General features: G+C 62.1%; 82 protein-coding genes and 1 pseudogene (2 of these 83 cut by a window edge). 41 read left to right on the forward strand and 42 right to left on the reverse strand.

Annotation, left to right across the window (positions count from 1 at the left end; all coding sequences use genetic code 11):
- On the forward strand, positions 1-12 hold the end of the coding sequence (gene tauD, locus AO356_RS10220) for a taurine dioxygenase (RefSeq protein ID WP_060739679.1). 831 nt of this gene lie to the left of the window's left edge; 12 of the gene's 843 nt are visible here — the last part of the coding sequence; its start codon lies beyond the left edge, outside the window; the stop codon is at positions 10-12.
- Positions 13-197: 185 nt separating this feature from the next.
- Here the strand turns inward: tauD and mgrA are convergent, their stop codons facing one another.
- Both mgrA and AO356_RS10230 read right to left on the reverse strand, forming a co-directional pair.
- Positions 198-1235 carry an L-glyceraldehyde 3-phosphate reductase gene (gene mgrA / locus AO356_RS10225; RefSeq protein ID WP_060739680.1) on the reverse strand — a complete coding sequence of 346 codons (1038 nt, stop codon included), beginning with the start codon at positions 1233-1235 and terminating at the stop codon, positions 198-200.
- Between the two features lie 198 nt (positions 1236-1433).
- On the reverse strand, positions 1434-2324 hold the full coding sequence (locus tag AO356_RS10230; RefSeq protein WP_060739681.1) for a LysR family transcriptional regulator: 891 nt from the start codon (positions 2322-2324) through the stop codon (positions 1434-1436).
- Between the two features lie 130 nt (positions 2325-2454).
- Here AO356_RS10230 and AO356_RS10235 point away from each other — a divergent pair, with 130 nt between their 5' ends.
- Entirely contained in the window at positions 2455-3195 is a 741-nt protein-coding gene (locus AO356_RS10235) for an SDR family oxidoreductase (RefSeq protein ID WP_060739682.1), read from the forward strand.
- A gap of 152 nt (positions 3196-3347) precedes the next feature.
- On the opposite strand, the gene betT is transcribed toward AO356_RS10235, so the two are convergent.
- Positions 3348-5309, reverse strand: coding sequence for a choline transporter BetT (betT, locus tag AO356_RS10240; protein WP_177431747.1), 1962 nt, complete (start codon positions 5307-5309; stop codon positions 3348-3350).
- A 507-nt stretch (positions 5310-5816) separates the two neighbouring features.
- On the opposite strand from betT, the gene AO356_RS10245 reads away from it, so the two are divergent.
- The 12 genes from AO356_RS10245 (at position 5817) to AO356_RS10300 (ending at position 18178) form a co-directional block, all read left to right on the forward strand.
- The gene (locus AO356_RS10245) at positions 5817-6809 is read left to right on the forward strand and encodes a D-cysteine desulfhydrase (protein WP_060739684.1); all 993 of its coding nucleotides are present in this window, start codon (positions 5817-5819) and stop codon (positions 6807-6809) included.
- A gap of 308 nt (positions 6810-7117) precedes the next feature.
- A complete protein-coding gene (gene tcyJ, locus AO356_RS10250) occupies positions 7118-7918 on the forward strand; it encodes a cystine ABC transporter substrate-binding protein (RefSeq protein ID WP_060739685.1) in 801 nt (266 codons plus the stop codon).
- Positions 7918-8583: a cystine ABC transporter permease gene (gene tcyL / locus AO356_RS10255; RefSeq protein WP_060739686.1), complete on the forward strand. Its 666-nt coding sequence runs from the start codon at positions 7918-7920 to the stop codon at positions 8581-8583. Before tcyJ ends, tcyL begins: the two co-directional genes overlap by 1 nt.
- Positions 8584-8586: 3 nt before the next feature.
- Entirely contained in the window at positions 8587-9348 is a 762-nt protein-coding gene (gene tcyN / locus AO356_RS10260) for an L-cystine ABC transporter ATP-binding protein TcyN (protein ID WP_060739687.1), read from the forward strand.
- Positions 9349-9855: 507 nt separating this feature from the next.
- A complete protein-coding gene (locus tag AO356_RS10265) occupies positions 9856-10626 on the forward strand; it encodes a hypothetical protein (protein ID WP_060739688.1) in 771 nt (256 codons plus the stop codon).
- Between the two features lie 334 nt (positions 10627-10960).
- On the forward strand, positions 10961-12202 hold the full coding sequence (locus AO356_RS10270) for an SfnB family sulfur acquisition oxidoreductase (protein WP_060739689.1): 1242 nt from the start codon (positions 10961-10963) through the stop codon (positions 12200-12202).
- Between the two features lie 23 nt (positions 12203-12225).
- Complete coding sequence (locus tag AO356_RS10275) at positions 12226-13419, forward strand: SfnB family sulfur acquisition oxidoreductase (protein ID WP_060739690.1); 1194 nt, start codon at positions 12226-12228, stop codon at positions 13417-13419.
- Positions 13419-14801 (forward strand): LLM class flavin-dependent oxidoreductase, encoded by a 1383-nt coding sequence (locus tag AO356_RS10280; protein WP_060739691.1) that lies wholly within the window; start codon positions 13419-13421, stop codon positions 14799-14801. Before AO356_RS10275 ends, AO356_RS10280 begins: the two co-directional genes overlap by 1 nt.
- A 14-nt stretch (positions 14802-14815) precedes the next feature.
- A complete protein-coding gene (locus tag AO356_RS10285; protein WP_060739692.1) occupies positions 14816-15625 on the forward strand; it encodes a MetQ/NlpA family ABC transporter substrate-binding protein in 810 nt (269 codons plus the stop codon).
- A 1-nt stretch (position 15626) separates the two neighbouring features.
- On the forward strand, positions 15627-16751 hold the full coding sequence (locus AO356_RS10290) for a methionine ABC transporter ATP-binding protein (RefSeq protein ID WP_060739693.1): 1125 nt from the start codon (positions 15627-15629) through the stop codon (positions 16749-16751).
- Entirely contained in the window at positions 16741-17385 is a 645-nt protein-coding gene (locus AO356_RS10295) for a methionine ABC transporter permease (protein WP_025211262.1), read from the forward strand. Before AO356_RS10290 ends, AO356_RS10295 begins: the two co-directional genes overlap by 11 nt.
- Positions 17386-17548: 163 nt before the next feature.
- Positions 17549-18178 (forward strand): class I SAM-dependent methyltransferase, encoded by a 630-nt coding sequence (locus tag AO356_RS10300; protein WP_060739694.1) that lies wholly within the window; start codon positions 17549-17551, stop codon positions 18176-18178.
- A 160-nt stretch (positions 18179-18338) separates the two neighbouring features.
- Here AO356_RS10300 and AO356_RS10305 read toward each other — a convergent pair whose 3' ends face one another.
- A complete protein-coding gene (locus tag AO356_RS10305; protein WP_060739695.1) occupies positions 18339-18908 on the reverse strand; it encodes a transporter substrate-binding domain-containing protein in 570 nt (189 codons plus the stop codon).
- 133 nt (positions 18909-19041) lie between these two features.
- On the opposite strand from AO356_RS10305, the gene AO356_RS10310 reads away from it, so the two are divergent.
- On the forward strand, positions 19042-19467 hold the full coding sequence (locus AO356_RS10310; protein ID WP_060743095.1) for a DUF4399 domain-containing protein: 426 nt from the start codon (positions 19042-19044) through the stop codon (positions 19465-19467).
- A gap of 207 nt (positions 19468-19674) precedes the next feature.
- On the opposite strand, the gene serA is transcribed toward AO356_RS10310, so the two are convergent.
- Positions 19675-20904: a phosphoglycerate dehydrogenase gene (gene serA, locus AO356_RS10315; protein ID WP_025211258.1), complete on the reverse strand. Its 1230-nt coding sequence runs from the start codon at positions 20902-20904 to the stop codon at positions 19675-19677.
- Between the two features lie 205 nt (positions 20905-21109).
- On the opposite strand from serA, the gene AO356_RS10320 reads away from it, so the two are divergent.
- From AO356_RS10320 to AO356_RS10335, 4 genes are all read left to right on the forward strand, one after another.
- Positions 21110-22504: an FAD-binding oxidoreductase gene (locus AO356_RS10320; protein ID WP_060739696.1), complete on the forward strand. Its 1395-nt coding sequence runs from the start codon at positions 21110-21112 to the stop codon at positions 22502-22504.
- A gap of 41 nt (positions 22505-22545) precedes the next feature.
- The gene (locus tag AO356_RS10325) at positions 22546-23211 is read left to right on the forward strand and encodes a fumarylacetoacetate hydrolase family protein (protein ID WP_060739697.1); all 666 of its coding nucleotides are present in this window, start codon (positions 22546-22548) and stop codon (positions 23209-23211) included.
- A 231-nt stretch (positions 23212-23442) separates the two neighbouring features.
- Positions 23443-24372, forward strand: a complete 930-nt coding sequence (locus tag AO356_RS10330) for an SdiA-regulated domain-containing protein (protein ID WP_060739698.1) — start codon at positions 23443-23445, stop codon at positions 24370-24372.
- A 121-nt stretch (positions 24373-24493) separates the two neighbouring features.
- Positions 24494-25408, forward strand: coding sequence for an SdiA-regulated domain-containing protein (locus tag AO356_RS10335; RefSeq protein ID WP_060739699.1), 915 nt, complete (start codon positions 24494-24496; stop codon positions 25406-25408).
- 141 nt (positions 25409-25549) lie between these two features.
- Here the strand turns inward: AO356_RS10335 and rpiA are convergent, their stop codons facing one another.
- Positions 25550-26224: a ribose-5-phosphate isomerase RpiA gene (gene rpiA, locus AO356_RS10340; RefSeq protein WP_060739700.1), complete on the reverse strand. Its 675-nt coding sequence runs from the start codon at positions 26222-26224 to the stop codon at positions 25550-25552.
- A 253-nt stretch (positions 26225-26477) separates the two neighbouring features.
- Here rpiA and ilvA point away from each other — a divergent pair, with 253 nt between their 5' ends.
- Together ilvA and AO356_RS10350 are read left to right on the forward strand one after the other, a co-directional pair.
- Positions 26478-27992 (forward strand): threonine ammonia-lyase, biosynthetic, encoded by a 1515-nt coding sequence (gene ilvA, locus AO356_RS10345; RefSeq protein WP_060739701.1) that lies wholly within the window; start codon positions 26478-26480, stop codon positions 27990-27992.
- A 184-nt stretch (positions 27993-28176) separates the two neighbouring features.
- Positions 28177-28605, forward strand: a complete 429-nt coding sequence (locus tag AO356_RS10350) for a DUF2269 family protein (RefSeq protein WP_060739702.1) — start codon at positions 28177-28179, stop codon at positions 28603-28605.
- 106 nt (positions 28606-28711) lie between these two features.
- Here the strand turns inward: AO356_RS10350 and AO356_RS10355 are convergent, their stop codons facing one another.
- Positions 28712-29368 carry an HAD family hydrolase gene (locus AO356_RS10355; RefSeq protein ID WP_060739703.1) on the reverse strand — a complete coding sequence of 219 codons (657 nt, stop codon included), beginning with the start codon at positions 29366-29368 and terminating at the stop codon, positions 28712-28714.
- A 143-nt stretch (positions 29369-29511) separates the two neighbouring features.
- Between AO356_RS10355 and AO356_RS10360 the strand changes: the two genes are divergently transcribed.
- The gene (locus AO356_RS10360) at positions 29512-29991 is read left to right on the forward strand and encodes an RNA pyrophosphohydrolase (protein ID WP_003186867.1); all 480 of its coding nucleotides are present in this window, start codon (positions 29512-29514) and stop codon (positions 29989-29991) included.
- 22 nt (positions 29992-30013) lie between these two features.
- Positions 30014-32293, forward strand: coding sequence for a phosphoenolpyruvate--protein phosphotransferase (gene ptsP, locus AO356_RS10365; protein WP_053180992.1), 2280 nt, complete (start codon positions 30014-30016; stop codon positions 32291-32293).
- A gap of 115 nt (positions 32294-32408) precedes the next feature.
- Here the strand turns inward: ptsP and AO356_RS10370 are convergent, their stop codons facing one another.
- The gene (locus AO356_RS10370; protein ID WP_060739704.1) at positions 32409-33155 is read right to left on the reverse strand and encodes an NRDE family protein; all 747 of its coding nucleotides are present in this window, start codon (positions 33153-33155) and stop codon (positions 32409-32411) included.
- A gap of 232 nt (positions 33156-33387) precedes the next feature.
- Here AO356_RS10370 and AO356_RS10375 point away from each other — a divergent pair, with 232 nt between their 5' ends.
- The 3 genes from AO356_RS10375 to AO356_RS10385 all read left to right on the forward strand — a co-directional run bounded on the left by AO356_RS10375 (position 33388) and on the right by AO356_RS10385 (position 36069).
- Positions 33388-34170, forward strand: a complete 783-nt coding sequence (locus AO356_RS10375; protein ID WP_060743096.1) for a sulfite exporter TauE/SafE family protein — start codon at positions 33388-33390, stop codon at positions 34168-34170.
- Positions 34171-34238: 68 nt separating this feature from the next.
- Positions 34239-35048, forward strand: coding sequence for a prolipoprotein diacylglyceryl transferase (gene lgt, locus AO356_RS10380; RefSeq protein WP_030140534.1), 810 nt, complete (start codon positions 34239-34241; stop codon positions 35046-35048).
- A 49-nt stretch (positions 35049-35097) separates the two neighbouring features.
- Positions 35098-36069 (forward strand): thymidylate synthase, encoded by a 972-nt coding sequence (locus AO356_RS10385; protein ID WP_060739705.1) that lies wholly within the window; start codon positions 35098-35100, stop codon positions 36067-36069.
- A gap of 112 nt (positions 36070-36181) precedes the next feature.
- Here AO356_RS10385 and cadR read toward each other — a convergent pair whose 3' ends face one another.
- A complete protein-coding gene (cadR, locus tag AO356_RS10390) occupies positions 36182-36628 on the reverse strand; it encodes a Cd(II)/Pb(II)-responsive transcriptional regulator (RefSeq protein WP_003196623.1) in 447 nt (148 codons plus the stop codon).
- An 86-nt stretch (positions 36629-36714) separates the two neighbouring features.
- Between cadR and AO356_RS10395 the strand changes: the two genes are divergently transcribed.
- Positions 36715-38934, forward strand: coding sequence for a heavy metal translocating P-type ATPase (locus AO356_RS10395; protein ID WP_060739706.1), 2220 nt, complete (start codon positions 36715-36717; stop codon positions 38932-38934).
- Between the two features lie 241 nt (positions 38935-39175).
- Here AO356_RS10395 and AO356_RS10400 read toward each other — a convergent pair whose 3' ends face one another.
- The 3 genes from AO356_RS10400 to AO356_RS10410 are packed head-to-tail and all read right to left on the reverse strand — an operon-like array spanning position 39176 to position 44384.
- The gene (locus AO356_RS10400; RefSeq protein WP_060739707.1) at positions 39176-42223 is read right to left on the reverse strand and encodes an efflux RND transporter permease subunit; all 3048 of its coding nucleotides are present in this window, start codon (positions 42221-42223) and stop codon (positions 39176-39178) included.
- A complete protein-coding gene (locus AO356_RS10405; protein ID WP_060739708.1) occupies positions 42220-43284 on the reverse strand; it encodes an efflux RND transporter periplasmic adaptor subunit in 1065 nt (354 codons plus the stop codon). Before AO356_RS10405 ends, AO356_RS10400 begins: the two co-directional genes overlap by 4 nt.
- Positions 43281-44384 (reverse strand): efflux RND transporter periplasmic adaptor subunit, encoded by a 1104-nt coding sequence (locus AO356_RS10410; RefSeq protein WP_060739709.1) that lies wholly within the window; start codon positions 44382-44384, stop codon positions 43281-43283. Before AO356_RS10410 ends, AO356_RS10405 begins: the two co-directional genes overlap by 4 nt.
- A gap of 240 nt (positions 44385-44624) precedes the next feature.
- Here AO356_RS10410 and AO356_RS10415 point away from each other — a divergent pair, with 240 nt between their 5' ends.
- Positions 44625-45785: an AAA family ATPase gene (locus AO356_RS10415; RefSeq protein WP_060739710.1), complete on the forward strand. Its 1161-nt coding sequence runs from the start codon at positions 44625-44627 to the stop codon at positions 45783-45785.
- Positions 45786-45894: 109 nt separating this feature from the next.
- Here the strand turns inward: AO356_RS10415 and AO356_RS10420 are convergent, their stop codons facing one another.
- The 8 genes from AO356_RS10420 to AO356_RS10455 form a co-directional block, all read right to left on the reverse strand.
- Positions 45895-46776 (reverse strand): transporter substrate-binding domain-containing protein, encoded by an 882-nt coding sequence (locus AO356_RS10420; RefSeq protein ID WP_060739711.1) that lies wholly within the window; start codon positions 46774-46776, stop codon positions 45895-45897.
- On the reverse strand, positions 46773-47555 hold the full coding sequence (locus AO356_RS10425; protein WP_060739712.1) for an amino acid ABC transporter ATP-binding protein: 783 nt from the start codon (positions 47553-47555) through the stop codon (positions 46773-46775). The genes AO356_RS10420 and AO356_RS10425 overlap by 4 nt, the downstream gene beginning before the upstream one ends.
- Entirely contained in the window at positions 47552-48211 is a 660-nt protein-coding gene (locus AO356_RS10430) for an amino acid ABC transporter permease (protein WP_060739713.1), read from the reverse strand. The genes AO356_RS10425 and AO356_RS10430 overlap by 4 nt, the downstream gene beginning before the upstream one ends.
- Complete coding sequence (locus AO356_RS10435; protein ID WP_060739714.1) at positions 48192-48857, reverse strand: amino acid ABC transporter permease; 666 nt, start codon at positions 48855-48857, stop codon at positions 48192-48194. The genes AO356_RS10430 and AO356_RS10435 overlap by 20 nt, the downstream gene beginning before the upstream one ends.
- Before the next feature lie 494 nt (positions 48858-49351).
- Positions 49352-50134 (reverse strand): MetQ/NlpA family ABC transporter substrate-binding protein, encoded by a 783-nt coding sequence (locus tag AO356_RS10440; RefSeq protein ID WP_060739715.1) that lies wholly within the window; start codon positions 50132-50134, stop codon positions 49352-49354.
- 281 nt (positions 50135-50415) lie between these two features.
- On the reverse strand, positions 50416-51351 hold the full coding sequence (locus tag AO356_RS10445; RefSeq protein ID WP_060739716.1) for a sigma 54-interacting transcriptional regulator: 936 nt from the start codon (positions 51349-51351) through the stop codon (positions 50416-50418).
- Between the two features lie 47 nt (positions 51352-51398).
- Positions 51399-51980, reverse strand: a complete 582-nt coding sequence (locus tag AO356_RS10450; protein ID WP_060739717.1) for an alpha/beta hydrolase — start codon at positions 51978-51980, stop codon at positions 51399-51401.
- A 205-nt stretch (positions 51981-52185) separates the two neighbouring features.
- Positions 52186-52440: a DUF2789 domain-containing protein gene (locus AO356_RS10455; RefSeq protein WP_060739718.1), complete on the reverse strand. Its 255-nt coding sequence runs from the start codon at positions 52438-52440 to the stop codon at positions 52186-52188.
- Positions 52441-52588: 148 nt separating this feature from the next.
- On the opposite strand from AO356_RS10455, the gene AO356_RS10460 reads away from it, so the two are divergent.
- Together AO356_RS10460 and AO356_RS10465 are read left to right on the forward strand one after the other, a co-directional pair.
- Positions 52589-53113 (forward strand): NfeD family protein, encoded by a 525-nt coding sequence (locus tag AO356_RS10460; protein ID WP_060739719.1) that lies wholly within the window; start codon positions 52589-52591, stop codon positions 53111-53113.
- A 7-nt stretch (positions 53114-53120) separates the two neighbouring features.
- Positions 53121-53876 carry a slipin family protein gene (locus AO356_RS10465; protein WP_371919238.1) on the forward strand — a complete coding sequence of 252 codons (756 nt, stop codon included), beginning with the start codon at positions 53121-53123 and terminating at the stop codon, positions 53874-53876.
- A 136-nt stretch (positions 53877-54012) separates the two neighbouring features.
- On the opposite strand, the gene AO356_RS10470 is transcribed toward AO356_RS10465, so the two are convergent.
- The 5 genes from AO356_RS10470 to AO356_RS10490 are packed head-to-tail and all read right to left on the reverse strand — an operon-like array spanning position 54013 to position 65426.
- Positions 54013-54957 carry an aspartyl beta-hydroxylase gene (locus AO356_RS10470; protein WP_060739721.1) on the reverse strand — a complete coding sequence of 315 codons (945 nt, stop codon included), beginning with the start codon at positions 54955-54957 and terminating at the stop codon, positions 54013-54015.
- A complete protein-coding gene (locus tag AO356_RS10475; protein ID WP_060739722.1) occupies positions 54945-55730 on the reverse strand; it encodes an aspartyl/asparaginyl beta-hydroxylase domain-containing protein in 786 nt (261 codons plus the stop codon). Before AO356_RS10475 ends, AO356_RS10470 begins: the two co-directional genes overlap by 13 nt.
- A 12-nt stretch (positions 55731-55742) precedes the next feature.
- Positions 55743-57254, reverse strand: a complete 1512-nt coding sequence (locus AO356_RS10480; protein WP_060739723.1) for a TolC family protein — start codon at positions 57252-57254, stop codon at positions 55743-55745.
- Positions 57255-57294: 40 nt separating this feature from the next.
- Positions 57295-64530, reverse strand: a complete 7236-nt coding sequence (locus tag AO356_RS10485) for an Ig-like domain-containing protein (RefSeq protein ID WP_060739724.1) — start codon at positions 64528-64530, stop codon at positions 57295-57297.
- 50 nt (positions 64531-64580) lie between these two features.
- Positions 64581-65426, reverse strand: a complete 846-nt coding sequence (locus AO356_RS10490; protein ID WP_060739725.1) for a sulfotransferase family protein — start codon at positions 65424-65426, stop codon at positions 64581-64583.
- A 306-nt stretch (positions 65427-65732) separates the two neighbouring features.
- Between AO356_RS10490 and AO356_RS10495 the strand changes: the two genes are divergently transcribed.
- Both AO356_RS10495 and AO356_RS10500 read left to right on the forward strand, forming a co-directional pair.
- Positions 65733-66320, forward strand: a complete 588-nt coding sequence (locus tag AO356_RS10495; protein WP_060739726.1) for a phage tail protein — start codon at positions 65733-65735, stop codon at positions 66318-66320.
- Between the two features lie 45 nt (positions 66321-66365).
- Positions 66366-66677: a DUF6916 family protein gene (locus AO356_RS10500; protein ID WP_060739727.1), complete on the forward strand. Its 312-nt coding sequence runs from the start codon at positions 66366-66368 to the stop codon at positions 66675-66677.
- Between the two features lie 132 nt (positions 66678-66809).
- On the opposite strand, the gene AO356_RS10505 is transcribed toward AO356_RS10500, so the two are convergent.
- From AO356_RS10505 to AO356_RS10520, 4 genes are read right to left on the reverse strand one after another with little or no spacing between them, the layout of a single operon-like run.
- Positions 66810-67301 carry a GNAT family N-acetyltransferase gene (locus tag AO356_RS10505; RefSeq protein WP_060739728.1) on the reverse strand — a complete coding sequence of 164 codons (492 nt, stop codon included), beginning with the start codon at positions 67299-67301 and terminating at the stop codon, positions 66810-66812.
- 15 nt (positions 67302-67316) lie between these two features.
- A complete protein-coding gene (locus AO356_RS10510; RefSeq protein WP_060739729.1) occupies positions 67317-69413 on the reverse strand; it encodes a biotin/lipoyl-binding protein in 2097 nt (698 codons plus the stop codon).
- A 1-nt stretch (position 69414) separates the two neighbouring features.
- The gene (locus tag AO356_RS10515; RefSeq protein ID WP_060739730.1) at positions 69415-70734 is read right to left on the reverse strand and encodes an efflux RND transporter periplasmic adaptor subunit; all 1320 of its coding nucleotides are present in this window, start codon (positions 70732-70734) and stop codon (positions 69415-69417) included.
- Positions 70731-71510, reverse strand: a complete 780-nt coding sequence (locus tag AO356_RS10520) for an efflux RND transporter periplasmic adaptor subunit (RefSeq protein ID WP_060739731.1) — start codon at positions 71508-71510, stop codon at positions 70731-70733. The genes AO356_RS10515 and AO356_RS10520 overlap by 4 nt, the downstream gene beginning before the upstream one ends.
- A 475-nt stretch (positions 71511-71985) precedes the next feature.
- Here AO356_RS10520 and AO356_RS10525 point away from each other — a divergent pair, with 475 nt between their 5' ends.
- Positions 71986-72675, forward strand: a complete 690-nt coding sequence (locus AO356_RS10525; RefSeq protein WP_060739732.1) for an NYN domain-containing protein — start codon at positions 71986-71988, stop codon at positions 72673-72675.
- Here the strand turns inward: AO356_RS10525 and AO356_RS10530 are convergent.
- The 3 genes from AO356_RS10530 to AO356_RS10540 are packed head-to-tail and all read right to left on the reverse strand — an operon-like array spanning position 72656 to position 77039.
- Complete coding sequence (locus AO356_RS10530) at positions 72656-75106, reverse strand: alpha/beta fold hydrolase (protein WP_060739733.1); 2451 nt, start codon at positions 75104-75106, stop codon at positions 72656-72658. The genes AO356_RS10525 and AO356_RS10530 overlap by 20 nt on opposite strands.
- Before the next feature lie 9 nt (positions 75107-75115).
- Positions 75116-76558 carry a TIGR01777 family oxidoreductase gene (locus tag AO356_RS10535; protein ID WP_060739734.1) on the reverse strand — a complete coding sequence of 481 codons (1443 nt, stop codon included), beginning with the start codon at positions 76556-76558 and terminating at the stop codon, positions 75116-75118.
- The gene (locus tag AO356_RS10540) at positions 76551-77039 is read right to left on the reverse strand and encodes a hypothetical protein (protein ID WP_060739735.1); all 489 of its coding nucleotides are present in this window, start codon (positions 77037-77039) and stop codon (positions 76551-76553) included. The genes AO356_RS10535 and AO356_RS10540 overlap by 8 nt, the downstream gene beginning before the upstream one ends.
- A 405-nt stretch (positions 77040-77444) precedes the next feature.
- Between AO356_RS10540 and AO356_RS30815 the strand changes: the two are divergent.
- Positions 77445-77814 (forward strand): annotated as a pseudogene (locus tag AO356_RS30815) (DUF6124 family protein).
- Positions 77815-78102: 288 nt separating this feature from the next.
- On the opposite strand, the gene AO356_RS10550 reads toward AO356_RS30815, so the two are convergent.
- From AO356_RS10550 to AO356_RS10580, 7 genes are all read right to left on the reverse strand, one after another.
- Entirely contained in the window at positions 78103-78969 is an 867-nt protein-coding gene (locus tag AO356_RS10550) for an ABC transporter permease (protein WP_060739737.1), read from the reverse strand.
- An 11-nt stretch (positions 78970-78980) separates the two neighbouring features.
- Positions 78981-79841 (reverse strand): ABC transporter ATP-binding protein, encoded by an 861-nt coding sequence (locus tag AO356_RS10555; RefSeq protein ID WP_060739738.1) that lies wholly within the window; start codon positions 79839-79841, stop codon positions 78981-78983.
- 5 nt (positions 79842-79846) lie between these two features.
- Entirely contained in the window at positions 79847-80872 is a 1026-nt protein-coding gene (locus tag AO356_RS10560; RefSeq protein WP_060739739.1) for an ABC transporter substrate-binding protein, read from the reverse strand.
- A gap of 37 nt (positions 80873-80909) precedes the next feature.
- On the reverse strand, positions 80910-81812 hold the full coding sequence (locus AO356_RS10565) for a TauD/TfdA dioxygenase family protein (RefSeq protein ID WP_060739740.1): 903 nt from the start codon (positions 81810-81812) through the stop codon (positions 80910-80912).
- 352 nt (positions 81813-82164) lie between these two features.
- Positions 82165-83532, reverse strand: coding sequence for an HlyD family type I secretion periplasmic adaptor subunit (locus AO356_RS10570; protein ID WP_060739741.1), 1368 nt, complete (start codon positions 83530-83532; stop codon positions 82165-82167).
- Entirely contained in the window at positions 83522-85678 is a 2157-nt protein-coding gene (locus tag AO356_RS10575) for a type I secretion system permease/ATPase (RefSeq protein WP_060743097.1), read from the reverse strand. The genes AO356_RS10570 and AO356_RS10575 overlap by 11 nt, the downstream gene beginning before the upstream one ends.
- Before the next feature lie 37 nt (positions 85679-85715).
- Positions 85716-87065, reverse strand: a complete 1350-nt coding sequence (locus tag AO356_RS10580; protein WP_060739742.1) for a TolC family outer membrane protein — start codon at positions 87063-87065, stop codon at positions 85716-85718.
- 358 nt (positions 87066-87423) lie between these two features.
- Between AO356_RS10580 and AO356_RS10585 the strand changes: the two genes are divergently transcribed.
- Both AO356_RS10585 and AO356_RS10590 read left to right on the forward strand, forming a co-directional pair.
- On the forward strand, positions 87424-102009 hold the full coding sequence (locus AO356_RS10585; protein ID WP_060739743.1) for an immunoglobulin-like domain-containing protein: 14586 nt from the start codon (positions 87424-87426) through the stop codon (positions 102007-102009).
- 121 nt (positions 102010-102130) lie between these two features.
- Positions 102131-102469: a hypothetical protein gene (locus tag AO356_RS10590; RefSeq protein ID WP_060739744.1), complete on the forward strand. Its 339-nt coding sequence runs from the start codon at positions 102131-102133 to the stop codon at positions 102467-102469.
- A 762-nt stretch (positions 102470-103231) separates the two neighbouring features.
- Here AO356_RS10590 and lapD read toward each other — a convergent pair.
- The gene (gene lapD, locus AO356_RS10595) at positions 103232-105178 is read right to left on the reverse strand and encodes a cyclic di-GMP receptor LapD (RefSeq protein WP_060739745.1); all 1947 of its coding nucleotides are present in this window, start codon (positions 105176-105178) and stop codon (positions 103232-103234) included.
- Positions 105179-105192: 14 nt separating this feature from the next.
- A complete protein-coding gene (gene lapG / locus AO356_RS10600; protein WP_371856198.1) occupies positions 105193-105816 on the reverse strand; it encodes a cysteine protease LapG in 624 nt (207 codons plus the stop codon).
- A 271-nt stretch (positions 105817-106087) separates the two neighbouring features.
- Between lapG and AO356_RS10605 the strand changes: the two genes are divergently transcribed.
- From AO356_RS10605 to AO356_RS10625, 5 genes are all read left to right on the forward strand, one after another.
- The gene (locus AO356_RS10605; RefSeq protein WP_060739746.1) at positions 106088-106780 is read left to right on the forward strand and encodes a GntR family transcriptional regulator; all 693 of its coding nucleotides are present in this window, start codon (positions 106088-106090) and stop codon (positions 106778-106780) included.
- Positions 106781-107464: 684 nt separating this feature from the next.
- The gene (locus AO356_RS10610) at positions 107465-108241 is read left to right on the forward strand and encodes a DUF3050 domain-containing protein (RefSeq protein ID WP_060739747.1); all 777 of its coding nucleotides are present in this window, start codon (positions 107465-107467) and stop codon (positions 108239-108241) included.
- Entirely contained in the window at positions 108238-109170 is a 933-nt protein-coding gene (locus tag AO356_RS10615; protein ID WP_060739748.1) for a diiron oxygenase, read from the forward strand. The genes AO356_RS10610 and AO356_RS10615 overlap by 4 nt, the downstream gene beginning before the upstream one ends.
- A 10-nt stretch (positions 109171-109180) precedes the next feature.
- Complete coding sequence (locus AO356_RS10620) at positions 109181-112747, forward strand: non-ribosomal peptide synthetase (protein WP_060739749.1); 3567 nt, start codon at positions 109181-109183, stop codon at positions 112745-112747.
- Positions 112748-112779: 32 nt separating this feature from the next.
- Complete coding sequence (locus AO356_RS10625; protein ID WP_060739750.1) at positions 112780-113244, forward strand: SRPBCC family protein; 465 nt, start codon at positions 112780-112782, stop codon at positions 113242-113244.
- 356 nt (positions 113245-113600) lie between these two features.
- Here the strand turns inward: AO356_RS10625 and AO356_RS10630 are convergent, their stop codons facing one another.
- Positions 113601-115343 carry the 3' portion of a methyl-accepting chemotaxis protein gene (locus AO356_RS10630; RefSeq protein WP_060739751.1) on the reverse strand. Its footprint extends 138 nt past the window's final position, so only the last 1743 of its 1881 coding nucleotides appear in the window; the start codon falls outside the window, past its right edge — the gene reads right to left on this strand; the stop codon is at positions 113601-113603.

Raw genomic sequence — 115343 nt, forward strand, 5'->3', positions numbered from 1 at the left:
TTTTTTCGCTGAACCCACCACTCACTTGTGGCGAGGGAGCTTGCTCCCGCTCGACTGCGCTGTAGGAGCTGCCGAAGGCTGCGATCTTTTGATCTTTCGCTTGAGACTCAAGCATCGGCGGAAAGATCGCAGCCTCGCTTCGCTCGACAGCTCCTACAGCCCAGCGGGAGCAAGCTCCCTCGCCACAGGGGGTTGTGTTACTCAGCTGACGAAGGCTTTTCCCAAAGATTGATCCCGCCTTCCTGGGCAAACCGGTCGATCTCGGCCAGCTCTTCGGCGCTGAAGTTCAGGTTCTGCAAGGCTCCGACGTTCTCGATGATCTGCTCCGGCCGGCTGGCGCCGATCAGGGCGGAGGTGACCCGGGGATCGCGCAAGGTCCAGGCCAGGGCCATTTGCGCCAGGCTCTGGCCACGACGCTGGGCGATCTCATTGAGGGCGCGCACGTGGGCGAGGTTCTCCTGCGACAAGTGCGAAGCCTGCAACGAGCCACCCCCCGGACGATTCACCCGCGCATCGGCCGGAACGCCCTTGAGGTACTTGTCGGTCAGCAGCCCTTGGGCCAGTGGGGTGAAGGCAATCACACCGGTACCCAATTCGTCGGTGGCGTCCAGCAGGTCTTTTTCCACCCAGCGGTTGAGCAGGTTGTAGGCCGGCTGGTGGATCAGCAGCGGGACTTTCCATTCCTTGAGCAGCGCCGCCATTTCCCGGGTCTTCACCCCGGAATACGAGGAAATGCCGATGTACAACGCCTTGCCCTGCTGCACCGCAATGGCCAGTGCACTGGCGGTTTCTTCCAGTGGCGTATCGGGGTCGAAGCGGTGGGAATAGAAGATATCCACATAGTCCAGCCCCAGGCGTTGCAGGCTCTGGTCGAGGCTGGCCAGCACATATTTGCGCGAACCGCCGCCCTGGCCGTAAGGTCCCGGCCACATGTCCCAACCGGCCTTGCTGGAGATGATCAACTCATCGCGGTACTGCTGGAAATCTTCGCGCAGCAACCGGCCAAAATTGATCTCGGCGCTGCCGTAGGGCGGGCCGTAGTTGTTGGCCAGGTCGAAGTGGTTGATGCCCAGGTCGAACGCCGTGCGCAGCAAGGCACGCTGGGTGTCGATGGGCGTACTGTCGCCAAAGTTATGCCACAACCCCAGCGACAACGCCGGCAGCACCAACCCGCTGCGACCGACGCGGCGGTAAGGAATGGAATCGTAGCGATTTTGCGCAGCGGTGTAGGTCATCGAAAAGGCTCTCTGTTCGGACGGCGGGTGACAGACGCTAACATTTCACAGACGCCTCGGTCAGGCTGAAAGTTCGCAATAGGGTGGGAGCGAGCTTGCTCGCGATAGCGGTGGATCAGCCAACGAAAATATCGATTGGCAAAGGCCTCATCGCGAGCAAGCTCGCTCCCACAAGGCCAGCGATAACCACGGGCCCCACTAACGCGCCTGCGCAAACACCTCCGCCACCCAATCCACGAATACGCGAACCCGTGGCGACATGTGTCGGTTGTGGGGATAGAGCACCGACACCGGCATGGAAGGCGGCGGGTAGGCGGTGAGGACTTCCTGGATCATTCCCTGCCGGATCGGTTCTTCCATTCGGTAATGCGGGCATTGGATCAGGCCCATGCCGGCGATGGCCGAGGCGGCGTAGATCTCGGCGCCGGACACCGACAACGAGCCCCCGATCGGCACCTCATGGAGTTCGCCATCGACCATGAACTCGAACGGATAGAGTTTGGCGGTGGTCCGCGAGACGTAATTCACCGCCCTGTGATGCTTCAAGTCATCGAGGCTCTTCGGCTCGCCATACTGGCGCAGGTAACCGGGACTGGCACAGGTGATCTGCCGAAGATTGGCGACACGCCGGCCGATCAATGACGAATCCGCCAGCGTACCGGAGCGCAGCACGCAATCGACGCCCTCGGCAATCAGGTCGACGAAACGATCCGCCTCGCTGATGAACAGTTCTATTTCGGGGTAGCGGGCCATGAATTGCGGCAACGCCGGAATCACGAAGTACCGCGCCTGGGTGCCATGCAGGTCTACTCTGAGTTTGCCTTTGGGCGCCACGCCGCGAAACGCCAGTTCGGCCTCTTCAAGCTCCGCCAGCAATTGCACGCAGCGCGGGTAGTAGGCCTCGCCGTCGAGGGTCGGGCGCACCTTGCGGGTGCTGCGCTCCAGCAAACGAATGCCCAGCCAGGCTTCGAATTGATTGAGCGTATGGGTCAGCGTGGCCCGGGGCATATTCAAGTCTTCAGCGGCCAGGGTGAAGCTGCTGCGCTCGTATATGCGGACAAATACCCTCATCGCCTTGACCTGGTCCATCTGAACCCCGTGCCTTGATTGTTGGAAAATATTGAACAGTCAAGGCAACTCTCGAACATTTATCGCCAAGAGTAAACATGTGAATCTGGTTTCAACGAATCAAGACACTTCAACCTCAAAGGAATCTCACATGACTGTTCAAAACTCGAAAGTTGCCATCGTGACCGGCGCCTCCCGCGGCATCGGAGCAGAGATTGCCAAGCAATTGGCCAGCGAAGGTTTTGCCGTCGTCATCAATTACGCCAACAGCGCCACCGAAGCTTCGAAACTGGTGGTTCAACTGCGCCAGGCCGGCCACCAAGCCATAGCGGTCAAGGCAGACGTGTCCTCTTCCGCGGATGTGCGGCGGATGTTCGATGAAACCGAAGCGAAACTGGGCAAGGTCGATGTGTTGATCAACAACGCCGGCATCCTCCAGGTCATGCCCCTGGCGCAACACAGCGACGAGCTGTTCGAGCAGACGTTCGCCATCAACACCCGTGGCACCTTCAACACCTTGCGCGAAGCCGCGACCCGCCTGAACGACGGTGGCCGGATCGTGAATTTTTCCAGCAGCACCGTAGGCCTGAACCTGCCCGGCTACTCGGTGTACATCGCCAGCAAGGCGGCGGTGGAATCCCTGACCCAGGTATTCGCCAAGGAACTGCGCGGTCGGCAGATCACGGTCAATGCCGTGGCTCCCGGCCCGGTCGCCACCGAACTGTTCATGCACGGCAAGAGCGAAGAACAGGTGCAGCACTACGCCAAGATGCCGCCCCTGGAACGCCTCGGCCAGCCGCAGGACATTGCCAGCATCATCGCGTTCCTGGTGAGCCCGGCCGCTGGCTGGGTGAATGGGCAGGTCCTGCGGGCCAATGGCGGGCTTGTCTGAAGCTTCGCCCGGCGGCGTCCGCCAAACCGCTATCGTGAGCAAGCTCGCTCCCACAAGGGAGTCAGCGGCCCTCCAAGAAGGAATCACTTGCCCCTGTGGGAGCGAGCTTGCTCGCGATGAGGCCGGTAAAGATGGAAAACCTACGGCCTCGCTCAGCGCACCAAATGCAGGAACTGCAGGTGCCGCTCGTACTGGTCGAGGATGTCGTTGATGATTTGCTCCTTGGTGTAGCCCACCAGGTCGTAATCCTGGCTGCCTTCGCTCAAGTGCACCTCGGCACGGTAGTAGCGCCGGTTGTTGAGCTCCTTCGAGCCCATGCCACCGCGGGCGAAGGACGGCGTGAAGTAGCCGCGCATCTGCACCTGGTAGATGAACGGATGCTGCTCGCCGTGACCGATCTCCAGGCTGACGCTGTCGTTGGCCGGGTCGGGCTGGGTCACCACCGTCAGCCCCTTCTCGACGAACACCGCGGTCACCTCTTCAATGGCCGGGCGTACCGTGGTGTCGAGGAAACGGTACACCTCGTCACGGGAGGGGAAATGCACCGCCTGGCTCAAGCGCTGACGCCAGCCGCCCGTGCCCCGGCGCGATCCCGACACCGGCGCCAGGGAATGCAATTGCGCGATCTGCTTCTGGGACTCCAGGTAAAACGCCTTGTGCAGGCCCCACATCATCAACAGCAGAATCAGTGAGAACGGCAAGGACGTCAGCACCACCGCCGACTTCAAGGCATCGATGCTGCCGGAGAACAACAACGCACTGGTCACCAGGGCCGTCATCGCGCCCCAGAACACCCGCAGCCACTTCGGCCCATCCTCATCGGGATTGCCTCCCTTGGCGGACAGCGTCGAAAGCACCACGGTGCCCGAGTCAGCGGACGTGACGAAGAACACGAAGCTGATGAATACGGTGACCGCGATGACGGTCTTGCTCCACGGGTAGGTTTCCAGCAGCAGGTAAAGGCTCATCGACGGGTTTTCCAGGGCGGACATGCCCAGGGCACTCATGCCGTGGTTCAGCACTTGGTCGATGGCGCTGTTGCCGAAGATCGACATCCACGCCAGGGTGAAACCCAGGGGGATCAGCAGCACGCCAAACACGAATTCGCGGATGGTGCGGCCACGGGAAATCCGCGCGATGAACAGGCCCACGAACGGCGACCACGCGATCCACCAGGCCCAGTAGAACACCGTCCAGCCGCCCAGCCAGTCGCTGGGCTTGTTGTAGGCGTACAGGTCGAAACTTTTCATCGGCAAGGCGCCGAGGTAATCGCCGATGTTCTGGATCAACGTATTGAGCAAATGCTGGGTGGGCCCAGCGAACAGCACGAACAGCAACAACGCACAGGCCAGCAGCATGTTGATGTCGGACATGACCCGCACGCCCTTGTCGACACCGGCCACCGCGACGATGATCGCCGCGCCCATCATCAGCACGATCAAACCAACTTGAATCCACTGGGTGTGAGCAATGCCGAACAGGTAGTCGAGCCCGGAATTGAGGTGCAGCACACCGAAACCCATGTCCGCGCCGAGGCCGAACACCGTCGCGATAATGCCGAAACCGTCCACGGCGTAGCCGATGGGGCCATTGATGCGCTTGCCGATCAGCGGGTACAGCGCCGAACGCAGGGCCAGCGGCAAATTGTGCCGGTAGGCGAAATATGCCAAGGCCATGCCGACGAACGCAAAGACGCCCCAGCCGTGCAGGCCCCAATGCAAGAACAGGATCTGCATGGCCTGGCGCGCCGCCTCGGCGGTACCGGCCTGGCCTTGGGGCGGCTGCACCATATGGGTCAGCGGCTCGGAAACGCAGAAGAAAAACAGCGTGATGCTGATGCCGGCGGCAAACAGCATGCCGGCCCAGGACAGATAGCTGAATTCGGGCTCGTCGTGGTCGGCACCGAGCTTGATCTTGCCGTAGCCGGACAAGGCGGTGACCACCACGAAGACCAGATACAGCGTCATCGCGAGCATGTAGTACCAGCCGACCGTATTGGCCGCCCAGTTCTGCGCGGCCAGCAACCAGGCACCGGCCTGGGCGGGCATGGCAATCACCACCAGACCGAACAGCAGGATGAAGGTCGCGGCGAAGTAAAACACCGGCGGGTTCATGCGGACCAGGCCGCTGGGTGGCAGGGACGAAGCACTCATGGGCGAGGCACCCCGGGCAGCGAAACGGCGAGGGTCGAAAACGGACTCGGCAAAAGCAAGCCTCCTTATTGTGAGCGGGCAGCAAACCGACGGTTTAACTTGAATGAACGTTCAAGTTAAACATGAATAGGCAGCTAAGGACTAATCGCAGGGCTCAACGGCATGTTTCCTACGCTAGCCTACGGGAGGGTATGACGTTGCCTGGTGAGCATTCGTTCAGTGCCTAAGCCATATACACAGCCCCCTGTGGGAGCGAGCTTGCTCGCGATGGCGGTATGTCAGTCAATACAGAGGCCAACTGAACCACCGCTATCGCGAGCAAGCTCGCTCCCACAGGATTTGAGGTGTTCATAAATCATGTGTCACTCCCTGCCCGTCGCTGGTTTACTTCCAAACAAATGATTGCCGGTTGCCCACGAATATCCGCGTGCCTATAGTCCAGACATCGCCTACAACCAGTACGGACCCATGATCAAAGAACAGTTGTCTCGCTTTAACCGTCTCGACCTGCTCAGCCATCCGACACCGTTGGAAAAACTCGACCGCCTCTCCAACTGGCTCGGCCGGGACATCTACATCAAGCGCGACGACCTGACGCCCCTGGCCTTGGGCGGCAACAAACTGCGCAAGCTCGAATACCTGGCCGCCGATGCCATCGCCCAAGGCGCCGATACCCTCATCACCGCCGGGGCGATCCAGTCCAACCACGTACGCCAGACCGCCGCCCTGGCCGCGAAGCTGGGCCTGGGTTGCGTGGCCTTGCTGGAAAACCCCATCGGCACCGAAGACAGCAATTACCTGGGCAACGGCAACCGACTGCTGCTGGAGCTGTTCGACGCCAAGGTCGAGCTAGTGGAAAACCTGGACAACGCCGACGAGCAATTGCAGGCCCTCGCCGGACGCCTGCGCAGCAATGGGAAAAAGCCCTACCTGGTGCCGATTGGCGGTTCGAACGCCTTGGGCGCACTGGGGTATGTGCGCGCCGGCCTGGAACTGGCCGAGCAGATCAAGGACACCGGAATCGAGTTCGCTGCCGTGGTACTGGCCTCGGGCAGTGCCGGGACCCACAGCGGCCTGGCGCTGGCGTTGAGTGAAAGCCTGCCGGCGCTTCCGGTCATTGGCGTCACGGTTTCGCGCAGCGAGGAGGACCAGTTTCCGAAGGTCCAGGGCCTGGCCGAGCGCACGGCAGCGTTACTCGAAGTCGCCCTTCCGGAAGCGTTCAAAGTGATCCTGTGGGATGAATATTTTGCCCCCCGCTACGGCGAACCGAACGCCGGGACACTGGCGGCGGTCAAGCTGCTGGCCAGCCTGGAAGGCCTGTTGCTCGATCCGGTCTACACCGGCAAGGCCGTGGCCGGCCTGCTCGATGGCATTGGCCGCGACCGCTTCGACGAAGGCCCGATCATCTTCCTGCACACCGGCGGCGCACCGGCGTTGTTTGCCTATAACACCGTCTTCTGAAGATGTGGAAACCCTCAATGTGGGAGCGAGCTTGCTCGCGATGAGGGTGTGTCAGCTGATTGGAATTGGGCTGACCCACTGCTATCGCGAGCAAGCTCGCTCCCACAGGGGGTCATTCCAAACAGGCATATATGGTTGATTTAATATTATTTTCCAATCTATAAAAGCCAGCTTATAGTCTCGCCGCAGGCGTATTTGCCGCGAGACGCCCAGGTTGCTTTAAGGCAGGATGTGGCAATCTTTTCGGATCGCGGCTACGCCTTATCTCAGCCAAAATATCTCTTCATAAGAAAACACAGGGGCTTGTCATGAATTTTTCTGCATTACGTCGCAACCTGTTGGTCGGTTCGCTGGGCCTGGCATTGAGCGCCGGGCTGTTGGGGCAAGCGGTTGCCGGTGAGCAACTGCAAAAAATCAAGGATGCCGGTGAAATCAAGATCGGCCTGGAAGGCACTTATCCACCGTTCAGCTTCGTTGATGACAGCGGCAAGCTGACCGGCTTCGAAGTGGAATTCTCCGAAGCCCTGGCCAAGGAATTGGGTGTGAAGGTCAAGCTGCAGACGACCCCATGGGCCGGCATCCTCGCGGCGTTGGAATCCAAGCGTCTGGACGCAGTGGTCAACCAGGTGACCATCTCCGAGGAGCGTAAGAAAAAGTATGACTTCTCCGAGCCGTACACCGTTTCCGGGATTCAAGCGCTGGTACTGACCAAGAAAGCCGACGAGCTGAACATCAAGAAGGCCGCTGACCTGGACGGTAAGAAAGTCGGCGTGGGCTTGGGCACCAACTACGAACAGTGGGTAAAAGCTGAAGTACCGGGCGCCCAAGTCAAAACCTACGATGACGACCCAACCAAGTTCCAGGACCTGCGCGTCGGCCGTATCGATACCATCCTGATCGACCGTCTGGCCGCACTGGAATACGCCAAGAAAGCCAAGGACACCACCGTCACCAGCGAAGCCTTCTCCCGCCAGGAAGCCGGTATTGCCCTGCGCAAAGGCGAGCCCGAACTGCTGGCAGCCGTGAACAAGGCCATCGAGAAACTGCGCGCCGACGGTACGCTGAAGAAACTTTCGGAAAAATACTTCAGCGCTGACGTTACTCAATAATGGAAGCAGCTCTTCAACTCGCACTGGACTCCGCGCCCTTCCTGCTCAAGGGCGCGTATTACACGGTCATCCTCAGCCTGGGCGGCATGTTTTTCGGCTTGCTGCTGGGGTTCGGCCTGGCGCTGATGCGCCTGTCGCGCTTCAAACTGGTGAGCTGGATTGCCCGCATCTACGTGTCGTTCTTTCGCGGCACGCCGTTGCTGGTGCAGTTGTTCGTGATCTATTACGGGTTGCCGCAACTGGGCATCGAGCTGGATCCGCTGCCTGCGGCGCTGATCGGCTTCTCGCTGAACATGGCCGCCTATGCGTGTGAAATCCTGCGGGCCGCCATCAGTTCCATCGAGCGCGGCCAGTGGGAAGCGGCGGCGAGTATCGGCATGACCCGCGCCCAGACCCTGCGCCGGGCCATCCTGCCGCAAGCCGCACGCACGGCCCTGCCACCGTTGGGCAACAGCTTCATTTCCCTGGTCAAGGACACTGCGCTGGCGGCGACCATCCAGGTGCCGGAGCTGTTCCGCCAGGCGCAGTTGATCACCGCGCGAACCTTCGAAATCTTCACTATGTACCTTGCCGCCGCGCTGATCTATTGGGTTCTTGCCACCGTGCTCTCGCACCTGCAGAACGTCCTGGAAGCCCGGGTCAATCGGCATGACCAGGAGTCCTGACCCATGATTGTCGTGGAAAAACTGACAAAGCAGTTCAAGGGTCAGGTGGTGCTCAACGGCATCGACCTGAAGATCGAAGAAGGCGAAGTGGTTGCGATCATCGGCCCCAGCGGCTCGGGCAAGACGACCTTCCTGCGCTGCCTGAACTTCCTCGAAGAGCCTACCAGTGGCCGGATCAAGGTCGGCGACATCGAGATCGATGGCAGTCGTCCGCTGAACCAGCAACAAGGCCTGGTGCGCCGTTTGCGCCAGCAGGTGGGCTTCGTGTTCCAGAACTTCAACCTGTTTCCCCACCGCACCGCCTTGGAAAATGTCACCGAAGGCCCGCAAGTGGTGAAGAAAATTCCCCGCGCCGACGCCGAAGCCTTGGGGCGCAAGCTGTTGGCCAAGGTCGGGCTGGCCGGCAAGGAAAACGCCTACCCACGGCGCCTTTCCGGCGGCCAGCAACAGCGCGTGGCGATTGCCCGGGCGTTGGCGATGGAACCAGCGGTGATCCTGTTCGACGAGCCGACCTCGGCCCTCGATCCGGAGCTGGTAGGCGAGGTCCTGGCAACCATTCGCGGCCTGGCCGAAGAAAAGCGCACCATGGTCATCGTGACCCACGAAATGGGCTTCGCCCGGGACGTGGCCAACCGTGTGGTGTTTTTCGACAAAGGCGTGATCGTCGAACAAGGCGAAGCCAAGGCCTTGTTTGCGGCCCCCAAGGAAGAACGCACGCGACAGTTCCTCAGCAAGTTCCTCTCTGCCGGACACAGCGACCAGTAAATCCAGTGTTATCACTTCCAGGGATGGAAGTGAGGCCGCCGCACAACTAACACGACATCGCCGCTCTTTTATCCGAACGACACAACTTGCAATTTACACCCGACTAAAAGCCTCCGTTTTTATATAGGAAGTAACCTATATATAACTCTCGCAACATTTTCCCTCCACCCACCTCACAAACTTAGTTGTCAGGCGCGGCTTCTAGCCCTTTTCGAAAAAGCCGATGCGCCTAGGAAATTGGCCTGCCGCGCCGCGCATTCTTAACATGCACACGTAGGACGTTTCTGAAGCCTTTCACAACGAGTTATTAAGCAATCGGCTCTATTGACACTGAAACTGTAGAGCCCTTATCTAGTGCCCGACAGGCGACGCACCGTATTTTAGTTTGCGCAGTGACTAAGCGCAGACAGCCCCTATGACTACACCCATAACATATACATCGCGATGATCTATCGCCTTTTGATCTTCCCGAAACGGACTTAGTTTTCAAGCATCAAGGAGAACACCATGACATGTAAGTCGAAGAGTCCTGAACTGGCCGCCCCCACACTGGCCAATGCCCACCCTACTGGCATCAATATCACCAACGCCGCTCACCTGGAGGTGGCTATTGCGCCTTACCCCGGCATGGACACCGGTGACCTGATCGAACTGTTCTGGGACAACTGCTACGTCGGTTCGCGCGTGCTGTCCCAGGCCGACGTGCTGGGCAACATCACGATGCGGGTCCCGGAGAGCTTCATCGTCAACGGCACCTCGCGCATCCATTATCGGGTGATGCAGGTCGGACGCGGGCCGGCGCTGTCGGCCAAGCAACAGGTGCTGGTGAAGCTCGATTGCCCCGGCGGCCAACCGTTGGCCCTGAGCGGCGATGAAAACCAGGGCTTGGCGCCGGTGCGCATTCCCACCACCGTCCGGCGCCAAGGGGTGAACCCGAGCCAGATCAAGCGCGGCGTACCGCTGACCATCGAACCCTACCTGAACATGGCCGTCGGCGATGCCGTGACCCTGCGCTGGGGCGATGTGCGCATGGACCTGCCTGCACTCACCGCCAGCGAGGTCGGCCAGCCGATCAATATCTGGGTCCCGCCGCAGATCATCCTGGAGGCGGGAGAAGACCTGCGCCTGGAAGTGACCTACTGCATCCTCGACCGCGTGGGCAACAATTCCCACTGGGCACCGCCACGGACGTTGAAGATCGGTTGCGCCAATCCCTATCCGAAGAAGCCCTCGAAAGAGGCCCTCATGGCCGCTGAACCGCGACATCGAGCGCCTTGATACAAAGCGCTTTTGGTGGCGAGGGCGCTTGCTCCCGCTTGGGTGCGCAGCGCCCACCGGTAACAGAAGGGTTGCTGCGCAACCCAGCGGGAGCAAGCTCCCTCGCCACAGAGGACTCCTTCCAATTGAATCTAACCTATATATATTCCTAAAAGTTAGTTCAAAAATAATTTACACACGCTTAGGGTATATAAACCGGACCACCGGACATTCTAGATTTTTGCTCGCCGTCTTCATCGCGGCGTTTCTTGAGATGTGAGGTGGGTATGGAACGGAACACAATCGCCCCAGTGCAGTATGCCAAGGCACTGCCCGCAGCCACGGAGTGGCTGTAATGTCGGATTTGGCGCAAGCAAAGGTCCAGAGCGACCTGGACATCGCCCCCCTGCTGTTGCCCGCACAGGTGTTGCGCAACGATGCCGAGGCGATCAAAGCCGCCCATGAACTGGCACAGGTCGCCCGCCAGCAAGCCGCGCGTCGTGACCAGCAACGCAAGTTGCCTTGGGCGGAAATCGAGCAATTCACCCGCAGCGGACTGGGCAGCATCGCCGTTCCCCGGGCCTACGGCGGCCCGCAGGTTTCGTTCGTCACCCTGGCCGACGTATTCGCAATCATTTCCGCCGCCGACCCAGCCCTGGGCCAAATCCCCCAGAACCAGTTCGGCGTGCTCCAGCTGATTCTCGGTACCGGTACCGAACGGCAGAAAAAAATCCTGTTGCAGAGCGTGCTCGAAGGCTGGCGCATCGGCAATGCCGGGCCCGAACGTGGCACTCGCAACACCCTTGAACTCAAGGCGCGGATCACCGCCGACGGCGACGGCTTCGTCATCAATGGCCAGAAGTTCTACTCCACTGGCGCACTGTTCGCCCACTGGGTCGCGGTCAAGGCACTGAATGACGAGGGCCGGCAAGTGCTGGCGTTCGTGCGGCGCGGCACCCCGGGCCTGCGGATCGTTGACGATTGGTCGGGCTTCGGCCAACGCACCACAGCCAGCGGCACCGTACTGCTGAACAATGTGCGGGTGGATGCCGAGTTGGTCCTGGAGAACTGGCGCATCAACGAAACGCCCGGTGTACAAGGGGCGATTTCCCAACTGATCCAGGCCGCCATCGATGCGGGCATTGCTCGTGGCGCCATCGACGATGCCATCGCCTTCGTGCGCGAACGGGCCCGGCCCTGGATCGACGCCAAGGTCGAGCGGGCCAGTGATGACCTCTACGTGATCGCCGACATCGGCAAGCTGAAAATCGAGTTGCACGCCGCCGAAGCGTTGCTGCGCAAGGCTGGACAAGTCTTGGACCAAGTCAGTGCTGCTCCCATCACCGCGCAATCGTCCGCCCGCGCCTCGATTGCCGTGGCCGAAGCCAAGGCACTCACCACCGAGATCGCCCTGCAAGCCAGCGAAAAACTGTTCGAGCTGGCCGGCAGCCGCGCCACCCTCGCCGAATTCAATCTTGACCGCCACTGGCGCAACGCACGGGTCCATACCCTGCACGATCCGGTGCGCTGGAAGTATCACGCGATAGGCGCCTACCACCTGAACGGCACCTTGCCGGCCCGGCATTCCTGGATCTGACGACCCGACCTCTGGAGCAGTACATGACGTTTTCTCAACACGTCGCGGTGATCACCAGCGATGAACAAGCCCTGATCGTGGCCAGTGACCTGGCCGATGACTTCAAGCGCGACAGTGCCCTGCGCGACCGCGAGCGGCGCTTGCCGTACCCGGAACTGGAGGCCTTCTCCCGCTCTGGCCTATGGGGCATCAGTGTACCCAAGGCCTACGGCGGTGCCGGTGTGTCCAACGTTACCCTGGCCAAAGTTATTGCCCTGATTTCCCAGGCCGACGGCTCGCTGGGGCAGATTCCGCAAAATCATTTCTACGCCCTGGAGGTGCTGCGGGTAAACGGCACCGAAGCGCAAAAACAACGCCTGTACGCCGAAGTGCTCGCCGGGCAACGTTTTGGTAACGCCCTGGCCGAACTTGGCACCAAGACTGCCCATGACCGCACCACCCAACTGCGCCGCGACGGCGAGGGCTATCGCATCAACGGCCGCAAGTTCTACGCCACGGGGGCTATCTATGCCCAGCGTATCCCCACCTCGGTGGTGGATGAAAACGGCGTGCAACAACTGGCATTCGTCCCTCGTGACAGCAAAGGCCTGACGGTGATCGACGACTGGAGCGGTTTCGGCCAGCGCACCACAGGCAGTGGCTCGGTGGTGTTTGAAAACGTGTATGTCGCCGCCGACGACATCGTGCCCTTCCAAAGTGCTTTCGAACGTCCCACACCGGTGGGGCCACTGGCGCAGATTCTTCACGCCGCCATCGACACCGGCATCGCCCGCGCCGCCTATGAAGACGCCTTGCATTTTGTCCGCAGCAAAACCCGTCCCTGGATCGATGCCACCAGCGACGTCGCCACCGAAGACCCGCACACCCTCAAGAGTTTCGGCCAACTGAGCATCCGCCTGCATGCCACCGAAGCCCTGTTGGAACGCGCCGGTGAATTCCTCGACCGGGCCCAGGCCGACACCGGGGCCGACACGGTCGCCGCCGCCTCGATTGCCGTGGCCGAAGCCCGTGCCATCAGCACCGAAATATCCCTGGCCGCCAGCAGCACGCTGTTCGAATTGGCCGGCAGCCAGGCGACCCTGGCCGAACATGGCCTCGACCGTCACTGGCGCAACGCCCGGGTGCACACCCTGCATGACCCGGTGCGCTGGAAATACCACGCCGTGGGCAACTTCTACCTCAACGACGAAAAACCGCCGCTGCGGGGGACCATCTGATGGCGGCCGGCAAGAAAAAGATCCTGCTCAACGCGTTCAACATGAACTGCATCGGGCACATCAACCATGGGCTGTGGACTCATCCCCAGGACACCTCGACTCAGTTCAACACCCTCGAATACTGGACCGCCCTGGCGCAATTGCTCGAGCGCGGGTTGTTCGACGGGTTGTTCATCGCCGACATCGTCGGCGTCTATGACGTGTACCAACAGTCGGTGGATGTCACGCTCAAAGAGTCGATCCAACTGCCGGTCAATGACCCATTGCTGCTGGTCTCCGCGATGGCCGCCGTGACGAAAAACCTGGGCTTCGGCCTCACCGCCAACCTGACCTACGAACCGCCCTACCTGTTTGCCCGACGCATGAGCACCCTCGACCACCTGAGTCGCGGCCGGGTCGGCTGGAACATCGTCACCGGCTACCTCGACAGCGCCGCCAAGGCCATGGGCCTGACGGCGCAAGTCGAGCATGACCGCCGCTACGACCAGGCCGATGAATACCTGCAAGTGCTCTACAAGCTGTGGGAGGGCAGTTGGGAAAACGACGCCGTGCTCAACGACCGCGAGCAGCGAATCTATGCCCAACCGGAGAAAGTGCACAAGGTCCGCCACCAAGGCGAGTTCTACCAGGTCGAGGGCTATCACCTGTGCGAACCGTCGCCCCAACGCACCCCGGTGCTGTTCCAGGCCGGCAGTTCCGAGCGTGGCTTGCTGTTCGCCGGGCGGCACGCCGAGTGCGTGTTCATCAGCGGCCAGAACAAACCGGCGACCAAGGCCCAGGTGGACAAGGTCCGCGCCAGTGCCATCGAGGCTGGACGCAACCCCGGGGACATCAAGGTGTTCATGGGCCTGAACGTGATCGTCGGCGAGACCGAGGCGGCCGCCTGGGCCAAGCATGCCGAGTACCTCAGCTACGCCAGTGCCGAAGCCGGGGTGGCGCATTTTTCCGCGTCGACGGGGATCGATTTTTCCCAGTACGAACTGGACGAGCCGATCCAGTACGTCAAGAGCAACGCCATCCAGTCCGCCACCAAGACCCTGCAGAACAACGACTGGACCCGGCGCAAATTGTTGCAGCAACACGCCTTGGGCGGTCGCTACATCACGGTGGTGGGCTCGCCCGAACAGGTGGCCGATGAGCTGGAGTCGTGGATTGCCGAAACCGGCCTCGATGGCTTCAACCTGACTCGCATCGTGACGCCGCAAAGCTACGTGGACTTCATCGACCTGGTGATCCCCGAGTTGCAGCGACGCGGCTCGTACAAGACCGGATACGACAACGGCACCTTGCGGGAAAAGCTGTTCCGCGCAGAGGCCCATCTACCCGAACAACACACCGGTTCGACCTACCGCCAAAAAGCGCACGGCTCAATTAATCAATGACTGGAATAACCGACATGACCACGCAACTCCTGACCCTGCCAGTCAAAGCACTGGCCCTGGCCCTCGGCCTGTTCAGCTCGGCGCTGTTTGCCGCCGACGCACCGTTGAAGATCGGCACCACCGCCGCGTTCGCCATTCCCCTGGAGGCAGCGGTCGAAGAAGCCGGCAAGCAAGGCCTGAAGGTCGAACTGGTGGAGTTCAGCGACTGGATCGCGCCCAATGTCAGCCTGGCCTCTGGTGACATCGACGTGAATTACTTCCAGCACATCCCGTTCCTGGAAAATGCCAAGGCCGCCGCCGGGTTCGACCTGGTGCCATTTGCGCCGGGGATCATCAACAACGTTGGTCTCTATTCGAAAAAATACAAAAGCTTCGACGAACTGCCCGAAGGCGCCAGCGTCGCCATTGCCAACGACCCGATCAACAGCGGTCGCGGCCTGCAGCTGCTGGCCAAGGCCGGGCTGATCAGCCTTGAGCCGGGCGTCGGCTACAAGGCCACCGAAGACGACATCGTCGCCAACCCGAAGAAACTCAAGATCCTGCAAGTCGAAGCGGTGCAACTGGTGCGCGCCTATGAAGACGCCGACCTGGTACAGGGCTACCCGGCCTACATCCGCCTGGCCAAGACCTTCGATGCCAGCTCGGCCTTGCTGTTCGACGGCCTCGATCACAAGGAATACGTGATTCAGTTCGTGATCCAGCCCAAGAGCCAGAACGATCCACGGCTGATCAAGTTCGTCGACATCTACCAGCACTCGCCAGTCGTGCGCGCCGCCCTGGACAAGGCCCACGGCAAGCTCTACCAGGCCGGTTGGGAAGGCTGACATGAACGCCGTCAACGCGCGACTGCGCGACGAAGCCCCCGCGCCGCAAAGCGCCGACCAGACTGAATTGCATCCAGAGTTGAACCGTGCCCACGTGCGCTTCATCGGCCTGGGCAAGACCTACAACGGCAGCCAGGGCCCGGTGGCCGCGCTGCAGGGCATCGACCTGGCGATCCAGCGCGGCGAAGTGTTCGGCATCATCGGCCGCAGCGGTGCTGGCAAGTCTTCGCTGATCCGCACCATCAACCGGCTCGAACAACCCACCAGTGGCCGGGTGTTGATCGACCGGGTGGACATCGGCGAGTTCGATGAAGACCACCTGGTGGCGCTGCGTCGGCGCATCGGCATGATCTTCCAGCACTTCAACCTGATGTCGGCCAAGACCGTGTGGCAGAACGTCGAACTGCCGCTCAAGGTCGCCGGCGTGCCCAAGGAGCAGCGCCAGCGCAAAGTCCGCGAGCTGTTGGAGCTGGTGGGGCTGCACGGCAAGCACAAGGCCTACCCGGCGCAGCTTTCGGGCGGACAGAAGCAACGCGTCGGGATTGCCCGGGCGCTGGTGCATGACCCGCAGATCCTGTTGTGCGACGAGGCCACCTCGGCCCTGGACCCGGAGACCACCCAGTCGATCCTCGGCCTGCTGCGCGAGATCAACCAGCGGCTGGGCCTGACCATCGTCTTGATCACCCATGAAATGGCGGTGATTCGCGAAGTCTGCGACCGGGTGGTGGTGCTTGAGCAGGGGCGGATCGTCGAGCAGGGACCGGTCTGGGAAGTCTTCGGCAACCCGCAACACGAGGTCAGCCGGACGCTGCTGGCGCCGTTGCAACACGCCATCCCGGAAGAACTGCAAAGTCGCTTGCAGGCGCTGCCGGCGTCGGCGGACGCGGCTACGGTGCTGCGCCTGCAATTCACCGGCATAGATCGCGAGGAACCGGATCTTGCCGCCTTGTTCAGCGCCCTGGGTGGGCGAGTGCGCTTGCTGCACGGCGGCATCGAACGGATTCAGGGCCACGGGCTGGGGCAATTGCTGCTGGCCGTGAGCGGTTCGTCGTGGGGCGCCGAAGAACTGCGGCAACGGGCGGGCAATTGGGCGCAACGGGTGGAGGTGCTGGGTTATGTGGTTTGATCGGTTGTTGCAGGGTTTCATCGACACGTTCCTGATGGTCGGCGTGTCGTCGTTGATCGCGTTGCTGGCGGGCATACCGCTGGCGGTGATCCTGGTCACCAGCGGCAAGGGCGGGATCTATGAAGCGCCGGCCTTGAACCGGGCCCTGGGCGCGTTCGTGAACCTGTTCCGCTCGATACCGTTCCTGATTCTGATGGTGGCGCTGATTCCGTTCACCCGGCTGATCGTCGGCACCACCTATGGCGTGTGGGCCGCGGTCGTACCGCTGACCATCGCCGCCACGCCATTCTTCGCCCGTATCGCCGAAGTCAGCCTGCGGGAAGTCGACCATGGCCTGATCGAAGCGGCCCAGGCCATGGGCTGCCGCCGCTGGCACATCGTCTGGCATGTGCTGCTGCCCGAAGCCCTGCCGGGCATCGTCGGCGGTTTCACCATCACGCTGGTGACCATGATCAACTCCTCGGCCATGGCCGGGGCCATCGGTGCCGGTGGCCTGGGCGACATCGCCTACCGCTATGGCTACCAGCGTTTCGACAGCCAGATCATGCTCACGGTGATCGTGTTGCTGGTGGCGTTGGTCGCCGTGATCCAATTGGGGGGTGACCGCCTGGCGCGGGGCTTGAATAAGCGCTGAGTTTGTAGGGACTATGGGAGCCCAGCTTGCTCGCGAACAGGCGACACGGTTTCAACTTCAATACCGTGTCATCGTTCATCGCGAGCAAGCTTTGCTCCCACAGGGGGTGACCCGTGGATGTGCGGTATAGTCAGCCCAACGTTTCCCACCCAAGCCAATACCCATGAAACACACCGCCGACGACCTGCACACCATCACCGCCACGACCCTGAGCCATTACAACGCCGTGGCAGAAAGCTTCCGCGAAGGCACCCGCGACCATGATGTCAGCCAGAACATCGACGCCTTGCTGCGCCATATCCAGGGCCAGGCACCGCTGCACATCCTGGATTTCGGCTGCGGCCCGGGGCGCGACCTGCGCACATTTACGGCCATGGGCCATGTCGCGGTCGGCCTCGACGGTTCAGCGGAATTTGCCCGCATGGCGCGCCAGGACAGCGGTTGTGAGGTGTGGCAGCAGGACTTCCTGGAACTCGACCTGCCGACCGAACGCTTTGACGGGATTTTCGCCAACGCGGTGCTGTTTCATGTCCCCGTCCAGGAGCTGCCTCGGGTACTCAAGCAACTGCACACCACGCTCAAGCCCGGCGGCGTGCTGTTCAGCTCGAACCCTCGGGGCGAAAACCAGGAAGGCTGGAACGGCCAGCGCTTCGGCGCCTATCACGACCTCGCGGCCTGGCGCACATTGCTCACGCAAGCGGGTTTTGTAGAGCTGGAGCATTATTACCGGCCGGCGGGGCTGCCGCGGGAGCAACAGCCTTGGTTGGCGAGTGTCTGGCGCAGACCTGCTTAGGATTTGAGGGCGCCATCGCGAGCAAGCTCGCTCCCACACTCGATCAGTTCCGAACTCATGATCTGTGAGCACCGCAGCTCCCATGTGGGAGCGAGCTTGCTCGCGATAGCGGTCCAACAGTCAACGAAGCTTGATGGCTTGGCCTCATCGCCTGGAAGCCTCACTCCTGTTTTTTCAACCACTTCTGCGACAACTGCTCCAGCCTCCCGTCATCCTTGATACGCGTCAGGGCGTTATCCAGGCTGGCCTTGAACGCCGGGTTGCCCTTCTGGAACGGAATCACCAGGCTCGGCGGCGGGCCGCTCTTCTCTTCTTCCGGCTGGAACGACTGCGCCATGACCAACGGACGCTGCGGCTCCTCCTTGCTCGCCAGCAATTGTGCATCCGGATGGCTGTAAGCGGCACTGAGGTCGAAACGTTCGGCCAGTTCCGGGGTCATTGCTATGTGGTTGATGGCAACGTCGTACTTGCCACTCTCCACACCGGGCAGCAGATCCCCGGCATCGGTGACCACGAAATCGGGCCGTACATCGAGTTCCGCCGCGAGCATTTCACCCAGTTCCACTTCGAAGCCGGTGAGTTTGCCGTCTTCCTTGAAGTTGAAGGGCGCGGTGTTGGCCTCAAGGGCAATGCGCAGTTCGCCACGGTCATTGATGTCATCGATCAGTTCGGCATGAGCCAGGGGGCTCAAAAGGGGTAGCAGGCAAATCAGGCCAGGCAGAAAGCGCATGGTCACTCCTTTGTATTTATACAAGCGACGCTCGTTTCAGGCTCGCTTTGCTATGGTTGTTGCAGGCTTCGACAACGATTGGTCATGAAGTTGTGATGGCCAGGCGGATTTCATGGAAAAACTGGAGAAAAAAATGAAAAGCTTTATGTCTCGTGCCGCGTTGGCCGGTCTGTTATTGGGCGCTTCGATGCTGGCAAGCGCCGCGACACCGGCGCCTAAAGGTGCTGAAGTGTTCATCGTTTCCCCGGCAGACGGCGACACCGTCGCCCAGGAATTCACGGTCAAGTTCGGCGTCAAGGACATCGCCCTGGCCCCCGCCGGCGATGTGACCAAGAACACTGGCCATCACCATTTGCTGATCGATGTCGACACGTTGCCTGCGGCAGGCGCAGCGATTCCAAACGACGCCAACCACATGCACTTCGGCAAGGCACAGACCCAGGCCACCATCAAACTGGCCCCGGGCAAGCACACCTTGCAATTGATCCTGGGCGACAGTGGCCACATGCCGTTCGAGCCGTCGATCGTGTCCGAGAAAATCACTGTCAACGTGAAATAACGCCTGACTGGCTGACACAACACAACCCGGTGGGAGCGAGCTTGCTCGCGATAGCGGTGTGTCAGTGAATGGATCGGCCAACTGGACCGACGCTATCGCGAGCAAGCTCGCTCCCACAGGTTATGTGCTCGACAAAAAAACGGGAGCCCTTGCGAGGCTCCCGTTTTTTATTGCACGCCGCACTCGACAAGCGGCTGGATACTGCGCTTAGAACAACACGCGGCAACGAATCGTGCCATTGATGTGCTGCAGCTTCTCTTGCGCCAGGTCCGAGTATTCGGCGTCGACGTCGATCACGACGTAGCCGACTTTCTCGTTGGTCTGCAGGAACTGACCGGAAATGTTGATGCCGTTTTCGGCGAAGACCTTGTTGATCTCGCTCATCACACCCGGGATGTTCTCGTGGATGTGCAGCAGGCGATGCTTGCCAGGGTGGGCCGGCAGGGCCACTTCCGGGAAGTTCACCGACGATACCGACGTACCGTTGTCGCTGTACTTGACCAGCTTCTCCGCCACTTCCAGGCCGATGTTGGCTTGGGCTTCAGCGGTGGAACCGCCGATGTGCGGGGTCAGGATCACGTTGTCCAGGCCACGCAGCGGGCTTTCGAAGATGTCGTCGTTGGAGCGTGGCTCCACCGGGAACACGTCGATGGCGGCGCCGATCAGGTGCTTGTCCTTGATCGCTTCGGCCAGGGCGTCGAGCTTGACCACGGTGCCACGCGCGGCGTTGATCAGGATCCCGCCCTTCTTGATGGCACGGATTTCCTTCTCGCCGATCATCCACTGGGTGGCGGCGGTTTCCGGTACGTGCAGGGTCACGATGTCGGACATGCCCAGCAGCTCGTGCAAGTCGTTGACCTGGGTGGCGTTGCCCAGGGGCAGCTTGGTCACGGTGTCGTAGAAGAACACTTGCATGCCCAGGCCTTCAGCCAGTACCGACAACTGCGTGCCGATCGAGCCGTAGCCGACGATACCCAGCTTCTTGCCGCGGATTTCGAAGGAGTTGGCCGCGCTCTTGATCCAGCCACCACGGTGGCAGGAAGCGTTCTTCTCAGGGATGCCGCGCAGCAGCAGGATCGCTTCGGCCAGCACCAGCTCGGCGACGGAACGGGTGTTGGAGTACGGCGCGTTGAACACCGCGATACCGCGCTCGCGAGCCGCGTTGAGGTCAACCTGGTTGGTGCCGATGCAGAAGCAGCCGACCGCCACCAGTTTCTTGGCGTGGTCGAAGATCTCTTCGGTCAGTTGAGTACGGGAGCGAATGCCGATGAAGTGAGCATCGGCGATCTTTTCCTTGAGCTGGGCTTCCGGCAGAGAACTGGTGATGTACTCGATGCTGGTGTAGCCCGCCGACTTGAGGACGTCGACAGCCGATTGGTGGACGCCTTCGAGAAGAAGGAACTTGATCTTGCTCTTATCGAGAGAAGTCTTGCTCATCTGCGTAAACCTGTGTCCCGGAGAAAAATGGCAGGGAATCGGACAGCGCATGCTGGCCCGACCGGCGTGACAGCCGTCGCCGCAGAACAGCCGTTGGGCACTACGCTGCGGGGTCGGTATGCTAGCATACGCACCCCGCTAAACACTCATTCCTGCGACGTGAAGCGTTCTCAGGATGACCATGAATTGTTCGAGAGTTCTATCGATGACCCATCCTGCCGTGATAGATGAGCTGAAGACCCTGGTTGAGCCTGGCAAGGTCCTGACCGATGCCGACTCCCTGAACGCTTACGGCAAGGATTGGACCAAGCATTTCGCCCCGGCGCCTTCGGCCATTGTCTTTCCCAAGACCACCGAACAGGTCCAGGCCATCGTGCGCTGGGCCAATGCGCACAAAGTCGCGCTGGTACCATCGGGCGGGCGCACCGGGCTGTCCGCCGCGGCCGTGGCCGCCAACGGCGAAGTCGTGGTGTCATTCGACTACATGAACCAGATTCTCGACGTGAACCTGACCGACCGTACTGCCGTGTGCCAGCCGGGCGTGGTCACCGAACAGCTGCAGAACCAGGCTGAGGAACATGGCTTGTACTACCCGGTGGACTTCGCTTCGGCAGGTTCCAGCCAGATTGGCGGCAATATCGGCACCAATGCCGGTGGTATCAAGGTCATTCGCTACGGCATGACTCGCAACTGGGTGGCAGGCATGAAGGTCGTCACCGGCAAGGGCGACCTGCTGGAGCTGAACAAGGACCTGATCAAGAACGCCACCGGCTACGACTTGCGGCAGCTGTTCATCGGCGCCGAGGGCACCCTGGGCTTCGTGGTCGAGGCCACCATGCGCCTGGACCGTGCGCCGAAAAACCTCACCGCCATGGTGCTCGGCACCCCGGACTTCGACTCGATCATGCCGGTGCTGCACGCTTTCCAAGGCAAGCTGGACCTGACCGCCTTCGAATTCTTCTCCGACAAGGCCCTGGCCAAGGTCCTCGGTCGTGGCGACGTTCCGGCACCGTTCGAAACCGACTGCCCGTTCTACGCCCTGCTGGAATTCGAAGCCACCACCGAAGAGGTCGCCAACCACGCCCTGGAAACCTTCGAGCACTGCGTGGAGCAGGGCTGGGTGCTGGACGGCGTGATGAGCCAGAGCGAAACCCAACTGCAGAACCTGTGGAAGCTGCGCGAGTACATCTCCGAAACCATTTCCCACTGGACGCCGTACAAGAACGACATTTCGGTGACTGTCTCGAAAGTCCCAGCCTTCTTGCGGGAAATCGACGCGATCGTCGGCGAACACTACCCGGATTTCGAAATCGTCTGGTTCGGCCACATCGGCGACGGCAACCTGCATTTGAACATCCTCAAGCCGGAAAACCTCAGCAAGGATGAGTTTTTCGCCAAGTGCGCGACCGTGAACAAATGGGTCTTTGAAACCGTCGAGAAGTACAACGGCTCGATTTCCGCCGAACACGGCGTGGGCATGACCAAGCGCGACTACCTGACCTATAGTCGTTCGCCGGTAGAAATCGAATACATGAAAGCCGTGAAGGCCGTCTTCGACCCGAACGGCATCATGAACCCGGGCAAGATTTTCCCGATTTGATACCTAAAACACCTGATGAACCCCAGAAGCAGGAGTCGGTAATGAGCTATCAGCACCAGTATGTCGACGGTACACGTATTCATTTCCCGGTGGGGAAAGTGGTGTGCATTGGCCGTAACTACGCCGAACATGCAAAGGAACTGGACAACCCTGTGCCCACCGAACCCTTGCTGTTCATCAAGCCGGGCAGCTGTGTGGTGCCACTGGAAGGCGGTTTCAGCATTCCCGCCGACCGTGGTTCGGTGCACTACGAGGCGGAAATCGCCGTACTGATCGGCAAGCCGCTGTCCACCAAACCCAGCGCTGAAGAAGTACTGGACGCGATCTCCGGCTTCGCCCCGGCCCTGGACCTGACCCTGCGGGACAAACAGGCCGAGCTCAAGGCCAAGGGCCTGCCCTGGGAGGTTGCCAAGTCCTTTGACGGTGCGGCGGTGATTGCCCCGTTTGTTTCGAACGCTACGTTTGCCGACCTGACCGACATTCCCGTGCGCCTGACCATCAACGGTGAAGTGCGCCAGGACGGCAACAGCAGCCTGATGCTCAACCCCATCGTACCGATGATCCAATACATGGCCGGTTGCTTCTCGCTGCAGGCCGGCGACGTGATCCTCACCGGCACCCCGGCAGGCGTCGGGCCGCTGAATGCGGGCGATGAGCTGATCCTGGAACTGCCAGGGACGAGCCGCTTCGAAAGCAGCGTTCGCTAACGGCCAACCTTTGCCCCCTTGTGGGAGCGAGCTTGCTCGCGATAGCGGTGTGCCAGCCAACACCCATGTTGAAGGTGATGGCCTCATCGCGAGCAAGCTCGTTCCCACAGGCATGTATGGCGCATATGCGATCATTTACCGTTTTTTTCACATGCCATCTGGATAATTCCGGGGAATGCGGCATCTGAGCCAGCCACTCCCCTAGCCGAATTTTCTGGAACGCATTCCCCGATGGCCAAAACCCAAGCACTGTCTGCCAAACCTGCCCGCCGCTCGCGCTTCGCCCTGCCCTGGTATGCCTGGTCGCTGTTGGCGGTGGCCGCAGCCTATGGCCTGGCGTTTGCGATGCATTGGGACGACCGCGGTCTGCTTTGGCTATCGGAACACTTCCAGAGCCCGGCCCAGCGCCAGGAAAGCATCTGGTTGCCGGACTACCGCGCCGTGATCGACGCCAAGCCGCTACCGGGCATGGAGAAGGACGAAGCATCCGATGTGGCCTACAACCCACAGACTAAGACTCTGTTCGCGGTCATGGGCAAGAACCCGCTCCTGGTGGAACTGAGCCTGCAGGGCGACGTGCTGCGCAAGATGCCTTTGGTGGGCTGGAACAACCCTGAAGGCGTGACCTGCATGACCAATGGCCTGCTGGCGATTACCGACGAGCGCAATCACATGTTGTCGATCGTCCAGGTGGATGCCAACACCCGCGAACTGAACAGCACTGACTTTCCTCATTATGATCTGGGCGCCTCGCAGAACCAGAACAAAGGGTTCGAAGCAATCGCCTGGGACCCGCGCAACCAGCAACTGGTGCTCGGCGAAGAACGTCCGCCGGCACTGTTCACCTGGAAAAGCGATGGCAGCCAACTGCTCAAGGGCGACAAGCAGATCCACGTCAGCAATGAACTGGACCTGCGCAACCTCTCGGCATTGGCGATCGACCCGCGCACTGGCCATACGCTGGTGCTTTCGGCCGACTCCCACCTGCTGCTGGAACTGGACGAAAAAGGCGAGCAAGTCAGCTTCATGACCTTGTTGGGTGGCTTCAACGGCCTGAAAGACACGATCCCTCGCGCCGAAGGCGTCACCATCGACGATGCCGGCAACCTGTACATAGTCAGCGAGCCGAATCTGTTCTATCGTCTCGAAAAACAGCGCTGACAGGACTAACTCTGTAAGGTAAGTTCCCTTTCGTTGTAGGGTGTGGCACACCGCCATTAAGTTTCAGTTCAGGCAGCCGTGGTATTTCCACTCACCTGTTCTCATCCGAGCCCACCCCAACATGCGTCGACTCGCCCGTCCCAAACCCGTGATTCTGATATTGCTGACGCTGGCGCTGATCTTCCTGATCGCCGCCGGCCAGTATTTGCGCCTGTTCGAACGCGCCTGGTTCAACCTCCACACCTATTGGAAACCCATCAGCGAAGAAACCATCGCCCTGGACCAATACCGGGTCACGGTGGAGGCGCAGGTGATCGACGGGCTGGACGATGACGTTTCCGCGCTGACGTTCGATCCGATCCGCAAGAGCCTGTTCACCGTGACCAATAAAAACGCCGAGATGATCGAGCTGTCGCTGGACGGCAAGATTTTGCGGCGCATTGCCCTGATCGGCTTTGGCGATCCGGAGGCGGTGGAGTTCATCAGCGAAGACACTTACGTCATCACTGACGAACGCCAGCAGCGCCTGATCAAGATTCATCTGGAGGACGACACCCAATTCCTTGACGCCGCCGACGCCGAGCAAATGACCCTCGGCGTGCACATGAGCGGCAACAAGGGGTTCGAAGGGCTGGCCTACGATTCGGTGGGCAAACGCCTGTTCGTGGCCAAGGAACGCGACCCGATGCTGATTTATGAAGTGCATGGGTTTCCCCACCACAATCCGGAAAAATCCTACGCGGTCCATGTGATCAACAACCCCAAGCGCGATGCGGGGCTGTTCGTGCGCGACCTTTCAAGCCTGCAATACGATGAACGCAGCGGCCACTTGCTGGCGCTGTCCGATGAATCGCGGTTGATTATCGAATTGGATATCGACGGCCGGCCGCTGAGCACGCTGTCGTTGAGCAAGGGTGGCCAGGGCCTGCAAAAAACCGTGCCCCAGGCCGAAGGCCTGGCCATGGACGATGATGGCAACCTGTACCTGGTGAGCGAGCCGAACCTGTTCTATGTGTTCAAGAAGCCACAGCCTTGATGCACCACAAAACCTAATGTGGGAGCGAGCTTGCTCGCGATGGCGGTGTGTCTGCCAACATTAGCGTGTTGGATAGACCGCTATCGCGAGCAAGCTCGCTCCCACAGGGACTGCTTCACTCAAAAGAACTGTTTCGCCAACTTACTCAGCCCGCAGGGTCTTCACCCCTTCAGCGGTTCCCAGCAACAGCACATCCGCCGGACGCGCCGCGAACAGACCATTGGTGACCACGCCCACGATGGCGTTGATCTGGCTTTCCAGCTCCACCGGGTTGGTGATCTGCAGGTTATGCACGTCCAGGATGATATTGCCGTTATCGGTCAGCACGCCTTCGCGGTACACCGGGTCGCCGCCCAGCTTCACCAGTTGCCGGGCCACGTGGCTGCGGGCCATGGGAATGACTTCCACCGGCAATGGGAATGCGCCCAGCACCGGCACCAGCTTGCTGGCATCGGCAATGCAGATGAAGGTCTTGGCCACCGCCGCGACGATCTTCTCGCGGGTCAAGGCCGCGCCGCCGCCCTTGATCAGGTTCAGGTGCGCGTCGCTTTCGTCGGCGCCGTCGATGTAGAACTCCAGGTCGCTGACGGTGTTGAGCTCGTACACCGGGATCCCGTGGCCCTTGAGGCGTGCGGCAGTCGCTTCGGAGCTGGCGACCGCGCCGTCAAACGCGCCCTTGTGTTGCGCCAGCGCATCGATGAAGCAATTGGCCGTGGAGCCGGTGCCGACCCCGACGACGCTCTTGTCATCCAGTTTCGGGAGGATGAGGTCGACGGCGGCCTGGGCCACGGCCTGTTTGAGTTGATCCTGGGTCATGCGGGCTCCGAAGGTGCCGAGAGGGAACGAAAGGCCGGCATTATAGGCGTAGAAACCGTGGCGAGGGAGCTTGCTCCCGCTTGAGTGCGAAGCGCTCATCGCTTTTTCTGGGGCCGCTGCGCGGCCCAACGGGAGTAGGCACCCTCGCCAGCGGGGGCTCGCTGCCTTCAAACCCCTTAATTCGTGTGGTCGCCCGGCCAAAAGCCGGGTTAGACTCCTTGGCCCTGCCCAACCCGCTCAGTGATGCTTTCCGATGCTTGAACAGTACGTCAAAAAGATCCTCACCTCGCGCGTTTACGACGTTGCCGTAGAAACCCCGCTGCAGACCGCTCGCCAGCTCTCCGAGCGGCTGGGCAACAGCATTTTGCTCAAGCGTGAAGACTTGCAGCCGGTGTTCTCGTTCAAGATTCGCGGGGCCTACAACAAGCTGACCCAGCTCAGCGACGAAGAGCGCGCCCGCGGCGTGGTCACGGCTTCGGCGGGCAACCACGCCCAGGGCCTGGCCCTGGCGGCCAAGGTGCTGGGGGTCAAGGCCACCATCGTGATGCCCAAGACCACGCCGGAAATCAAGGTCGAAGGCGTGCGCTCCCGTGGCGGCAAAGTGGTGCTGCACGGCGATTCGTTCCCCGAAGCCCTGGCCTATTCGCTGAAACTGGTGGACGAAAAGGGCTACGTCTACATCCACCCGTATGACGACCCCCACACCATTGCCGGACAGGGCACGGTGGCGATGGAGATCCTGCGCCAGCACCCTGGGCGCCTGGACGCGATTTTCGTCCCGGTGGGCGGTGGCGGGCTGATTGCCGGGATCGCGGCCTACGTGAAATACCTGCGCCCGGACATCAAGATCATCGGCGTCGAACCGGACGACTCCAATTGCCTGCAAGCGGCCATGGCCGCGGGCGAGCGCGTGGTGCTGCCGACCGTGGGGCTGTTCGCCGACGGCGTTGCCGTGGCGCAGATCGGCCAGCACACCTTTGATATCTGCAAGCATCATGTGGACGAAGTGATCACCGTCAGTACCGACGAAATCTGCGCCGCCATCAAGGATATCTACGACGATACCCGCTCGATCACCGAACCTGCCGGCGCCCTGGGCGTGGCCGGGATCAAGAAATACGTCGAGTCACGAGGCATCAGCGGCCAGACCCTGGTGGCCATCGACTCCGGTGCCAACGTCAACTTCGACCGCTTGCGCCACGTCGCCGAGCGCGCCGAACTGGGCGAAGGCCGCGAAGCGATCATCGCCGTGACCATCCCCGAGCAGCCGGGCAGCTTCAAGGCGTTCTGCGAAGCCGTCGGCAAGCGCCAGATCACCGAATTCAACTATCGCTACAACACCGGCAGTGAAGCGCACATTTTCGTCGGCGTGCAGACCCACCCGGAAAACGACCCGCGCAGCGCGCTGATCGCCAGCCTGACCGAACAAGGCTTCCCGGTGCTGGACCTGACCGACAATGAGCTGGCCAAGTTGCACATCCGCCACATGGTCGGCGGGCATGCGGCCCATGTCATCGATGAAGTGGTGCTGCGCTTCGAGTTCCCGGAGCGCCCGGGCGCGCTGTTCAACTTTCTCAACAAGCTGGGTGGGCGCTGGAATATCTCGATGTTCCACTACCGCAACCATGGCGCCGCGGACGGCCGCGTGGTCGCGGGGCTGCAAGTGCCTCACGATGAACGCCACCTGGTGCCGGCAGCCCTGGAGGAAATCGGCTATCCGTACTGGGATGAAAGTGACAACCCGGCGTATCAGCTGTTCCTGGGGTGAACCCATAATTGCGGCTGTTTGGACCTGTGGCGAGGGAGCTTCTGTGGGAGCAAAGCTTGCTCGCGACACAGACGTCTCGGTTCCAAGGCAAACCGCGTCAGCTTCGTCGCGGGCAAGCCTTGCTCCCACAACTCCCTCGCCACGGGGGTCTAAGCTGTTGAGCACGTCATAAGGAAATCGAACGATGGAAACGTTAACCGCGCTGAAAATCGCTCACGTCGTCGCCACGGTGTTGTTGTTGGCAGGTGCCCTGGGGCTGGCCGTCTGGGTCTGGCGCACGCGACGCAACGGCGATGCCACGGCGGCCGCGCGCACGCTACAACGGCCGCGACTGTTCGTCTGGCTGGTGATGATCCTGGCACTGGCGAGCCTGCCCTTCACCGGCTGGTGGATGGTGCATCAAGTCGGCTGGCCACTGGGCCAGACCTGGCTGCTGGCTTCCAGCGTGCTGTACACCGTGGCGGCGCTGGCCGGGTTCTGGCTATTGGTACGGTTGAACAGACTGCGCAAGCTGCCGACGGCGGGCAACGGCAAATTCACCTTGGCCCTGGCGCTGTTCAGCGTCGTCTGCTTTATCGCCATTGCGGGGTTGATGGGGGCCAAGCCGGTTTAAGGCTTGGGACCGTGTCGCTTTCATCGCGAGCAAGCTCGCTCCCACAAGAGGTTGCGTGATCGACGCAAATCCCCTGTGGGAGCGAGCTTGCTCGCGATAGCCATTTTCAGCCGCGCAACGAAATCACCGGCCAACCCCGCCTCTCGGCCTCGGCCCGAAGATTCGGATCCGGATCCACCGCCACCGGGTGCGTCACCACCTCCAGCAACGGCAAGTCATTCATCGAGTCGCTATAGAAATAGCTGTTCTCCAGGGAATGCCCCGTTTCTTCCAGCCAACGGTTGAGGCGCGTCACCTTGCCCTCGCGAAAACACGGGATGTCGGTGCTGCGGCCGCTGTAGCGCCCGTCGACCATCTCGCATTCGGTGGCGATCAGGGTTTCGACGCCCAGGCGCTCGGCAATCGGCGCGGTGACGAAGCGGTTGGTGGCGGTAATGATCACCAGCTTGTCGCCAGCGTCACGGTGCTTTTCCAGCAGTTCGATGGCCTGGGGCAATACGATCGGCTCGATGCAGTCGCGCATGTAGTCCTGGTGCCACTGGGCCAGCACGTGCATTTCGGTACGGCCGAGGATTTCCAGGCAAAAGTTCAGGTACTCGGCGTTGTCGAGCTTGCCGGCCAGGTAATCCTCGTAGAACGCGTCGTTGCGTGCCTTGTACGTGACAGCGTCCAGAAAACCGCGCTCACACAGGTAATCGCCCCACGCGTGGTCGCTGTCGCCGCCCAGCAATGTGTTATCCAAGTCGAATAAAGCCAGCCGCATTGCAGTTACTCGCTGAAAAATCTGAAGAAAGGCGTCCAGAATACGGACTTTTCACAAGAGTGCACATAAGCTAGGGGCGCTCGTTGCTGCTTTCACAACCTTTGTGGAACAATGCGGCGACATGCGTTTGCGAGGTTGTTGCCGTGATCGATCCCGATGGTTTCCGTCCCAATGTAGGGATCATTCTTACGAATGATGCTGGGCAGGTGCTATGGGCTCGCCGTATCAATCAAGACGCCTGGCAGTTTCCCCAGGGTGGGATCAACCCCCAGGAGACGCCGGAAGAGGCCTTGTACCGCGAGTTGAACGAAGAAGTGGGGCTTGAGCGAGAAGATGTCGAAATACTCGCCTGCACCCGAGGTTGGTTGCGCTATCGTTTGCCGCAACGCCTGGTCCGCACGCACAGCCAACCGCTGTGCATCGGCCAGAAGCAGAAATGGTTTCTCCTGCGCCTGATCTCCAACGAGCAGCGGGTGCGGATGGATTTGACCGGTAAACCGGAGTTCGATGGCTGGCGCTGGGTCAGCTATTGGTATCCGTTGGGCCAGGTGGTGACATTCAAGCGCGAAGTGTATCGACGCGCTCTCAAAGAGCTTGCCCCGCGCCTGCTGACGCGCGACTGACGACGGAGTTCGACCCCGAGCCATGCTCAATACGCTGCGCAAGATCGTCCAGGAAGTTAACTCCGCCAAGGATCTCAAGGCGGCGTTGGGGATTATTGTATTGCGCGTCAAAGAGGCCATGGGCAGCCAGGTCTGCTCGGTCTACCTGCTGGACCCCGAGACCAACCGTTTCGTGCTGATGGCCACCGAGGGCTTGAACAAGCGCTCCATTGGCAAGGTCAGCATGGCCCCCAATGAAGGCCTGGTCGGCCTGGTCGGCACGCGCGAAGAACCCCTGAACCTCGAAAACGCCGCGGATCACCCGCGCTACCGCTACTTTGCCGAAACGGGCGAAGAGCGTTATGCCTCGTTCCTCGGCGCACCGATCATCCACCACCGCCGCGTCGTCGGCGTGTTGGTCATCCAGCAAAAAGAGCGCCGCCAGTTCGACGAAGGTGAAGAAGCCTTCCTCGTGACCATGAGCGCGCAATTGGCCGGCGTTATCGCCCACGCCGAGGCCACCGGCTCGATCAGCGGCCTGGGTCGCCAGGGCAAGGGCATCCAGGAAGCCAAGTTCGTCGGCGTGCCGGGTTCGCCGGGCGCGGCGGTGGGCACGGCCGTGGTCATGTTGCCGCCTGCCGACCTCGACGTGGTGCCGGACAAGACCATCACCGACATCAACGCCGAGCTGGGCCTGTTCAAGACCGCCATCGAAGGCGTGCGGGCCGACATGCGGGCCCTGTCGGCCAAGCTGGCGACGCAGTTGCGCCCTGAAGAGCGCGCGCTGTTCGACGTTTACCTGATGATGCTCGACGATGCCTCCCTGGGCAGCGAAGTGACCACCGTCATCAAGACCGGCCAGTGGGCCCAGGGCGCGCTGCGCCAGGTGGTGACCGACCACGTCAACCGCTTCGAACTGATGGACGACGCCTACCTGCGCGAGCGCGCCTCGGACGTCAAGGACCTTGGCCGCCGGTTGCTGGCCTACTTGCAGCAGGAGCGCCAGCAGACCCTGGTCTACCCCGACAACACCATCCTGGTCAGTGAAGAGCTGACCCCGGCCATGCTCGGCGAAGTGCCCGAAGGCAAGCTGGCGGGGCTGGTTTCGGTATTGGGCTCGGGCAACTCCCACGTGGCGATCCTGGCCCGGGCCATGGGCATTCCGACGGTGATGGGCCTGGTGGACCTGCCGTATTCCAAGGTCGACGGCATCCAGATGATCGTCGATGGCTACCACGGCGAGGTCTACACCAACCCCAGCGACGTCCTGCGCAAGCAGTTTGCCGACGTGGTGGAGGAAGAAAAGCAACTGTCCCTGGGACTGGATGCGCTGCGGGACCTGCCGTGCGTGACCCTCGACGGCCACCGCATGCCCTTGTGGGTCAACACCGGCCTGCTGGCCGACGTGGCCCGGGCGCAGAAGCGTGGGGCCGAGGGTGTGGGCCTGTACCGCACCGAAGTGCCGTTCATGATCAACCAGCGCTTCCCCAGCGAAAAGGAACAGCTGGCGATCTACCGCGAACAACTGGCCGCGTTCCACCCGCAACCGGTGACCATGCGCAGCCTGGACATCGGCGGCGACAAGTCCCTGTCCTACTTCCCGATCAAGGAAGACAACCCGTTCCTCGGCTGGCGCGGCATCCGCGTGACGCTCGACCACCCGGAAATCTTCCTGGTCCAGGCCCGCGCCATGCTCAAGGCCAGCGAGGGCCTGAACAACCTGCGCATCCTGTTGCCGATGATCTCCGGCACCCATGAACTGGAAGAAGCCCTGCACCTGATCCACCGGGCCTGGGGCGAAGTGCGCGACGAAGGCACCGATGTGCCGATGCCACCGGTGGGGGTGATGATCGAGATCCCGGCGGCGGTGTACCAGACCAAGGAACTGGCGCGGCAGGTGGATTTCCTGTCGGTGGGCTCCAACGACCTGACCCAGTACCTGCTGGCCGTGGACCGTAACAACCCACGGGTTGCCGACCTGTACGACTACCTGCACCCGGCGGTGCTGCAAGCCCTGCAGAACGTGGTGCGTGACGCCCATGCCGAAGGCAAGCCGGTGAGCATCTGCGGTGAGATGGCCGGCGACCCGGCGGCCGCGGTGCTGCTGATGGCGATGGGGTTCGACAGCCTGTCGATGAACGCCACCAACCTGCCGAAAGTGAAGTGGATGCTGCGCCAGATCAACCTCAGCAAGGCCCAGGAATTGCTGGCGGAAGTGATGACCATCGACAACCCGCAGGTGATCCACAGCTCCCTGCAACTGGCGCTGAAGAACCTTGGGTTGGCGCGGATGATCAATCCGGCTTCGAACAAGACGCTCTGATCCTGCGGCGCCCCTATCGCGAGCAAGCTCGCTCCCACAGTGGATCTCAGTTGTTCACAAAATCGACTGTGGGAGCGAGCTTGCTCGCGATGAGGCCCGCAATGACACAGCAAAACTAAGCCCTGACCTCCACCTCCCCCAAATGCCCCCCATGGGGCCCGAAACTGCGCTCGACCATCTGCCGCGTCCCATCGGCATGGACAATCAGCGCCGTACTCGCCCGCGTCCCGTAGGCCGGGCTGGCAATGAACACACTCGATAGCAGCATCTCGGTCGCCAGGCCCACGCCCGTGTCTGGCAGTTCCGCCACCGGCGCGGGTTGCGGGTCGTTCAGCAGCGCCAACAAGGCCTGGGGCTGCGGATCGTCCAGCACCTCGCCCAGGGCCGCCCGGGCCTTGAGCAATTTGGGCCATGGCGTGTTCAGCCCAGCGTTCGACAAACCATAGACGCCCTCGGCCAGCCGCTGGGGCTGGGTATCGCGGGCGTTGTGGTGCCACAGCTCGGTGCCATCGCCGAGCAGCAGGTTGAAACCACCATACTCGTTGGCGCGGGGCACGATCTCGCTGAGGTAATCGGCAATCGACAGATTCCCGGTCAGGAACCGCGCTACCAGCTCACCGCGCGACTTGAAGGCCGGCACCTGGCCCGGGTCGCGGATGTTGGTCAGGGCGGCAAAACGACCTTCGGCGCCAATGCCGAGCCAGGTGCCACCGGCTTCGAGATCGCGCCCGGCATGGACATGGGGCGCGTCAGGCCACTGCGCCAGGGGCAAGGTTGGCCGGGCGTAGAACTCGTCGCGGTTGGCCGCCACGATCAGCGGTTGGGCGTGGCCGGGTCGCCAGGCAAATACGATCAGGCACATCAGGTCGTCCTGTTAATAATGCCAATCCATTGAAAGAGTAGAGCCGAACACAGCCTTTGTGGCGAGGGAGCTTGCTCCCTCGCCACAACAGCAGTTCGCCACCCCATATCTCCAGGGTTCTCAGCCCACTCTACCCACACATCGCCCCGGCATCCATCGCCTTCAGTGGAGCCTGGGGCCCTGGATCCGTTACCATGCCGCTCTTATTTCGGGGATGGGCGGGGAGAGTCTGGTGGAATTTGTGCTCTATCTGCTGCTTGGCGCCTGCGCGGGTGTGCTGGCCGGGCTGTTCGGCGTGGGGGGCGGGATCATCATCGTCCCGGTGCTGGTGTTCAGTTTCACCCTGCAGGGTTTCGATCCGCAGGTGTTGACGCACCTGGCCGTCGGCACGTCCCTGGCATCGATCATCTTCACCTCGGTCAACGCCGTGCGCGAGCATCAGCGCAAAGGCGCGGTGCGCTGGCCGATTTTCGCCTGGATGACGGTGGGAATCCTGATCGGTGCCGGTTTCGGCGCGATCACCGCCGAAGCGATTTCCGGCCCGCACCTGCAAAAGATCATCGGCGTGTTCGCCCTGATCGTTGCCGTGCAACTGGCCCTGGACGTCAAGCCCAAGGCCAGCCGCACCGTACCGGGCAAGGCCGGGCTGACCGTGGCCGGCACCGTGATCGGCTGGGCCTCGGCGATTTTCGGCATCGGCGGCGGTTCGCTGACCGTGCCATTCCTGACCTGGCGCAGCGTGCCGATGCAACAAGCCGTCGCCACGTCATCGGCCTGCGGACTGCCCATCGCCGTGGTCAGTGCTTTGAGTTTCATGATGCTGGGCTGGCACGATCCGCTGCTGCCGGCCCATAGTCTCGGATTTGTGTATTTACCGGCGCTGCTAGGCATCGCCCTGACCAGCATGGTCTTCGCCCGTTTCGGCGCGCGGCTGGCCCATCGCCTGTCGCCGCGCTTGCTCAAGCGGCTGTTCGCCGCCTTGCTATTCTGCGTGGGCTTGAGTTTTCTGTTCTGACGCAATCCTGGCTTAATCCCGAGGTGGCAGCGTCGCCCGGGCATTTTTGACGTTTACGAGGAATATCAATGCTGCCTTACCCGCAGATCGATCCGGTGGCCCTGGCCATCGGCCCGCTGAAAATCCACTGGTACGGCCTGATGTACCTGATCGGCATCGGCGGCGCCTGGCTGCTGGCGTCGCGCCGGCTCAACCGCTTCGACCCGACCTGGAACAAGGAAAAGCTCTCCGACCTGGTGTTCTGGTTGTCCATGGGCGTGATCGTCGGCGGACGCCTGGGCTACGTGCTGTTCTACGACCTGAGCGCCTACCTGGCCAATCCGACGCTGATCTTCGAAGTCTGGAAGGGCGGCATGTCGTTCCACGGCGGGTTCATCGGCGTGATGCTCGCGGCGTTGTGGTTCGGCAAGCGCAACAACAAGTCGTTTTTCGAGCTGATGGACTTTGTCGCGCCGATGGTGCCGATCGGCCTGGGCGCCGGACGCATCGGCAACTTCATCAATGCCGAATTGTGGGGCAAGCCGACTGACGTGCCATGGGCGATGATCTTCCCGCCGTTCAGCGACCCGGCGCAATTGCCGCGCCACCCGTCCCAGCTGTACCAGTTCGCCCTCGAGGGTGTGGCACTGTTCCTGATCCTCTGGCTGTTCTCGCGCAAGCCGCGGCCAACCATGGCGGTATCGGGCATGTTCGCGCTGTTCTATGGCATCTTCCGTTTCATCGTTGAATTCGTCCGCGTCCCGGATGCCCAGCTTGGCTACCTGGCCTGGAACTGGCTGACCATGGGCCAGGTGCTGTGCCTGCCGATGATCATCGGTGGCCTGGCGCTGATCTGGCTGGCTTATCGTCGTGCACCGGCTGCGGCGGCCAAGGTTTAAAATTCGAACCCCGGGGCGCTGGCCTCGGGTTCAAGGACACAGGTAACCCATGAAGCAATATCTCGATCTGGTGGCCCACGTCATCAAGAACGGCACCAAGCAAGCCAACCGCACCGGCGTGAACACCATCAGCTTCCCCGGCGCCATGCTGCGCTACGACTTGAAGGACGGCTTCCCGGCCATCACCACCCGCAAGATGGCCTTCAAATCGGCCATCGGCGAAATGTGCGGTTTTCTCCGGGGCGTGAACAATGCCGCCGAGTTCCGCGCCCTGGGCTGCAAGGTCTGGGACCAGAACGCCAACGAAAACGCCCAGTGGCTGGCCAACCCGTTCCGCCAGGGCGACGACGACCTGGGCGAGATCTACGGCGTGCAATGGCGCAAATGGCCGGCCTACAAGCAGATACCCCTGAGCAACCCGGCGGCCATCGAGCAGACGCTGGCCCAGGGTTACCGGCAGATCGCCGAAGGCGAAGAAAACGGCCAGGCCTACGTGGTGCTGTACAAAGCCATCGACCAGGTTCGCCAGTGCGTCGACACCATCATCAAGGACCCGGGCAGCCGCCGTATCCTGTTCCACGGCTGGAACTGCGCCCAGCTCGATGAAATGGCCCTGCCGCCGTGCCATCTGCTCTACCAGTTCCACCCGAATGTCGAGACCAGGGAAATCTCCCTGACCCTCTACATCCGCTCCAACGACCTGGGCCTGGGCACGCCGTTCAACCTCACCGAAGGCGCCGCCCTGCTGAGCCTGATCGGTCGCCTGACCGGCTACACGCCGCGCTGGTTCACCTATTTCATCGGCGATGCCCACGTCTACGAAAACCACTTGGACATGCTCAACGAACAGCTCACCCGCGAGCCGTTCCCGATGCCCAAGCTGGTGATTTCCGAGCGTGTGCCGGAGTTTGCCAAGACCGGTGTGTACCAGCCTGAGTGGCTGGAGTTGGTGGAGCCGGGCGACTTCTCCCTCGAAGGCTACCAGCACCATGCGCCAATGACCGCGCCGATGGCCGTCTAAGCCACACCACCCGCCCCTGTGGGAGCGAGCTTGCTCGCGATGAGGCCATTACACTCAACATAGATGTTGACTGCCAAGCCGCTATCGCGAGCAAGCTCGCTCCCACAAAGGCTCAATGCCCATGACTGCGCCCCACATGCGAATGCTCCACCTCCGGCGCCACCGCCCCGCTCACCTCCAGCCGCTGCAAGATCCCGCATTGATCCAGGTCCGGCCCTTCGCCACAGCGGTGGCGCAGGTCAATCAGTTGTGTCTGCAGGGCCAGTAGGCCATCGATACGGGCCTTGACGTGCTGGATGTGTTCGTCGATCAGCGCATTGACGCTTTCGCATTGGTCTTGGGGGCTGTCACGCAGGGCCAGCAGGCTGCGGATTTCTTCCAGGGTCATGTCCAGGGTGCGGCAGTTGCGGATGAACGTCAGCCGCTCGGCATGGGCCTGGGTGTAGACGCGGTAATTGCCGTCGCTGCGGGCCGGTTCCGGCAGCAGGCCCTCACGCTCGTAATAGCGGATGGTTTCGACCTGGCAGTCGGTGATTTTCGCCAGTTCTCCGATCTTCATGATGCGGCCTCCCAAATAGGTGCTTGACCCTATAGTGGCTACAGGGTCTTTACTGCGCAACAGGCACTTTTCACGGACGTCACCCGATGAGCGATTCCCTTCACACCCACAAACCCGAGCACGGCCATGACCACGGGCATTCCTGCTGCGCCTCGAAAGCGGCGCCAGCGGTGGTCAACCTCGGCAAAACGCCGACGGACGGTGCGCGGCTGAGCAGTTTCCGCATCGAAGCCATGGACTGCCCCACCGAACAGACACTGATCCAGAACAAGCTCGGCAAGCTCGAAGGCGTGCAGCGACTGGAATTCAACCTGATCAACCGTGTGCTGGGCGTGACTCACGATTTGCCCAGCGACGCGCCGATCATCCAGGCCATCGAGTCCTTAGGGATGCAGGCCGACCCGCTGACCCCGGGCCAGAAATCGCAAACCAACGACCTGCCCGCCCCGGCCAAACCCTGGTGGCCGTTGGCGCTGTCCGGCGTGACGGCCCTGGGCGCCGAGCTGATCCATTTCACCAATGCCGCGCCCAACTGGGTGGTCGCGCTGGTGGCGTTGGTGTCGATCCTCAGCGGTGGCCTGGGCACGTACAAGAAGGGCTGGATCGCCCTGAAGAACCGCAACCTGAACATCAATGCGCTGATGAGCATCGCCGTGACCGGTGCCGTGCTGATCGGCCAATGGCCGGAAGCGGCGATGGTGATGTTCCTGTTCACCGTGGCCGAGCTGATCGAGGCCAAATCCCTGGACCGGGCGCGTAACGCCATCAGTGGCCTGATGCAGATGGCCCCGGAACAGGCCACCGTGCAACAGGCCGATGGCAGCTGGCAGGTGCAAGAGGTCAAGGCCATTGCCCTGGGTGCGCGGGTGCGGGTGCGCCCCGGCGAACGCGTGGGCCTGGACGGTGACGTGGTCGCCGGCCGCTCCACCCTCGACCAGGCACCGATCACCGGCGAAAGCTTGCCGGTGGAGAAAACCGTTGGCGACAAAGTGTTCGCCGGCACCATCAACCAGGCCGGCGAACTGGAATACACCGTGACCGCGGCGGCCGACCAATCCACCCTGGCGCGGATCATCCACGCCGTGGAGCAAGCCCAGGGCTCCCGCGCACCGACCCAGCGTTTCGTCGATCAGTTCTCGAAAATCTACACCCCGGCGGTGTTCGCCCTGGCCTTGGCCGTGGCCGTCATCCCACCGCTGTTCATGGGCGCGGCGTGGTTCGACTGGATCTACCGGGCGCTGGTGCTGCTGGTGGTCGCCTGCCCTTGCGCGCTGGTGATTTCCACGCCCGTGACCATCGTCAGCGGCCTCGCCGCCGCGGCGCGCAAAGGCATCCTGGTCAAGGGCGGCGTGTACCTGGAGGGCGGCTACAAGCTCGACTACCTGGCCTTGGACAAGACCGGCACGATCACCCACGGCAAACCGGTGCAAACCGACTACGTGGCCCTCGACCCGACAGTGCAAAGCACCGCCCCGGCCCTGGCCGCCAGCCTCGCCGCCCGTTCCGACCACCCGGTGTCCCGGGCGATTGCCAATGCGGCGGTGGATAAGCAACTGGCCCCGCAGGTTGTGGATAACTTCGAGGCGCTTGCCGGACGCGGCGTGCGCGGCGACATCGGCGGCCAGACCTATCACTTGGGCAATCACCGCCTGGTAGAAGACCTCGGCCTGTGCTCTCCCGAGCTGGAAGAAAAACTCTTCGCCCTGGAAAAACAAGGCAAGTCGGTGGTGCTGCTGCTCGACGCTACAGGCCCCTTGGCGCTGTTTGCCGTGGCCGACACCGTAAAGGACTCCAGCCGCGAAGCCATCCGGCAATTGCACGACCTGGGCATCAAGACCCTGATGCTCACCGGCGACAACGCCCACACCGCCGAAGCGATTGCCGCGCAGGTGGGCATGGATCAGGCGCGGGGCGACTTGTTGCCGGAAGACAAGCTGCAAGCCATTGAAGCGCTGTATGCCCAGGGTCACCGCGTCGGCATGGTCGGCGACGGCATCAACGACGCCCCGGCCCTGGCCCGTTCGGAAATCGGTTTCGCCATGGCGGCGGCCGGCACCGACACGGCCATCGAGACCGCCGACGTCGCGCTGATGGACGATGATCTGCGCAAGATTCCAGCGTTCATTCGCCTGTCGCGGCAGACGTCCAGCATCCTCAAGCAAAACATTGCCCTGGCGTTGGTGATCAAGGCGATTTTCCTTGGGGTCACCTTCGCCGGGCTTGCCACCATGTGGATGGCGGTGTTTGCCGACATGGGGGTGAGTTTGTTGGTGGTGTTCAATGGGTTGCGGTTGTTGCGCAAGTAAAAGGCCAGGGTGACCGGACTGGCCTCATCGCGAGCAAGCTCGCTCCCACAGTGGTTCTCTTTTGCTCGCAGAATATGTGCTCACTGAGGATCCCTGTGGGAGCGAGCTTGCTCGCGATAGGGCTGCGCAGCAGCCCTTATAGGGCCGCTTCGCGGCCCAGCGGGAGCAAGCTCCCTCGCCACAGAAGCAGTGCATGGCAACTCTCGTCAGCAGTGCATGGCCGTTCTCGTCGCAATGACGGTCAATCGCGCTTGGGCTCGCGGATCTTGTACCAGGCCACATACAGCGCCGGCAGGAACAGCAGCGTCAGCAGGGTGGCGATGATGATCCCGCCGATCATCGCGTAGGCCATCGGCCCCCAGAACACTTCCCGGGCAATCGGGATCATCCCCAGGCTCGCCGCGGCGGCCGTGAGCAGGATCGGCCGGCGCCGGTGTTCGGTGGCCTCCACCACCGCGTCCCAGGGCTCGTAGCCGTCACGTTCGTATTCATCGATCTGGGTCACCAGGATCACCGAGTTGCGGATGATGATGCCGATCAAGGCCAGGATCCCGAGGATCGCCACGAAGCCCATGGGCGTGCCCGTCGGCACCAGCGCCAGCACCACGCCGATCAACCCGAGGGGCGCGACGCTCGCCACCAGGAACAGTTTCTGCACGCTGTGCAGCTGGATCATCAGGAAGGTCGCCATCAGAAACAGCATCAGCGGCACGACGCTGGCGATCGGCCCTTGGGCCTTGCTGCTTTCTTCCACCGTGCCGCCCGTGGCGACCTTGTAACCCACCGGCAGGCCGGCGGCGAACTTGTCGATGTCCGGTTGCAGTTGCTTGACCAGGTCGGTGGGCTGGATCTCGTCGCGCACCGCGGCCTTGATGGTGATGGTCGGCTTGCGGTCACGACGCCACACCAACGGCTGCTCCAGTTCATAGCGCACCGTGGCAAACGCCAGCAGCGGAATCGAGGTGCCACTCGGGGTGACGATCTGCAGGTTCTGCAGGGTTTCCGGCGAACCGCGCTCGGCATCTTCAGCGCGGCCGACCACATCGATCAGGTAGATATCGTCGTTGACCTGGGTCACCGGCGAGCCACTGACGATGCTGTTCATCAGCCTGGCCATATCATCGGAAGACAAGCCCAATTGCCGCGCCTTGTCTTGGGCGATATCAATGCGCAGGACCTTGCCCGGCTCGTTCCAGTCGTAAATGATTTCGCCGATGTGCGAGTTCTTGTCCAGCTCGGTGGCCAGCTCGATGGCGTGCTTGCGCACCTGGTCGACGTCCTTGCCGCTGACCCGGTACTGGATCGGCCGGCCCACCGGCGGGCCCATTTCCAGGGCCTGCACGTAGCTGCCAATGCCGACGAAATCCTCGCGCAGACGCTTTTGCAGGCGCTCGGTCAGGGCGTTGCGCGACTCCAGGCCCTTGCTGACGATCACCAGTTGCGCGTAGTAGGGGTTCTGCAATTGCTGGTCCAGCGGCAGGTAGAAGCGAATCGCGCCTTCGCCGATGTAGGTGCTCCAGCGCGCGATGTCCGGGTCACCCTTGAGGGTCGCTTCCAGGCGGTCGACGGCTTTGCGGGTCTCGTCCATCGAGGCGTTTTGCGGCAGGTTGAGGTCCACCAGGATTTCCGGTCGGTCCGAGGAAGGGAAGAACTGGTTCTGCACGAAGCGCATGCAAAACACCGCCAGCACGAACAGCAACACCGTGATGCCAATGGCCCACCAACGATTGCGCATCGCCCACAGCAGGCCGCCGTTGAACGCCCGGCCGATCCGTCCCGGCTCGGCGCTGTGAGGTTTGACGTTGGTGCTGAGAATATGCACGCCGATCACCGGGGCAAACAGCACCGCGACGATCCACGACACCAGCATCGCCACGGCGATGACCGCGAACAGGGTGAAGGTGTACTCACCGGCGGAACTCGCATTCAGGCCGATGGGCACGAAACCGGCGACAGTCACCAGGGTCCCGGTGAGCATCGGGAACGCCGTCGAGGTATAGGCAAAGGTCGCGGCCTGCTCCTTGCTGTCACCTTTTTCCAGGCGCGTGACCATCATCTCCACGGTGATCATCGCATCATCCACCAGCAGGCCGAGGGCGATGATCAACGCCCCGAGGGAAATCCGCTGCATGGTGATGCCGCTGTATTCCATGAACAGGAAGACCATCGCCAGCACCAGTGGGATCGAACAGGCCACCACCAGCCCGGCCCGTACGCCAAGGCTGATGAAGCTGACGACCAGGACGATGATCACCGCCTCGAACAAGGCGCTGGTAAAGCCGCCGACGGCCTCCTCCACCACCTCGGCCTGGTCCGACACGGTGTGCACGCCAACGCCCACCGGCAGGTCGGCGGTCAGTTCGTTCATGCGCGCATGCAGCGCCTTGCCGAAATCCTGGATGTTGCCACCCTTCTTCATCGCGATGGCGAGACCGATGGCCGGCGTGCCGTTGAAGCGGAACATCGGTGTGGCGGGGTCGACATAACCGCGGCTGATGTCGGCGATGTCGGCCAGTCGATAGAACCGGTCATTGAGCCGCAGGTTGACGTTTGCCAGGTCTTTTTCCGACTGGAACTGCCCGGACGTACGCACGGAAATCCGCTCCGGCCCCGCGTCGATCACCCCGGCCGGCGTCACGGCATTCTGCGACTGCAGGCTCTGCACCACCTGCTGCTGATCGATGCCCAGCGCAGCGAGTTTGCGCGTGGAGAAGTTCAGGTACAGCACTTCATCCTGTTCGCCGAGCATTTCCACCTTGCCCAGCCCGGGCACGTCGCGAATCTCGGCGCGCACCTGCTCCACGTAGTCGCGCAACTGGCGCATCGACAGACCGTCGCCGGTGAAGGCGTATACCGAACCGTACACGTCACCGAACTCGTCGTTGAAACCCGGGCCTTGCAGCCCCTGGGGGAAGTCGCCACGAATGTCGTCGATCTTCTTGCGTACCTGGTACCAGATCTCGGGGATGTCCTTGGCCCCGGTGGTGTCGAGCAGGTACACGAACACCGTCGATTCGCCCGGACGGGTGTAGCTTTTGACGTAGTCGAGGGAGTCGAGCTCTTCGAGTTTCTTCTCGATGCGGTCGGTGACCTGCTTGAGGGTTTCTTCCTGGGTCGCGCCCGGCCAGCGGGTCTGGATGATCATGGTCTTGATGGTGAACGACGGGTCTTCCTCCCGCCCCAGGTTCATGTACGAGAACACGCCCATCAACAGCGCCACGAACATCAGGTACCAGACGAACGACTGATGCCGCAGGGCCCATTCGGATAAGTTGAAAGGCCCTTTCATCGTGCGTCCTCGTCGAGTTTCACTTTCTGCCCCGGCTTGAGGCTGTTCACGCCGGCGCTGACCACGCGGTCGCCGGCCTTGATGCCGTTGGCCACCAGCACCGCGTCATTGGAGCGTTCGAGAATCCGGACTTCGCGGGGGGAGACGGTCTGGTTCTGCGGGTCGATGAGCCAGATGCGCACCTTGCCGTCGATCTCTTGCAGGGCGCTGAGCGGCAGCTCGATGCGCGGTTCGATGGTCGAGCTCAGGGTCACGCTGATGGCCGTGCCCAGGCGAAAACCTGGCGGTGTGTCGGTCAGCGTCAGGCGCGCGCGGCGGGTGCGGGTAGCGCTCTGGGCCTGGGGTTCGATCTCGCGCACGATGGCGCTGGTGTGGATCGTCGGGTCCAATTGCGCCGCGACCTCGAACACCACGTCCGTGGGCAGGCGCTCGACCAGCCCGGCCGGCAGGTCGATCACCGCTTCCTTGACGTCCGGACGGGCCAGGGTCACCACTTGTTGGCCGGCGGTGACCACCTGCCCCGCTTCGGCATTCCAGGCCGTAACGACGGCATCGTGGTCGGTACGCAGCTCGCTGTAGTTGAGCTGGTCGCGGGCCTGCTCCACCGAGGCCCGGGCCTGTTCGAGAGAGGCGCCGGTGGTTTTCAGATCGGTCTGGGCGATGTCCAGTTGCGCCTGGGCCCCAACGCCACGGTCGAACAATTGCTGCTGGCGACGGGCATTGGCCTGGGCATTGATGTACTGCGCCTCGATCCGCGCCAGGTCGCCTTGGGAGGCGCGCAACTGGTTCTGCTGGTCGGTGGGGTCGAGCGTGGCGAGCAAGTCGCCCTTCTTCACTTCAGCACCGACATCGACGTTGCGGCTGGCGATACGTCCTGGCACGCGGAAACCCACGTTGCTCTCGTATCGCGCCTGGATATTCCCGGCAAACCGCCCGAGTGCCTGCTGGTCTAGGGCCCGGACCTCAACGGACAACACCGGGCGCACCGGTTCGGGCGGCGCCTCTTCCTTGGAGCAAGCGGCCAGCAACAGGCCGGCCGAGACCATCCACAAACGCTTCATGGCTGGACTCCCGGCTTGGATTTTCCATAAGTGTCTTCAGCGATCTCGACGCCTACGCCGGGGTGCAGCAATTGCCCGCCCGCAGTGACGATTTTCTCACCGCCCTTGAGGCCGTCGCTGATGATGACCTTGCCGGTCAGGTAGCGGCCGACCGTCACCGTTTGCAGCTGCGCCTTGCCCTCGCCGTCCACCAGCCATACGGCCGGCTCACTGAGGTTCTTGGTCAGGGCCGACCAAGGCAGCTCGAAAGCGGTCTTGCCGGCGGACTTGGCCGTGGCGCTGACCACCGACCCCAGGCGCATGCCTTCGGGCAGATCATTGAGGGTGACCTTGACCTGCACGGTACCGGTCTGGGCAGACACCGCGGGAGTGATTTCGCGTACCGTGCCGGTGGTCTTGATGGCGGGATCATCCAGCAGACTGATGGTGATTGCAGGGTCCGACGGTGGTTCGCTCAACAGCGATTCGTAGACGTTGAACACCGCGTCGCGCTCGCCGTCCCGGGCCAGGCTGAAGATCGGCTCCGTGGCCTGCACCACCTGGCCGACTTCTGCCTGGCGCGCGGTGATGATGCCCGGTGCCTCGGCAATCAGCGCGGTGTAGCTCAATTGCTCACGGGCGTTGGCCAACTGGGCCTGGGCGGCGGCCAGCGCACTCTGGCTGCTGCGCAGTTGAGCCTGGGCCGCATCGTATTCGCTCTGGCTGGTGTAGCCCTTGGGCAGGAGTTTCTGCTGGCGTACGAACGCCGCCGCACTCTGCTTGACCCGCGCCTGCTCGGCGGCCACCTGGGCCTCGGCGGAGTCGACGTTGGTCTGCAGGTCCCGGGGATCGAGCCGGGCCAGCACTTGCCGGGCCGAGACCCGGTCACCGACATCGGCCTTGCGCTCGATGATCTTGCCGCCCACACGAAACGACAGATCGGCCTGCACCCGCGCCTGGACATCGCCGGTCAAGGTCACCGAGGCTGCGTATTCACTGGGCACGGCTTGCTGCACGAAAACCCGTGGCAGGGCTTTTTCTTCGGGCTTCTTATCACCGCACCCCGTCAACAATGCACACACGCCCAAACCAATAACCCATTTGATTCCGGGACCAGTCATGCAGACTCCTTTGCGTTGTACGGACGTACCAGTGACGATACGACTGTGAGCTTAGAACAGGGTTCCGCGAATACAATGGGTGCAGCAAATCAGGCAAACTGATCGCCTCCTGTAGGAGCTGTCGAGCGAAGCGAGGCTGCGATCTTTCCCCTGACAGTTGAATCTCAAGCGAAAGATCAAAAGATCGCAGCCTCGCTTCGCTCGACAGCTCCTACGAACCCATGCAGCAGGAGTCTGCTCATGCTCAAGACATTGGCGGTGGCCAACTACCGTTCGATCAATAAATTGGTCATTCCCCTGGGCCGGCTGAACCTGATCACCGGCCCCAACGGCAGCGGCAAATCCAATCTGTACCGTGCCCTGCGCCTGCTGGCCGAGACGGCCCAGGGTGGGGTGGTCAATGCCCTGGCCCGTGAAGGCGGACTCGATTCGACCTTCTGGGCCGGCCCGGAGGAAATCAGCCGCCGCATGCGTAACGGCGAGGTGCCGGTCCAGGCGATTGTGCGCCAGGGCACCAAGCGCCTGCGCCTGGGTTTCGCCGGGGAAGACTTCAGCTATTCGATCGCCCTGGGCTTGCCGGAGCCCAGCAGTTCAGCGTTCTCGCTGGACCCTGAAATCAAGCGCGAATGCATCTGGGCCGGCCCGGTGTTTCGGCCCGCCAGCCTGCTGATGGACCGCAATGGGCCGATGATTCGTGCCCGCGAAGGCCGTTCCTGGGATGTGCTGGCCCAGCACACGCCCACCTTCGACAGCCTGTTCGACCAGGTCGGCAGCCTGCGCACTTCGCCGGAGGTCCTGCAGATGCGCGAGTTCATCCGTCGCTGGCGCTTCTATGACCATTTTCGCAGCGACGCCGACGCCCCGGTGCGCCAACCGCAACTGGGCACCCGCACGCCGGTGCTGCACCACGACGGACGTGACCTGGCCGCGGCCCTGCAGACCATCCTTGAAATCGGCGAAGACGAAGCCCTGCATGCCGCCATCGGCGACGCGTTCCCCGGTGCCCGCCTGAACATCGAGAAACTGCAAGGCGGACGTTTCGCCATCGCGTTTCAACAACATGGCCTGCTGCGGCCGCTGTCCGCCGCCGAACTGTCGGACGGGACCCTGCGCTATCTGTTGCTGGTGGCCGCCCTGCTCACCCCACGACCGCCTTCGCTGATGGTGCTCAACGAACCGGAAACCAGCCTGCACCCGGACCTGTTGCCGGCCCTGGCGCGGTTGATCATCCGCGCCTCGGCAAATTGCCAGGTCTGGGTCGTGTCCCACGCCACGCGCCTGATCGCCGCCCTGGAACAGGATGAGCAGTGCAATTGCATCGTGCTGGAGAAAGACCTTGGACAGACCGGGATCGTCGGGCAGCGGGCGCTGGATGAGCCAGCGTGGCACTGGCCGGATTGAGTGGTGCCTGTAAACCGGATCGCGAGCAAGCTCGCTCCCACACAATTAACCCTGTGGGAGCGAGCGTGCTCGCGAAGGCGCGCTGAAGGTCTACACACCCCTCAGAGAATCACCCCTGCCATTTGCCACCCTCGACAATCACACTCTCCGGCTTGGTGTCATCGCTCAGTTCCTTGCGCACGTATTGGTCGTACAGCTTGAGCAAGTACTTCTCTTCACCCAGCTTCGCCAACTCGGCATTGACCCAATCACGCAACTCGATATTGCCCTTCTTCACCGCCGGTGCAATCGGCGCTTCGGCGCCCAGTGTCTGCTCCAGCACGCGATAGCCGGGGTTCTGCTTGGCCCAACTGAACAGCACCAGATTGTCCTGGGCATAGGCATCGCCACGCCCGTTGGCCAGAGCTTGCAAGGACTCGGAATTTTTCTCGAACTTGAGCAGCTTCCAGTCCGGGTGATTTTTGGTCAGCCAGATGTCCGCCGTGGTGCCGGTGGTGACGATGGTGGTGCGGCTCGCCAGGTCATCGAGGCTTTTCACCGCGCTGGCTTGTGGCACCAGCGCCTGCACCGCGACTTTCAGGTTCGGGTTGGTGAACTCCACCGCCTCCTTGCGCTCCGGGGTCACGGTCATGTTGGCCAGGATCAGGTCGACCTTGTCACTTTGCAGGAACGGAATCCGGCTCGCCGGTTCGACCGCGACGAACTCGACCTTGTTTTCATCGCCGAGCAGGTCCTTGGCGAATCGACGACCGATGTCGGTATCGAAGCCGACATAACGCCCCGCCTCATCGACGAAGCCAAACGGCGGCTTGTCGGTGAAGACGCCGACAATCAATTTGTCCCGCGCCTTGATTTTGTCCAGATAGCTGGTCGACGCAGCGCTTGGGCTGGCCACGTTCGGCTTCGGCGGTTCTTCGGTTTTATTGCAGCCGACCAGCAAAGCGGCGGCGAGCAACGGCAGTAGCAGCAGAGAAGACTTGGCAGTTTTCATGACAGTTCCAGTTCCTTTGTTTGAGTCGTTTTGGGTAGTGCGGCGACGTAGGAGAACTTCTCCAGGAACTGCTGCGCTCGTGCGGTTTGCGGGTTCGTAAAGAAAATCTCGGGAGGGTTTTGTTCAAGGATCCGCCCGGCGTCCATGAACACGATGCGGTCAGCCACGGCGCGAGCGAAGGCCATTTCGTGGGTGACGATCAACAGCGTCATGCCTTCGCGGGCCAGGCCCTGGATGACTTCCAGCACTTCCTTGACCATCTCCGGGTCGAGGGCGGCGGTGACCTCATCGAACAACATGACCTTGGGGTTCATGCACAGCGAACGCACAATGGCGATGCGTTGCTGCTGGCCGCCGGAGAGCTGACGTGGAAAGGCATCGCGCTTGTCCAGCAGCCCAACCCGCGCCAGCAAGGCTTCGGCCTGTGCGCGTGCTTCGCGGCGGTCGCGCTTTTGCACTTTGACCGGGCCGAGCAGCAGGTTATCGAGCACGCTCATGTGCGGGAACAAGTGATAGCTCTGAAACACCATGCCGATCTGCTGCCGCACTTCGCGCCAGTCGGTGCCCTTGTCCAGCAACTCGCGACCGGCGAATGCCAAGCTGCCGCTGTGGGCCACCTCCAGCCCGTTGAGACAACGCAGCAAGGTACTTTTTCCGCAACCACTGGGGCCGAGGATGACGATCACTTCGCCCGACTGCACTTGCAGATCGATGCCATCCAGCACCTGCTGTTCGCCGAAAAACTTGTTGAAACCCTTGAACTCGATCAATGCGCTCATGCTTGCGTCCAGCGCCGCTCCAGCACGCGGGAGGCGGCCGAAAGCGGGTAGCAGATAAAGAAGAAAAACAGGAACAGCGCGCCGTAGATCAGCACGGACTCGTAGGTGCGCTCGATGATCTGCTGGCCGACCTTGATCACGTCCACCACGCCGATCAGCACGGCCAGGGAGCTGGTCTTGATGATGCGCGTGTAGACGTTGATGGTCGGCGGTGTCATGCGTCTGAGCGCTTGCGGCAACAACACATGGCCGTAGAGTTGCAGACCGTTCAAGCCAATGGACAAGCCCGCCTCGCGCTGGCCGCGCGGCAACGAATGCAATGCACCGCGTACCACTTCACCCACCTCGCTTGCGCCCCATAACGACAACACCAGGACCGCGCACCAAAAGCTTGGAAGGCTCAAGCCGAAAAAGATCGGCAGGCCGAAGAACAGCAGGTACAACCAGACCAGCACCGGGATCGCCCGGAACAACTCCAGGTAGACCCGCAGAACGACATCCACGCCTTTCACACCCAACGTCCGCAACACCCCATAAAGCACGCCGCCCACAGTGCTGAGGGCGATGCTCAGGAAGGAAATCGACAAGGTTTGCGCGGCGCCCTTGCCCAGTTGCGGCAACGACACCCACAGCAACTCAAGACCCGAACTGGCCATGCTGGAGCCTCCTTTCCAGGCGGCTGAGCAGCAGCGACAGCGGCAAGAACAGCAGCACGCAAATCAGCGTCAGCACAGCGAGCATTTCGTAGGTCTTGTAGTAGAGCGCGATGTAGCTTTTGGTGGTGTAGAGAATCTCCGGCACCGCCACGGCCGAGACCACGGTGGTCTCCTTGAGCAGGAAAATGAAGTTGGCGAACAGCGACGGCAAGCTGAGGATCCCGGCCTGCGGCAGGATCACGTAGCGCAGCAACTGCCCGTGGGACAGGCCGATGGAACGGCCGGATTCCAATTGCGCCTGGGGCACCGCGTCCACGCCCGCCCGCAGCACTTCCGTGAGATAGGCGCCTCCCAGGAACGTCATGGTGATGATCGCTGCGGCAAACCCCGACACCTTGATGCCCAGCGCCGGCAAGGCGAAGTAGACGAAGAACAACTGAATAAGCAGCGGGGTGTTGCGGGCCAGCTCCACATACAGCCCCACCAGGCGTTGCAGGTAAGGTGTGCGCAACACCAGGATCGTTGCGTTCACGAGCGCCACCAGCAGCGAGGTGGCGATGGCGATAAGGCCAACTTGCAGCGTCACGCCCACGGCCTTGAGAAACGCCGGGAGGGTGCTGAGGATAAAAGCGTAATCGAAGTTCATTGAACATCCTGGACGCCGCTCGGTAAGCGGCGGTCGTGCGGTCCATGGGCAGCGGATAGCTACTCGGCAGGCACTGACTTTAATGGCATAAGAACTGTAATTTAAATACCGTTAAAGCATATTGATATCACGCAAAAAACTATCCCCGGATTTGCCGCGAAGAACAAAGACGACTATTTTCCTTGCGCCGCAGGGAGGATCTTTTTCGCCATCCCCCCTCACCATTACAAGGAAGAAAACATGGCTGACGTAAACGTGCCGCAGCGACTGGAACCGCAGGACATATTGAAATTGTTGATGGCGTTGCGCAGGGCGTTGAAGAGCGGGGAGACCTGATCCATTCCCTGTGGAAGCGAGCTTGCTCGCGATAGCGGCCTGTCAGTCACATCAGTGTTTATTGATGAACCGCCATCGCGAGCAAGCTCCCACAGTAAAAAACGCCGACGCTGTATCAGCCGTCGGCGTTTGAAACCATGAAGGGTGTACCGCGCGAATCAGAACGCCGGCAGTACCGCACCGCTGTATTTCTTCTCGATGAACGCCTTCACTTCAGGGCTGGTCAAGGCCTTTGCCAGTTTCTGGATGGCCGGGCTGTCCTTGTTGTCCGGACGGGCCACCAGGAAGTTGACGTAAGGCGAATCCGAACCTTCGATCACCAAGGCATCCTTGGCCGGGTTAAGACCCGCTTCCAGGGCATAGTTGGTGTTGATCAGGTCCAGGTCGACCTGGTCCAGCACCCGCGGCAGCATGGCCGATTCCAGCTCCTTGAACTTGAAGTTGCGCGGGTTCTTGGCGATGTCTTTCGGCGTCGCCAACGCGTTTTTCGGGTCTTTCAACTCGATCAGGCCAGCCTTCTGCAACAGGATCAGCGCACGGCCGCTGTTGCTGCCTTCGTTGGGCAGCGCGATGGTCGCGCCGTCTGGCAGGTCAGCCAGCGTCTTGTACTTCTTGGAGTAGCCACCGAACGGTTCGACGTGAACACCGATCACGGTCACCAGGTTCGTGCCTTTGCCTTCGTTGAAGTTCTTCAAGTACGGCAGGGTCTGGAAGTAGTTGGCGTCCAGGCGTTTCTGGTCAACCTGCACGTTGGGTTGGACGTAGTCGGTGAAGACCTTGATTTCCAGGTCCACGCCTTCCTTGGCCAGGGTTGGCTTGATCAGCTCGAGGATTTCAGCGTGGGGCACCGGCGTGGCGGCCACCACCAGTTTCTCTGCAGCCTGGGCCAGGCCCGACGTCAGGGCTGCCGCCAATGCGGTGAACAACAGAACCTTTTTCATGCAGTGTCCTTATCGAAAATCACAGTCGTCATGGACGACGGCTAAATGAGGGTGTGCCAGTGAAGTGCTATCGCTGGCGTGATGCGGACAATACCGATATTTTTTATTCCTTAACAATATCTTTTGTTCAAGTTCATATTCATTTTACTCATATAGCTAACACCGCTTTTGTGGCGAGGGAGCTTGCTCCCGCTCGGTTGCGCAGCAACCGCAAGATCTTGGGGCCGCTACGCAGCCCAGCGGGAGCAAGCGCCCTCGCCACAAGAGCGGGTCAGCCACGCTTACAGCGTCGAGCCCAATCGACTGAGCAGCACCTTGAGTGCGGCACGCTCACCTTCCGATCCCCCTGCGATGACCTGCGCCACTTGCTGCTCGATCAGTTCCGGCACTGAAGGCTGGGGTGGCAAATTCAAATGCTCCGGCAAAATTTCCTCGCCCGTACTCACCAGCAATGCGAAATGAATGACGTTTTCCAACTCGCGGGTGTTGCCCGGCCAACTGTGCTGTTCGAGGGCATGCTGCGCCGCCTCACTGATCAGCGGCACGGCCAGGCCGAGTCGCTGGCTGTAGATGCCCAGGAAGTATTCGGCCAGGGACAGAATATCGCCCACCCGTTCACGCAGGGCCGGCAGTTCCAGTCGGCCTTCGCCCAGGTAGTGGTAGAGCCGTTCGTGGAATTTCCCGGCCGCCACCGCTTGCGCCAGGTCGATACTGGTGGCCGCGACCAGACGGACATCCACCGGACTGGGCTGGTGGGCGCCGACACGGGTGACTTCGTGGTTCTCCAGGGCCGCCAGCAACTTGATCTGGATCGGCAGCGGCAAATCGCCGATTTCATCCAGGTAAAGGGTGCCGCCGTTGGCCGAACCGAACCAACCGGCCCGGCTGCTGGCCGAGCCGCTGTAGCTGCCGGCGGCATACCCGAACAGTTCGGCGTCGGCGTAGGTCGGGCTGATGGCGCCGCAGTTGACCGACACAAACAATCCGCCGCGATCGCTTTCGCGATGGATATGCCGGGCCAGCAGTTCCTTGCCGCTACCGGTTTCGCCGCGTATCAGCACCGAGATCGCACGGGGCGCCAGTTGCTCCAACTCCTGGCGCAACTGCCGTGAACGGGGGTCGACAAACACCAGCGCCTTGGCGCGAATGCTCAGGGGGCTTTTTTCCGCATCGGGAAAGGTCAGCAAGGGCTGACCGAAGGTTTCATGCAAACTCATGGCAGGCTCCCGCCCCAGACCGCCGGGAGACGGGGGGCGCTAAAAATTCAGGCGCGACGCAGGGCGTGATGCTCCATGCGGTTTTGCAGACGATAGAGATAAGCGAAACCCTGCTCCCAACGCTGGTGGCCGGACTTCACGTTGATATGCCCCGCCCCGGCCAGGATTCCGGCCTCGGCCCCCCAGTTGCGCGCCAGTTCCAGGGCGCGTGGGGCGCTCACGGCGTCGTCGTTGTCGGAACTGACCACTTGGCTTGGGAACGGCAACAGATCGCTGGGAATCGGCGCGAAGTTGCGCAGCGCCGGGACGCAGGCTGGCCGCTCGACATCCGCCGGCGCCACCAGTAACGCCCCACGCACCTGCCGCAAAAACTGCACCGGCGCGGTGGCGGCCCAATGGGCCACCGTGATGCAACCCAGGCTATGGGCAATCAGGATCACCGGCGTGCTGTCGGCGGCCACGGCCTCGGCCAGCGCCGCGACCCAGTCTTCACGCCGAGGCGTCACCCAGTCGGCCTGCTCGACCCTGGCACTGTTGGGCAGGCTGTTCTGCCAGTGGGTTTGCCAATGATTTTCCGGCGATCCTTGCCAGCCCGGCACAATCAGGTAGCGAATCGATTCGTTGCGCATGGGTGCTCTCCTGCGTGTCTGTTCCCGGACGAGTATAGGGAGGAGAGCTATATTATTTAAGGAATAAGAAGCTATTTATTAATACTTAAAACGAATAACAGGTAATCCCCTGTGGGAGCGAGCTTGCTCGCGATAGCGAACGGTCAGTCGACATTGATGTAACAGACATACCGCCATCGCGAGCAAGCTCGCTCCCACAGGTCTCTCAGGCAGGTCGCTCGCTACGCCCCTTGCGCATCAACACATCCAACTGGTCTATCACTTCCGCCCAGTCCGCATCCTCGAGGATTTCCTCGCGCAGCATTTGCCGCTGGCCCTCATTCCAGAAAAACGCATCGGCCAAGTGCAATCCGGGCTTGAGGGGTGAATGCGTGGCGATGAACTGATCAATGCCAATGGCGTCATCGGGCAAGCCCAGTTGCTTGAACAATGCGCGAAGGGTGTGGATCGGCGGTTCCATAGGGGGCTCCTGGACATGAGTGGATGACGGGGTTGTTCCTAGGCAGTCTAGCCCCTCGCCGACCGCCAGACTGATCAAAATTCAATCAACCCCCGACTCGACTAGACTTTGAATAACATCCCGACGACGACACGTTGCGGAGGATCCCGTGAACATTCACTGGTTGACGGTTGCGCTGCTGGCGATCAGCGGAGCCGCGTTCGGCGCCGATGGCCTCATGCCGCCAGGCACCGATCCCCTGGGTTTCTGGCTGATCGCCGTTGGCGTGGCCTTGCTGGTCTTCGAGGCAGCCTTGCCCAATTACGGCGTCGCGGGGCTGGGTGGCATTGTCTTGTGTGTGATTGGCGCGGTCATCCTGACCAACGCCGATGTACCGGTTCCGCTGATGCTCGGCCTGGGCCTGATCAGTGCCTTGCTGTTGCTCGCACTGCTGGTCCGTGCATTGAAAACGCGGCCGCGCCAACCCATCAGCGGCGATGCCAGACTGCTGGGCAGCGTCACGGCGGTGACCGCGTTGCAGGCCGGCAACAATCATCATGGCTGGGTCCAGTTGGAAGGCGAACGCTGGCAAGTGGCAAGCGCGACGCCGCTGCGGCCTGGGCAAGCGGTGCGGGTCATCTCCCGCAAGGGTTTGCTGCTGGAAGTGGCCGCCGCTGACTCCGGAGGGGTATGAGATGGGCATGCAAATCGGTTTTGTGCTGCTGTTGCTGCTGGTGATCGCGCTGGCGGGAGCGACATTCCGGATCCTGCGCGAATACGAACGCGCGGTGGTGTTCCAGCTAGGACGGTTCTGGCAGGTCAAGGGACCGGGGTTGATCCTGCTGATTCCGGTGGTACAGCAGATGATCCGCGTCGACCTGCGCACCATTGTCCTCGACGTACCGCCCCAGGACGTGATCACCCGGGACAACGTCTCGGTGAAAGTCAATGCGGTGCTGTATTTCCGTGTGCTCGACCCGCAGAAGGCGATCATCCAGGTCGAAAATTTCCTCATGGCCACCAGCCAACTGGCCCAGACCACGTTGCGCGCAGTCCTCGGCAAGCATGACCTGGACCAACTGCTGGCCGAGCGCGAGCAATTGAATGGTGACATCCAGCAAGTGCTCGACGCCCAGACCGACGCCTGGGGCATCAAGGTGGCGAACGTCGAGATCAAGCACGTGGACCTCAACGAATCCATGATCCGCGCCATCGCCCGCCAAGCCGAGGCCGAGCGGGAACGCCGGGCCAAAGTGATCCACGCCGAAGGCGAGTTGCAAGCCTCGGAAAAACTCATGCAGGCCGCCGAAATGCTCGGGCGCCAGCCAGGCGCCATGCAACTGCGCTACATGCAGACGCTGGGCTCGATTGCCGGGGATAAAAGCTCCACCATCGTCTTCCCCTTGCCGATCGAATTGCTCAAGGGGATGGCGGAGTTGTCGCCCAACAAGCCGTGATGGGTTAGACAAGGCACAAGCGTGCCCCTGTGGCGAGGGAGCTTGCTCCCGCTCGGTTGCGCAGCAACCGCAAGATCTTGGGGCCGCTACGCAGCCCAGCGGGAGCAAGCTCCCTCGCCACAGGACACTCCTGAATTCAAGACCTTCTCAGACACTCGAGCGCTTCGTAAGGCCCCTGCGCCCAGCGCAGGACCCGCTCCCGCAACAGCGCCGAAGCCTCCCGGCGCTTGTCCTCGCTGTCGCCGACAAACGCCTGCGCCGGCTGCTTGGCATGCTGCCCCACCGTGGCGAACACTTGCTCGCATTGCTCATCATCGAGGCCGAACAACGCCGCCAACCTGCCCGTCATCGCCTCGGGCAGTTCGGTGTAGTTGACCGCCATCCCAGCCAATGCCCGGCAGTGTTCCAGACCGGCTCCCAACAGCCGCCCCACCCGTCGCGGGATGAAATCTTCCTGGCTGCCGAACGGCAATCCATCGTCCAGGACCGTCGCCCCGATCATCCCCGGCACCATGTGCATGCCGGGACGCCGCAGGTGGGAGACCGAAATTTCCAAGGGGTCGCGGTACACGAACAGCCAGGGTGTGTCGGGAAAGCACTCACGCAGCAGCGGCAGTTCACCGATGTTCCAGGCGTCGAGCTTGACCACCAGGCGTTGCTCCACACCTCGGCGGCGCTGCCCGTAGGCCGACATCAAGCCCTTGAGTGCCACACACCGCTCGGCCGCTGGCAAATCACTGCGCAGCAGCGTATCCAGCGGTGGCGGTTCCGAGATAACGATATGGTCGTCCAACTGCGCGAGCATCTGGCTGATCAATGTCGAGCCACAACGGGAGGCATGGAAAATGAATGCGCTGGGCTCAAGTCCCGGGGATTGTCGTTGCCACTGACTGAGTGCGCCCAAGGGCGTCCGGCGGCGGAACGCCTGGTTGAAGGGCAGGCGCAGGGCGTCTTCCACCGCATCGCCAAAGAACGGCTGTGACAGTCGCGCGTCGCCGAACCAGCACCAATCGACCCACCACTGTCCGGCCTCTTGCCAGAGGCGGATCGGCAACCAACCGTGCAGGTTCAGGTCTTCCACGGGTTTCTCCACTGCTGGCGACCGTTGCGCATCGCGGCCCGCAATTCTTCCCGGGTGAAATGAAGCCCTCGTTCGGCCCCCAGCGCCAGGCTGGACTCAATGAAAGCGTCGAGGTCGTGCAGGCTCTGCAAGGTACGGGCGAGTTCAGGATCGCTTTCCACACGCTGCTGAAAACGGGCGAAGTCGCTTTGCCTGACGCCCGCGGCGGGCGTGGTGGGCAGCCCATCGGTAATCTGCTGGGCCAGCCACGGCCCGGGGCGACAATCGAGCACCAGATGAACCCGCGAATGAGCACTTCGGTTAACCACCCGGTGAGGCCGCGCCAGGTCGAGAAACCAGCACTCGCCGGCCGTCAGCGGAATGATTTGTTCATCCAGGAAAAAGTCCACGTCAGGTGGGCTGAGCAACGGAACGTGCAGGCGTAGGTCGGCGTCCGGCCCGCCCAGATCGTAGTCACGATGCTCGTGAATGCACCCACCAGGCCCCAGCCGCAGCAGCCGGGCCGAGACGATCTCCAGGGGCCAGTCGCGCAACGCCTCACGCCAGCGACCGTCCGCTAGCCAAGGCTCACGCTGGCTTGGCTGACCGCGCCCGGGCGACAGCTCGGTGACGGCATCCGCCGCCGAAATCAGCGCCACCCCGCTCCAGTCGCCGCTGTAATAGGCACTGTTGAAATGCCCTTGCCAGCGCGCGTCGTCAATGGCCGCCAGTGCCTGCAACAGCAACGGCAGGTTCACCGCCACTGGCAGCCGGGAAAACGCCGGGCGCGTCATGCCCAAGGCCCGTTACTGGGGCACGGCGGCCATTGGCACGTTGATGTTCCCTTGGGCCCAGGCCGCTTCGCGGTTCGCCAGCGCCGTAGCGATCGATTGCACTGCGGTCGATTGCACTTCGTTCGGCATTGGATCGAGGCCGGCGCTGGCGAAGATCTGACCGTAGGCGTTGCGCAGGTCGGCATAAGCCAGGTCCCGGCGCAGATCAGCCTGCAGGGTGTTCAGTTCGCCCTGGATCAGGTCCAGTTCGCCAATGCCTGCGGCCTGGTGACGGCTGCGCAACTGGCCAACGATCTGCCCGTCGATGTCCGACAGTTGCTGGCTGGTCTTGAACTGGCGCAGGGCTTCGCGATAGTTGGCGTTGGCCACGTACAACTGCGCCAGCACGGCAATCGACATCGCCTGGCGCCGCGCCGACGCGACTTCTTCACCGGCCTTGGCCACGTCGATGGCCGCCGGGGCGGAGATCACGTTGAACAGGTTCCAGGTGACTTTCACACCATAGTCAGCCCAGCCCTGCTCCACCAGGAACGAGTTGCTGTCGTAATGTCCGCCGGCGGAAAACTCCAGGCCCGGCAGCAGGCGCAGCATGGCCTTGCGGGTTTCGGCGGCGGTGATGCGGGTCTGGTAATCCTGCTCGCGCAGTTCCGGGCGGCTGGCCAGGGCTTCCTGTTCGAGACGGGCCAGGTCGACCTTGAGTTCCGGGATGGTGTATTCATCCTGGGTCGCCAGGGTCAGCTCGGTGCCCAGGGGCAAGTTGATCAGGGTCGCCAGTTCGGTCTTGGCCAGGGACAACGCCCGGCGCTGTTCTTCAAGCTGTCGGGTGGCCTGGATCAGCGAGCGCTGGTAACCCAGGGCCTGCACCGGGTCGCCGATGCGCTGTTCGCTCATGCTCTGGCTGTTGCCACGCGCCGCGTCGACCCGGGCCATCAGGCTGTCGATCTGCTTGAGCAGGCGCTCGGCGGCCATGGCGCGCCAGTAGGCCGAACGCACGTCCTGGACGATGGTGTTGATCACCTTGCGCCGGCGTTCCTGCACGATCAGGCGCTGGTCCCCGGCCTGCTTGGCACTGATGTAGCTGACACCGAAATCGAGCACGTTCCAGACCATGGTCAGGTCCGCCACTTCACGGTCACGGTCCTGGGAGGTCGACGGTTCCAGGGACTGGGTACCGGTTTCCACGCTCTGGCTGCTGGAGGCGTTGACGTTGTTGCGGCCCACATACCCGGCGTCCAGGGCCATGCGTGGCAGCATGTCGAAACTGGCCAGGTCCAACTGACGCTTGGCCAGGGCCTCCTCCATGATCTTCAAGCGGCCTTCGAGGTTGTACTTCACCGCCCGGGCCATGGCCTGGTGCAAGGTCAGTGGGCCGCTCAGCGGCTCCTGATCCTTGTACATATTCTGCAGATCGGTTCGAGCGCGCTGTTCGCTGACGCTGCGATCGATCGGCTCGCTGGTGACCGCACATCCACTCACCACCAGCGCCAGCAAACTCATACCGAATAACTTCTGACTTCTATTCATTCCCTGGATTGCCCCTGGCTGCCCCAATATTTTTTAGAATTCAGGCCTGCGCCTGGCTGATGCCGACCTGTCGTAACGCCGTTGCCAAGCTGTCGACCTGACCTTGTTCAGTATCCTTGAGCTGTTGCAGCTGCTGGCCCAAGGTCGGTGCGCCGAACATTCCGCGCAGCCCTTGGGACACATCGCCACCCTGCATCGACTGGCTGCCGAAGGCATCCATCGAGTCGCCCTCGGAAGCGGAGTCCTGGGTGAACAGGGTCGAAAGCGTGCTGCTGCCGAACACCCCGCCATCGCCCCCGCCAAAGCCCAGGAACCCCTGGCCAGAACCATCGCCAGAGGCATCGTTGCTGAACACCTGGGCGATATAGCTAGGCGCCAGTTGGCCCCGGTTGATGAAAATATCCCCAATCGGCTTGAGGCCACCGCCCACGTCCCGCTGCTCGAACAGCGGCGGGAAGCCCAGCGGCGAACCGAGGTTGCCGGTCGGCGGGGTAAAGACGATCGGTTGCAGCGGCACCTCGGACGGCGGGGTAACCGTGACCGGGTCGGACGTCAGGAACTCCGGCGGCGGCTTCACATCGTTGGGTACCACGGTGTTGATCGCATAGTTATTGGACACCGCCACGCTGGCCCCGGTGTTGCCGCTCAGGTCGTTGACGTTGCTGGTGTCCAGGGCAATGAAATTGCTCGGGTCAGTGAGATTCACCGTGGGCGTGAACGTCGCGGTCCAGGTCCTGCCGCCGTCGCTGCTGGTCAAGTTGGTCAGCTCGCCGTTGGTGACGCTGAGGTCCGACAGATCGAAATTGCTCACCGCCTCGCTGAAGGTGATGGTGACCTGGGTCGTCTCGCCCACGGTCAGGTTCGGATCGGCTACCACGATGGTCGCTGTCGGCCGGGAGGCATCGAGTGCGTAGTTGCTGGAGATCGCAATGCCTGCCCCGACGTTGCCGGCGAGGTCCTGCACGTTGCCAGTGTCCAGCAGGATCAGGTTGGTGGCATCGCTGACGCCCGCGGTGGGCGTCAGGGTCGCGGTCCAGGTCAGGCCGCCGTCGCTGCTGGCGAGGTTGGACAGCACGCCATTGGCCACGCTCAGGTCCGACAAGTCGAAACCTGACACCGCCTCGGTGAAGGTGATGGTCACGGTGGTGCTCTGGCCGATACCCAGGGTGGTATCGCCCAGGGAGATGGTCGCGCCAGGACGGGCCGTGTCGATCGCGTAGTTGTTGGAGCTCACCACGCCGACACCACTGTTGCCCGAAGCGTTGACCACGCCGCTGGTGTCCAGGGTGATCAGGTTACTGGTGTCGGTAATGCTCCCGCTCGGGGTGAACGTCGCCGTCCAGGTCACGCCGCCATCGGAGGACGAGACGTTGCTCAGCGTGCCGTTGCTCACGCTCAGGTCAGTGTTGTCGAAACCGCTGACCGCTTCCGAGAAGGTTATGGTGACCTGTGAGGTTTCCCCTATTTGCAGGGCACTGTCAGCCACCACGATCGTGGCAGTCGGTACCTGCGTCTCGACCGCATAGTTGGCCGAATCGGTGGTACCTGTCCCGGTGTTGCCAGCCGCATCGCTTACGCCGGTGTTATCCAGGCTGATCAGGTTGGTGGCGTCGGTCACGCCCAGGGTTGGTGTGAACGTCGCGGTCCAGGTCAGGCCGCCATCGCTGCTGCTGACGGCGCTCAGGGTGCCGTTGGCCACACTCAGGTCAGCGTTGCTGAAGCCGGTTACCGCCTCGCTGAAGGTGATGGTCACCTGGGCGGTTTCACCCGGCTTCAGCACCGAATCGCTCAGCACGATGGTGGCGGTCGGACGCTGGCTGTCGACGCTGTAGTTGTTCGAATCGGTGGTGCCGCTGCCGACGTTGCCCGCCAGGTCGGCGACGCCGCCATTGGCGAGGGTGATGAGGTTGCTGGAGTCAGTGATGCCAGCGGCAGGCGTGAAGGTCGCGGTCCAGGTAATGCCGCCGTCATTGCTGCTCAGCCCACTGAGGGTCCCGTTGGCGACGGTCAGGTCGGCAGTGGTGAAGCCCGTCACGGCCTCGCTGAAGGTGATGGTCACCAGCGAGGTCTCGCCCGCGGCGATGGCGGTGTCGGCGACGACGATGGTCGCGGTCGGGCGCACGGTGTCGATCGCGTAGTTGTTCGAATCGGTGGTGCCGACGCCAGCGTTGCCTGAGACGTTGACGACACCGGTATTGTCCAGGGTGATCAGGTTGCTGGTATCGGCAATGCTCGCACTCGGTGTGAACGTGGCCGTCCACGTGACGCCGCCGTCGGAGGACGACACGTTGCTCAGCGTGCCGTTGCTGACGGTCAGGTCGCTGTTGTCGAAACCGCTCACCGCTTCGTTGAAGGTGATGGTCACCTGGCTGGTTTCACCGATGCTCAGGGACGTATCGGCCACCACGATGGTCGCCGTCGGCACTTGGGTATCGACGGTGTAGTTGGCGGAGTTGCTGGTGCCGGTACCGGCGTTGCCGGCCGCGTCGCTCACGCCGCTGTTGTTCAGGACGATCAGGTTGGTGGCGTCCCGCGTGCCGGTGGCCGGGGTGAAGATCGCCGTCCAGGTGATGCCGCCATCGCTGCTGCTCACGGCGCTCAGGGTGCCGTTGGCCACGCTCAGGTCCGAATTGTCGAAACCGCTGACCGCCTCGCTGAAGGTGATGGTCACCAGTGAGGTTTCACCGACGCTGAGGTTGCTATCGGACATTACGATGGTCGCAGTCGGACGCAGGGTATCGACAACGTAGTTGTTCGAATCCGCCGTGCCGGTGTTGATGTTGCCCGCCACATCGGCGATCGAACCACTGTTCAGGCTGATCAGGTTGCTACTGTCGCTGACTCCCGCACTCGGGGTGAAGGTCGCGGTGAAGGTAATGTTGTCGCTGGTGCTCAGCCCGCTCAGGGAACCATTGCTCACGGTCAGGTCTGCCAGGGTGAAGCTCGTCACGGCCTCGCTGAAGGTAATGGTCACCAGCGAGGTTTCGCCAATGGCGACGGTTGGGTCGGCCACGACGATGGTCGCGGTGGGGCGCACGGTGTCGACCGCGTAGTTGTTCGAATCGGTGGTGCCGACGCCCGCGTTGCCCGCGCCGTTGATCAAGCCGGTATTGTCCAGCGTAATCACGTTGCTGGTATCGGAAATGCTCGCACTCGGCGTGAACGTGGCCGTCCAGGTGACGCCGCCGTCGGTGCTGATCATGGTGCTCAGGGTACCGTTGCTGACGGTCAGGTCCGCATTGTCGAACCCACTGACCGCCGAGTTGAAGGTCACGGTAACCACTGAAGTCTCGCCGATGCTCAAGCTGGTATCGGCAATCACGATAGTCGCCGTCGGTACGTTGGTGTCGACCTGGTAGTTGTTGGAGTTGGTCGTGCCGGTGCCGGTATTGCCCGCGGCATCGCTGACGCCGGTGTTGTTCAGGGTGATGACGTTGGAAGTGTCGCTGACCCCCAGGGCCGGGGTGAACGTGGCGGTCCAGGTGATGCCGCCATCGCTGCTGCTGACGGCGCTCAGGGTGCCATTGGCCACGATCAGGTCCGAATTGTCGAAACCGCTGACCGCCTCGGAGAACGTAATGGTCACCAGCGACGTTTCGCCGACGCTCAGCGCGTTGTCGGCCACCACGATGGTCGCGGTGGGGCGCAGCGTGTCGACGACGTAGTTGTTGGAGTCGGTGGTGCCGGTGCCAGCGTTGCCCGCCCCATCCACGACGCCCGTGTTGTTCAGCGTGATCAGGTTGGTGGCATCGCTGGTGCCAACGCTCGGGGTGAAGGTCGCGGTGTAGGTGATGTTGTCGCTGGTGCTCAGCCCGCTCAGGCTGCCGTTGGCGACCGTCAGGTCAGCCAGGGTGAAGCCGGTCACCGCCTCGTTGAAGGTGATGGTCACCACCGAGGTTTCGCCCAGGGCGACGGCGGTATCGGCGACGACGATGGTGGCGGTGGGGCGCGCCGTGTCGATGGCGTAGTTGTTGGAGTCGGTGGTACCGCTGCCGGCGTTGCCGGCAGCGTCCGCCACGCCGGTGTTATCCAGGGTGATCAGGTTGGTGGCGTCGCTGGTACTGGCGCTCGGGGTCAGTGTCGCGGTCCAGGTGATACCGCCGTCGCTGGTGCTCAGCCCGGTCAGGGTGCCGTTGGCGACCGTCAGGTCGGCGGTGGTTAAACCGGTCACTGCTTCGTTGAAGGTGATGGTCACCAGCGAGGTTTCGCCGATTCTCAAGGCGTTGTCAGCGACCACAATCGTCGCGGTCGGGCGCGCGGTATCGACGGCATAGTTGTTGGAGCTGGTGGTGCCGGTGCCAGCGTTACCGGCCGCGTCCAGTACGCCGGTATTGGCCAGGACAATCAGGTTGGTGGCGTCCGTGGTGCTAGCACTTGGGGTGAGCGTCGCGGTCCAGGTGATGCCACCGTCGCTGCTGCTTAGTCCGCTCAGAGAACCGTTGGCAACGGTCAGGTCGGCCAGGGTGAAACCCGTCACCGCCTCGCTGAAGGTAATCGTCACCAGGGACGTTTCACCGATGTTCAGGGCGTTGTCGGCCACCACGATCGTGGCGGTCGGGCGCAGGGTGTCGATGGCGTAGTTGTTCGAGTCGGTGGTGCCGGTACCGACGTTGCCGGACAGGTCGGCAACGCCGCTGTTGTTCAGCACCACCAGATTGGTGGTGTCGGTGATAGCGGCGTCAGGTGTCAGGGTTGCGGTCCAGGTGATACCACCGTCGCTGGTGCTCAGCCCGGTAACTATACCGTTGGCCACCGTCAGGTCTGCGACGGTGAAACCGCTCACCGCCTCGTTGAAGGTAATGGTCACCAAGGACGTTTCACCGGCGCTCAGCGCCGTGTCGGCGACCACGATAGTGGCCGTCGGGCGCAGGGTGTCGATAGCGTAGTTATTGGAGTTGGTGGTGCCGACACCGGCATTGCCACTCAGGTCTGCGACACCGGTATTGTTCAGCACCACCAGATTGGTGGTGTCGGTGACAGCGGCGTCGGGTGTCAGGGTTGCTGTCCAGGTGATACCGCCGTCACTGCTGCTCAGGCCGCTGAGGGTGCCATTGGCCACCGTCAGGTCAGCCGTGGTCAACCCGCTGACCGCCTCGGAGAAGGTGATGGTCACCAGTGAGGTTTCACCACTCCTGAGGGCCGTGTCAGATACCACGATGGACGCCGTCGGTGCCACGGTGTCGTTGACCACGTAATTGTTCGAATCGGTGGTGCCCACGCCGGCGTTACCGGCGAGGTCCGCCACACCGGTGTTGTTCAAGGTAATGATGTTGGTGGTATCGGCGATATTGCTTGCCGCCGTCAGCGTGCCGGTCCAGGTGATGCCGCCGTCGCCGCTGGTCAGCGTGCCAACGGTGCCGTTCTGCACGGTCAGGTCCGCCGCGGTCAGCCCGGTCACCGCCTCGGAGAAGGTAATGGTTACCTGCGACGTGCCGCCAGAATTCAGGTTGGTGTTGGCTACGACGACGGTCGCGGTGGGCGGCGTTTCGTCCGGCGTGTAGTTGGTATTGATGGTGCCGCCATCGCCATAGACGTTGGCCACCGAACTCGGCGAGACACCTGCCGTGCCGGCACTCGTTCCACCGGTACCGCTGCCGCCGACGTTGCCGGCCAGGGCCGCGAAGTTGGCCGCGGTGATCAGGATCGAACCCTTGTTCCAGATAGCACCGACACCCACGCCACCGGCGCCGCCCGCCTGGGTGTAGCCACCACCGGCACCGCCGCCACCGCCACCACCGCCCGCTCCGATGTTGTTGGAGATGACCGAGTTACCGATGATCCGCAGGGTTGCGCCCGTGTCGTTGTAGATACCGCCAACCGCGCCACCGCCGGCACCACCGATGTCGTTATAGCCGTCGCCACCACCGCCGCCGCCGATGGACAACCCACCGCTGCTGGCCGTGCCACCGGAGGAACCGGTGCTGTAGCCGGCATAGACAGCGCCGCCAGTACCGCCGGTCGCGGAGCCGCCACGGCCACCGATGTTGAAGAAGCCGCCACCGGCACCGCCCTGGTTGGCCGAGCCGTTGGAACCTGAGGAGTTGAGCGTATCGCCGCCACGCCCGCCGATCCCGCCGCCGAGCGCGCCACCGCCGCCGCCACCGCCACCTGCGTATTCCGGCGTCACACCACCGCCGCCACCACCGCCCGCCGCCACGTTAGCCGTGACGGTGACGTTACGCAGGGTCAAGGTACCCGCGTTGTTGATCCCGCCGCCCTTGGCCACCAGCGCATCGTCACCACCGTTACCGCCGTTGCCCGACACAACGCCGCGGGTAATCACCAAGCCATCGAGGGTGGCCGTGGTGCCGGCCGTCACGTTGATCACCTGGGTGCGGAACTGCCCGTCCAGGGTGACATCGGCGACGTTGTCGTTGTTGAGATCGCCGTCGATCGTGACGTTCTTGTTCACCACCAGCACCTGGGTCAAGGCGACGGTCATGCTGCTGTTGAAGGTGACGATATCGCCGTTCTGGGCGGAAGCCAGGGCGGCGCGCAGGGAGCCCACGCCGGAGTTGGCATTGTTGGTGGCTGTCCAGGTGGCCAGGCCCCACTGGTATTCACTCATGGCACTGGCCGACAGCACGTTGGCGCTTTCGATGTTACCGGTGGCGATTTCCAGGTCCCAGTCACCGCCCAGGCCCGTGCGGTCGTTCGACGCGGCCACGTCACGGCCGGTCAACTGCGCCAATGAATCCACCAGGCTCAGGCCACGCTCGCCTTCGGCGGTGTAGCAGCCGTAGATCAGGATATCGCCGCCGGCGTTCATGTCCTGGCCGATCTGCGCCAGTACTTCGCTGCGGGCCTGGACGTTGTCCGCCGACAGGTAGCTGTTGCCCAGCCACAAATCACCGGCGTTGCCGTGGGCGATGATCTGCACCGAGCTGATGCCCTGGTGGGTGTCCAGGTAATCGGCGATCTGTTGCAGGCCGTCCTTGGTGGCATCCAGTTGCACCACCTGGGTCCCGGGCGCCACGCCTTCGAGCAGGTTGGCGGAATCCTTGACCCGGGAATCGACAAACACCACGGATTTGCCCGGAACGGCAGCCTGGGTGGCATCGACCTGGCCTTGGGGCGCATGAGTGTCGGCCGGCTGGTCCGCCGTGGGCGTCTTGGCTGCCTCGGCATTGGGTTGCGCGTCTGCTTGCGCGGCATCGGCCACGGTTGCCGCCACCGCGCCGTCGAACAGCATTCGCGGCTCCAGGGACATGATCATTGGCGATGCCAGGGCCTGTGCGCCCTCGGTTACCCGCGATTTGCCTTTGCTCCACCACATGACGATCACCTGGACTCGAACTTCTTGAACGCAAATGAAAAAAACCGCTGTCAGCTGACAGCGGCGTCGGATTTCATACGAATGACATTGGCGGCGCTTGCGGACCCATCGCGCCAGAACGACAACTCGGCATACTTTTCAAACAGATCCGGCGGCAACAGGGTCCGCCGGGCTTGCGGCGCGACCTTGGGCTTGACCTTGTGCAGGCCGGCAACGCCCAGGGCCTGGTCGAAGGCCGGTGCGTCGTAGGTCAAGTGATTGAAATCGTGCTCGAACCAGGGCTCGCCGATGAACTCGTACACCAGGCGCATGACCCGCTCGGGGGCCTGGCTCAGTAGATCGTAGTCAACGATCAGCAGCGACTCGGCGTTCTCGCCGTAATAGGCCTCTTTGAGCGCCGTCCAGGCAAGCCCCACCAGGCGATTGCGCTGGGCCAGGGTTTCGCAGCGGCTGTAGACGGTGTTGCGCTCGTCATCGTCATTGAACAGCTTGGTGTTCTCGAACGGATTGGCGCGATAAAGGCGCTCCAGGCTGTCGAGGATCCAGGCGACGTTGCGCACGCAAGCGATGGTCTTGGCCTGGGGAAACAGGTCCTGCAGGGCAGGCAAACGGGCACACCATTGGCGATTGGTGTCGAAGATGACCGGTTTATCGGCTTTGTCGGCGTAGTAGGAATCGAAGAGGCCACGCAACAGGCGGCGGCGCAGGTCGGTGTCGATCACCGAACCGAACTCGCTGCCGGCGCTGCATTGCTGCAGGACGGTGCTGAACAGCGAACCGACGGGACTGGTCATGCCGGCATGAAAGCGCGGATTCTGCAGCAAAATGGCAGAAAGCAGGGTCGAGCCTGAGCGCGGTAAACCGGAAATAAAGTGAAACTGCGGCAATCCCTTCACCTGTTTTGTAGTCCTTTTGTAGCGCCAAGCGTAGCCGATGAAATAATCTTCGCCTAGTAGTACTTTGATATCAGATTCACCTAGGCTAAAAATAAAGATGGACGGTAGAAATCCTCGTGAACCTGAATCGATTAAGCCGATTCGCGAGATTTTTCCGCCCGCTTCGCTCGGCAAAATCAAACATCCCGGTCTACGCTCAGCCGTGCGTGACCAGGCCAGGGAGTAAAGGAGTCGGGCTGATCGCACTCTTGTCCTTTGACGCGCCGGGCATTGCGAAAACCCAATCACCTGAAGGATGAGGAATCTATGGAAGTATTCATCGGCACTATCCAGTCATTCGCCTTTAACTTTGCCCCCAGGGACTGGGCCCTGTGCAACGGGCAGACGCTTTCCCTTTCTCAATACCAGACCTTGTTCGCCTTGATCGGCGTGACGTACGGAGGCAATGGCCAGACCACCTTCATGCTACCCAACCTGCAAGGTCGCCTGCCCTTGGGCCAAGGCAACGGCCTGGGCCTGACCCCGCGCGTCATCGGCGAGATCTCCGGCACCGAAAACGTCACCCCGACGCTGAACAACCTGCCCCTCCACACCCACACCCTCTCGGGCGTCACCGCCTCGACCACCCTGCAACTGGCGAACCCGGCCAGCAATCCCGTGAACACTCCCACGGCCACCAACTCATTCATCGGCACCTCGGGCACTGGGCCAGGCTCGGCGGCGATCTACTCCGACCAGATCGGTGCCTCGCCAGTACCGCTGCAAGGTGTCAGCACGACCGTCAGCGGCACGATTTCCCCGGCGGGCAACGGAATGCCATTGGCCGTCATGAACCCCTTCCTGGCCATCAACTTCAGCATCGCCCTTCAAGGCTACTTCCCGTCCCGTAACTGATGAACCGCCGGAGGGCTGCGGTCCTCCGGCCTTTGGAGTGTCGACATGCTGCAACAGGTTCATAGCCGCCATTTCCAACCGCTGCTGGGCCAGACCGGCAGCCTGATCCTGCCCGATGGCAGCTGCCTGCCGGTGCGCTTCGAAACCCTTGAAGAAACACCTCGGGCGAAGATGCCGAGCACCGAGCGCATGCCCTTCAGCGTCGAGTTCAACAGCCTGGAGAGCACCGCGTTCGTGGACGGCCTCTGCGGGCTGGAGGTGCCGGAACTGGGCAAGATCGAGGGGGTATTCGTGTCACGGATACCGCCCATGGGACGGGATCCGGCGCTGGGATATTTCTACATCGCGTTTAACTAAAGACTGATGATCCCTTGTGGGAGCGAGCTTGCTCGCGATGGCGGACGGTCAGCTTGCATCCATGTTGGATTTACCGCCCTCATCGCGAGCAAGCTCGCTCCCACATTGAACAGGTGGCAAGTCAGGCACTGTTCAGTTGCCTTTCGGATACCAGACCAACCGCTCCGCCGCCGGGTTGCGCTCTTGCACTTCGAAGCCCAGCGCCAGGTAGTGCCGGCGCGCATGGGGGTTGCTGGTCCAGACCACGGTCGCCACCGGGCAACGGATCTGTTGCGCGGCTTTCTGTACCCCTTGCAATACCGCCCGGCCATACCCCTGCCCGCGCGCCTGGGGGATGAACGCCAGGTACAGCACGCGAATTTCATTGGGGCCGAAATCCGTGCTCAAGGCACCGATCGCGGTGCCGAGTTTTTCCACGACGTAATGCATGGCGTCGGGGAAGTTCTCGCCCAACCCTTGCTCCTGCACCTGGAACTGCTGGGCAATCACCTGCTGCACCTGTTCGGGGTCACCGTCGATCCATTGCAGGTCCGGCCGCGCCGCCTGGTACAGGCCCTGCAGGAACGGACCATCGCTGACCCGCGATGGACGCACCACCAATCCCTCTGCCGCCACTGAATCCATGCTCGCTCCCTAGGACTAGAACCCGCTTTCCCTGACACCTAACGCCGCCAACCGTCGCCAGGCCGCTCCCAACACCGACTCGCCCTTGCCCTGCAACACCGCCACGCCACGCAGCGGCTGCGCCGGAGCGGACGCGTCGTCCACTGCACTCAGCCGCACACCGTACTGAGCCTGTACCGGCTCGGCCCGTTGCTGCGAATCGCGGCGCACCGCAATCGGCCCATGGTGGTCGGACGTCAACGCTTGTTGTTCGACCCAGGCCACGCCGTTGGTGTCGATTTCATTCAACTGCACGGCAATCGACGTGTGCATCGGATCGTCCGCGATGAACCGTCCCGTGGCACCCGGCCCGACCCGCCAAAGCTCGGCTTCGGTGAGGTACCCGCGCAACCGCGAATCGGTCTGCACCACCCGCGCCAGCACCTGCGTCGGTGACAGCCAGCGCCCTACCGACAGTTGCGGCAACACGTCGCGCACCTGGCCGGCATGGGGCGCACGCAACAACAGGCGTTCACGCTGGGCCACCAGGCCCCGGTGCTCGGCCACCGCTTCGGCCAGTTGCTGTTCGATGATGCCGGCGTCGGCCGCGGTTTCGCTGCGCCCGGCCTGACGGCGCATCTGCAACTGCTGGATCTGGATTTCCCGGCGCACGATGGCCAGGCGCGAGGTCATGTCCGGCGATTCCAGTTCAATCAATACATCGCCCTGGGCCACGGTCTGGCCGTCGTGCACATTCACCTGCTTGACCCGTGCCGCCACGGGCGCATGCAAGGCACTGGCCCGCCCGGCCTCGAGCATGGCCGGCACTTCCACCGCACTGCGCCAGGGCAACAGCAACGCCAACAGCAACGCCAGCAACACCAGGCCGCTCAGGAGCATCCGCCCACCGCGGGCTTGCTCACGGCGACTCCACCATTGCCGCCACTCACTCACGATGGGCATAAAAATGAACCACACCAATTCCACCATCATCAGAAAAATGCCCAGCACCTTGAAGAACAGGTGATAGACCGCCAGGGCAATCCCGAAAAACAACAATGCCCGCCACAGCCAGGAGCCGTATCCCCAGACCAGCAAACGCCGGCGCATCTTCGGCGACCAGGGTTCCGGCGCCGCCGCGCCATAACCGAACAAGGCTTCGCGCAGGCGCCAGCGGCACAGGGCGAACGCCCGCCCCTGCAGGTTATCCACCGCCCAGAAATCACTGAGCAGGAAATACCCGTCAAAACGCATGAAAGGGTTCAAATTGATGATCAGCGTGGTGATCCAGGTGGCGCTGGCGAGCATGAACGCCGCGGTGCGTGCCGGCCCGTCAGGCAGCAGCGACCAGGCCAGCAGCGCGATGCACGCCAGCAGCAATTCGGCCAGGACTCCGCCGGCACCGATCAGCAACCGTGCGCGACGATCGTTGATCCGCCAGGCGTCGCTGACGTCGGTATAGAACATCGGCAACAGCACCATGAACGCCACGCCCATGCTTTGCACACGACAACCGGCGCGCTTGGCCATGAAGGCATGGCCGAACTCATGGCACAGCTTGGCGAAGAGCAACGCCGCCCCGAAGGCCAGCGCACCGCCCAGGCTGAACAGGTGCGGAAACGTCGCGATGAAGCGCTGCCAGTCCCGCGACACCAGGAAGATGCCGAGACCCAGGGTCAGCGGCAGGCCATAGCGCAGTATTCCGGGGCCGAACCGCGCCAACCAGGGCCAGGCCCGGTTGAGAAAGGCGTCCGGGCGCCACAGCGGTATACGAAAAAACAGGTATTGATGCAGCAGGATCTGCCACAGGCTCTGGCGTTGTGCAGCGGTCTTGAAGAGGTAACTGTCGCGCTGTTGTGGGTCCATCGCGCTGATCAGGTCATGGCCGCGCAGGAAACCCAGCAGTTGCTCCAGCGACTCGCCATTGAGCGGCAGGCCCGGCTCGCGGTTTGCGGCTTGCAGCACCTGTTCCGGATCGCCCAGGGACCAATGCCGCAACATGCGCATTGCTGCCGCGCCAAGCTTGAAATAGCGCCCGCGCACCGGATCGGCCAAGGTCCACTGCGGCGAACCGTCCGGGTCCGGCGCCGCCGGGGACAATTGCAGGTCCGGCCGCAGGCTCGGCAAGTCCATGCTACAGGCCTACGCTCTGGCGCAGGCCGGCCAGTGGCCGACGCAACAGGTACAACGCCAGCGGCGCGCGGTCGCCAAAGACCTTCGCCGTGCCCCGCAGGCCGATGCGAGGCGCCGTGGCATCGAAACGCGCGTCCAACCGGTACGCCAGCTGCCCGGCGGCGGTAGGTTGCGCTTCATAGGCCGAGCGCTCGAGCCAGGCCAGGTGCCGCTGCAACGGGTCGCTGTCGAGGAACAACGCCACTTGCGCACCAGGCTCCAGGGCTATCGCGTCGCCCACCGCCAATTCAATACGCAGCTCGGCCTGGTTCGGGTCGGCGATTTCCATCAGTCGCTCGCCAGTCTGCACGGGCTTGCCGAGCCAGCGCTCGGCGTCGGCGAACACCGCAATGCCGTCGCGCTCGGCGCGTACTTCGCTGCGCTTGAGCAATTCAAGCGCGTAGTTGCGCTCGGCGCGTTTCTGTTCGACGCGGGCGGCCAGCAAGTCAATCTTCGAACTGGATTCGGCGTCGGCAAACGAGCGCTGGGAATTGGCCTTGAGTTCGGCCTCGGCCACGCCCAACGCACGCTCGGCCACATCGGCCTGGGCCTTGAGGCTGGTGCTTTCGAAACGCAGCAACAGGTCGCCGTTCTTGACGGTCTGGTTGGGCTTGACCAGGAACTCGGCGATCACCCCATCCAACGGCGCCGCCACTACCTGCCCGCCCAGCGGCACCACTTCGGCCGGGGCCAACACGGACTGGCGCACCGGGATCAGCAAGCCCAGCAGCAACACCGCCACCAGGGCGACCTGGCGCTTGCGCGTCCAACGCAGGCGCCACGGCTTGCGCGGTTGCAGCGCCAGCCACGCATGGCTGTAGGTGTCCCCCAGTTGCGACAGCAGCACTTGTTCGGGAGGGGTCCAGGGCAAGTCCCGGGCCAGCCACAAACCGCCGAATACCTGGCCCTGATGATCGATCAACGGCAGCCAGAACACTTGGCCGGCGGACAGGCTTTGCCAGTCCGCCCGGACGGATTCACTCACCCCATCGGCGGCGATCACCCGAGCCTGATTCAACAGGCCCTGTTTGAATAGCTGCGCCACCGCCTGCTCGACAAATGCCACGAATGGCGCATTCGGCTCCACGGTACTGACGCCGGTCACCGCCTGGACCTTGCCGGCGATCAACAACGCGGCATGACGAAAGCCGAACAGGGCCTGGCCGTCATTGACCAGGCTGTAGCTCAATTGTGCCGGCGTTCGTGCGGCCCGGGTCTGGCGTTCAAGGTCAAGGAAGCGGGCAAACACCTGCTCGGCGCTGCCCGATACCGGCGCGTTCACTTGGGCTCCGCGAAACGCGCCGTGCCGCTCATGCCGGACAGCAGGCCGCTGGCATCCGGCACGCTCGCCACCAGCAACAGGGTCTGGCTGCCCTCGTCGATGCGCGCGCCCAGGCGCTTGACCGTCGCTTGCAACGGCTTGCCGGTTTCATCGGGGACGAAGGTAAAGGGCTGGCCAGGCTTGAGCCGGTCCATCCAGCGTGAAGGCACCAACAGGTGGATCTCCAGGGTGCGGTTGTCGACCACATCGAGCAACGGCGCGCCGGCCGCCACGCTTTCATAGCGCTGGACCTTGCGCGCCACCACTTGCCCGTCGAAGGGCGCGATCACGCTGCAACGCTTGACCTGAACCTGGTACACCTGGGATTGGGCCTGAGCCTCGCTGAGCCGGGCCTCGGCCCGCGAGACCTCAAAGCGCCCGACCGATTTCAACTCCGCCAATTGCCGATTATGCGCCAGCTCTTCACCGGCCCCCCGGCTTGCCGCCTGGGCCGCGTTGAGCTGGGCCTGATAGGCCGAGCAATCGAACCGCGCCAGGGTATCGCCCTTCTTGAACGACTCACCCTCGCTGAACGGCAACTCGACGATGCGCCCGGCCAACTCGCTGGCCAGCACCGCCTGGTCTCGCGCCCGAAGCACCCCACGCGCCTCATTGCCACTCGGCGCACTGGCCGTGACACCGCTTTCCAGCAGAGGATCGTCCGCGACAGGCGTTTGCGCCTGCACGCCGCACGTTACAAAGGTCAATCCCACAACCCAACTACTCAAACGTCCCATGCCGTTACTCCCTGACGGATGGGCGGAGTCTACGACAGCGGTGGGGGGCGTCAAGGGAGTAGCGGTCAGGAGTGAGAAAACTCTTGTTTCAAAAAACTGAAAAACAGTAAAAAACGCTTGGTTTTTTTACTGAGGTATATCCGTAATAAATCCCACAGTGATTTAGGAAAATCCGTTCATTCAAAACAGTACCGAGCGATGGATTATTTGTGTCACTCAACCGCTACCGTTCCGTTGGACAAAGGCTGAAATAATCGCTGACAAACCGAGCCAGAAACGCCTTGACCCTTCGTCCTCAATGCACACAAAACTCAGTCCGCCGGTGCCGGAGCTTATTTACCCATGGTTGACGTAGCGTCAACCCAGGCTTAGGATTCGCTCACTGCTCAACCTCGTACGCAGAGATTAAATTCTCTGGCCGTTGGGGTGAAAACACCGGCTTCGGCCGGTTTTTTCGTTTCTGGGGATTGAGTTTGTGCGCACCGCTTTTTTCGTTGACGGTTATAACGTTTTTTATGGGTTGCTCGCCGGCACGCCCTACAAATGGCTGAACCTGGCGCAGCTATTGACACACATAGCCCACGTCGAGAATCCCCAGAGCTCACTCGCGTCCGTTGATTACTTCACGTCTTCCGTCAAACCGGAACTGGCAACGCGCGGAATCATTTCCAAAGAGGCTCAAGATTCATATGTCCGCGCGCTAAAGGCCAGCAAAGTCGCCGTACATTACGGACGCCATCAGCTCGAACGCGCCAACGCCCCTCGCTTTGTCAGCAGGAAGATCGGGGCCTCACGCCAGGACACGGTCGCTATTTGGAAGCTGGAAGAAAAGGAAACCGACGTTCATATTGCGATCAGCATGTATCGCACGGCCTCAAGACAAGAAACATTGCCGTGGGAGAAGCGTATCGAACAGCTCGTGCTGGTTTCGGGTGACACCGACATGGCTCCAGCCTTGAGGGCTATTCGAGAAGATTATCCTCACTTGAAAATCGGCGTTGTACTCCCCTATCGGGCTGGATCTAAACGCTTGGCGCCCGGCTCCTTAAAAGAGCACGCCCATTGGATGCGCCGCGTTGTCACTTGCGACGAACTCCAATCGCACCAGTTCCCCAACCGAGTGCCCACGCACAAAGCCCCCGCCATCAAGCCGGACTATTGGTAGCAACCAACGTCAACTCACCATCCCGATACACCACCTCACGCCCCAGCCACGTCACATCCACCTGCGGCAGCACCGCCGAGGGTTTGCGCAGCTCACGCAGCAGCGTCGAGCCGTGGGACAAACGCCCACCCATTCGCGCAATCACGGCCCGGGCGCTTTGATAGTGTGCATGGCGACCAGGGTCCAGGGTGTCTTCCAACAAAATGTCCTCGCCCAGAATCCCCTGGGCCTGCCCCGGATAAATCATGAAGCCGCTGGCCTGCTCGGTGCCTTCACGACCGTCCTGCCAGAAGCTGCCATCGCGGGTACGGATGTCCGGGTGCGGCGCGAACCAATGCCCTCGGTCAGCCGTCGGCATGGCGTGGTGCAGGCGAAAGAACATCCGCATCAGGTTGTCGCGATACCATTCGCGCACTTGCAGGTAGTAACCACGCAAGCCCGGCAGGCCGGTCGAATGAGCCAGGCGAATCGCCAGGGGCCATTGTGGAAAGGCCTGCAAGGGCAACTCGGTTGGTGCTGGGCGTGGCGTCGCCGGGTCGGTCTCCCAGGGCAGGCGATGGGGGCTGTGTTCAAGGTCGTCATAGGCGGTCGGCGGTCGCCCCAACAGGTCGCCGCCACTGCTGGCCAAGGCGCTGGCGATGCACAGGTTGCCCTGCACCACAAACACATAGAAGCGGGTGAACCAGTCGGCCAATTGCTGGCCGTCGACGCCTTGTGTGGTCAGTTCGTGCAGCTCTTGGTCAAAACGTCGCAAGCCGTTTTCCAACGTCAGCAAATGCCCACGGGCGATGCGTTGCATGCGCAGGAACAACGGTAGCGAGCGCAACAGGCGCAGTGGCCGCCAAGGCAGGTGCGGCGTCGCGCCGCCGACCTCGCCGGCATAGCTGCTGGCACTGATGCCCCAGTCGGCCAGCCGGGCGAGAAACAGATCATTGTTGATGTACGACGCGCCGCCAAACACCGCCGTGAACGGCTCGTTGTCCTGCAACACCCGCGAATCCCAGCGTGCCATGATCGCCGGAATGCTCGCCGCCGCACGGCGCTGGGCGTATTCCACCAAGGCGCTGGGTTGCGGCGGCAGGATCTCGGCGATGTTGGCGGCGGTCAGGTGGCGGCGCCAGCCATAGTCGCTGATCGGCCGGTATTGCAGCAGCCACAGCTGAGTGCCGTCCCAGGCCCATTCAACGTCGCCGGGCACATAGTGGAAGACCCGCAGCACGCCTTGCAGGAAACGCCACAGCACGTCTTCGGTCAGGCCATGGGCGGGCTTGAATGTGCCGCTGCTCCATGACTCGCCGAGGCAGGAAAGGATCGCCCGCTCGGGGCTCACCTGACCATCGGCCAACGACTCCAGATGACCTTCGACCCACTCCAGCTCGACGGATAGGTGGCGCACGAAGGCGATCCCCGACAACCGCGGCGTGATGAAGCGCTGGACCACCACTTCCTCGACACCCGCCGCCGTCAACTCGGCAATGCGCACTGGCACGTTGTGCGTCGGTTCACGCAGGAACGTGGTGCTCAGGCCGGCATTCGCCGCATCGGCCTGATCTTCGCCATAACTGGAGGAACGCACGGCCCAGATAGCGTCCGGCTGGCTCTTCAAAAAACCTGGTAAGCGCGGATCATGACAGTCGTTGAGCGACAGCGCCGCAGGCACCGCTTGCCCGGCCAGCTCCGCCAGGCACAAGCGCCCACCCTTGGTGTGCGCAACGAACCCACGCTCGCCGGACTCCAGCCATGCGGCGAACTCGGCCGGGGAGTCGATCCACGGGTAGTGACCCCAGCCGGGTTTCAGGCTGATGGTCAGATCGGCACGGGCCAGAATGGCGGACCAGGCCGCCGCTTGGGCGACGCCCAGCACCTTGTCCTGATCACCCCACACCAGTTCGACCGGGTCGGTGATCCATTCCAGCAGTGGCAACGCGGTGTCCGCACGCAGTTGATCCCAGAGCGGCACAAAGGCGCGGCAGCGAGCATACCCGGCGCCCATGCGTTGGTATTGCGCGGACGTCCAGGTCTGGCGGGAGAATTTGTGGGCAAACAGCGTCGGCTTATTCGAGAGCAACCAGTGAATGGTCTTGCGAATCGGCAACGGCGACATCAACGCCGGCAATCGTCGCTGCCACAAAAACGCGCCCACCGGCGCCAGCAACACGCTGCGGCAAAAGTGTCCCGGCTGACGTTGCAGCGCATGCAGCACCAGCAACGCACTCACCCCCACCGCCATGATCGCGCTGCCCTTGACCGTCGCCGCCAGCAACGCCTGGGCGTAGGCCGCCAGGTCTTCGCAAGGGGCTTGAGGGTTGTTGCCGAAGCCGGGCAATTCCAGCGGCACCACGTCGTGGTGTTGAAAATGCGGCAACGCGTCGTCCCACCAATCGGCGGCGCTACCGTTGCCGGCCAGCAGGTACATCCGGGGCTTGCTCATGGACGGTCCTCAGGCCAGGTCGCGCAGGGCAGCGTCGAGGGTCGGGTAACGGAACGTGTAACCAGCCTCGACGAGACGATTGGGCACCACGCGCTGGCCGTCGAAAAACAACTGGGCCATCTCACCCGCCAGGGCACGCACCGGCGCGGCTGGGATGTGGAACCACACCGGACGCTTGAGCACCTTGCCGACGCGTTCGGCGAACAGCGCCTGACTGACGGTTTCCGGCGCCACCAGGTTGTAGGTGCCGCTCAGGCTTTCGTCATCGAACGCACGGGCGATCACTTGGATGACATCGTCGCGGTGCACCCAACTCATGATTTGCCGACCATCGCCCATCCGCCCGCCGAACCCCAGGCGAAACGGAATCAGCAACGGCAGCAGCGCACCGCCGGGGCCGAACACCACGCCCAGGCGCATCACCACCTGGCGCACGCCCAGCTCGGTGGCGGGCAGCGCTGAAGCCTCCCAACGCGCGCAGAGTTCAGCCATGAAGCCCTCGCCCCGGGTGGCGCTTTCATCGAGGCTCTCGCTGGCATCACGCACGCCGTAGAAACCGATGGCCGAGGCCTGAATCCACAACACGGGCTTATGCCGGGCGTTCTTCAACCACGTCATCAGCGCATGGGTGGTATTGACCCGGCTGGCGATGAGTTGCGCCTGGCGCTTGGGGCTCCAGCGCGGCCCGGCCACCGGCGCACCCGCCAGGTTGATCACAACGTCGAAGGTTTCGTCATGGCCCAGCTTGCCCAACGAACGCAGGCACCGGGCACGGCCATCGAACAGATAGGCCGCTTTCAAGGGATCGCGGGCCAGCACGCTGACCGTGTGCCCGGCGTCGAGCAATTGGTTGACCAGGGCCTCGCCGATAAACCCGGTGCCTCCCGTCACCAGCACGCGCTTATAGGCACCGCCCGCGAATGGATTGGCCGGTCGGCCTTGACGCTGCATGCGCAATGCCGCTAACCCATCACGAATCCCCGAGGCCGTGACGCCGATGGCGAACAAGGTCAGCAGCCAGCCGCGCCAGCCGAAATCGATCGCAACCAGGCCGGTCGGCAAACTCGCCCACTGCGCCAGTTGCACACCGTACAGCGCGAAAAACGCCCCGCCGTTGACCGCCAGCACCGTGTGCATGATGCGCTCGATGGCGGGCAACTTGCGGGTCCGGTCCTCGACCACGAAATCCCAGAGCGTCAGGCCGATCTCCAGCGCGAACAGCAAGCCAATGACAATCGCCCACGTCCCCTGGAAGGCCAGGTGCGCCATGCCCAGGAACAGAATCCCGTAGAAACACGAACGCAGGGCGTGGATGGAGAGTTCCAGGCGAGCACTGTGGCGATAGGGCAAGGCGACGGTGAGTTCGTGGTGATACAGGGTATCCAGCGCTCCCAGGATCGCCTGGGCGATCAACAGCGTGATGGCCCAGTCCAGCAGGGAAAAGTCAGGCATGCGTTGAATCACTCGGCGCGTGGTCAGTCAGGGAGGTGCGGCGGTCGTGGCGATAGAGCCAGAACAGCGGCGGCAGTAACAGCAGCAGCGCGAAACCGTCGAGCCACAAGTGCGACCAGACCCGCGCCTGGGCGGAAATCAACATGTCCTGGGGCGCCCAGAGCAGGATGCCGGCGATTATCCAGGCCCAAGGCATGGCGCTTTTCAGTCGATTGCCGATGTGCACGAGGGCGAACATGTACAACGCGTAGCTTTGCAACGTGGCGCCAAACAAGGCCAGCCACCAGACCTGCTGTGCGCTGGCCGTCGCGGGCACTGCGGCGGCGCCCCAGAAGGCCTGTTCGATGCTCTGCAGATAGCCATCGAGCAAGCCCGAATGGCCTGCCCAGCTCAGGGTGATGCCGGCAAGCAGATGCATCAGGGCGGCAGCATAAAGCCAAGCGACCATGGCTTTGCGAAGGGGGCTTTGAGGGACTGGCATTCCGTGTCCTGAAGGCTTGCTGGAGGGTCGCAAGTCTAATGGAAAAGGAGGTGGCTTTATCTGGCTATTTGGATTGGGTGCACTCGTACAGTTGGGTCCTAGGAGATTTCCTTCAAGTTGTAGCGATATTGGTGAACTTGTCCGGCTTCGGGCCCGCCGCTAGTCTGAGTTTGTCACTGAAAAAACGGTGACACGGACGTGCAAGTCCGGGTACAACAACCGAATCATAATGCCTCCGGCCATTTATGGTGCATTCGTGCCCGCGTTTTATGGCGGCTGTGTTCGGGAGACTCTCAAGGTCTGCCGGGGTTTTGGTATGGTTACCCGGTCTTGCACACTCGCTCACAGCTGCCACCTTCCATCGCGTGCAAGCGATTCAAAGTGGTTCTCCAATGGAAACCTACCATGTTCAAACCTACACCTAACCCTCCCCCCGTCTCACCTGACACCCGCGCTGAGACCCCAGAGTCCAAAAAGCTCGACGAAGCCGCCCAACGCGCCCTCGACTACTACCTCAATCCCACCGACCGATGAAGCCTCTGGCAAAACCCAAACCGCCCACCTCTTCATGGTCGCCCCGGACATCGACACCGAAACCCTGCTGGCCAATGCCTCCGAAGACCTGCTGTCCATCAGCGCCATCGCCGCCGACCTGGCGGATGACGTTGAAGGCAGTCGTCACAGTGTCATCCTGGCGATCAGCCGCATGGCTGATGGCGTGCATTTATTGGTGGAGCGGGCGATGGATCGGCTTGAGGTCCAGGCTTCGGGCTGACATTCCTGTGGTGGATTGAAAACCGCCATCGCGAGCAAGCTCGCTCCCACAGTTAAACAGTGTTGACCTCAATTTTTCGGTTCTACACAAATCCAGTGTGGGAGCGAGCTTGCTCGCGATGACGCCAGCCCAGACAACCCAGAATCCGTGGCGAGGGAGCTTGCTCCCGCTCGACTGCGCAGCAGTCGCAAAACCAGACAACGCGGTCAGGCTGAAGAAACCCAGGGGCCTGCTTCGCAGGCCAGCGGGAGCAAGCTCCCTCGCCACAGGGTTCATTCACTCCACCGATCAGCGCTGCATCCCCCAACGCTTCACCGTCACCCGCTCCAGGCTGTCGAACACCAGGTTCTCCACCAGCAACCCGATCAAAATCACCACCGCCAACCCGGCAAACACCTTGTCGGTGTACAGCTCGTTGCGGTTCTGGAAGATGTACCAGCCCAGGCCGCCCTTGCCGCTGGTGGCGCCGAACACCAGTTCGGCGGCGATCAGGGTGCGCCAGGCGAAGGCCCAGCCGATCTTCAGCCCGGCGAGAATCGACGGCAGCGCCGCCGGGATCAGGATGAACAGCACAAAACGCAGGCCCCGCAGCCCATAGTTGCGCCCGGCCATGCGCAGCGTTTCCGACACACCGAGAAACCCCGAATACATGTTCAACGCCAGCGCCCACAACACCGAATGCACCAGCACAAAAATCAGGCTGTTCTGCCCCAGGCCGAACCACAGCAGCGCCAACGGCAACAGGGCGATGGCCGGCAGCGGATTGAACATCGACGTCAACGTGCTGAGCAGGTCGCGGCCCAACTGCGTCGACACCGCCAAGGTGGTCAAGCCAAACGCCAGGATGATGCCCAGTAGATAGCCCTTGAGCAGCACCACCAGGGAAATCCACACCTTGCCCAACAGCTCGCCGCTGAGCAAACCGTCGTACAACGCGCTGGCGGTCTGCAAGAAGCTCGGCAGCAGCAGGTCGTTGTTCTGGTAACGCGCCACGCCCTCCCACACCACCGCCAGCAATAACAGGATCAAACTTTTGCGCAGCCAACCCTGTTGCCAGAGGCGCTGGCCCAAGGGCAACTCGCGCTCCAAGGGCACGTGGGTCAAAGGTTGCAGATCGACTTCGTATTCTTCGCGCGCAGGCGATAACTGACTCATGAAAGGTCCCCTTAATACGCAATACGGATGTCGGTGAAATCCAGCTCATGCTCGGTTTCAGGCGGCTGACCTTCATTGAACAGCAATCCATGAATCCGCCGGGCCGTGTGCTGGAACCCCACGCCGCCGAGGCTGTGCAGATCGTATTGATGGCTGTGGATTTCCGCCCGGACCCTTCCTGGATGTGGCGATAACAGCAGGATGCGATTGCCCACCACCAATGCTTCTTCGATGGAGTGGGTGACGAACAGCAGGGTGAAACGCACCTCTTCCCAGAGCAGCAGCAGTTCTTCCTGCATCTTGCGTCGGGTCAGGGCATCGAGGGCGGCGAAAGGCTCGTCCATCAAGAGGATTTTCGGCTGCATCGCCAGCGCCCGGGCAATCGCGACGCGAGCTTTCATGCCCCCGGACAACGTGTGAGGGTAGGCATCGGCAAACGCCGCCAGGCCCACTTTGTCGAGGTAATGCAGCGCCCGCTCCTCGGCCTCGCGACGCTTGAGGGTGCCGGACGCCAGCAGCGCGAACATCACGTTCTGCTTGACGGTTTTCCACGGTGGCAGTTGGTCGAACTCCTGGAACACCACGATCCGGTCCGGTCCCGGCGCGTTGACGGTTTGGCCTTGCAAGCGAATCTCGCCTTCGCACGGCGTGATGAAGCCACCAATGGCCTTGAGCAAGGTGGACTTGCCGCACCCGGACGGGCCAAGCAAAACAAAACGGTCCGCAGGGTCGACTTCGAAACTCACTTGGTGGGTGGCCCGCACCACCCGCTGCGGGGTGCGGTATTCCAAGCTGACGTTATCCACCGACAACAATGCCGTGTCGGTGCGGGTGGGGTTGCTGGCCGCGTGGCCTTGCAAAAGCGCGTTCATGACAATCAGCTCCCCTGCAACGGTTTGGCGTCCTGGAAGAAATAATCTTCCCACGACGCCGGCTTGTTCTTGATGGCGCCGACGCGGTAGAGGAATTCCGCCAGCGGGTAGGTGTTTTTCGGGGTGACGGTGAATTCGATCTGCGGGTTGTCGATGATTTTCAACAAGGTCGCCCGGTCGATCTTGGCCTTGGTCACCCGCAGGTAGGTGTCCGCCGCCGCACCTTTGTCCTTCTGGGCGAACTCGGCCGCTTCGGTCAGCGCCTCGACGAACGCCTTGTAGGTTTTCGGATTCTCATCGCGGAATTTCTCGGTGGCGAACAGCACCGTGGGCGAGTTTGGCCCGAGCACGTCATAGGAGTTGAGTACCACATGGACGTTGGGGTTTTGCAGGGCCTGGTCCTGGAACGGCGGGTTGGAAAAATGCCCGGTCAACTCGGTGCCGCCGGCAATCAACGCCGCCGTGGCGTCCGGGTGCGGGACGGCCAAGGTGTACTTGTCGAGGCGATTGAAGTCCTTGTCGCCCCACTGCTTGGCGGCGGCGTATTGCAGGAAACGCGACTGCACCGAAACTCCCACCGCGGGCACCGCGATGCGGTCCTTCTCGGTGAAGTCGGCAATGGTCTTGACGTTGGGGTTGTTGCTCAACAGGTAATAGGGAAAGTTGCCCAACGAGGCCACGGCCTTGACGTTCTGCTTGCCACGGGTGCGGTCCCAGACGGTCAACAACGGCCCGACGCCGGCTCCGGCAATGTCGATGGAACCCGACAGCAATGCATCGTTGACCGCCGCCCCGCCGGACAGTTGGGTCCAATCGACCTTGATGTCGATGCCCTCTTCCTTGCCGTGCTTCTCGATCAATTGCTGGTCGCGGACCACGTTCAGCAACAGGTAAACGATGCCGAACTGCTCGGCGATCCGAATCTCGCCTTCGGCGTGGGCGCTGGCCGGCGCGACCAGGCTGCCGGCCAGCAAACTGAAGCCCAGGCCGATGGCGGCGGCCAGCGGTGCAAAAGCAATGCGTTTGGACATGGTGATTCTCCGGGCTCTTTGCGCGAGGCGCAGCCGATCAGAAAGGGGCGTCGCCCTGGATGGTGGTGCGATACAGCTTGCGGCGCAGATGGCTCGGGCAACCGGCAGCCAGGTGGATCAGCGAGCGGTTGTCCCAGAACACCAAGTCATGGGGCTGCCATTGATGGCGATAGATGTTTTGAGGCAACACGCTGTGGGCATACAACTCCGTCAGGATGGCTTTGCTTTCATCCTCCGGCAGGCCGACGATGCGGGTGGTGAACCCCTCGCTGACGAACAATGCCTTGCGCCCGGTTTCCGGGTGGGTGCGGACGATGGGGTGCACGACCTCGGCCACCTGGGCCAGTTGCTCCGGCGTCAACGTCGGGCGCCAGTTGCCTTCGAATTTGGTTTCGCTGTAACGCGCGGTGTAGGAATGCGCCGCCGAACGGCCCTCGACCGCTTTACGCAGCGTTTCGGGCAAACCGTCCCAGGCCTTGTGCATGTCGGCAAACAGCGTGTCGCCGCCTTCGCTCGGCAGTTCCTGGGCGTGGAGCATCGAGCCCAGGCTGGGCAGTTCCTTATAGGAAAGGTCCGAATGCCAGAACTTGCCTGCATCGCCCAGGCCGATGGATTGGCCGTTTTCGATGATGTTGGAAACGATGAGGATTTCCGGATGCCCGGTCAGCAGGAACTGCTTGAGCACATGGATTTGCAACACGCCAAAACGGCGGCTGAAGGCGATGTGCTGTTCGGGGGTGATGCGCTGGTCGCGGAACACCACGACGTGATAGTCCAGGTGCGCGCGATGGATGCGGGCGAAATCCTGGTCGTTGATGGGCCGGGACAGGTCCAGCCCAACGATCTCGGCACCGACGGCATCGCGAAACGGGAAGATTGCGAACGACTGCGGCGCGATGGGCGCGGCATTTGAATCTGGAGAAAAAGAGACGGCTGGCATACATCACTCCCACGCACGGCGCGCTTCAATGGGCGCGCAATCGATCAAAACTCACGGGGTTACCGTGTTGGTTTATGTCGTGCGGCGTGCCGATTGGTCGGCAGGTACGCAGGGGGATGACTTTAAGGGTATAAGAATTGAAATTTAAATACCGTTAATGAATAACGATATGGCGTTTAGCTCAGGTGGCAGAAACTGTGGGAGCGAGCTTGCTCGCGATGGCGGTGTGTCAGCGACAGATAGGTGTCTGACCTGGTGCCATCGCGAGCAAGCTCGCTCCCACAAGGGGGTTCGGCACCACAAAAGCTATCCAGCCACCGATTGGCGGCTGTGGAGGACACAGGCTTGAAAACTAGCGCTCGTGCAACGCCTCGGACCGGGCCTTGATGATCGGTTTGAGCAGGTAGCTGAGCACGGTTTTCTTGCCGGTGATGATGTCCACCGACGCCACCATCCCAGGGATGATCAGCAAGGGTTTTTCAGGCGTGCCCAGGTGGCTGCGTTCGGTGCGCAGCTTGATGATGTAGTAGGTGGTTTTCTTGTCTTCATCGGTGATGGTGTCGGCGCCGATCTGTTCCAGCTTGGCTTTCATCCCGCCGTAGATGGTGTAGTCGTACGCGGTGAATTTCACCGTGGCGTCCTGGCCGGGGTGCAGGAAGGCGATGTCCTGGGGACGGATTTTCGCTTCCACCAGAATGGTGTCGTCCAGCGGCACGATTTCCACCAGGTCGCTGCCGGGCTGGATCACGCCGCCGATGGTGTTCACCAGCAATTTATTGACAATGCCGCGCACCGGCGACGTCACCAGGGTCCGGCTCACCCGGTCTTCCAGGGCCTTGCCGGTGGCCTGGGCCTTGTTCAGGTCGGTGCGGGCTTCGTTGAGCTGGGTCAGGGCTTCGCTGCGGAACTTGCCGCGGGTCTCGTCGATCTTGCGCTGCACTTCCTTGATCGCCGATTCGGCGCGGGGGATCGCCAGCGTCGTGGCGTCCAGTTGCCCACGGGTCTCGACTTCGGCGCGCTTGAGCCGCAGCACTTCTACCGGCGACACCGCGCCCTGGGCCACCAGCGGCTCGGACATGTTGATTTCCTGGCGTTGCAGCGCCAGGCCGGAGCGGTACTGCGCCTGCTTGGACACGAACTCGCGCAGTTCCTGCTGGCGCTGGATCAACTGCTCCTGCAAGCCGCCGATTTCATCGTGCAACTGCTGGCGGCGGCTGATGTACAGCGACTCTTCGCTGGCCGCCTGGCCCGGCACCGCCTTGAGTACATCGGCCGGGAAGTTCAGCGGCCGGTCATCGACTTCGGCGCTCAGGCGCTCGACCCGCAACAACATGGACAGCCGATCAGCCTCGGTTTCGCCGACGTTGGAGACAAACCGTGTGTCGTCCAGGCGAATCAACGACGCGCCGACGTCGACGATCTGCCCTTCCTTGACGAACAGCTCAGCGACGATGCCGCCTTCCAGGTTCTGGATTTTCTGGATCTTGGACGATGGGATCGCCTTGCCGTCGCCCTTGGTCACTTCGTCGATCTCGGCGAAGTTGGCCCACAGCATCAGGAATACAAAGAAGCCGATGATGCCCCAGATCGTCAAACGCACCACCCGGGGAGCGTCCTCGATCAGGGCTTTGTTGACCTCGGGCAGCGGTTGGCCGTGCAGCGAGTCGGAACCTTTGAAATAGCGGCCCACGCCGCCCTTTAAACCTGGCTTAAGCAACACTGATCTGCCCCTTCTTCAGCGCTTCCATGACAGCGGCTTTCGGGCCATCGGCGAGGATCTGTCCACGGTCGATCACCAGCAGGCGATCCACCAGCGACAGCAAGGATGCCCGGTGCGTCACCAACAGCACGGTCTTGTTTTCCACCACGGCGGCCAGGCGCTGCTTCAAGCGTTCTTCACCGGTGTTGTCCATGGCGCTGGTGGGTTCGTCCAGCAGCAGGATGGGCGGGTTGAGCAACAGCGCGCGGGCCAGGGCGACGTTCTGGCGCTGGCCGCCGGACAGGTTCTGCCCGCGCTCGCCGACTTGCAGTTCATAGCCTTGCGGATGCAGACGGGCGAATTCGTGCACGCCCGCCAGTTCAGCGGCCTGGAGCACCAGTTCGTCTTCGACGTAACGGGCGCCGGAGGTCAGGTTGTCCCGCAGGGTGCCGGCCAGCAGCTGGATGTCCTGGGGCACGTAGCCAATGTTGTAGCGCAGCTCGCTGACGTCGATCTGGCGGATGTCCACGCCGTCCACCAGCAAGGCACCGTCGTCAGGCTGATACAGGCCCACCAGCAATTTGGCGAGGGAGCTTTTGCCCGAACCGCTGCGACCGATGATGCCGATTTTCTCGCCGGGCTTGATCACCAGGTTGATGTTTTTCAGCGCGGCGTTCTGCTGGTTCGGGTAGGTGAAGTTCAACTGACGGCATTCAATGGCGCCCTGCAACACCTTGCGGCTGAGGGGGCGCTCGTCGAAATTGCGCTCCTGGGGCAGCTCCATCATCTGGTCGACCGAGGTCATGGTCACCCGCGCCTGCTGATAGCGGGTCAACAGGCCCGACAGCGACGCCAGTGGGCTGAGGGCGCGGCCGCTGAGCATGTAGCAGGCAACCAGCCCGCCCATGCTCAGGTTGCCGGCGATGATCAGGTAAACGCCGAAGACGATCATGATCACCCCGGCCAATTGCTGGATCAGCAAGGTGATGTTCATTGCCAGCCCGGACAGCATCTTCACCCGCAGTTCGAGGCGACTGAGGGTGCCGATGGTCTGTTCCCACTGGTATTGACGCTCGCTCTCGGCGTTGTTGACCTTCACCGCGTCCAGGCCGGCCAGGGTCTCGATCAGGCTGGACTGGCGCTCGGCGCCCAGGGCCATGGTGCGCTCCATGGTCGCCACCAGGGGCTTCTGCAACGCATAGCCGATCAGCAGGGCAATCGGGAACGCCAGCACCGGAATCCACACCAGGTGCCCACCGATAATCGCAATGACCATGAAGATCAGCAGGGTGAACGGCAAGTCGATCAGGCTGGTGAGGGTCAGCGAAGCGAGGAAGTCCCGCAGGCTCTGGAACTCATGGATGTTCTGGGCAAAGCTGCCGACCCGCGCCGGGCGGTACTTCATGGACATGCCGACGATGCGTTCGAACAGCGTCGCCGAGATGATCAGGTCGGTTTTCTTGCCCGCCAGGTCCAGGCACAGGCTGCGCAGCATCTTGAGGATCAGGTCGAACACATAGGCGCCGGTGATACCGACAGCCAGCACCCACAGGGTCGATTCGGCCTGGTTCGGCACCACGCGGTCGTAGACGTTCATCACGAACAGTGGCGCGGCCATGGCGATGATGTTGATCAGCAGGCTCGCGGCGATGGCATCGGCGTACAGCCAGCGGGACCGTTTGAGGGTGTCGCGAAACCACGAACGCGCCCGGGGAATGAGCGTGCCGTGGTTGACGTCAAATTTATGCTGCGGTTGGGCGAAGAACACCTTGCCGCTGTAGTCGTCCGCCAGCAGTTCGCGGCTGACGGTCACCTCACCGCCGTCGCTTTCGCTGAGCAGCAGCCGCGCCTGGTCGTCACCGACCCAGCCCAGCAGCACGGCGCTGCGGCCGTCTTTGAGCAGCAACAGCGCCGGCATGGCGATGGTCGGGATCTGCTCGAGCCTGCGTTGCAGCACCCGGCCTTGCAGGCCGGCACGGGCCGCCGCGCGCGACAATAATTCGACGCTCAGCCGTTGCTTGGGCAGTGGCAGGCCAGTGGTGAGCATCGCTGCGCTGGCCGGCTTCTGATGCAGCATGCAGAGCGCCAGGAGACCGTCCAGCAGCGGGTCGTCGTGCAGCGTGCGCGGGTCATGAACTAGTTCGACTGGACTGACTTCTGATTCCACGCTCGGCACTCTGACTGATTAAAACGGGTGGTAGGACTCAATTCATCCCAGGCAATTGAACCTTGGGCTTCATGTCGTTCTGCACAACCGATGCCAACGGTGCGACCACACCCTGGCTTTTCAACAGCTGGCCCATGGTTGCCTTGATCCGGTACTGGGTGAACAGCTGCACATTCTTGATTTCCGCCAGGCGACGGGAAGCGCTGAACAGCTCGTTTTCGCTGTCGAGCAAGTCGAGCAGGGTCCGCTCGCCGAGGCTGAACTGCTTCTGGTAGGCGGTGCGCACATTGGCGCTGCGATCCACGTATTGCTGGGCGACCGGCACCTGGGCGTTAGCGTTGTTCAAGGCGTTCCAGGCCAGGCCCAGCTCTTCGTTCAACTGGCGCAGCGCGTTGTTGCGGATGTCCAGGGCCTGGTTGGACAGGTACGACTTGGATTCCAGGTCGGCCTTGTTGCTGCCACCGGCATACAGGTTGAAACGCATGCGCAGCATGGCCTGCCACTCGTTGTTGTGGCCGTTCTGACCGTCCAGGTCGTTGTCGGCCGTGCGACCCAACTCGGCGTCGAAACGTGGGTAGAAGCTCGACTTGGCGGCTTCGTACTGTTGCTCGGCGGCGGCGATGTCGGCTTCGGCCGAACGCAGCACCGGGCTGTTTTCCAGCATCTGGGCGCGGGCTTCGGTCAGGTTGGCCGGCAACAGCGCCAGAAAATCGGCGGGACGTTCCAGTTGATCGGGCAGTTGGCCCACGGCGCTGAGGTAGTTGGTCTCGGCGTCGGCCAGGTTGGTCTGTTCGGTGATCAGGTTGTTGCGGGCCTGGGCCATGCGCGCTTCGGCCTGGTCCAGGTCGGCGCCGCTGCCCACGCCGCGGGAGGTGCGCAGCTTGATCTGGTCGAAGATACGTTCGTGGCTCTTGAGGTTTTCCTCGGCCAGGCGCACGAACTCACGACGGGTCAGCACATCCAGGTAAACCTGGGCCACCGTCAGACCGGTGCGTTCGGAAGCGTCCAGCAACGAGTAGGCACGGGCATTGACGGTGGCTTGTTGACGCCCCACTTCGCTGGACGTCGCAAAACCGTCAAAAACCATTTGTGACAGGCGCAGGCTCGACTCGCTGCGGTTCAGGGTTTCCCAATGGTTGTTGCCGCCTGACCGAGTGGTGACGCTGTCAGTGCCTTCACGGCCATACCCGGCTGCAAGGTCCACTCTAGGCAGGTAGCCGCCCTTGGCCGCCTTGAGTTGGTAATCCGCCGCGAGACGACTGTTCACACCGGCCTGGATTTCAGGATGGACATCCAGCGCCTGTTGCATGGCCTGCGGCAAGGTTTGTGCTTGTACGAAGCTGGCGGCGAGGGCGAAGGGTAAAGCCATGAACAAGTGCGGACGCATGGTGGTTTTTTCCTGAAACTCTTGTCTTGAATCACAGCGAAACGTGGCGCTGCATCGGATGATGGCAACCGGAATGACCGTATGTCGGAAAGTTCGAAACAAGAACTGGATCAAGCACCGAAAGGACAGGTCGCCGCTTAAATATCAATGTGACATTACTGAAGCGATTGTTTAGGATGGCCGACAGAAGGTCAATAGTTTGGCACAAACTAAATAATCGAAAAAAGCACAGCCAAAATATTGACAAAAGAAGCGTCAAATAACCTTACTTTGTGAACATGAACGTCCAGACCGCTGCTGCCCACAGGCTGCCGGGTCCATGGAAGTCTACTGAGCGTGGCACCCGGAGAAGTCTTCAATGAGCAGTGTTATTGCCGTCGTCAAAAGCATTGTTGGTCAGGTTTTCGTCGTATCCCCAGAGGGCATCCGGCGCGTACTCATTGAAGGTGATCGCCTGAACGTAGGCGACCAGTTGGACACCGGCCCTGCCGGCGCCGTCACATTGGAACTGGCCGATGGCCGCACCCTGGACCTGGGTCGCGACACCCAGTGGAGCGCCAGTGCTCCGGACTCGTCCACCGACCTGGCCCAAGCCACTGCCCAGGCCGCGCCGTCGGTAGAAGAGCTGCAACAAGCCATCGCCGCGGGCGTCGACCCGACGACAGCCCTGGAAGCCACCGCTGCCGGCGCCACTGCCGCGGGTACGGGTGGTGCCGCCGGTGGCGGCCACAGTTTTGTGGTGCTGGATGCCACCGCCGGCAGCGTCGACCCTACCGTCGGTTTCCCAACGGAAGGTCTCGCTGCGGCTGCCGCCACCGATAACAACATCCTGGGTGGCGATACCACGGATACGACCACCAACGCCGTGCTCAACGCGACGATGACCCTGAGCGCCACACCGACCCTGACCGAAGCCGGCGGCGTGCTGGTGTACACCGCGACAGTCACCCAGGCGCCTCAGACCGACCTGACAGTGACCCTGTCCAACGGCTCGGTGATCGTCATTGCTGCCGGACAAACTACCGGCAGCGTCAACGTACCGCTGGCGCCGAACGACACCGTCTATAACGACGCCACTCAAATCAGCGTGACCGTCACTGGCACCACCGGCGGCACCGGCATCGCCGTGACCGTGCCCACCACGCCGGCCGTGACCCAGATCACCGACACCGTCGACACCACCACCATCACCCTGAGCGCGGGCAATACCGTCAACGAAGGCGGTCAGATCACCTACACCGCGACCCTGACCAATCCGGCCCAGACGCCAGTGACCGTGACCTTGAGCAATGGCTCGGTCATCACCATCGCTGCGGGCCAGACCACAGGTACCGTCAACGTCGATACACCGGCCAATGACGTCTACAACAACGGCAGCACTGTCAGCGCCACGATTACCGGTGCGACGGGTGGCAACTTCGAGAACCTGGTGCCGAGCACCACGCCTGCGGTTACCACCATTACCGATTCGGTCGATACCACTGGCCTGAGCCTCTCGGCCAGCAACACCGTTACCGAAGGCGGTCAGATCACCTATACCGCGACCCTGACCAACCCAGCCCAGACGCCAGTGACCGTGACCTTGAGCAATGGCTCGGTCATTACCATCGCTGCTGGCCAGACGACCGGCACCGTTAACGTCGAGACGCCAGCCAATGACGTCTATAACAACGGCAGCACTGTCAGCACCACGATTACTGGCGCGACCGGCGGTAACTTCGAGAACCTGGTTCCGAGCACTGCGCCTGCGGTGACCACGATCACCGATTCGGCGGATACCACTGGCCTGACCTTGACGGCCAGCAACACCATCACCGAAGGCGGTTCGATTGTTTACACCGCGACGTTGACCAATCCGGCCCAGACGCCAGTGACCGTGACCTTGAGCAACGGCGCGGTGATCAACATCGCAGCCGGTGCTACCACTGGCACCGTTGCCGTAGAGACCCCGGCCAACGACGTCTACAACAACGGCAGCACTGTCAGCGCCACGATTACCGGTGCGACGGGTGGCAACTTCGAGAACCTGGTGCCGAGCACCACGCCTGCGGTTACCACCATTACCGATTCGGTGGACACCACTGGCCTGACCCTGTCCGCCAGCAACACCATCACTGAAGGCGGTTCGATCACCTACACCGCAACCCTGACCAATGCCGCTCAAACCCCAGTGACAGTGACCTTGAGCAATGGCTCGGTCATCACCATCGCTGCGGGCCAAACCACCGGCACCGTCAACGTCGAGACACCAGCCAACGACGTCTACAACAACGGCAGCACTGTCAGCACCACGATTACTGGCGCGACCGGTGGCAACTTCGAGAGCCTGGTGCCGAGCACCACGCCTGCGGTTACCACCATTACCGATTCGGTCGATACCACTGGCCTGACCCTGACGGCCAGCAACACCATCACCGAAGGCGGCCAGATTACCTACACCGCCACCTTGACCAATGCCGCTCAAACCCCAGTGACCGTGACCTTGAGCAATGGCTCAGTCATCACCATCGCTGCGGGCCAAACCACCGGCACCGTCAACGTCGATACACCGGCCAATGACGTCTACAACAACGGCAGCACTGTCAGCACCACGATTACCGGTGCGACGGGTGGCAACTTCGAGAACCTGGTACCGAGCACCGCACCAGCGGTGACTACGATTACCGATTCGGTGAACACCACTGGTCTGACCTTGACGGCCAGCAACACCATCACCGAAGGCGGCCAGATTACCTACACCGCCACCTTGACCAATGCCGCTCAAACCCCAGTGACCGTGACCTTGAGCAATGGCTCGGTCATCACCATCGCTGCGGGCCAAACCACCGGCACCGTCAACGTCGAGACACCAGCCAACGACGTCTACAACAACGGCAGCACTGTCAGCACCACGATTACTGGCGCGACCGGTGGCAACTTCGAGAGCCTGGTGCCGAGCACCACGCCTGCGGTTACCACCATTACCGATTCGGTCGATACCACTGGCCTGACCCTGACGGCCAGCAACACCATCACCGAGGGCGGCCAGATTACCTACACCGCCACCTTGACCAATGCCGCTCAAACCCCAGTGACCGTGACCTTGAGCAATGGCGCGGTGATCAATATCGCCGCCGGTGCTACTACCGGCACCGTTGCCGTGGACACCCCGGCCAACGACGTCTACAACAACGGCAGCACTGTCAGCACCACCATCACCGGTGCGACAGGTGGCAACTTTGAGAATCTGGTGCCGAGCACTGCGCCTGCGGTCACTACGATCACCGATTCGATAGACGCTACTACCGTCACGTTGACCGCTACGCCGACCGTAAACGAAAACGGCACCATCACCTACACCGCCACCCTGACCGGTGCTGACGGTAAACCGGTCACTGCGCAGAACGGTCCTGTGACCGTGACGTTGGAAAGCGGCAAAACGATCACCATCGCCGCTGGCGCAAGCTCGGGCGTATTGGACGTAGCCGTCGGCAATGACGTGTACCAGGGCCCAACGACGGTGACTGAATCGATTGCCTCCGCCACGGGCGGCAACCTGGAAGCCATTGCACCGAACACCGCGCCTGTCAGCACCATCGTCAGCGACGTCAACGACACCACCACGGTGACCTTGACCGCGACACCAACCGTGAACGAAAACGGCACGATCACCTACACCGCCACCCTGACCGGCGCCGACGGCAAACCCGTCACCGCGCAAAACGGCCCGGTCACCGTGACGTTGGAAAGCGGCAAGACCATCACCATCGCTGCGGGCGCAAGCTCCGGCGTGCTCGATGTTGCTGTGGGTAACGATGTTTACCAAGGTCCAACGACGGTGACTGAATCGATTGCCTCCGCATCGGGCGGCAACCTCGAAGCCATTGCTCCAAATACCGCTCCAGTCAGCACCGTGGTCAGCGATGTCAACGACACCACCACGGTGACGTTGACTGCTACGCCGACCGTGAATGAAAACGGCACCATCACTTACACCGCCACCCTGACCGGCGCCGATGGCAAACCGGTCACTGCGCAGAACGGTCCTGTGACCGTGACGCTCGACAGCGGCAAAACCATCACCATCGCTGCCGGCGCAAGCTCGGGCGTCTTGGACGTAGCCGTCGGCAACGACGTCTACCAAGGTCCGACCACCGTCACCGAGTCGATCAAAGATGCATCCGGTGGCAACCTTGAGGCCATCGCTCCGAACACCGCTCCAGTCAGCACCATCGTCAGCGACGTCAATGACACCACCACGGTAACGTTGACCGCTACGCCGACCGTGAACGAAAACGGCACCATCACTTACACCGCCACCCTGACCGGCGCCGATGGCAAACCGGTCACTGCGCAGAACGGTCCTGTGACCGTGACGCTCGACAGCGGCAAAACCATCACCATCCCTGCCGGCGCAAGCTCGGGCGTCTTGGACGTAGCCGTCGGCAACGACGTCTACCAAGGTCCGACCACCGTCACCGAGTCGATCAAAGATGCATCCGGTGGCAACCTTGAGGCCATCGCTCCGAACACCGCTCCAGTCAGCACCATCGTCAGCGACGTCAATGACACCACCATGGTAACGTTGACCGCTACGCCGACCGTGAACGAAAACGGCACCATCACTTACACCGCCACCCTGACCGGTGCCGACGGCAAACCCGTCACCGCACAAAACGGTCCGGTCACCGTGACTTTGGAAAGCGGCAAAACGATCACCATCGCCGCCGGCGCAAGCTCGGGCGTGCTTGATGTCGCTGTAGGCAACGATGTTTACCAAGGTCCGACGACGGTAACTGAATCGATTGCTTCCGCATCCGGCGGCAACCTGGAAGCCATTGCACCAAACACGACTCCAGTCAGCACCATCGTCAGCGATGTCAACGACACCACCACCGTGACGTTGACCGCCACACCAACCGTGAACGAAAACGGCACCATCACTTACACCGCCACATTGACCGGCGCCGACGGCAAACCCGTCACCGCGCAAAACGGTCCGGTGACCGTGACGCTGGACAGCGGCAAAACCATCACCATCGCGGCCGGCGCAAGCTCGGGCGTATTGGACGTTGCCGTCGGCAACGACGTCTACCAAGGTCCGACGACAGTTACTGAATCGATTGCCTCGGCATCGGGCGGCAACCTCGAAGCAATCGCACCGAACACCGCGCCTGTCAGCACCATCGTCAGCGACGTCAACGACACCACCACGGTGACCTTGACCGCCACACCAACCGTGAACGAAAACGGCACCATCACTTACACCGCCACATTGACCGGCGCCGACGGCAAACCCGTCACCGCGCAAAACGGTCCGGTGACCGTGACGCTGGACAGCGGCAAAACCATCACCATCGCGGCAGGCGCAAGCTCGGGCGTCTTGGACGTGGCCGTCGGCAACGACGTCTACCAAGGTCCAACGACGGTTACTGAGTCGATTGCTTCGGCATCGGGTGGCAACCTGGAAGCCATTGCACCGAACACGGCTCCAGTCAGCACCATCGTCAGCGATGTCAACGACACCACCACGGTGACCTTGACTGCCACACCAACCGTGAACGAAAACGGCACCATCACTTACACCGCCACATTGACCGGTGCTGACGGTAAACCGGTCACCGCGCAGAACGGTCCTGTGACCGTCACGCTCGACAGCGGCAAGACCATTACCATCGCTGCCGGCGCAAGCTCGGGCGTCTTGGACGTAGCCGTCGGCAACGACGTCTACCAAGGCCCGACTACCGTCACCGAAAGCATCAGTACCGCCACAGGCGGTAATCTGGAAGCCATCGCACCGAACACCGCTCCAGTCAGCACTGTGGTCAGCGATGTTAATGACACCACCACGGTAACGTTGACCGCCACACCGACCGTGAACGAAAACGGCACCATCACTTACACCGCCACACTGACCGGCGCTGACGGCAAACCCGTCACCGCGCAAAACGGTCCTGTGACCGTCACGCTCGACAGCGGCAAGACCATTACCATCGCCGCTGGTGCCAGCTCGGGAGTGTTGGACGTAGCGGTTGGCAATGACGTTTACCAAGGCCCGACTACCGTCACCGAAAGCATCAGTACCGCCACGGGCGGCAACTTGGAAGCCATCGCACCGAACACCGCGCCTGTCAGCACCATCGTCAGCGACGTCAACGACACCACTACCGTGACCTTGACTGCTACGCCGACCGTGAATGAAAACGGCACCATCACTTACACCGCCACCCTGACCGGTGCCGATGGCAAGCCCGTCACCGCGCAGAACGGTCCAGTCACCGTCACCCTCGACAGCGGCAAAACGATCACCATCGCAGCCGGCGCAAGCTCCGGCGTGCTCGATGTCGCTGTGGGTAACGATGTTTACCAAGGTCCAACGACGGTGACTGAGTCGATTGCTTCCGCCTCCGGTGGCAACCTGGAAGCCATCGCACCGAACACCGCTCCGGTCAGCACCATCGTTAGCGATGTCAACGACACCACCACGGTGACCTTGACCGCCACACCAACCGTGAACGAAAACGGCACGATCACCTACACCGCCACCTTGACCGGCGCCGACGGCAAACCTGTCACCGCGCAAAACGGTCCGGTGACCGTTACTCTCGACAGCGGCAAGACCATCACCATCGCTGCTGGCGCAAGCTCAGGCGTGCTCGATGTCGCTGTGGACAACGACGTGTACCAGGGCCCAACCACCGTGACCGAGTCGATTGCCTCCGCATCCGGCGGCAACCTCGAAGCTATTGCACCGAACACCGCGCCAGTCAGCACTGTGGTCAGCGACGTCAACGACACCACCACCGTGACCTTGACCGCCACACCAACCGTGAATGAAAACGGCACCATCACTTACACCGCGACCCTGACCGGTGCTGACGGTAAACCCGTCACCGCGCAAAACGGCCCGGTCACCGTCACCCTCGACAGTGGCAAAACGATCACCATCGCTGCAGGCGCAAGCTCCGGCGTGCTCGATGTCGCTGTGGGTAACGATGTTTACCAAGGTCCAACGACGGTGACTGAGTCGATTGCTTCGGCATCGGGTGGCAACCTGGAAGCCATTGCACCGAACACCGCGCCTGTCAGCACCGTGGTCAGCGACGTCAACGACACCACTACCGTGACGTTGACCGCCACACCGACTGTGAATGAAAACGGCACCATCACTTACACCGCCACCCTGACCGGTGCTGACGGTAAACCTGTCACCGCGCAAAACGGCCCGGTCACCGTCACCCTCGACAGTGGCAAAACGATCACCATCGCTGCAGGCGCAAGCTCCGGCGTGCTCGATGTCGCTGTGGGTAACGATGTTTACCAAGGTCCAACGACGGTAACTGAATCGATTGCTTCCGCATCCGGCGGCAACCTGGAAGCCATTGCACCAAACACGACTCCAGTCAGCACCATCGTCAGCGATGTCAACGACACCACCACCGTGACCTTGACCGCCACACCAACCGTGAATGAAAACGGCACCATCACTTACACCGCCACCCTGACCGGTGCCGACGGCAAACCCGTCACCGCACAAAACGGTCCGGTCACCGTGACGTTGGAAAGCGGTAAAACGATCACCATCGCCGCAGGTGCCAGCTCGGGCGTATTGGACGTAGCCGTCGGCAACGACGTCTATCAAGGCCCGACCACCGTCACCGAGTCGATCAAAGATGCATCCGGTGGCAACCTCGAAGCCATCGCGCCGAACACCGCTCCAGTCAACACCGTGGTCAGCGATGTCAACGACACCACCACCGTGACGTTGACCGCTACGCCGACCGTGAACGAAAACGGCACCATCACTTACACCGCCACCCTGACCGGTGCTGACGGTAAACCTGTCACCGCGCAAAACGGCCCGGTCACCGTCACCCTCGACAGTGGCAAAACCATCACCATCGCCGCAGGCGCGAGCTCGGGCGTGCTCGATGTCGCTGTGGGCAACGATGTTTACCAAGGTCCAACGACGGTGACTGAGTCGATTGCTTCCGCCTCCGGTGGCAACCTCGAAGCCATCGCGCCAAACACCGCGCCTGTCAGCACCGTGGTGAGTGATGTCAACGACACCACCACCGTGACGTTGACCGCCACACCAACCGTGAACGAAAACGGCACCATCACCTACACCGCGACCCTGACCGGTGCTGACGGTAAACCTGTCACCGCGCAAAACGGCCCGGTCACCGTCACCCTCGACAGTGGCAAAACCATCACCATCGCCGCAGGCGCGAGCTCCGGCGTGCTCGATGTCGCTGTGGGTAACGATGTTTACCAAGGTCCAACGACGGTAACTGAATCGATTGCTTCCGCATCCGGCGGCAACCTGGAAGCCATTGCACCAAACACGACTCCAGTCAGCACCATCGTCAGCGATGTCAACGACACCACCACCGTGACCTTGACCGCCACACCAACCGTGAACGAAAACGGCACGATCACCTACACCGCGACCCTGACCGGTGCCGACGGCAAACCCATCACCGCGCAGAACGGTCCGGTCACCGTCACCCTCGACAGCGGCAAAACCATCACCATCGCCGCCGGCGCAAGCTCAGGCGTGCTCGATGTCGCTGTGGGCAACGACGTGTACCAGGGCCCAACCACCGTGACCGAGTCGATTGCTTCCGCATCCGGCGGCAACCTCGAAGCCATCGCTCCGAACACCTCGCCTGTCAGCACCGTGGTGAGTGATGTCAACGACACCACTACCGTGACGTTGACCGCCACACCAACCGTGAACGAAAACGGCACGATCACCTACACCGCGACCCTGACCGGTGCCGACGGCAAACCCGTCACCGCGCAGAACGGTCCGGTCACCGTGACCTTGGAAAGCGGCAAGACCATCACCATCGCTGCCGGCGCAAGCTCGGGTGTGTTGGACGTAGCGGTAGGCAACGATGTTTATCAAGGCCCGACTACCGTCACCGAAAGCATCAGTACCGCCACGGGCGGTAACCTGGAAGCCATCGCGCCAAATACCGCGCCAGTCAGCACCGTGGTCAGCGACGTCAATGACACCACTACGGTAACGTTGACCGCTACGCCGACCGTGAACGAAAACGGCACGATTACCTACACCGCCACGCTGACCGGTGCCGATGGCAAGCCCGTCACCGCGCAGAACGGTCCGGTCACTGTGACCTTGGAAAGCGGCAAAACCATCACCATCGCTGCCGGCGCAAGCTCGGGCGTGCTGGATGTAGCCGTTGGCAACGACGTCTACCAGGGCCCAACCACCGTCACCGAAAGCATCAGTACCGCCACGGGCGGTAACCTGGAAGCCATCGCGCCAAATACCGCGCCAGTCAGCACCGTCGTCAGTGATGTCAACGACACCACTACCGTGACCTTGACCGCTACACCTACCGTGAACGAAAACGGCACCATCACCTACACCGCCACGCTGACCGGTGCTGACGGCAAGCCCGTCACTGCGCAAAACGGTCCGGTCACTGTGACGTTGGAAAGCGGCAAAACCATCACCATCGCTGCCGGCGCAAGCTCGGGCGTGTTGGATGTAGCCGTCGGCAACGACGTCTACCAAGGCCCGACTACCGTCACCGAAAGCATCAGTACCGCCACAGGCGGTAACCTGGAAGCCATTGCACCGAACACCGCTCCAGTCAGCACCATCGTCAGTGATGTCAACGACACCACTACCGTGACCTTGACCGCTACACCGACCGTGAACGAAAACGGCACCATCACTTACACCGCCACCCTGACCGGTGCTGACGGTAAACCTGTCACCGCGCAAAATGGTCCGGTCACCGTCACCCTCGACAGCGGCAAAACGATCACCATCGCTGCAGGCGCAAGCTCGGGCGTCTTGGACGTAGCCGTCGGTAACGACGTCTACCAAGGTCCAACCACAGTGACCGAGTCGATTGCTTCGGCATCGGGTGGCAACCTGGAAGCCATTGCACCGAACACCGCGCCTGTCAGCACCGTGGTCAGCGACGTCAACGACACCACTACCGTGACGTTGACCGCTACACCGACCGTGAACGAAAACGGCACCATCACTTACACCGCCACCCTGACCGGTGCTGACGGTAAACCTGTCACCGCGCAAAATGGTCCGGTCACCGTCACCCTCGACAGCGGCAAAACGATCACCATCGCTGCAGGCGCAAGCTCGGGCGTCTTGGACGTAGCCGTCGGTAACGACGTCTACCAAGGTCCAACCACAGTGACCGAGTCGATTGCTTCGGCATCGGGTGGCAACCTGGAAGCCATTGCACCGAACACCGCGCCTGTCAGCACCGTGGTCAGCGACGTCAACGACACCACTACCGTGACGTTGACCGCTACGCCGACCGTGAATGAAAACGGCACCATCACTTACACCGCCACCCTGACCGGTGCCGATGGCAAGCCCGTCACCGCGCAGAACGGTCCAGTCACCGTCACCCTCGACAGCGGCAAAACGATCACCATCGCAGCCGGCGCAAGCTCCGGCGTGCTCGATGTCGCTGTGGGTAACGATGTTTACCAAGGTCCAACGACGGTGACTGAGTCGATTGCTTCCGCCTCCGGTGGCAACCTCGAAGCCATCGCGCCAAACACCGCGCCTGTCAGCACCGTGGTGAGTGATGTCAACGACACCACTACCGTGACGTTGACCGCCACACCAACCGTGAACGAAAACGGCACGATCACCTACACCGCGACCCTGACCGGTGCCGACGGCAAACCCGTCACCGCGCAGAACGGTCCGGTCACCGTGACTTTGGAAAGCGGCAAAACGATCACCATCGCCGCCGGCGCAAGCTCGGGTGTATTGGACGTAGCCGTCGGCAACGACGTCTATCAAGGCCCGACCACCGTCACCGAGTCGATCAAAGGTGCATCCGGTGGCAATCTGGAAGCCATCACGCCAAACACCGCGCCAGTCAGCACCATCGTTAGCGATGTCAACGACACCACCACCGTGACCTTGACCGCCACACCAACCGTGAACGAAAACGGCACCATCACCTACACCGCCACGTTGACCGGCGCCGACGGCAAACCCGTCACCGCACAGAACGGTCCTGTGACGGTTACCTTGGACAGCGGTAAAACCATCACCATCGCCGCCGGCGCAAGCTCGGGCGTATTGGATGTGGCTGCTGGCAACGATGTCTACACCGGTGCTCCGTCCATCACCGAAACGATCAAATCGGCTTCCGGCGGCAACCTCGAAGCCATCGCTGTCGACAAGACCGGCGCGTCGACGGCGGTGGGCGATACCGTCGACAACACCACCGTCAGCATCAGCGGCAGCACGTCCGTCACCGAAGGCCAGACCGCAACGTACACCGTCAGCCTGACCAACCCGGCGCAGACGGAAGTGACCGTCAAGATCGTCTACAGCGGCACCGCCGCCGACGGCACGGACTTCACCGGTGTCTACACCGTGAAGATCCCGGCCAACGCCACCAGCGCGACCTTCAACGTGGCGACGCTGGACGACAAGATCACCGAAGGCACCGAAAACTTCGTGGTCAAGATCGACTCGGCCACCGGGGGCAATTTCGAACACCTGGGCGTCAGCGGCACCAACGGCAGCGTCAGCACCTCGATCATCGACAACGATGCGCCGCCGGTACTCGACCTGGACGCCAACAACTCCAGCGGCAAGACGGGTGCCGATTACCAGGTGACCTTCACCGAAGGCACCACTGGCCCGGGCGTGTCCATCGCCGACACCGACCTGAAGATCACCGACCCGGACAGCACCATGCTGACCGGCGCCACCATCGTGCTGACCAACCGTCAGCCTGGCGATGCGCTGAACCTGGGCAACAGCGTCAACGGCATCAGCATCAACGCCAACAGCACCGACGGCAAGGTCGTGCTGACGCTGTCGGGCAATGCGACGCTGGCCGACTACATGCAGCAGATCAAGAACATCAGCTTCATCAACAACAGCGAAGATCCGAGCACCGTACCGCGCATCATCACCGTGACGGTGACCGACGGCAGCAACTACTCGAACACCGCGACCACTACCGTGAACGTGGTCGGGGTTAACGACGCACCAGTAGCCACCGGTGGCGCGGTGACCGGTACCGAAGACACTTCGCTGGTGCTCGGCTGGTCGACGTTCGGTATCAGTGACGTGGACAGCGCCGCCGCCAGCCAGGGTGTGAAAATCACCGGGCTGCCGGGTGACGGCAAGCTGCAGTACCTGGACGGCGCAACCTGGAAGGACGTGGCCAACAACCAGACGTTCACCAAGGCCGACATCGACGCCGGCAAGCTGCGCTTTACCCCCGATGCCAACGAATCCGGCGCCAACGGCAACCCGACCGGCGTGGGCGATCAAAAGGCCGATTACGCGCAAATCAGCTTCCAACCAACCGACGGCCAGGCGCTGGGCAATACCAGCACCGTGAAGATCGATATCACGCCGGTCGCCGACGCACCGAGCCTCAACGTGGCTGGCAACAGCGTGACCTCCACCGGTCTGATCAAGGAAGTCTGGACCGGCCTGTCGGGCCTGGGCACCGATGGCAGCGGCGCGCCGTCCGGCACGCTCAAATCGGTGATCGATGCCGCCGGCACGCCAAACAGCAGCACCAACGTGACCAACGTACAGTCCGACAGCAACGTCAACCCGGGCACCGCGTCGAAAACCTCGGGCCTGATCTTCCTCGAAGCCGGCAAGACCTACACCTTCAGCGGCACGGGCGATGACAGCCTGCTGGTGACCATTGGCGGCAAGGATGTGGCGGGCATTACCTGGGGCGCAGGCGGCAAGCTGAACGGTTCGTTCACGCCGACCACCAGCGGCTACTACACTCTGGACATCTACCACCACAACCAGACCGGCCCGGGCAGCTACGACGTGAACCTGTCGGTCAACGGCAGCACACCCGTGGACCTGAGCAGTGCCGGCGTGCCGCTCTACACCGGCGTGACCGACCTGGCGAACGCTGGCGTGACCGTCTCCGACCTGCACGGCAGCAACGGCGAAGGCTACTACGACGGCTTCAAGCTCAACGAAGGCGCCGAAGGCACCAGCGTGCACCTGTCGAAGATCACCACCGCCCTGACCGACACCGACGGCTCCGAAAGCCTGAGCGTGAAGATCGGCGGCATCCCGGAAGGCAGCGTGCTGAGCGACGGCGCGGGCCATACCGCGACCGTGGGCAGCAACGGCGAGGCCTCGGTCACCGGCTGGAACCTGGGCAGCCTGACCCTGACGCCACCGACCTACTACAACGGCCAGTTCAACCTGACCGTGACGTCGACCTCTACCGAAGCCCTCGGCGGCTCGGCGGTCAGCACGGCGCAGATCCCGGTTACCGTCTACCCGGCGACCTACAACGCGGTCACCGCCACGTCTGGCAGCGACAACGTCACCGGCACCGACAGCAACGACATCGTGGTCGCCGACATCGGCGGGCTGACCGTGGTGCCGGGGGTCAACTACAACATCGCCTTCATGGTCGACAGCTCTGGCAGCATGAGCGACTCGTCCATCGCAGCGGCCAAAGCCTCGCTGACCTCGGTGTTCAACACCCTCAAGCAAAGCTTGGGCAGCAACTCCGGGACGGTGAACATCTTCCTGGCGGACTTCGACAGCCAGGTGAACAACACGGTCTCGGTCAACCTCAACGACCCGAACGCCTTGACCCTGCTCAAGGGCGTACTCGACTCGATGGTGTCCGGCGGCGGTACCAACTATGAAGACGTGTTCAAGACCACGGCGAACTTCTTCAAGAGCACCGATGCCCTGAACAATACCGGGGCGAAGAACCTGACGTATTTCATTACCGACGGCAAGCCGACTTACTACCAGACCGGCGAACAGACCAATCCGACGCTTTACGGCACCGTCAAGCTCGATGATGTCTTGAGCGCAGCCAATTACAGCGTCGGCAAGTACTACACCCAGACGATCGACAGCACGCACAAGTACACCATCTACGAAAACGGCGAGATGTACCTGTCGACCAAAAGCGGCAAGAAATGGACCGACAGTTATGTGGGCACGGTGCATGCCGAGGGCAATGGCACCTTTGAACTGTCGAACCAGGGCGGCACCGGCTATGGCGAATACTGGAACTATGTCGATTCAGCAGCGGGCTCGACCGACAGCTTCACGCTGCTCAAAGGCTTGAGCAGCGTGGAAGCCATTGGCCTGAACAGTGATGTGACCCTGAACGACCTCAAGCCCTACGATTCGGACTCGACACCACAGACCAACATCGACCCGAACAACCTGGCCAACTCGATCATCGGCCACACCGAAGCGACCCTGCCGGGCGCCGATACGGTCAACGGTGGCGACGGCAATGACATCCTGTTCGGCGACCTGGTGAGCTTCAACGGCATCGCCGGCGAGGGCTACCAGGCCATCCAGGCTTTCGTCGCCCAGCAGAACGGCGTGGACGTCAGCAAGGTCACCACCAGCAACGTGCACCAGTACATCACCGAACACTACACCGCGTTCGATGTGTCCGGTGCCCACGATGGCAACGACACCCTGCTGGGCGGCGCCGGCAACGACATCATTTTCGGCCAGGGCGGCAACGACACGCTCAACGGTGGCAAGGGCAATGACATCCTGCTGGGTGGCACAGGTAACGACACGCTGATCGGCGGCCAGGGCAATGACACCCTGATCGGCGGCCTGGGGGGCGATACCTTTGTCTGGAAGTCCGGCGACACCGGCACCGACGTGATCAAGAACTTCAACGCCGGCGAAGGCGACCGGATCGACCTGCGGGATCTGTTGCAGGGCGAAACCGGCAGCACCATCGACCACTTCCTGAAGATCAGCACGGTCGATGGCGTGTCGTCGCTGCAGGTCAGTACCTCTGGCCAGTTCAATGGGGCCAACGGTGCCGCAGCGGCGCCGGACGTGACGATCAAGCTCGAAGGCAACAACTGGTCGAACGTGAACCTGAACTCGTTGATCGCCGGCAGTGACCCGACCATCAAGGTCGATCACAACAACAGCTGAACCTGACACAAAACCCGTGGCGAGGGAGCAAGCTCCCTCGCCACGGGATAAGTGTTCATACTCCCCCACAGTTGGCCTATGCTGCCCAGCATGACGCCGCTTCATACATGAGGGATGCCCGATGTTTTATGTGCAACGCGATGCACAAGGCCTGCTGGTGCGCGTAGAAGCCACCGCTTATGCCGAAGCCACCGAGACCTTGCCGGCCGACAGCCACGAGATCCAGGACTGGTTCGCCAACCAGGCGGTGGAAAACAGCCTCAAGCAGCTCAAGCAGAGCGACCTGGAAATGATCCGGGTACTCGATGACTTGATCCAGGTGCTGACCAGCAAAGGCGTCATCCGCGTCACCGACCTGCCAGCAGCGGCCCAGGCCAAGCTGATGGACCGCACCCAGGCCCGGGAAGCCTTGGGCGGGTTGAGCCGGTTGATCGACGATGATGAGAAGGGGTTGATCTAGCCTCAAATGACACAACCCGATCCCTGTGGGAGCCGAGCTTGCTCGCGATGGCGGTGGGTCTGCTTGCATCAATGCTGAATGTGCCGCCGTCTTCGCGAGCAAGCCCGCTCCCACATAGGTTTTTGGTCGATTACAAGATCAGCGTCCACCGCCGAGCCCTGTGGGAGCCGAGCTTGCTCGCGATGGCGGTGGGTCTGCTTGCATCAATGCTGAATGTGCCGCCGTCTTCGCGAGCAAGCCCGCTCCCACATAGGTTTTTGGTCGATTACAAGATCAGCGTCCACCGCCGAGCCCCGTGGGAGCCGAGCTTGCTCGCGATGGCGGTGGGTCTGCTTGCATCAATGCTGAATGTACCGCCGCCTTCGCGAGCAAGCCCGCTCCCACAGGGGAAACGCGGTCCCCATCAAGAACCAGGTCGGCTATAAGGCCGCCTCGCGGTGGACGTTGATCTCGGCGCCCCGTTAACCACGCTGGCCGAACGCAGGCATTGCGCAGTGGGCATCCCGGCATGGATGCCGGGATAGCCGCGCTGGGCCATGGATGGCCCTTCGCGGCGGGCCCACGGAGCAATGCCGGAGTGAGGGCACACCGAGCCTAAGCGAGGTGCCGAGTGGTGGGGCATAAAGCGTTTTGCTTACTTTTGCGCTTCTCAAAAGTGAGCCGCCGTAAGGGCGGAACCATAAGTCGCCGTTACGAAAAGAACGGATATGTACTCGGTCAACAACATCCAGGCCGGCTACCAGGCCACCTCGTCAACAAACCTCACCCCCAACGCCGAGGCTCCCCAACCAACTGCCCCTGCACCCCAAACAACCCCATCTCCCGAATCACCGCCAACTCCCCCTCCGTCTCCACCCGCTCGGCAATCAACGGCAAATCAATACTGTGGGCCGCACGCTGAATAGCCTCGATGAACAAACGCTTGTCACTTTCCTGATCAATGGCGCGGATATAACTGCCATCGATTTTCAAGTAAGCCAACCCCAGCCGCGACAAGTTGCCGATCATGCTGAAGCGCCCACCAAAACGCTGCAGGCTCAAGGAGAAACCAAGTTCGCGCAAACGCCGGGTCAACTGCTCCAGCACGGCCTGCTCCGGCAATTGCTCTTCACCAATCTCCAGGGTCAAGCGCGACCCAAGGTTGGAATGGGCCCGCAGGATCTCAAAGATCTTGTTCAGCGCCTGAGGATCGGCCAAGGTCGCCGAAGACAGGTTCAACGCCAGGGACTGTTCATGCCCGGCCATTTGCCTGAGCACTTGCTCGAGCATCAAACGGTCCAGGCGTGCGGTCCAGCCGAAACGCTCCAGCCAGGGCAGGAAACGCCCGGCGGGGATGGTCTGGCCCTGCTCGTCCAACAGCCGCGACAACACTTTGTAATGCAGCACCACCTGGGTGTCCTGGGCGGCCACCACCGGCTGGAAGTACAGCTCGAAGCGCTGATGACTCAACGCCTGGTCGAGCAAGGTGTGCCAGGCATGGTGATCGTCGCCGACACTGGCCGCCAGGCTGTGATCCAGGCAGGCCCAGCCGGGTTCACCCTGGCTTTCGGCCTGGGCCAGGGCCTGGTCGGCAAGCTGGAGCACCGCTTGCGGCGAGTCGCCGTGGACAAACGGCGCCAACCCGATAGAGGCCACCGAAGCCACGTCAGTTGCGCCAGTGGCATGCAGGCTCGCCAGGGCTGCTTCGAGGTTCTGTGCCAGTTGCAGCGCCTCCTCGCGCACCAGCCCGGGAGCCAGCACCGCGAACTCGCCGCCGCGAATACGCGTGACCAGGTTGAGGGTTTCCGGGTAGCGGGCGCACTCACGCTGCAATTGCTCACCCACCGCTATCAACAACTGGTCAGTGCGCTGCCCGCCCAACCGCTGGTTCAAACCGGCCAGGTCCTTGACCCGCAGCAACAGCAGATAACCGGAACTGGCCTGCTCCGGGTTACTCACCCGGGCATTGAGCTGCATTTCGAAATAGCGCCGGTTGGCCAGGCCCGTGAGGGTGTCCTGGTAGGACTCGACCCGCAGTTTCTCGCTACGCTCGGCCTGCTCCTGGAACAGCGCCTTGAGCTTCTCGACCATCTGGTTCATCGCCTGCACCACCCGCCGCAACTCAGGCGTACGGGGCAACTCCGGCAGGCTCAGGAACTCACGTCGGGCAATGGCATGGGACTGATGCACCATGTAGTCCAGCGGCTTGAGCTGGCGACGCAGCAGCAAGGCCCCCAGCACCGCGCTCACGGCGCCACACAGCAACAGCCAACCCAGGCTGCCCAACGCGCTCTGCCACAGCTTGGCGAGGGCAAACATCGGGTGGCTGATCACTTCGACCCGCGCCGCCTGCTCCCAGCCGCGACTGACGATGGCGTCGCCACCGGCCGGTTCCAGGCCGATCAGCTTGACGAACCATTGCGGCACGCTGCCAGCGTCCGGCGTGCCGGTGCGCTCGACCAGGGTCTTGTCGGTGGCCACGTCGACCACGCGGATGCTGGCGTAGTAGCCGCTGTCGAAGATCGAACTGACCATCAGTTCCACCATCGCCGGATCGTCGATGTTCGGCGTCAGCGAGAGCGCCAGCGCCGTGGCCGCGTCCTGGGCATGGGAGCGCAACTGGTTGACGTACTGGGCCCGCGAGCTCTCCAGGCTGACCATGAAGCTGCCGCTGAAGGCAACCACCAGGAACAGACAGATAGCGATCAACAGCTGTTTGAACAAGGACATCTGAGCGCGCGCTCCTAGTTAGTCGTCTCGACCGGAAAACCTTCGGCCTGCATTTTTTTCAACACATCCTGCCACCGGGACAGGCGCTTGGTGTCACCCACTTTCTTGTTGCCCTTGGCGCCCGGCAGCCACAGCCCTTCGGCATTGAAAGAGTAGACCGGGAGCAAGTCGGTTCGCTGGCTGGCCGGCAGGATCCCGTCGATCAGGCTGTCGAGTACCAGCGGCATCGCCTCGGGGGTGGCGTAATAGGTGAGCACCATGTGGGCACGGTTCTGCCGCAAGGCCTTGACGTAGGTGATGCGCAGCTTGTCACTGGACACCCCGAGATGGCGCAGGCTGAAATACTTGGCGATGGCGTAGTCTTCACAATCGCCGGCGCCCTTCCACAGGGCCTGGATCGGCGTTTCCCAATAGTCGACTTCACGCCACAGGTCGATGTCTTCCACGTAGCGCACCTGTTTGTTGAAAAACAGGTTCACCACCTTGAGCTGTTCCAGTTCCGGGATCTGTTTCTGGGTCGCCAGCAATTGCTGCCACGCGTCGATCCGTTGCTGTCCTTCCCCCAGCGGACCATATAACGCTTGCGCCCGCCGGCTGATCTGCGCAAAGTCCCAGTCGGCCTGCAGGCCGCCCAGCATCAGGCCGGCCAGCAACAATGCCGAACACAGCCAGCGCAAGGACCTGAGGACAGGGAACGGTGCAGCCAAGGGAAATACGTCCGAAAAGGGTCGTTGGAAATTCGTTGGATGGTGACGCCTGGCCCACTAAAAGACAATGGCAAGGTGCAATCACCGCAGGCAGACTAAACTTTAGTTCAGGAACCTCCGGACGAGAGACTTTGACGGCTCGCCAACCTGTGACTAACGTGAGCCTGGATCCAATTTTTACTACCAATCAGGGTGCGTTGTCGTGACACAGAAGCCCAAACCGCTTAGCACTATCCAGATCAACGGTCCCATTCCCGCTGACCAGGCACGCTCGATCATCGAAGAGTCTCTGCGCGAGGCCATCCTTGATGGACGCTTGCCTTGCGGTACCGCCCTGCGCCAGCAGGAGCTGGCCGACCTGTTCGGCGTGAGCCGCATGCCGGTGCGCGAGGCGTTGCGCCAGCTCGAAGCGCAGTCGCTGCTCAATGTGGTTCAGCACAAGGGCGCCGTCGTGGCGCCGTTGATCACCAACAATGCGGTAGAAACCTACGCCCTGCGTTCGGTCCTGGAGTCTTTCGCCTTGCGCCTGTCCATCCCCTTGCTCGATGACAGCGACCTGGAACTGGCCGCCCAATACATCGAACAACTGGAAACGGAAACCGAGCACGCCGAGATCGGCAAGCTCAACCGGCTGTTCCACATGTCGCTTTATCACAAGGCACCCAACGGCAAGCTGCTGGACCTGATCGAGCGCGAGCTCAATGAAGAAGAGCGCTTCCTGCGCTTTCATCTGTCGTCCATGGGCCTGGGCAAGTTGAGCCAGGACGATCATCGCGCGCTGCTCGAGGCCGCACGGGCCAAAGACATCGATAACGCGATCGTGTTGCTGGAACTGCACCTGGAAAAAGCCTCTGTCACCATGCGCCGGTACTTGGAACAGTCGTCGAAGCTGTGATCCCACGTCGGCGCTCCGTCCGGCGTAAAAATTTCTTACATATCCTTCCGACTCATTTGTCGCCAGCGCGGCGCGGCCTGGCCGTGGCCGCGGCTCGTCGCCCCATCAGTTCAATGGCACTGCCATCGATTTGGGCTCACTCTTGCGCTTGTCGATTCAAAACAGACCTGAAGAAGTCAACGCCTGGCTGAGGCCAGGCGAATCGAAGCCAATACGCAAGGAGCGTCGTCCAACCGGCGGGATGATCGGATGTCCGACCGACGTCCTGCCCATAACATAAAACTTCCTTATTCCCCGATCCCTGAAGTGCTCCGAGTGAGGCATTCACTCGAACTATTCGATTCTGATACTCCTAAATCGGAAGGAGCTTCTTCGCCTCAATAAAACTTATATTAAAAGTTTTAAAAGCCCTCTTCGCGCCCAATAAAACAACCACTTTAAATAATTAAAAAAGTACTTGCCGCTTACTTGTTCCGTGTATTAGTTTTTTATTCGCCGCGTTACTGGCGGTCCTTCCAACTTGCTAAAACCCAAGCAAACCAGGGCATCGCAAGCCGGAAGCACGATTAAAAGAGAATACCTAAGCCACTTTGGCAATTCATGGATTTCGGTTCAGGCACCCGCTCGTCTTCACTAACTAACGAGCCACCTTCCGGACAAAAAATCATTGATGAGGACGTTCCAATGCAGCCATCCAAAGAACAACTATCTCTCAAAAAACACGAACTTGGCCAACACCCGGTTTTTTCCGAGATTACATCAATCGATCTGTTGCGCCGTTTTATGGAAAGCCATGTCTTTGCCGTCTGGGACTTCATGTCGCTGACCAAGCGACTGCAACGCGAACTCACCTGTGTCCACCTGCCCTGGCTGCCGCCGGCCGACCCTCACGCGGCCCGCTTGATCAATGAGATCGTGCTGGGGGAAGAGTCGGATGACCGCCCGGGTGCCGGCTATTGCAGCCATTTCGAACTGTACCTGGACGCCATGCGGGAAATCGGCGCCGATACCCGCGCCATCGAGCAGTTCATCACCCTGCAGCAGGAAGGCGTCAGCCCCGAGACCGCGCTGGACAGTGTCGAGGTCGAACCGGCGGCGGCGCGGTTCGTCCGCCAGACCTTGCACACCGCCCTGCACGCCCCGGCCCACAGCGTGGCCGCCGCCTTCGTGCATGGTCGCGAGAGTGTCATCCCGCAGATGTTCCAGCGCATGTTGGACGCCTGGGGCATTGGCCTGGATCAGGCACCGACCTTTCGTTACTACCTGCAACGGCACATCGAAGTCGATTCCGAAGACCACGGGCCGGCGGCAGAAAAACTGTTGGCACGCCTGATCGATGGCGACCCGCAGCGCGAAACCGAAGTCCTGGCCGCCGCACTCGCCGCCGTCCACAGCCGTACCGCCTTGTGGGACGGCCTGCGCCAGAGCATGACCCAACCGGTTGCGCAGGTGATGCCATGAACGCCATCCCCTACCAATCCTTCGCCGACGCCTGGGAGAGCCGCGCCACGATCCGTACTCGGCCACGGCGCCGGGTCGAAGACGACGACAAGCTGATCTTCCCCATGAGCCGCCAACCGCTGGTGCACAGCCAGACCTTCCTCAGCCACTGTGCGCAACTGCGCGACTTTGTGCTGGTGCAGAGCCTCTACAAGTTCATCAACGACGTGGTGATTTTCGAGACCGAACTGGTGGACCACACCGCCCGGCGCATCGCCAAGAACCGCTTCGGCATCGAATTCCCGTTCGCCTGCCGCTACGACGCGATGACCGTGGTGGTGGACGAGGATTACCACGCGCTGGTGGCGATGGACTTCATGCAGCAGACCATCGACATGACCGGCATCGATCCCATCCCGTTGCCGGGGCAGATCGAACTCAGCCGCGCCATACCGGCGACCCTGGCCCGAGCGCCGGAGCATTTGCTCAGCGCCGTGGAGCTGATCTGCATCGCCATTGCCGAGAACACCGTGACCAACGAAGTGGCCGCCTTCGCCCGGGACGATTCGGTCAAGGCCTCGATCAAGGGGTTGATGGCCGATCACTTGCTCGACGAGGGCCGGCACTCCGGTTTCTGGACGCGACTGGTACAGATCTACTGGCGCACCGCACCCGAAGAGGATCGCGCGGCGATCGCACACTTGATGCCCGGTTTCATCGCTCAGTACCTGGCGAGCGACCTGCAACAAGCGTTCGACTTCGAGCTGATCGCGCACCTGCCCGTCGACGAATCGGTACGCCAGTCGTTGCGTGAAGACGCCAGTGCGCTGGCGTACCCCATCAATCGCTTTCACCCGTTGGTGGGCAACATCACGCGCTTTTTCCGCGGCAGCTCGATGCTCGCGTCCCCCTGCGTACGCGACGCCCTTGCCGATTACCTGACCCCATGAGGACCTTTCGATGAGACGCCTCGACATTGCAGTGCCTGGCATCAGCCAGGCCATGGCCGAACTGGCCCGGGAGCTGGAACTGCACGGCCACGCAGTGGTTCGGCACTCGCCGGCCGGCCACGACGCGGTCGACCTGTTGATCGACGACGGGACAACACCGCAAGCCATTGAAGCCCGTTCATGCCTCCAGATCCGCGTGGCCCTGTGCACGCTGCCCGGTGAGACATTGCCGCAACCGGTGCTGGTTTTCCGCGACGGTGCGCAGCGGCTGTTGTGCCAGGAAGTGATCGCGCCGCAACGCGATGGCAATGGCCAGTCCTTGCGCCTGCGTACGCTGGCGACGCTGGTCGAGACCGGCGCACGGCTGGTCAGCCAGTTATCCCGGGACGAAACCTGTTTCGATCACTGGCCAACGGTCCACGCTGACCCTATCGACCCGCCCCTGCTCGGGCTCGATGCGCTGGAGCCGCTGGCCTTCGAGCACGGCCTCAATCGGCCGGCGGTGCCCTGGCTGCTGGCCGCCGCCGACGTGCCGGTGATGCACAGCATCGAACAGCGCCTGCTCGATGACGCCACGCAACCGGCCTTGTGGGTCGATGAGCAATTCATCGACTACAAATCCTTGCGCCGCCTAGCGCTGGGGATGCAACAGCCGATGCTGGAAACACTGCAAAGCGCCGGACCTGTAGGAGCAGGGAGAGCTGAACCTGTGGGGGCAGAGAGCACTGAACCTGTGGGAGCAAGGCTTGCCCGCGATGAAGACACCGAAGTTCTCAACCAAACCGCGTCAGCGTTCATCGGGGGCAAGCCTTCCTCCCACAGGTCTTCCTCCCACAAGGTGATCGGTGTGTGCCTGCCCAAATCCGCACACCTATACGCGGCGATCCTCGCGGTGCTGGGTTGCGGCGCGGTGTACCTGCCGCTGGACCCGCAACACCCGGCGCAACGTCGACGCTTTATCCTGGAGAATGCCCAGGCGGACCTGCTGCTGCACGACGGCAACAGCGACCTCGGCGATCTCTCGCTGCCAACGCTGAATGTCCATCAACTGCCTGCGCTCAAACCGGGCATCCCGGCCTCGCTGATCCGGCGCGTGGTGAACATCGACGAGCCGGCCGTGGCGATCTACACCTCCGGCACCACCGGCCAGCCCAAAGGTGTGTTGCTCAGCCACCGCAATCTCAGCCATTTCTGTGCCTGGTACGGCGACTACGTCGGGTTGCAGCGCGACAGCCGGGCGTTGCAGTTTTCCACCATCAACTTTGACGCGTCGCTGCTGGATATCCTGCCGACCTTCATCCACGGCGCCCTGCTGGTGGTGCCCAGCGAAGACCAGCGCCGCGACCCGCAGCAATTGGTCGCGTTGATTCACCAGCAACACGTCAGCCACGCCTTTCTGCCGCCTGCGCTGCTGAGCGTCATGCCCCTGGATGCGCCGCTGGGCCTGACGCACCTGATCACCGGTGGCGATGTCTGCGAGCCGTTCGTGATCGAACAGCTCGCGCCCCAATGCCGGTTCCACAACATCTACGGCCCGACCGAAACCACGGTGCTGGCGACCACACGCCAGTTCGGTGTCGGCGACAACAACCGCAACCTCGGCGTACCCATCGCCAATGGCCGGGTCCTGATCCTGGACGAACAGTTGCAACCGGTTCCCCAAGGTGTCCCCGGCGAGTTGTACATCGCCGGCCCGGGCGTCGGCCTCGGCTATCTGAACGACCCGACGCTGACCGCGACGCGTTACCTCGACCTGACGCTGCCCACCGGGCAAGCGCTGCGGGTCTATCGCACCGGCGATATCGGCCAGTGGACCGACAACGGCATCGAACTGTGTGGCCGCCGCGATAACCAGGTAAAGATCCGCGGCTTTCGGGTCGAGCCCGAGGAAATCGAGCACTGCCTGCGCGACAGCCAGCTATTTCGCCAGGTGGCGGTGGGGGTCGATGAAAAGCGGCGGATCCTGGCGTTCCTGGTTCACTCCGAACAGACGCCCCCCGGCGCAGCCCTCCAGGCGCTGCGCGAGCACGTGCAGAACAGCTTGCCCAGCTACATGCACCCGGCGGCCTACGTCGAATTGCCCAGCCTGCCCTACACCAGCAACGGCAAGGTCGATCGCCGGGCATTGCTCGCCATGGCGGTGCAGGTGCACGTCGACGGCCAACGGCGCCAACCGCAGAACGCCCTGGAAACACAACTGCAGCAACTGTGGGCCGAGCTGCTTGAATTGCCGGTCGACGACATCGCCACCGACGAGAGCTTCTTCAACCTTGGCGGGCACTCGATCCTGCTGTCGCGCCTGCTGCTGAGCATCCGCCAGGTGTTCGGCCGTAGCCTGTCGATCAACCGCTTCATCGAAGCGCCGACGCTGATGACCTTGGCGAAGCTGCTGGACGACCCGGAGCACAGCAGCGCATCGACCCTCAGCCCCCAGGCCTTCATCGATGCCGAGGCCGAGCTCAACCTCGATCCGCTGCCCATCAGCCAGTGCGGCGATGTGCACAAGGTGGTGGTGACCGGCGCCAACAGCTTTCTCGGCGTGCACATCGTCGAAGCGCTGCTGGCCTGGGGCGCCACGGAAGTCGCGTGCCTGGTACGCGCAAGCGCCGAACACAGTGCGGCTGAACGTTTCTCCCAGGCCCTGCGGGACAATCACCTGACCCACCTGGACCTGGACCGCGTCAGCGTGTATGCCGCCGACATCACCCAACCGCAATTGGGTTTGCCGGACGACGTCTACGCCCGCATCGATAGCACGTTCGGCGCGCTGGTGCACAACGCCGCCCACGTCAACCATGTACTCGACTACGCGTCGTTGGCACGGGACAACGTCGAGCCGATTTTCGAGTGCCTGCGCCTGTGTGAAGGGCGCAGCAAGAAAATCTTCAATTTCGTCTCCACGCTGTCCGCCTCCAGCGCTTTGGATGCCGATGGCCAGGTGCTGGAACAGCCTGCCGCCGAGACGCCGCCGATCTACATCAAGAACGGCTACAACCTGTCCAAATGGGTCGGCGAACGGATCCTGCAACGGGCCCGCGATCGCGGGGTGTGGGTCAACCTGTTCCGCCCCGGCAACATCAGCTTCAACAGCCTGACCGGGGTCTGCCAGCCCCACAAGAATCGCTTGATGCTGATGCTCAAGGGCTCGATCCAGCTCGGCCAGGTGCCAGACCTGTCGCTCAATTTCGACCTGATGCCGGTGGATTTCCTGGCCCGCTTCATCGCCTTCCACGCCAGCCGCTACCAGCCCACCCAAGCGGTGTTCAACCTGCACAACCCGCAGCCTTTGAGCTGGGACGCTTACGTCGCGTCGTTCCGCGACAGCGGCCGGGAATTTTCGCTGGTGAGCGTCGCCGAGTGGCAACGGCAACTGGCGCGGGTCGATGCCGACAATGCGTTGTTTGGCGTGCTGGGTTTCTACCTCAACGGCTTCGAGGAAGACATCGGCGACATCTCGCTGATCAGCCACGACAACGCCCGCGCCGGCGTGCGGCAGATGGGCGCCAGCTATCCGGAAAAGTCCCCGGCCCTGCTACGTCGCGGCGCCGACTACCTCAAGGCCATCGACTTCATTTGAAACACCCTCAACCCAAAGCAAGGAGCAAGACCATGAATGCATTGCAACCCGACACCCTGATCAAAAACCCCCACGCCTGCCAGGTCGAAACCTCGGTCGAGGTCACGGCCGACGCGGCGCGCGTCTGGGACGTGGTGGGTGATTTTGGCGGATTCAACCGCTTCATCCCGGCGCTGGAGCACATCGAAATGACCGGCGAAGGCGTGAGGTCCCTGCGCAAGAAATTCTTCCGCGATGGGCAGAACCTGGTGGTGGAACAGCTCAACAGCCGTGACGACCAGGCCATGCACATGACGTGGACGCTGATCTACAACACCCTGGGCATCGACAACCTGTGGGCGGCCATGCGCGTCGCCCCCCTGGCGGACAACCGATGCCGCGCCACCTGGACCATCATCGCCGACCACACCGACGCCCACACCCCGTCGGGCTTCAGGGATTTCCTCCAGGGCTTCGCCGATGAGGCGATGGGGAATGTGCAGGAGATGTTCAAGTAAGCACCAGCCCCTTGTGGGAGCGAGCTTGCTCGCGAAAGCGGCGGGTCTGTTGGCGGTGATGGTGGCTGTACCGCCGCCATCGCGAGCAAGCTCGCTCCCACAAGGGTTCTCGGGTGGAGACAGGGTTTGTGTCCACCACTCATTCCAGTGTGGGAGCCGAGCTTGCTCGCGATGGCGGTGGGTCTGTTGGCGATGATGCCAGCTGGGCAGCCGTTATCGCGAGCAAGCTCGCTCCCACATTGAGTTGGCGTGAACTCAAGACCCAGGCTCACCAACAATCCCCTGTGGGAGCGAGCTTGCTCGCGATGGCGGTGGACCTGTATCGGTGATGGCGGTGGCTCGGCTTGCGGCTGGGGTCAGATCTTGAAGCTGTCCACCAGTTGCTTCAGTCGATTGGCCTGTTGGGACAAGGCATCGCAATCCTTCAGGGTTTCATTGAGGTTGGCCACGCTTTGCTGGTTCAGCAGGTTGATGTGGCTGACGTCCATGTTGAGGGTTTCGACCACGGCGGTCTGTTCTTCGGTCGCGGCGGCCACCGACTGGTTCATGCCGTCGATCTCACCAATGCGCTGCGTCACGCTGACCAACCGCAGGCCGGCCTGGTTGGCCACTTCCACGCTTTCTTCGCTGGAGGTCTGGCTGGCGTTCATCGTGGTGACCGCTTCACGGGAACCGACTTGCAGCGAGGTGATCATCTTGTGGATTTCTTCCGCCGACTCCTGGGTACGGTGCGCCAGGTTGCGCACTTCATCGGCCACCACCGCAAAACCGCGGCCGGCTTCACCGGCACGGGCCGCTTCGATGGCAGCGTTCAGGGCCAGCAGGTTGGTTTGCTGGGAGATGCCCTTGATCACGTCCAGGATGTGCCCGATGTTGTCGGTGCTGGCGTTCAGGGTTTCGATCTGGGTGCACGAGAGGCTGATCTTCTGCGACAACTCGGTCATGGCCTGGATGGTTTTTTCCACCACCTGGCGACCGTCATCGGCCTGTTCGCTGGCACCGCTGGCATGCTGCGAGGCATCGGCGGCATTGCGCGCGATTTCCTGGGTCGCGGCGCCCAACTGGTTGATGGCCGCGGCCACGCTGTTGGTGCGCGCACTCTGCTCATCCGAGCCGACGAGCGAAGCGTTGGACGAAGTCATCACCCGCTGCGACAGGTCATGCACCTGGCGGGTAGCGGAAGACACTTCCGAGATCGACGCATGAATCCGCTCCACGAACTGGTTGAACGAACCACCCAGCACCGCGAACTCATCCTTGCCCTGCACCACCAGGCGTCGGGTCAGATCGCCTTCGCCCTGGGCGATGTCCTGCATGGCGCGACCCATGGTGGTCAACGGGCGCATCAATACCTGGATCAGCATGCTCAGCAGCAACGCAATGGCCGCCACCGCGACGAACATCGCGATCAACGCCGACGTACGGAACTGGCTCAACGGCGCATAGGCCTTGGCCTTGTCGATCGACAGACCGATGTACCACTCGGCATTCGGCAGGCCCGCCACCTGGGTGAACGAAAGAATGCGGTCCTTCCCATTCAGCTCAACCTCCTGGATACCCTTGCCAATGCGCACCGGGGTGCCGGGGTAGATGTCCTTGAGGTTCTTCATCACTTGGTCTTTATCCGGGCTGACGATCACCTGACCGTCGCCGCTCACCAGGAACGCATGGCCGATACCACCGAAGTCCACGGAGTTGATGATTTTCACCAGGGTTTCCAGGCTCAAGTCACCGCCCACCACGCCGAGCAGTTCGCCGTTGTGCTTCACCGGCAGGGCAACGGTCACCACCAGGCCACCCACCGCCGCCAGATAAGGCGGGGTCAGCATGGTTTTATCGGCGGTCACCGCCTGTTTGTACCAAGGGCGCTGACGCGGGTCGTAGCCGTCAGGCATTTTTGCGTCAGGCCGTTGGGTGAAGACACCGTTGGCCTGGCCTACATAAGTGAACTGGAAATTCGACGTCAGCGCCGGTTGGTCGACCAGCCCCGGCAAATCGGCAGTGGTCCCCTGATGCGCGATGTTTTGCGCCAGGTTTTCCAACACCAGTATCCGGCCACTCATCCAGTTCTGGATGCTGCTGGCTGTCAGGTCGCCGGA

The sequence above is a fragment of the Pseudomonas fluorescens genome (assembly GCF_001307275.1).
GTDB classification, from domain to species: domain Bacteria; phylum Pseudomonadota; class Gammaproteobacteria; order Pseudomonadales; family Pseudomonadaceae; genus Aquipseudomonas; species Aquipseudomonas fluorescens_AA.

Bases quoted from the DNA above. Each gene is read 5' to 3' on its own strand.
- mgrA (WP_060739680.1), bottom strand. From the start codon at position 1,235: ATGACCTACACCGCTGCGCAAAATCGCTACGATTCCATTCCTTACCGC.
- AO356_RS10230 (WP_060739681.1), bottom strand. From the start codon at position 2,324: ATGGACCAGGTCAAGGCGATGAGGGTATTTGTCCGCATATACGAGCGC.
- AO356_RS10235 (WP_060739682.1), top strand. From the start codon at position 2,455: ATGACTGTTCAAAACTCGAAAGTTGCCATCGTGACCGGCGCCTCCCGC.
- betT (WP_177431747.1), bottom strand. From the start codon at position 5,309: ATGAACCCGCCGGTGTTTTACTTCGCCGCGACCTTCATCCTGCTGTTC.
- AO356_RS10245 (WP_060739684.1), top strand. From the start codon at position 5,817: ATGATCAAAGAACAGTTGTCTCGCTTTAACCGTCTCGACCTGCTCAGC.
- tcyJ (WP_060739685.1), top strand. From the start codon at position 7,118: ATGAATTTTTCTGCATTACGTCGCAACCTGTTGGTCGGTTCGCTGGGC.
- tcyL (WP_060739686.1), top strand. From the start codon at position 7,918: ATGGAAGCAGCTCTTCAACTCGCACTGGACTCCGCGCCCTTCCTGCTC.
- tcyN (WP_060739687.1), top strand. From the start codon at position 8,587: ATGATTGTCGTGGAAAAACTGACAAAGCAGTTCAAGGGTCAGGTGGTG.
- AO356_RS10265 (WP_060739688.1), top strand. From the start codon at position 9,856: ATGACATGTAAGTCGAAGAGTCCTGAACTGGCCGCCCCCACACTGGCC.
- AO356_RS10270 (WP_060739689.1), top strand. From the start codon at position 10,961: ATGTCGGATTTGGCGCAAGCAAAGGTCCAGAGCGACCTGGACATCGCC.
- AO356_RS10275 (WP_060739690.1), top strand. From the start codon at position 12,226: ATGACGTTTTCTCAACACGTCGCGGTGATCACCAGCGATGAACAAGCC.
- AO356_RS10280 (WP_060739691.1), top strand. From the start codon at position 13,419: ATGGCGGCCGGCAAGAAAAAGATCCTGCTCAACGCGTTCAACATGAAC.
- AO356_RS10285 (WP_060739692.1), top strand. From the start codon at position 14,816: ATGACCACGCAACTCCTGACCCTGCCAGTCAAAGCACTGGCCCTGGCC.
- AO356_RS10290 (WP_060739693.1), top strand. From the start codon at position 15,627: ATGAACGCCGTCAACGCGCGACTGCGCGACGAAGCCCCCGCGCCGCAA.
- AO356_RS10295 (WP_025211262.1), top strand. From the start codon at position 16,741: ATGTGGTTTGATCGGTTGTTGCAGGGTTTCATCGACACGTTCCTGATG.
- AO356_RS10300 (WP_060739694.1), top strand. From the start codon at position 17,549: ATGAAACACACCGCCGACGACCTGCACACCATCACCGCCACGACCCTG.
- AO356_RS10305 (WP_060739695.1), bottom strand. From the start codon at position 18,908: ATGCGCTTTCTGCCTGGCCTGATTTGCCTGCTACCCCTTTTGAGCCCC.
- AO356_RS10310 (WP_060743095.1), top strand. From the start codon at position 19,042: ATGAAAAGCTTTATGTCTCGTGCCGCGTTGGCCGGTCTGTTATTGGGC.
- serA (WP_025211258.1), bottom strand. From the start codon at position 20,904: ATGAGCAAGACTTCTCTCGATAAGAGCAAGATCAAGTTCCTTCTTCTC.
- AO356_RS10320 (WP_060739696.1), top strand. From the start codon at position 21,110: ATGACCCATCCTGCCGTGATAGATGAGCTGAAGACCCTGGTTGAGCCT.
- AO356_RS10325 (WP_060739697.1), top strand. From the start codon at position 22,546: ATGAGCTATCAGCACCAGTATGTCGACGGTACACGTATTCATTTCCCG.
- AO356_RS10330 (WP_060739698.1), top strand. From the start codon at position 23,443: ATGGCCAAAACCCAAGCACTGTCTGCCAAACCTGCCCGCCGCTCGCGC.
- AO356_RS10335 (WP_060739699.1), top strand. From the start codon at position 24,494: ATGCGTCGACTCGCCCGTCCCAAACCCGTGATTCTGATATTGCTGACG.
- rpiA (WP_060739700.1), bottom strand. From the start codon at position 26,224: ATGACCCAGGATCAACTCAAACAGGCCGTGGCCCAGGCCGCCGTCGAC.
- ilvA (WP_060739701.1), top strand. From the start codon at position 26,478: ATGCTTGAACAGTACGTCAAAAAGATCCTCACCTCGCGCGTTTACGAC.
- AO356_RS10350 (WP_060739702.1), top strand. From the start codon at position 28,177: ATGGAAACGTTAACCGCGCTGAAAATCGCTCACGTCGTCGCCACGGTG.
- AO356_RS10355 (WP_060739703.1), bottom strand. From the start codon at position 29,368: ATGCGGCTGGCTTTATTCGACTTGGATAACACATTGCTGGGCGGCGAC.
- ptsP (WP_053180992.1), top strand. From the start codon at position 30,014: ATGCTCAATACGCTGCGCAAGATCGTCCAGGAAGTTAACTCCGCCAAG.
- AO356_RS10370 (WP_060739704.1), bottom strand. From the start codon at position 33,155: ATGTGCCTGATCGTATTTGCCTGGCGACCCGGCCACGCCCAACCGCTG.
- lgt (WP_030140534.1), top strand. From the start codon at position 34,239: ATGCTGCCTTACCCGCAGATCGATCCGGTGGCCCTGGCCATCGGCCCG.
- AO356_RS10385 (WP_060739705.1), top strand. From the start codon at position 35,098: ATGAAGCAATATCTCGATCTGGTGGCCCACGTCATCAAGAACGGCACC.
- cadR (WP_003196623.1), bottom strand. From the start codon at position 36,628: ATGAAGATCGGAGAACTGGCGAAAATCACCGACTGCCAGGTCGAAACC.
- AO356_RS10395 (WP_060739706.1), top strand. From the start codon at position 36,715: ATGAGCGATTCCCTTCACACCCACAAACCCGAGCACGGCCATGACCAC.
- AO356_RS10400 (WP_060739707.1), bottom strand. From the start codon at position 42,223: ATGAAAGGGCCTTTCAACTTATCCGAATGGGCCCTGCGGCATCAGTCG.
- AO356_RS10405 (WP_060739708.1), bottom strand. From the start codon at position 43,284: ATGAAGCGTTTGTGGATGGTCTCGGCCGGCCTGTTGCTGGCCGCTTGC.
- AO356_RS10410 (WP_060739709.1), bottom strand. From the start codon at position 44,384: ATGACTGGTCCCGGAATCAAATGGGTTATTGGTTTGGGCGTGTGTGCA.
- AO356_RS10415 (WP_060739710.1), top strand. From the start codon at position 44,625: ATGCTCAAGACATTGGCGGTGGCCAACTACCGTTCGATCAATAAATTG.
- AO356_RS10420 (WP_060739711.1), bottom strand. From the start codon at position 46,776: ATGAAAACTGCCAAGTCTTCTCTGCTGCTACTGCCGTTGCTCGCCGCC.
- AO356_RS10425 (WP_060739712.1), bottom strand. From the start codon at position 47,555: ATGAGCGCATTGATCGAGTTCAAGGGTTTCAACAAGTTTTTCGGCGAA.
- AO356_RS10430 (WP_060739713.1), bottom strand. From the start codon at position 48,211: ATGGCCAGTTCGGGTCTTGAGTTGCTGTGGGTGTCGTTGCCGCAACTG.
- AO356_RS10435 (WP_060739714.1), bottom strand. From the start codon at position 48,857: ATGAACTTCGATTACGCTTTTATCCTCAGCACCCTCCCGGCGTTTCTC.
- AO356_RS10440 (WP_060739715.1), bottom strand. From the start codon at position 50,134: ATGAAAAAGGTTCTGTTGTTCACCGCATTGGCGGCAGCCCTGACGTCG.
- AO356_RS10445 (WP_060739716.1), bottom strand. From the start codon at position 51,351: ATGAGTTTGCATGAAACCTTCGGTCAGCCCTTGCTGACCTTTCCCGAT.
- AO356_RS10450 (WP_060739717.1), bottom strand. From the start codon at position 51,980: ATGCGCAACGAATCGATTCGCTACCTGATTGTGCCGGGCTGGCAAGGA.
- AO356_RS10455 (WP_060739718.1), bottom strand. From the start codon at position 52,440: ATGGAACCGCCGATCCACACCCTTCGCGCATTGTTCAAGCAACTGGGC.
- AO356_RS10465 (WP_371919238.1), top strand. From the start codon at position 53,121: ATGCAAATCGGTTTTGTGCTGCTGTTGCTGCTGGTGATCGCGCTGGCG.
- AO356_RS10475 (WP_060739722.1), bottom strand. From the start codon at position 55,730: ATGACGCGCCCGGCGTTTTCCCGGCTGCCAGTGGCGGTGAACCTGCCG.
- AO356_RS10480 (WP_060739723.1), bottom strand. From the start codon at position 57,254: ATGAATAGAAGTCAGAAGTTATTCGGTATGAGTTTGCTGGCGCTGGTG.
- AO356_RS10485 (WP_060739724.1), bottom strand. From the start codon at position 64,530: ATGTGGTGGAGCAAAGGCAAATCGCGGGTAACCGAGGGCGCACAGGCC.
- AO356_RS10495 (WP_060739726.1), top strand. From the start codon at position 65,733: ATGGAAGTATTCATCGGCACTATCCAGTCATTCGCCTTTAACTTTGCC.
- AO356_RS10500 (WP_060739727.1), top strand. From the start codon at position 66,366: ATGCTGCAACAGGTTCATAGCCGCCATTTCCAACCGCTGCTGGGCCAG.
- AO356_RS10505 (WP_060739728.1), bottom strand. From the start codon at position 67,301: ATGGATTCAGTGGCGGCAGAGGGATTGGTGGTGCGTCCATCGCGGGTC.
- AO356_RS10510 (WP_060739729.1), bottom strand. From the start codon at position 69,413: ATGGACTTGCCGAGCCTGCGGCCGGACCTGCAATTGTCCCCGGCGGCG.
- AO356_RS10520 (WP_060739731.1), bottom strand. From the start codon at position 71,510: ATGGGACGTTTGAGTAGTTGGGTTGTGGGATTGACCTTTGTAACGTGC.
- AO356_RS10530 (WP_060739733.1), bottom strand. From the start codon at position 75,106: ATGAGCAAGCCCCGGATGTACCTGCTGGCCGGCAACGGTAGCGCCGCC.
- AO356_RS10535 (WP_060739734.1), bottom strand. From the start codon at position 76,558: ATGCCTGACTTTTCCCTGCTGGACTGGGCCATCACGCTGTTGATCGCC.
- AO356_RS10540 (WP_060739735.1), bottom strand. From the start codon at position 77,039: ATGCCAGTCCCTCAAAGCCCCCTTCGCAAAGCCATGGTCGCTTGGCTT.
- AO356_RS10550 (WP_060739737.1), bottom strand. From the start codon at position 78,969: ATGAGTCAGTTATCGCCTGCGCGCGAAGAATACGAAGTCGATCTGCAA.
- AO356_RS10555 (WP_060739738.1), bottom strand. From the start codon at position 79,841: ATGAACGCGCTTTTGCAAGGCCACGCGGCCAGCAACCCCACCCGCACC.
- AO356_RS10560 (WP_060739739.1), bottom strand. From the start codon at position 80,872: ATGTCCAAACGCATTGCTTTTGCACCGCTGGCCGCCGCCATCGGCCTG.
- AO356_RS10565 (WP_060739740.1), bottom strand. From the start codon at position 81,812: ATGCCAGCCGTCTCTTTTTCTCCAGATTCAAATGCCGCGCCCATCGCG.
- AO356_RS10580 (WP_060739742.1), bottom strand. From the start codon at position 87,065: ATGCGTCCGCACTTGTTCATGGCTTTACCCTTCGCCCTCGCCGCCAGC.
- AO356_RS10585 (WP_060739743.1), top strand. From the start codon at position 87,424: ATGAGCAGTGTTATTGCCGTCGTCAAAAGCATTGTTGGTCAGGTTTTC.
- AO356_RS10590 (WP_060739744.1), top strand. From the start codon at position 102,131: ATGTTTTATGTGCAACGCGATGCACAAGGCCTGCTGGTGCGCGTAGAA.
- lapD (WP_060739745.1), bottom strand. From the start codon at position 105,178: ATGTCCTTGTTCAAACAGCTGTTGATCGCTATCTGTCTGTTCCTGGTG.
- lapG (WP_371856198.1), bottom strand. From the start codon at position 105,816: ATGCTGGGCGGCCTGCAGGCCGACTGGGACTTTGCGCAGATCAGCCGG.
- AO356_RS10610 (WP_060739747.1), top strand. From the start codon at position 107,465: ATGCAGCCATCCAAAGAACAACTATCTCTCAAAAAACACGAACTTGGC.
- AO356_RS10615 (WP_060739748.1), top strand. From the start codon at position 108,238: ATGAACGCCATCCCCTACCAATCCTTCGCCGACGCCTGGGAGAGCCGC.
- AO356_RS10620 (WP_060739749.1), top strand. From the start codon at position 109,181: ATGAGACGCCTCGACATTGCAGTGCCTGGCATCAGCCAGGCCATGGCC.
- AO356_RS10625 (WP_060739750.1), top strand. From the start codon at position 112,780: ATGAATGCATTGCAACCCGACACCCTGATCAAAAACCCCCACGCCTGC.